We start from the raw sequence: 115,343 nt of genomic DNA, 5'->3' as shown, positions 1-115,343 counted from the left end.
TTTTCTGATAAATCTAAAGGTGTAAATTTTTCTCCCTTTTCAATAACTTTAGTTCTTCCAGCTGAAGAAAGATCTAGTTGTTGGCGGTAAGGGTGATCTTTATTTTTTAGTGTTCGTAAAGTCTGATTATATATCTGGGTTGATGGCACTACCCACAGCACAAGCCCGGTTTTTTGTTGCCTATAGTGAGTATTAACCAGATCAATTGCTTTAGTCGCTAGTAAGGTTTTACCTCCACCAGTCGGTATCTTAAGGCAAAAATTTGGTATTGAATGCCCCAATCCATTCTGTTTACTGTTATATCTCTTGACGCTGGCTGTTTTCTTCCAGGCCATTTCTGCAAAATCAAAATCTGCCAGCTCTTTGTTTTGCTTAACGCGCCCATAACAATCTTTCAGGTTAATTAAATAATTCTCAACCTGCTTTAACGAACGGCGTTGATACTCCTTTAATTCCATATCTTATTCCATTCGTTTATATATTTGGAATGGTAACTGACAAAAATCTATACGGAAGCGGTCTAAATATTCTTGATCAAGATATTTAGTAGGCGCGAATACCAATCTTCTCTTACCTTTATACTCACCTAAAGCCTCAACACGATCTAGCGTAAAAGCGGTAGATTTTAAATATTCTAGATCAGGCTTATAAAACAAATACACAAGGTGATTGCTTGACTCTCCAATAAAATTAGATTTATGATTGAGTCGAGATTCTTCCCATTGTTCACCAGTAGCAGTGAAAAATAGATATCTTGCTAATTCTTCATATGATGGCAACTTTTTGCCCTCTAAAAGATTCTCTTCCGCCAAGGCATTACCTTGGTCAAAATAACTAAAACCACCGCCCAATCCTTTTTGTAAATCATGATTTCTTGCGGTCGGTATGCCTTTTATAACTCTCCTTATTCTTTCTGCGGTTACGCTATCAGCATAATTCTCACATTCTATGGCTATAAATCTACGATTTCCACTATCCTCATTATTAAGAGACAAAACAGCATGCGCGGTTGTTCCAGATCCTGCGTAAGAATCGAGTACAATATCTTCTTCATCTGAGGATGTCGACAATTGGACGCATTTCTTTACCAACTCAATTGATTTAGGAAAATCAAAAGGAGAGTCACCTCCAAACACCTGACGAAGAATTTCTTTTCCGTTTTCATTATTAATATCATTCTCAATCCATAAACATTTGGCCTTTGTTAGGGCCCCCTCATCTGGAACGTAATCTTTTCTGAAAACTCTCCAAGCCCCTGTATTTACTTGTTTAGCAACAAGCATGTGTAAGGAACTAGCGGCTTTCTTCTGCCCCCATGTCCAGCACCCTTCTTCTTCCTTAGAATTGAGAGGATATACTTCTATATCAAATCCTTTTTTCTTTTCTATGGAGATAGAGCCATCTTTAGAATTAACATAGAATGGATAATATAGATTAGGCCTATTAGATCTATTAAAGACTGGATTTCTATTTCTCAATTCTAATAATCTATACCTCAGATTCCCTTCCGAATATTTATATTCTGCAAGGGCTTCTTCAGTCTTAGGAATAGATACTAGTCCAGCTTGATTGATATCTTTTGCATACACCAAAATATATTCGTGTGTTTTAGCTAAGTATCTATCTAACGTCCTCCCTCTAGGATTTAATTGAACTACTATATGAGATACAAAGTTTAGTTCACCAAAAATTTCATCCATCAAAAGGCGCAAATGAGTAACTTCATTATCATCAATACTAATAAATATTACCCCGTCATCACGCAATAGTTCTCTTAGCAATCGCAGTCTAGGCATCATCATACACAACCATTTATCGTGGCGTGTTAAGTCCTCTTTATCTACAACCTTTCCGAGCCATTCCTGCATCATAGGAGAGGTGACATTATCATTATAAACCCAACCCTCATTGCCCGTATTATATGGCGGATCGATGTAGATACATTTTACTTTGCCGGCGTAAGTGGGTAACAAAGCTTTCAAAGCTTTAAGATTATCCCCATGAATAACTAGATTATCATGGAGGCTGATTTTTTCAGTTAGACTTGCTTTTTTGTTCGGAATCAATTCATGGTGAGGAACAGTTAAATGAAAATTCTGAACAAATGGCTTTCCTTTAAAATTTAATTGTACCACCTTGATAAGCCCCATTTTGTCAACTAGTGTTTACAAATGACAAGTTAGCATGGTTAGATTTAGATTTTAACTCTAGTCTTACTAACAGGGGATATTTTAATAATTTGAGCTACATCTTTATTAAAATAAGGCCTTATAGGCCATATTTGATTATTTTCTAACCTTAGCCTGAGTACAATCTACACAAAGCTTGTAAAAGTTTAGCAATACACCGCTTCTGTTCTCTAAAGGGCTGATAATATAATCAACTACAGATTTCCTAAAATTCTTGACCGCCCCACTACCCCCGCACAACTGATCATCAATGTAATAATTGGGTGCTTCGTCCTCAGACAAATAAACTCCACAATTCCATCCCAACGAGTCTGATAAATCGAATCTTTTCTTAAAATCAGCATTATCGCCATAAGAACTCTTCATTAATTCATATATCGCCTCAATAATTATTACTCTCAAAGTTGTGCGCAATATTTTCTCTTTTTTCAGAAGTTTAGAAATTGATTTCCTAAAACCATTCTTAAGAATGATGCTATCTATATGATCTAGTAAGTTTGATATTATTTCTTGCAACTCGTATTTGCTGATTTCCGAGTCCGCAGGAAGAAATTTACTAAATAAGGAAAAGGCACTTCCTTCAAAATAATATGTATCCTCGAACTCTTTTCTTCTTTTATCAGCTAATAGCTTTTTAAATGGTAGCGCCCTCTTAGACCTTTCAACGGCCTCTTTAATTACGGCTCTATCACAATTTTTATACAAATTGTTACGCAGCCTTCTTTCCGAACCCATTCCTTTATCTTGATTACAACGTCTACACGCTAAAGCGAGATTGTCAGGCCATTCCGAACCGCCATCCGCAAGGGCAACCATATGATCAATTTCAAATTTTGGTTTGTGATTGTCGTCCCTTAATGAAACTCCACAGTAATAACAAAGTCCATCTTGAATAGAATATAATTCCTTGATATCGCTTTTAGTATAACGGCCTTCATTTCTTCGAAAATGCCAAAGTCTGTTTTCTTGTCTTTCTCTGGCCCTTTCCCTTTTTCTTTCTATCCTGGAAATATCATTTAATTTGTCAGTGTAATCACTACTAACTCTTACAGACTTTAGAGTCTTACAGGCGCAATTGGGCTTTACTAAAGATAGTTTGCTTTTGCATTTCTTACATGTGCCGTGTGTTAGAATCCATTCCTTACTATCTTTGCCTAAGATTTCATACGAATCAAAATACATACACCACTTCTTATCTAGCCAAACCGTAAACATGCCATCCCCTAACGCCCAAAAACTAAAAGGCCACCAGAGATAATTCTCTGGTGACCGGGAGTTAGTAACCGCACATAGACGGCGCGACACTCTTTGGCCGCGAGGCTTGGACATACACTGCCGCCTCCCGGCCATAATGGGACGGAGAGGCAGCATCGTTGGTTTCGGCCAGATGCAATTGGCCGCTATGTGACGAGGGTTACTAAGCCCCGGACGCTTAACAAAACTGTTAAGCGATCTTCGACAGGTTAAGCGAACTTAACCTGAATATCAAATTCTATCGCCAGCGCGGCTAGGCCGCGCTTTTATTCTTGTCTTTTTTCTCACTTTTCTCGCTTAAAACCTTTTGGACTTGCGCGGCCCATTGATCCAGGGCTTCACGCTTCTCGTCTGCGTATTCGTATCTGTTATAGATGGCAGCAATGCCGCTGATCGCACCGGTGGAATGGTTTTGAACCTTTTGCACTACATGGGGCGCAACGCCCAATTTGGCCATTCCAGTTGCCACCGTGCGGCGTATATCATGAATACGCCATGGCTGCATCGGGGCTGGAAATTGCTTATTCTTTTTACGTTTAGCGTTAATCATGTCGTCCAGCAATTCCTTATCGCGCGAGAAATTCTCAAACGGCCTATCCCCCGCACTGGTGAAAACATAATCACCCAACAAGAGTGTATGGCAGGATTCAATAATATCAGCGGAAAGATCGGATATGGGAACTTCGTGTTGCCGATTGGTTTTAGTAAATTCCTTTGGCAACGTCCAAAGCCTTTCTTCTTCATTGTAATCTTCCCAACGCATAGCGGCGACTTCGCCGCGCCGTTGACCAGTCAGGATTAGGAATTGGATGCAATATCCAAATGGAAAGCCCATTTCCTGCGCCGCATCCCATATTTCCTTAATCTCGTAATCGTGTAATACGCGGTCACGCTCTACTTCTCCGGCTGGTTTGCCAATACCCATGACGGGCGAGAATTCAATCAGGTTACGCTCCAAACACCATTGAAAGAACTTCTTTATGTGCGCCAGGGTACGATTCGCCATAATGCCGGAATTACGATCCCGGATTTTATCCAGGATTTTAATAATATCGTCCTTTTTAACTTCATCGATGGGCATGACCTCAAGACTTGGTAAAACATCCTTTGTAAATATCCGCTCGGTTTCCTGCCAATGCTTGTTTCTTTTCTGAGCATAATGTTTAAGAAAATCCTCGAACGCCCGTTTAACCGTCCATTCGTGCTTTTTCTTTGTGGCGCGTTTTTCAAGTAAGGGGTCTCTGCGGTCGGCAATTTCCCCAAAACGCTTCTTGGCGAGCTCCCTGGCCTGTTCCAAGGTTATTTGACCGTACTGGGCAATAACGTAAATCCGCTTCGTGCCATTTTGCCGGTAAGACAGGATAAAAGATTTAATGCCGCTTGGATAAATACGAACGCCAAAACCCCGCATTTCGGTATCCCAACGAATATCCTGTTGGCTTCCCTCGCCCTCATATTCAAAGCCATCAATCAATTTCTTGGTTAATTTCTGCGCCATTTTTATTTTCCGCTCTTAATTCGAACTATTGTGGAGTTACCAATAAGTTACCACTAGAAAGAGTAAACCAGCGAATTTAAAAATTCAAATTAATTCAAAAAATGAATAAAATCATTTATTTCTAATTACTTAAAGAACACCGAAAAAATGCAGCGAAAATAGGATAACTGACTACGGATCAGAAGGTTTGAGGTTCGAATCCTCACGGGTGCGCCACTATATTTTCCGCTCGAATTCAGCCGCCACACCAACCCTAAATTTCTAGCGGGATTTGAACACGAGCCATAGGGCGAGCGCCCGTCGGGCGTAAATCATAAAAAATTATCCTCACGGGTGCGCCATTTTTCCGTGAAATGTTAAGCAAAAATGCCCTGCGAGAAACCTTAGCGAAGCTGGGCTGATGTAAGTACTATCTTGCAAATATGGATTACTAACTCGTCGCGGCACTACGGCCTTTGATGATGGATGGCATGCGCAGCGATAACAGCATATTAAAATCATTGCCCATATCATACGCCCAGGCGCCATGCGCGGCGTTAAAGCGGTTGATCCAATCCTGGCGGGTGGGATCGGCGCCGGATGCCGCAAAATGCGTATAGGTTTTATCGGCTTGCCGTGCCTGAGTGATTATAATCGTAATACCATCCGATGTAAAAAACTGATTGCGCCAGCGTTGCGTGCCGGCAATTTTAAGATTGCTGAGCGGTGTAACGGATTGGAACAATTGACCGACGAAAATATTCGGCACATTGACAATTTGACTGTCGGCGCGCAATTCCCGGCCACGCGGTAAATTGGCTATTTTCCAGGCCTGTTGCGTGGCATCGGTGCGGGTTAATTCGATCGATTGCGGCTCGCCAACGCCAAGTATAATTTGATTGAATTCGGAATCTTCCAACCCTTGCCAAATTTGCGCCTGCCAATAATTCAAGTCGATTTTCGGCATTTGCGGAATACGCAGATTTAAAATTTGGTCAGACGAAGTTTCCCGCGCCAAAAATTCCTGATAGCCAATTTCCCGGCCAATCAGCCAATCGGCAATAACCTGATTCGCCTCGCCGCGCAATTGCAAACGCAATACATTTTTATTATCGGCATCCAGGCCGGATTCGGCAACCTTGCCCTCGCCCCATGCTTGCACGCCTTTATTTTGGATTTGTTTTAAGGATTGCAGCACATTATCGACCAGCGTATTCGAGACGGGGTAATTATTCTGATTGGCCATAAACCATAAACCGTTCGATCGGAATAAATGCACGGTTTTATCATTCTGCCGCAACACGATTTGCGCAACCTGGGTTGGTTCTATGCGCGATAATTCCTGCGCCACATAAACCGGCGGTTTGTTGGATATAAAAATAATGGCGGTCAATACCGCAATCGCGGCGGCCAAAACCGCCACCAATACCCAGTTTGTTTTTGCCCGTCTTTTAAACATCAAAGTCCCAATATGGGGCGCTTAATAAGACACTTTACGCCCACGCCAGATTTTTAATCCAAAGATCAATATAATGGCCCATAATAATGGCCAAATCAGGATTAAAATCAAGCGGATCGTGTTTTCAATCCCTTGAATATCGCGGTTTAAGTCCAGTTGAACCCGGCGCAAGGCGGAGCGCGTGGTTAATATATCTTTTTGCGCCGCTACAATAGTTTGCTGCCAATCTTCGGCTTGTTTTTCTTTGCTTTCCGATTGCAATTCCTTCAATTTTTCCTCGGCTGATTTCAATTTGGCCTGTAAATCTTTTTGCTGGGCTGAGAATTTTTCTTCGGCCGATTTGCGTATATCGTTCAATACGGTCAATGGCCGGTTGGCGGAATCGCGGGTGCGCAGCCCCAAAAACGCGTCGCCGCCTAAAATATTATCGATCGCGTTCAATATAAAATCGCCATTTCCGGACGATGGGATGATATAACCCGCCTGCAACGTTTCCGGCACCTGTACCCAAAACCGGTCATCGGTCATATCGCTGTCGGCCAGCAAAATTATATTGGCGGGTTTCTGCGATTCTTTGATAAATTCCGGCAGTTTAATATCTTTGGGCGGAGATGGCGGCGCATCGAAGGTGCTGGTCAAATTGCCGGTCAAGCGCGCGGCAAGAGTATAAACTTCGCCGCTATCTTTAAATTCGGCGGCGATTTCTTCGGGATTCGGCATGTAACGAATTTTTTCAACCGGAATTTTCATCGAATGCGTCGTGGTTTGAATCAATGGCGTTAGACGCAAAGATGCGCCATCGGCCATTTCAATCGCGCCAGCGGTGGCCAAATTGATTTTCTTGGTATTGGCCGACAAAACATCCTGCGCATTCATTTGCTCAACGCCCAGCCGCAGCCACGGAGCGTAATTGACCGCCTGGCTTTGGCTGCGCGCCTGCGGGTCCGGGTTTTCAATCACCACGCGATGCGCCAGGGATTTATCGCCCACTACAAAATTTGGATCGATCTTGATTTTCCAATGATCCAACAATTTCCCAAGATCGGAATTTTGCGGCGGCATGTCTTTGCTGGCGGCCTTGCGCGCGGCGGCGGCCTCGCTATGCGGATCCAGCAAAATTACCGCCTTGCCGTTGCGCAGCATATATTGGTCGATGGCGTACATGGCCTGCTCGGTCAGGTTTTTGGGATGAACAATCAACAAAACCTCGACATGATCCGGTATCGCGGAAATATTTTCCGCCAATTTTTCTATTTGATACGATTGTTGCAACTGCAGCCAGAAAAACCATGGCGCCGGGGCGCCATCGCCGCGCGCAAGCGGTGAAAAATAATCCGCATCCATCGGCAGCGATGTAATGACGCCGATTTTCGGCAATTTGGGATGCAGCATTGCATAAAAAATTCGGGTTAAATCATATTCCAGCAATCCCGCGCGCGATGGGGTGAATTGTTGAATCGCGGCGCTGTTGCCAAGGCCGCTGCGCACATACAAACCGAAATAAGCCTGCTGCGCGCCGCCATATAATGGAATCGGACGAATGCCATATTCTATCGCGCGGTCCTCTTGTTCGGAATAAGGTTCCGGATCGATATCATGCAACCGGATCCGGCCTTTGCTGATATTGCTATATTGATTCAATAAATTTTTTACCTGCCGCGCGAACAAGGCGTGATCCGGCGATTCATAATCGAGGCGTTTCGAATAATAAAAATAAACGTCGATATTTTCCTGCAATTCCTGCAGAGTTTTAATGGAACCTGCGGACAAACTATGCTGCTTATCTTCGGTCAGATCCACCTGCCAGCCGGATAAATAGGTATTGGAAATATAATTGACGGCGAAAAAACCAATCAGCATTAAGAAAACCAGCGTCCATAACCGCCGGCGGGGCGGCAGGGTTTGAATTTTTTGCTTTAATTTTTGTATCATGGCCGCACCTGTTTTTGCTGTAACGCCAACAAGGTTAAGCCTTGGAACAAGCCAATCCACAATCCGAAGAATAAAACCGACGGCAGGGCGAAAGCGCCATCGATCATCGCGGCGTAATAATTTTGCACGCTGAGCTGCAATAATAATGGCGATAGAAAGCCCAATCCAAATTCGCTAAGCCCGGCAAAACCGGTTACCATGCGGCTGCCCGCCATAGTCAATATAAAGCAAATCAATAGACCCAGAACAAAAGCTATAACTTGGTTTTTGGTCAAACAAGAAGCAAATTGCGCCGCGGCTAAATACGCGCCAGCCAATAGAATGGTGGCGATATATCCGCCAAACAATACGCCCCAATCCGGACTGCCTAGATACGCCAACACAACAACCATCGGCAAAGTGCACAAAATTAAAACGATCAATAAAAACCAAGCCGACAGAAATTTTCCGATTACCCAATCCCGCAATAAGACAGGCATGGTGAAAATAGTTTCAATTGTGCCAGATTTCATTTCATCCGCCCAAGCGCGCATCGCGACCGCAGGCGACAGCACCAATAAAATCCAAGGAATAAAAGTAAGAAAAGATTGCAAATCGGCCTGATCGCGTTCAAAAAATCCGCCAAAATATAAAGGCAGCGCCATCGATACCGACAAAAACACGACGCCTAAAACCAGCAACAATGGCTCCGCCACAAAGCTGAGAAATTCTTTTTTGATGATGGCGCGCATGGGATTCATCTATGCCTGCCTTGCCGTCAGGCGGCGGAAATTCTGTTCCATCCCGCCTTTGTTAAACTCTTGCGGTGTCGTATCCGCAACTATAACTCCACGGTCAATCACCATCACGCGGTTGCACATCGCCTCGACTTCTTCCAAAATATGGGTGGAAATGATAACGGCTTTCTGTTTGGCTACCGACTTTAACCACTGCCGCATTTCATATTTTTGATTCGGGTCCAGCCCATCGGTCGGTTCATCCAAAATCAGCACCGATGGATCATGCAGCAAGGCTTGGGCCAAACCAACCCGGCGTTTAAATCCCTTGGATAAATGATCAATTTTTTGTTTTAAAACATTCGCAAGCCCAGCCGCCTGAATCACCCGGTCTAAGGATGTGCTTCTGTTAGAACCCTGAAGTCCACGAAGATCCGCCATAAATTTTAAATAATCGATTGCGGTCAATTCATTATAAAGCGGCACGCCTTCCGGCACATAACCAACATGCCGCTGGGCTTCCAACCGGCTGGATTGCAAATCATGGCCCATAATCGCGATGGAACCTTGATCGGCTTGCAAATATCCCGTGACCAAACGCAGAGTGGTGGTTTTACCGGCCCCATTCGGGCCCAATAATGCCAGGGTTTGCCCGATCGGAACTGAAAATCCAATATCCCGCACCGCCTGAATAGAGCCGAAGGATTTATGCAAATGATGGGCGACAAGGCCGGTCATTTCAATTTCTTTTTTCTAAATCCTGCATGGCGCGCTGTTTAGCCATGGCGGCCGCCAAGGCGTCACGTTCGGCGCACCCCATTCCGCGCGCGCAGGTTGATTGCAAACGGGCGAGCATTTCCTGTGCGGAATTCATTTGATTGGATTGCACATATTCCTTGCCCATTTCGTACACGGCCCCGGGCAAATATTGATTATAACGCAATGCCAGAGAATATTGGCTGACGGCAACATAATGCTGATTCAACCCGTCATAAGCCAAGCCCAAATGGTAACGAATATCCGGGTTTTGCGGGTATTTTTGAGCCGCTTCCACCAAAGACCTAACCGCCTCATCATAGTCATGGCGGCGCAAATACCGCTGTCCTATCTGGACGGCGGCGACTTCTTCGTCCATGGATGTAATTTGCGGATCGGCCAAATAAAAAATTCCGAACGCAATAGCAGCGGCCGCGAACAAAACAATAAAGCGTGTTTTACTTTTAAATGTGACTTCGGTCATACACCATAACTCCGTGACCCCAAAATGGTGTATCAAGTCTCTGGGACGATTTCAATCAATCAACGCCAAATCTATGGTTTTACCCCCGCCATTTGACATATTTTCTTCCATTCCCCTGGCCGTACCGGCACGACGGACAGGCGGGATTGCTTGATTAATTGCAAATCTTTCAATGTGGGCTCTGTTTTCAGGGCGGCAAGGCTGACCGGTTTTTCCCAATTTGCAACCGGCTTGATATCCACCATCACAAATTTACCGGTTTTATCGGTCGGATCGGGATAGGCTTCGCGGATAATAGTTGCGGTTCCGACAATTTCCTTGCCTTCGTTGGAGTGGTAGAAAAATGCCAGATCGCCTTTTTTCATGGCGCGCATATTATTGGCGGCCTGGTAATTACGAACGCCATTCCAGTGGGTTTTTCCATCGCGCTGCAATTGTGCAAAGGAATAAACGGACGGTTCGGATTTTAAAAGCCAGTAATTCATAAGGCCGACTATAAACCAATTTGCGGCAAATTAAAGAACGTTAAAAAGGCGGCCTGTTAAGCCGCCTTTTTGTAGGAGCGCGTAATAACTAAGCTTGATTTAACGAAGGCAACACAAAATCGATTTCCGCTTGGGTCAAATTGAAATGAGCGGCGACATACTGCCGGATAATATTTTGATAACGGCCATTGTCACGAATACAGTTCCATTGGTCGCGGCTGGCGAATCCTGGATAATTGCCGTTCAGAACAATCCCCTGGCCTGGCTGAGCCATCAATAACGGGTTGCCAGTAATGATAATGCCGGTTTGGCCATGACCGTGGTCGGTGCCAACACCATTATGCGCGCATGGGCGTCCGAATTCCGAAGCCACCACAATCAAGGTATTCTGGAACATATTACGGTCTTTTAAAGTTTGAACCAAAGTGCCTAGCGCCAAGGATAAATGCGCCAAGCGCGCGGCCGGATATCCCCAACCATTATTTTCATAAGTATGCCAGTCCCATCCCTCAATATTGAGGATTGAAATGGACGGCGCATACTGTTGATCCGAAGCTAACAATATGCCCGCGATTTGTGCTTGCACATGCGCGCCCCAGAAGTTGGAGAACATATTAAAGTTCACATTGGCGCCATTCAAAGCGCGATTCATTGCATCACGACGATCAAAGCCGGTGCTATAAACCCGCCCTAAAGTGCGGCCACCCATCACCTGACGCAAACGCATATCGGTTTGTTGGCTGGTGGTTTGTCCTGGAGGCATGTAAACTGCCGTTACTTCAGGACCATGAAGAACATCAGGCAACACAGGGTTTCCAGTAACGGCGATAGCGCCAGGATTATTTTCACCTTCCAACACGGTTAGCAAGCGATTGACCCAACCAGCCAAAGAGGTGGAGCCGTTATCCCAGCGATCCATGCCATTTTCAGCACGGCGTATTTCGTTAAAATGCGAGCCCGTGTTATAACCATAGCGCGCCCAATTTACGTTCGGAAATAAAGTCATTTCACCGCGCTGGAACATGCCATACATTTCCGGCACGCGCGGGTGTAAACCGAAGGTATCGCTTAAATACAAAGCGCGGCGATCAACCGGAGCACTATTATCATCTGGGCGTGGAACAGCAAATTGGGACCGCAAACTATAATAAGCAGGGTCATTAATCGGCGGTGTTAAAGTAAAACCATCCAATCCACCCGGGCAAGTAATATAGATCAATTTTTTGGCCATAACCGGACCAGCAAAACTTACTTTCGGCGCCGACAATGCGGCAGCCGCACCCATGCAAGCACCTGTGCTTTTAATAAATTCGCGTCTATTTATAATCATGTTACGCTCTCCTCATTAAAACTTCAGGGCTCATTACGGTACAAATGATCGCATTTAATGGTTCAGTCGCGGCAAATTGTTCGATTGCACTCGAACTGCTGGACATAAATGGCGACATCGCCAAACCACTAATTACGTTGCTATAGAATGTCGCTGCCGACATTTTTGCCGCAATCCGTGGGGCAATCATCGATACATGATCCAGTATTTGCATAATACTGCCTTCGTTGACCCAACGCGCATTATCAACCAAATACCCACGAACATCGGGAACTTGCAGGTGCGGACGGCCTAAAACAGCCAAATAATTGGTCATTATGGTTTCCAAGAACGCATTTTCTGTAGCCGTATCATTGGCATTGCGAGTGACCAAATTACCAGCGCGAACCATTCCCATCAATAAATCATGCGGACGCGGCGATTTAAATGGAACAGGATGTAAACCATTAATATCGAGCAGCAAGGCGCGGGCAATAGCCATAATATCGCCTTGGGTTTCGATAAATACCCGAGCAATCCTGTCTTTAGCGCTTTGAAAGCCACTCCAGCTCGGATCATCTCCGACGAAGTGGAACAATAATTTATGAGCGATCCGGTTAGCAGTAGCAGGATGACGAGCCAAAGCCGTCAAAACTTGATTCAAGCGATCCGGGCCAGAGGCACGATCATTGGTATAAGCAGCCATTTCAATACCCAGAAATGGAAAGCTTTTAGCCCCTCCATCATGCTGCGCAGCGTTGAAATACCAACGGCCTCCGATACGACCATTAGCGTCTGCGGTCGCATTTGCAGCTTGATGAATCTTATGACCTGTCCATAATCTGGCTAAGGCAACAACGTCGGCTTGTGTATAACCTGCATCAGAGCCAACAGTATGTAATTCCATCATTTCTCTTGGCCAGTCTTGAACATTACCATTCACAATGCTGTCTATAACACTGTACTGTTGCATCAGAGCTGGAAAACGGGTGGCCGCCATAACCATATCTTCGAATTTGCCAAACATATTTGGCAGAATGACGTGTGCAAAATATGATGTGCACTGAATGCCCATCGAATACTGTTCTGCATCACCCATGCCGAATTTACCGGCCAGATGATTAAAGAAAAATTGAGCCAAGCGATGCAGTATTGGACGATTGGTCAAAGCCATCTGACGGTAATACTGAACACCATCCAGCTTATAGTTGTTGTACAAAATCTGCAGGCGTTCTGTGGTCAAGCCACCATATTGACTTCTAAAATCATAAAACAAGCGCAAACGTTCATCATAGCGAACAACGTCATTGCCAAAATCCAAACCAGAATTGCTAAGCTGATTAGTCATCCATGGACGAACGCCTATGTTGCGCATTTGATCCATCTCGGCACCAGTTGGCAAGAAACCATAGCGATGCGCAGCCAATTGATTATTGTAATCAGAACTGCGGCGAGGTGGCGGCGGAGGTGGTGGAGCGCCATCACTTGGATTTCCTCCAGCACTTATAACCGCTCTAGCCATTTGACTTTTTACATCCGCGCTAAGACGAACACGAGCGGTGGTTGTTTGGGTAGTACTACCGGAAGAGCTACGAATAGTATTATTCTCGCCTGTGGCTCTTGCTAATGCTTCAATACCCGGAGTGATGGCAGTAGGGTCTGAAAATGTTTTTGCTTCTACTCCACGGGTAATCATAGCGACTTTAGTTTCCATCGAAACAAAATCAGATTTGACGGTATCCGCCCTGGAAGCTAATGGCTGCACTTCGGCTTTTAAAGCCAACTTGCTTTTCTTGGTAAATTTTTGTGAATTTTTCTGTATCGTCGCCATTTGCCCTACTCTCCTTTATCTGTCCTTTGTTAGCCGATACCGTATAAGGACAAGAGATGCTTTTTAATATTCTTTTAATTTATCACATAAATGGGAGCGTAACAATATAAAAAGATCTTTTTAGGATAATTAAAAGTACTTTTTCTTATATTACAATAACTTAATACTTAAATTATTTTTCTTAACCCCGTCACTTCCCATCACCCAGCCACAATAACATGGATCCATAAAGGAAAAATCAATTTTTGATGGGGTTTTATATACTAAAATTTGATACAAAATTTAATAACTAACATCTTGAAATTACATCAAAATAAACTTACCCAACGTCCAAGAATATAGATTTTTCAATGTATTTTGATCTGTTTTGCCAAAAATTATAAGCAATTCAAACTATTTTTTTAATACGAATTGATAAGGAATGTTCCCCATTATCATTTGGCAATATATTATACTAAACGGATATATGAAATTAATTTTAGTAAAATTATTGTGATAATATTGTTGCCAATAAGAATATTTTTTGATAGGATCATATAATTAGTTTAAAAATTTCAGGGTGGGCACCATGGTAAATGTAACCAGCAATGATAAAAAGTCGCTACAAAATCTTGCAAAGACCGTAGCGCCGGCAAAAACCGATTTGCCATTGGATGTAGCCCAGCAATTATTAGTATCCACCCCAAAACGACTAAATAGCACCACACTGACAGGAAGCAATAGCAAACTGGCCTCGCGCAACGTAGCTTTAAGCAAAATGCTGACCGTTGACGACAAGATCGAGCTGCAAAGCAAATTAATAACCTCTATTTCTGCCGGACGCCGCGATATAGGGCTAAATTCGTCGTCAGATCGCAACGGATATGTTGCCGCCTATCGTTTTGGATTTGGCATGTCGCAAAATGACTTGGATAATATTCGTCTGGTCGGCTGGCGTCGTTGGGTGGACGATCAAGTCAATATACCTTTGACCGGATTGCAAGCGGCCGATTTCCTACAGGGTTTTGGCAGCACTATTCTGCATCAGCAAAATTATTGGAAACGTAAATTGTCGTATGGAGCCCTCAGCCAGCATGAACTGGTCAGCGGCGCGGGTGGATATTATGGCGGCGTAGTAGGTACGCCCGGCAACACCGATCCCAACGTGGATTGGGGTTCAGCCAATATGCATATGACCTTGATAAAAATCTGGCAACGCGAAAGCGCCCTGTTCCTGCGCCATGCGGCCACCACCAATTATCCGATTCTAATGAATTGGGCCATGTTCTGGACAAATCATTTTGCAATAGATTTCAGTTTTAAGACCGAATCGCAAGAAGCAATTCAAAAAACCATGCTGCAACATTCTTATTTCAGCGATATCGCTAAATTAAGTCTGGGCAAGTTCGAAGATTTGTTAATCATGGTGGCCAAACACCCAGCCATGATGATGCATTTAAACTTAGACATCAGCACCCGTCAGGGCTACCAAGGATCGCAAGGCGCCAACCAAAATTATGCGCGGGAGTTGATGGAACTGCATACGGTTGGCCTTGAAAGCGGATATGACGGCATTACCGACGTTCAAAAAGTCGCCGCCCTGTTAACGGGATGGCGCATTCGCCGCGGCGGAACTTTGGGTACATTATCATCCCTGCTCGGCGTACCGGCCGCGGATGTCGGACAATTCTATTTCGATCCTGCCGCGCATGACAATAACGCAAGACAAATTTCATTTGGCGATATTAAATTTGAAAATGGAGCCATAGGCGGCAGTGGCGGTGGCGGCGGAGTCGGCGGCCCGACCACACCTCCGCAATCCAATCCGAATGAAGGCCTGACGCACGGAGAAACTTTCCTGCGCGCCTTGGCCCGCAGCCGGTTTACAGCCACCAGAATCGCCAACAAGCTGATTGCTTATTACTACACGCCGGACATGAATTCATTCACCGCGTTCAATTTAAGGGACCGGTTGGTTGCAACTTATATGCGCACTCAGGGCGATTTGCGCGCGGTACTGACCGAATTAGTTGCCGGCGGCTCCGCCGCTTCGCCAATCTCCAGCTTGAATCCGGTACGCCCGATGGAATACCTGATCCGTCTTTTGCGCGTTAAAAATGACATGGTAAAAATCACGCCTAATGACTATCAATGGAATTTTGACACGCACATGCGGTATAATTGGGTTCCATATATGCGTTATTGGACTTTGCCCGGCTATGCCGTAAATTACGGCCGGGGCAATCGCGACGTACAAATAGCATCACAAAATATGATGATGCTGCATCCGGTCGAAGGCTTGATCGTCTATGAAATTTCAAGGCTTGGCGAAGCCTGGGGTTTCCAACGCGATGTGCGCGGATATATTCCTGGCATAAACAATATCGATGGATTGCAGTTGGTCAACCGCGTGAAATTATGCCAGGCTCCGAATTTAATGGGCGAGCTGCCACTGAATATGCAAGCGGCCAATTTTTACAATCAGGCCATCGGCCCTCTCGGTACAGTTGTCACCCAATCCAGCACCGCGATACTTTTATCGCGTTTAAATAGTGGATCTGGCCCGTTACTGCCAAATCAAATCGGCAACAGCATGGGATTAACGGCTGTTATGTCTTCCATTCCTATGATTAATCGTGGTTAGTCCAAAGGAGAATATTATGTTAAATCGCCGCAGTTTTTTGAAAAATACCGGAGCTTGCACCGGCGCTTTCATGGCTTCTTCTCTTTTGCCTGATTTTGCCTATGCCAATTTGCCATCGGAAAATAAATTCGTTTTGGTTTTCCTGAATGGCGGCGCGGACCAATATTCTATTCTGGCGCCGGTTTTTGAAAATGAATATTACAATATTCGCGGCCAATACGCGGCCGAAGCGCCGGATGGCCCATTGCGTTATCAGTGGGTACAAGGCCGTCCGGTAGGTGAGGAGCGTGCGTTATCGCTTGGCCACAATCAATATGCCCTGCATCCTTTTATGGCTCCATTATTGCCGGCTTATGCGGCTGGGCAATTGAATTTCATTATGGGCGCGGAATTGCGGCCTTTTGGCGTCAATACCAGATCGCATTTTGAAGAAACCGATACCATGATGCGCGGCGGATTAACCCAAGGCAGCACAGGATTTCTTGCGCGCCTGGTAAACACCGCGGCAGATCGCATGACCGCCAATCCAGCCATGCAAACCGGCGATACTAATTTAAGCGCAATTTTGAACGGCGCCAATGGCGCATTCAATTTTTCGCCGCCCGCTCAATTGACCAGTCCGGAAGTGTTGCGCGAATTGATGGTATCTATGTATGGATCCAATCCAGCATATCGCGGAAAATTGGAAACCAGTTTCAATCAAAACACGCAGATCGACAGTTTATTCTCCGATCCTACTTTGCGCCAGCAGGCTTTAGGCCGGGATTATTCGATTGGATCGTTCGTGTTGAATTGCCGCATCGCCGCTACTTTGTTGGGCGGCGGCGCGCTAGCCCCATCGGTTGTTTTTATGAATATGTTTGGTTATGACAGCCATGTCATGTCGGATTTCGGCTGGAGAGGCAGTCATGCCGATACTTTCCGCACTCTGGCAAATGGTTTGGCTGCCTTGCGCCAAGGGTTGATCGACAATGGTGAATGGAGCAAAACCACCGTGATGGTCATTTCCGAATTCGGCCGCAGTCCGCAAATCAATGGCCCGACCAATCAATCCAATTTCGGCACCGATCATGGCCATGGATCGTGCATGATGGTGATGAGCGGCAATCCGCTATTCACCCGCTCGGCCGGCAGCAATGGCATTTACGCGCGCGCCGGATCGATCCAGCAAAACCGGATTAATGGTAGCGGCGATTTAATCGGTCATGTTAATGCGTATTCGGTAATACGCTTTTACTTGCAAGCGCAGTATAATTTAACCAACGCGCAAATGGATCAAATATTGCCGGGCGTAACCGCCTGGCAACCGGTTGTCGGCTAATAAAATATTACTCTTGTTTTAATGGACGGTTCAAAAGCCCGTTCATTGCGTCTTGCACTGAAATTTTTCCACTGATTAACGCGTTTACCGCCATGGAAATCGGCAGTTCCAGCGATTTTTTCTGCGCCAGCTCGCAAACCGCGCGCGCGGTTTCAATACCTTCAATGGTGGCGGAAATTTTTTGTTTGGCCTCCGTGGGAGACGCCCCCTTACCCATCAAAAACCCATAACGAAAATTGCGCGATTTTTCGCCGTAACAGGTCAGCATCAAATCGCCCATGCCGGACAATCCCATCAAGGTTTGCGGATTGGCACCCATATGCGCCGCCAGCCGCCCGATTTCGGCAAGACCGCGCGTTACCAATGCCGCGCGCGCATTGTCGCCAAGATCTTTGCCGGCAACCACCCCGGCGGCGATGGCAATCACATTTTTCAGCGAGCCGCCGATACAAGTACCGATCACATCCGCCGTCCAATAAGGCCGAAGAGTTTGCGACCCAAAAACATCCAACAAAGATTTGCCGATTGCCTCGTCCGCGCAAGCAATTGTCGTTGCGGTTGGCAGTCCTTTGGCGACTTCGTCGGCAAAATTCGGCCCTGACAAAACCGCCAACGGATGATCCGGGAAAAATTCCCCGGCAATATCGGTTACCAACAAATCCGTACCGGTTTCAATGCCCTTGGCCGCAATCAGAATCGGTATGGATTTTGCCACGTGCGGCCTTACAACGCCGCATACCGCGCGAATTTGTTGCGCCGGAACGGCAATCAAAATCGCATCCGTGTCCTTGGCAATACTTAGATCACAACTGGCGGGCATTGGCGGCAATTCCTGTCCGGGCAAATATTTTTCATTGCGCCGGTTTTTTTGGATATCATCAACCACCGCCGCGTTCCTGGCCCATAAAACCGGTTTTTTGCCGGCGCGCGCGATTGCGACCGCCAATGCCGTGCCCCATGCGCCCGCACCCAAAACCGCCACTGTTTCCATTTTTTTCATCAGGCTTTTGCCCCTGCAATTTTGACAGAATTTTCATCCAGCGGCCAGCGCGGACGGGCCAAGACAATTTCCGGCTTCATTCCAGCCTTGATCCGTTCGATCGTGGCCCAGGCCATCATCACCGCATTATCGCTGCATAACGATAAAGGCGGATAAATCGTTTGCCAGCCGCGCGCGGAAGTCGCCTCGGTTAAACGCGCATGCAGGTATTGATTCGCGGCAACGCCGCCGGCAATCGCCAAAATTTTATTTTCCGGTTTCAAACCGGGATGATCCCGTTCAAACTGCATCATGGCATTTTGTAACCGATCGGCCAGCATTTCGCCAACCGCAAATTGAAAAGACGCCGCCAAATCGGCCTTATCTTCGGGAAATAAGGGATTATGCAGCGCTGCCACTTTGTGCCGCAACGCGGTTTTAAGGCCGGACAAGGAAAAATCGCAACCCGGTTTGCCGCGCATCGGCACCGGCAGATCGAATCGTTTATGCGTTCCGTCCTCGGCGCATTTTTCCACATGCGGCCCGCCCGGATAGCCGAATCCCAACAATTTCGCGGCCTTGTCGAACGCTTCGCCCACCGCATCGTCAATCGTGGTGCCGAGCCGTTTATATTTTCCAACCCCCTCGACCGATAAAAATTGCGAATGTCCGCCCGATACCAACAATAATAAATACGGCAATGGCGCATCATGCGTGAACCGGCAAGTCAACGCATGACCTTCGAGATGATTCAATCCATAAACCGGAATATTCCGCGCAAAGCCAAGCCCTTGCGCCAGCGTCAAGCCAACCAATAACCCGCCAATTAATCCCGGGCCAGCGGTTGCGCCAATCGCATCGATACCGTTCCAATCAATCTTGGCTTCTTTCAAACATTCTTCGACCATGACGGGCAGAATTTGCAAATGCGCCCGCGCGGCGATTTCCGGCACCACGCCGCCATAACGCGCATGATCTGCCGTTTGCGAACGCAGTTTTTGCGCCAATATCGTTTTATCGTCGCGCACGATTGCGACCGCGGTTTCATCGCAGCTGCTTTCAATTCCAAGGACGGTAATACTCATTTTTGCGCTATCGCTTGCTTTCTATTGGCTTGGCCCATAACTTGGCCTATAATTGGACCGCATCATGGCCGTCCGCCCTTTATAAATCAAGAGGTTGTTATGAGCGATTCTGTCTCCAGCGCTTCCAAAAATTCTGCAAAACCACCCCTGCTGCGCCGCCTGTTCGCCCTGTTTCTGGTGATCTTGTTCGCCGGCATTGGCGGCAGCATCGTTTTATACGCCAAAAAAACCGGATATGACGGACTGCTCAGTTCATCTGCGCCGGCGGTTGCGGAAATGGATGTGAAACAAACCGCAAAACAGGCGCCCGCAACAAAGCCCCTTCCAGATACAGAAAATAACGAAATGGTCGTCGTCGACGATTCCATCGCAAAACAAACGGGTATGTCCGATTCAACCGCAAACACCGATGATTCCGGCATGGCGGGGCGCGGCGATTCACCGGACGTCGAGAATTTAAAACAGCAATTGAAGAATATGGAAAACGATCTGGCGCAAAAGGACAATTATACAAAATCGAGCGCGGAAATGACCGGCACCATATCGTCGTTGCAAAAAGAAGTTTCATCGCTGACCGAAAAGGTAAATCAGCTGGAACAATTGACCGTACAGTTGCAAAAATCGAACCAGCGCGGCGTGCAAAATGACGTGACATTGCTGTTGGCGGTGAATAATTTGCAAATGGCGATGGCCAGCGGCCGTCCATTCGCCCAATCGATTGACATGCTGAGAAAACTGGCCGATGGCAATGCGGAAATGGAAAAAATTATCAACTCGCTGCGCGGCGTGGCGGAAAATGGCATCGTCGATTTGCCATCGCTGCAAGCAGAATTTTCCAAAGTCGCGCATAGTTTAATGCAGGCGCAAGCGCAACAAAACGCGGCGGATTGGGCGGCAGGATGGGCCGGCGAGGGCATGATCGCGAGCACGATCGGCAAAATCGCATCGCTGGTGACGGTACGCCGCACCGGCGAGGAAACGGGCAACGATTTAGAGGCCAACATCAATTCGATTGAAACGGATTTAAGCCAGAACCAGTTGCAAGGGGCGCTGAAGACAGTGAAATCTTTGCCGGCTTCTGTCCACACCGAAGAACTGGACGAATGGCAGTTCAAATTATCGGAACGCAATACCGCCGATATGGCGCTGGCCGAATTGCAAAAAATGATTTTAACGCGCCTGCAATCCAACACTACCGTCAACTAAGCGGGATTTTGCATGATCCGCAGCATTTGGTTTTTCCTAAAACTCGGCGTTCTGTTATACGCCTTGTCCTGGCTGTTGCGTCACCCGGGCGAATTCCATTTGTCGCTGGGCGATTATCAAATTGAAACCACCAGCGCGGTGGCGGTGATCGCCATCATGCTGACCATCTTATTGATCGTCGCGATTTTGCGCATCGGCGATTGGTTGAATTTATGGCCGACCCGTGTGGCCAGATGGCGCGAGAAAAAGGGCATTCGCGCCCTGACCCGCGGATTTGTGGCCATCGCCGCCGGCGACAGTTCCGAGGCGATTCGCGAAGCCAAACGCGCCCACCGGTTTTTGCCCAAAACCCCGCTCAAAAATTTATTGCTGGCCCAGGCAGAACAATTGCGCGGCAACCGCCAGGGCGCGGCCAAACATTTTGTCGCGTTGATGCAGGATGAAGAAACCGCGTTTCTGGGATTGCGCGGATTGTTGAACCAATCTCTCGCCGATCGCAAATATGACCAGGCGCTGACATACGCCAAACAAGCATTCGCCAAACAGCCGGATTCGGTCGCAACTTGGCGGATTTTATGCGAGCTTGAGGCACGCGCGCATAATTGGAAACGGGCCTTGGAATTATTGCGGATGATCGAACGCCGCCGGGCCTGGCCGCGCGAGCAGATTGACGATTATTACGCGCAAATTTTGGTGGAGGAAGCCAAATTATTCGAACGCGACGGCAACATCGCCGCCGCTTATCGTTTGTACAAAAAAGCCTATGCGCATAAGCCGGATTTGGCGCCAGCCGCCGCCGGGTATGTGGAATGCTTGTTCAAATCGAACCGCAATTTCTTGGCCGAACGCGCGCTGTACCGCACCTGGGCGCATGCGGCGCACCCGGATCTGGCCAATTTGGCCTTGCGATATTTTTCCGGCAACCCATCGAAATTGGTCAAGGTCTTGCGCCGCCTGGAACAAATCCGCCCGGATTTCGCGCCCATGCACAAGGTGATGGCCGAATACGCGATGAGCCAGCAATTATGGGGCATGGCCGCGAGCCACATCAAGGAATTGATGAAGAAATTGCCGACGCCAAATCATTATCGTTTGTTGCAACGTCTGCATCAATCGGTTCCGGCGAACGACAATGTGTTGCGCCATGATTTGCAAAAATTGATTTCGGAATATCAGGATAACGCCAAATTATCGCCCGATGCGGCGTGGGTGTGCGGCGCGTGCCATCACAGCCATTTCCAATGGCGCGCCAATTGCCAAAAATGCGGCGAGTTCGGATTGCAACGGTGGAGCGCGCCGGACGCGTTCGTGCCAATGCGGTTGCCGACGCTATAAGGTTTCAGGTGTCTGGTACCAGGTGCCAGGTTATAACACCTGGAAATACTTGATATTTTTCCTTTATTGTCATAGGTTTCCACCATTCTTGACCTGACACCCGAAACCTGATACCTGAAACCTTCTTGGATCGCCGTTGTAGCTCAGTTGCCCAGCCCGTCCGGCTAGGAGGACATATAAAGTCTACCGACTGAGCGAGAATGGAGAGTCACGATTTTATGGTAAGCCGTTGTAGCTCAGTTGGTAGAGCACGTCATTCGTAATGATGGGGTCGTAGGTTCGATTCCTATCAACGGCACCAGTCTTCGCGCTAGCGAAGACTGTCGCGCCGTAGCCGTATAACGGCGAAGGCGGACTCTATCAGCAAAAATACCTTGCGCTTCGACTCGGCAAGCCAGTTTTAAAACGTAGGTGGGCTGTGTGATCGTCGGCTACGGCTCGGCATGCCCCCCCTTTTTTACTACCGCCATTTATTCATTTCCCCCAAAAGCCACATCGCCCAATCATATTCTTTTGCGGTATCGGCAGCGAGTTCGACCACCACCCGTCCCCGCCGGTCCTTGATCCGGACGGTGAGTTTTTCGTCGAAGCAGTAATTAGGACGTCGGTTTTTCGCGGTTTTAACCCTTTTCATGTATGAGATTATACTCTCATAGACTTTGGGGGTCAAGTGGCGAAAATAGCCGGATGACTCCTAAAGCCGCCGCTAAAATTGCCGAAAAGCAAGAAAAAGAAATTATTAAACGTCTACGCGAAGCGAGATTGGCGAAAGGCTTGACTTATGAAGCCTTGGCTGAAATAACCGGAATTCACCGCACCACCATCAGCATGATCGAACGCAGCAAAATTCATCCTACAATGCTGGTGTGTTTGAAGTTGGCTGTAGTATTAGGATTAGATTTAACAAATGACTGATAATACTTGTTGTAGGCAACAACCGACCATACAAAAATCCCATATAGCGCTATGGAGTGGTGTACTGCTTCTCACATTAGCTTGGTTGATTATGGATAATTCAGGTAAAGAAAATCTTTATTCAGCTTTTTTTACTCTTTTTTCTGTTATTGCCGCAATATGGATGTTTTTTTATGGCGAAGATAAAAAAGAAGAGGATAGAAAAAACGCGATAAAATTAAAAAATGAGATGATCGTTGAGTTTGTACATGAACAAATTAAAAATGCTCACGATATACAAGATTCACACATAGATGCGTTTATTATTGATATTAATAAGGAACTTGGGAAGCCTCTCGCGGAAGATATTTATCTATGTCCAGATTTGATGAGAAGTTATATGGAATATAGATACGCGGTAAAAGCATATCTTCGGGATTTACGTGCATTAAGAACTAACTCACATTATTCTAGTCGTCTTATAGAAATAGAAAATAAATATAAACAATTGAAGAATGCCCACCTTGGTATATGTGCAGCTATAGTATAAACCTAACTCCACCGATCACTCACCGTCATCTGCCTTAGCTGCTACGCAGCTTCGGCGGACAAGCATCAGCTCCACCTCTCTGAAACAGCAACATCCACGACCAACGGCACCGTCAATTTTACCACCGGCTCGCAAGCATTGCGCATGGTGTCTTGCACCAATTTTGTGGCGGCGTCGCACTCGGCGTCTGCCGATTCAAACAATAATTCGTCATGCACTTGCAGAATCATTTTGGCCGTCAGGTTTGCGGCCGCAAGCGCGGCGGGCATTTTGTTCATGGCGCGTTTGATGATATCGGCGGCGGTGCCTTGTAATGGCGCGTTGATCGCCTGGCGTTCCGAAAATGCGCGCGAGGCGCCATTTTTGGAATTGATATCAGGAATGAAACAGCGGCGGCCAAACAAGGTTGTGACGTATCCGTGTTTGCGGCAATAATCCTTGTTATATTCCATGAAATCGCGAATTTGCGGGAAGCGGGAGAAATAATGATCGATGAATTGCCGCGCCTCGGTGTTCGATACGCCAATTTGCGCCGCAAGGCCAAACGCGGAAATACCGTACACAATACCGAAATTGATCGCCTTGGCCTTGCGCCGCGTGTCGGAATCGATTTGATCGAGCGGGATATGAAATACTTCGGATGCGGTCAGGGCGTGAATATCGACATTATCGACAAAGGCCTGTTTCAAGGCCGGAATATCCGCCATTTCTGCGAGCAAGCGCAATTCAATCTGGCTGTAATCGGCGGAAATTAATTTGTGATTCGGCGGCGCGATAAAAGCGGTGCGGATTTTTTTGCCCTCCGCCGTGCGGATCGGAATGTTTTGCAAATTCGGATCGGACGACGACAGGCGCCCGGTATTGGTCAACGCCAAATGAAACGATGTGTGCACCCGGCCGGTTTTGGGGTTGATTTGTTCGGCCAGCGCGTCGGTATAAGTCGATTTCAATTTCGATAATTGCCGCCAGGCGATAATTTTTTCGGCGATCACATGTCCCTGCGCCGATAAATCTTCCAATGTCGAGGCATCGGTAGACCAGGCGCCGGTTTTGGTTTTGTTCCCCCCCGGCAATTTCAGTTTCTCGAACAAAACCTCGCCCAATTGTTTGGGCGATCCCAAATTCAATTCACACCCCGCCAACACAAAGATTTCTTTTTCGTGTTCCGCTATGCGCGCCGCGAAATCGGCCGATAAATCTTGTAATTTTTTGCGATCCAGCAATACGCCGTCGCTTTCCATCCGCGCGACCACGCGTATCAACGGTTTTTCGATGGCATCGTACATAACAATGCCCGATTCGGGCAACAGGCGCGGTTTTAAATATTCGCCAAGGCGCAGCGTGATATCGGCATCTTCGGCGGCGTATTGCCCGGCCTTGTCAATCGGCACCAAATCGAACGTGACTTTATTTTTGCCTTTGCCGGCGACGTCTTCGTATTTGATCGTATTATGCTGCAAATATAATTGGGCGAGTTCATCCATGCCATGCCCATGCGCGCCGCCTTCCAGTACGTAAGACATCAACATACTGTCGTCATACGGCGTTACATCCAATCCATAGCGCCATAAAATTTGCAAATCATATTTGATATTATGCCCGATTTTCATGATCGCCGGATCGGCGAGAATCGGTTTTAATTTTGCGACCACTTTATCCAGCAGAATTTGTTTTAATTTCGCGGCTTCACCGGTGAAATCAAGCCCGCCGTCGGCGACGCGGTGCCCTACCGGAATATAACAAGCAATTCCGGGCGCATAAGACAGGGAAATGCCAACCAAATTCGCGGAAACGGCGGAGAGCGAGTCAGTTTCAGTATCAACCGCCAGCACCCCAAATTTAGGCATTTTAGAAAGCCAGGCATCCAACTCTGCCTCTGTCTGTAAAATAGAATAAGTGACAGTGGACGGTGGACGCTGGGCGGTGGGCGATTTTATATCGTTGGGGTTGGCAATCGGTGCAGAACTTGAACTAGGGGGGATTTTTTTCTGCTCCCCGTTCCCTGTTCCCTGTCCACCGGCGCCCAGCTTCGCCACCATGGTTTTAAAACCTTGCACGGACAAAAATTCGCGCAAGATATTTTCATTGGCGGGTTTGGCGATCAAATCGTCCAGCGGAACCGGCAAATCAATATCGTTTTTCAATGTGACCAATTGCCGGGAAATTCGCGCGTCTTCGGCATGATTGACCAACGCCTCGCGCCGTTTTGGTTGTTTGATTTCCGTGGCGCGCGCCAACAATTGATCCAGCGATCCATAGGTATTGATCAATTCGGCCGCGGTTTTAACGCCAATGCCGGGAACGCCCGGCACATTATCGGTCGAATCGCCGGCCAGCGCCTGCACATCGATCACTTTTTCCGGCGGCACGCCGAATTTTTCCAGAACTTCCGGTGCGCCAATTTCTTTCGATTTGATCGGATCGTAAATGCCGACATTGCCGCCGATCAATTGCATCATGTCCTTATCGCCGGTGACGATGGTGACTTCGAATCCTTGCGCATCGGCCACGCGCGCGTAGGATGCGATCAAATCGTCGGCCTCGTAATTTTGCATTTCGATGGCGGGAATATTCAGGGCCTTGGTCGCCTCGCGCACCAACGCAAATTGCGGAACCAATTCTTCGGGCGGCGGTGGGCGGTGCGCCTTGTATTCGGGGTAAATATCCTGGCGGAAAGTTTTGCGCGCCGCGTCGAAAATCACCGCGATATAATCGAGATCATTATCCGCCTTGGCCGATTCGATCAGTTTCATCATCATATTGGTGAAACCGTATACCGCGCCAATCGGCGTGCCATCCGGCCGCGTCAATGGCGGCAAAGCGTGAAAGGCGCGGAAAATAAATCCCGAACCGTCGATCAGATATAAATGTTTTGGTTTCGAGCCAGCCACGTTCAATGATGCGCGCCGTCATGGGCGGCGTCTGGCGACAGGATATATTTTTTGCTGCAATACGGGCAGTCGATAAAATCGTGAACGCCCATATTCAGGAATACGCGCGGATGGCCCAACGGACCATCGCCCCCATCGCAATTTAATTTACGGGATTGCACAATAACGGTTTCTATGGCTTGTCTGGACATGAGGATTAAAATTTCGCAAAATGTGACATGTTTCGTTGGAATACTAATCATCTTTGGCCGACTTGCAAGCTTTTCCTTAACATTGCCGTATTGGTGCTGTTTACTGCATGCACCTTATATGTGCCTTATCAGGAAATGCCAGATTTGACCGGAAAATTGACCGAACGTTATTTCATTGCCCCAGGCGGCGCCACCCTGCCCCTGCGCCGCTTCGAAGTTGCGCGGCCCAAAGCGATGGTGATCGCCGTGCATGGATTCAACGATTACGGCATGGCGTTCGCCAGTACCGCCAAGTTTTTGAATTCCAAACAAATCAGCGTTATCGCCTATGACCAACGCGGATTCGGCGAGGCGCCGAACCAAGGAAACTGGCCGGGTGCCGCTACGCTGGTTCAGGATTTGCGCGCCTTGACCAATGCGGTAAAAGAACAATATCCAAAAACGCCGCTATATATTTTGGGCGACAGTATGGGTGGCGGCGTCAGTTTGCTGGCATCCACGGAAGAAAATTCTTTGCCGGCCGATGGCGTTATTCTGGTCGCGCCCGCCGTGTGGGGCCGCACCGCGATGAATCCATTGCAAGTCATGGCGTTATGGTTTTCCGCGCACACGATGCCGTGGCTATCGCTTAGCGGAAAACATCTGGATTTAAAGCCATCCGACAATATGGAAATGCTGCGCGCGCTGGCGGCGGACCGGCTTGTACAAAAAGAAGCACGCACCGACAAGTTATTTGGCATGACCGATTTGATGGACGCGGCATTGGCGGCGGCGCCAAAAATTAAAATGCCGACATTGATTCTATATGGCGCCCATGACGACATTATTCCGAAATCGGCCTTGCGCGCGATGACACGGGCTTTGCCAGAAAATGATAAGTGGCAATTTATTTGGTATGATAACGGTTATCACATGTTGTTGCGCGATTTGCAGGCGGAGAACGTGCATCAGGATATTTGGGCGTTTATTGAAGGCAAGACCGCAATCAAAAATCCGCGTGGACGGGTCTATACAGAAAGCAATAGAAAAGAAATTCCGCTATGACCATGCCAGGCACGCTACGTTGGGATGAATTGGAATTTTTGGAATGTCTGGAAGCATCGCCGGTTATATCGGAATATGAAGTTTGTTACGCGTACAAAGTTCGGCGCGATGGATCTGAATTGGATGTTTCGGTTTGGCCATTGGAAAATGTTGTCGAATTTTCATTTTGCCAGGCGGGCAAAATGGTTTTTGAATTCGCGTTTTTTATGCGTGGGCCAATACAATTGGCCAAAGATGAAAATGGCGAATATTTGCATTTCCAGGACGGCGTTTTTGCCCCGTCCCGGTTTTGGTACCAGCAAGCAGGCGATCTGATGGATCAAACATTATTCCCAACCGGGATCGATCTTTATTTGCGCATCAAACCGCGAATCGGTTTTCAATTTGCCGCCATTCTAAGTCCGGCCCCGAACCCATCCCATCAACGCACTTAACGCCAAACTGAATCGGGATGGAGACCGTTCAGAATATTCCATGCGTACTGGAAAATCATCAATGCGACCAGGCAATACCCTCATTGCTCCCGCATGGTGCGGATGGGTAGCATGAATAACCAAACACCATGTAGCGACATGGACCAACGGGGCGCCAACCCCCATCCGGTCCGGGCAAGAACGCTTGGCTATTTTAATGCCGGTAATACCGGACAAAGGACTTACCGCGCGTGCGGCGCAACTCAGAGCGGTTTGTTTGCGCTCCTCAAATGCTTGGGCCGCCAGCGCCCGCATACGGTACCATCTTTTAATGCCAAACATAATTTAACTCCTTAAATTTCTTTAGAATCCTAGATTAATCGATCTTGTGGCACAATGCACAAGTTTGTGTTATAGAGATCTTATTGGACCCGTAGCTCAGCTGGATAGAGCGTTGCCCTCCGAAGGCAAAGGTCGGACGTTCGAATCGTCTCGGGTCCGCCATCCTCCTACGCTCCTTCGGAGCTACGAAGGACGAGCCATTATGAATCGGAGCCAAGGCGACCGCGCGTCGCGCGCAGAAGCCATAAGTATCGTCTCGGATCCACCATTCTATGTCCAACTATAATTCTTAACACTACAAAATACGTATTATCATTACATATCAATATGTTAAATATATATCCATCTTAATCCTTTAAGGATAATTTTCTTGCGGATTGGCGCAATATCCTGTATTCTGCCGGCGCATAAAAAATAATAATTTTGGGTGAGATGGGTGGGAACAACAATTCCAAAAACCATTCGGTTTACCGATTGGGCTGAACAGCAATTGACAACGCTGGCGGATAAATATCCGGCGGTCAAAACCCTTATTGGTAAGCCCAAAGATGATCGGAACTATGCGGATCTGCAACAAGCGGCGCAGGAATTTTCCGACCGAAATATAGAACAGAAAGAGCAAGCCATCCTTGGCAGCCTTATTGCCGTAATTGCCGCCGGGGAATTGGCGGAGCGCGGTGAATTGTCACGCGATGCATTATTGGAATATATCACTGGTATATTGCACAATTATTTTCCCGAACAACAAGCCAAAGCGCACATTGCAACCGCGGCATCAATTTTGCAGGGTTTAACCATACACGCCGAATTGGACCGGGCCGTACAAGCGATTCCGCGATCGACGGAAAACGATCTTGGCAATTGGTTGTTAGAATCTTGTTTCCGGGCCATCGCCAGCGCGGCGGCGGCGCAACCGAATAAACAACAACAAGTGGCTATGTTAAGGGCACAATACGAAGCTGGAATTGCGCGTTTGGCGGCGCATCAAGCGCGCGCGCATTTTCTAACAACGCAAATTGCAACCGCCGAGCAAGCTTTGGGCGGTTTTAAAAAACAAGCCGCCGCCGCCAAAGAAGCCAAAGCGCGCGCCCTGGCGGCGGCGGCGGCATCTGAACAACAACGCCAAATTCAAGCAGCAGCCGCAAAAGCGGCCGAGCAGAAAGCGGATCAAGAGGCGCAACAAAAAGCCGCACGCCACATGGCATTATGCGAGCCATTGTTAGAACAGATTTTAGCCGCGCGCGCTTCCGGCGAGATAGGCGCGATAGAAATTCCTGGCGCAAATTTACAAAAGAAAATGAATGAAATTGGCGTGCGATCACAATTTTCTGACGGTGAGTTGATCATCGTGCATTTAACCGGCAAGGAATTAAAACCGTTTCAGGCCAAATTCGCGGCAATGATGATAGAAAAATTATCCGGCTATACGGATGATGAAAGGTCTGCCATTGTGCGGGCTCTGGGACACAGGGAAGAAATATTTTCCAAGGCTGAAAAAGCGGCGTTAGTTTTTGCCGGAAATTTTCTGGCCACCAGCGTGTATTTTCCCGGCATGCCAAGCGATGTTTTGCAAGACCAAACCGGATTGCGTGGACAGCTCAACGATGTGGCCACCTATGCCATTAGACACTTTAAAATTGACGAGAAAACAATTACTACAAAATTCGATCAGGAAAAAGGTCTGGTCACTAGCAACAAGGATGGCAGCCATCCAAGTCCGGAATTAAGCGTCCTTGCCGAAGCGGCAAATATTTACTTTCATTTATTTTGCAGCGCGCGAGTCGATGTGGCAACCGCGCCTTTTGACAAGGCATGGACCGAAAAAACCGCAAAATTGACCGCGCGTCAAATATTCTTTCTAGAAAGCAGATATGAATCCATGAACCGCCGGACCTCCGTAAACGAGGCATTATGCATTGCCGGCGCATTTGGCCTGATTCCTAAAATACCGCCTGGTAAGAATTTTTATAAAACAATATCTTTGCATGGTTTCCCCTGCCCGGTAACTTGGACAACCAGGGACGAAAAACCGCCCACACCCGGCCAACAATGTTTTATTGCGGCATTCCAAGCCGAATCTGACAAACTGCGCGGCGAGCAGGCAAAAGAAATAGGATTGGCGCATGCTTTAAAATCCCATTTCCATGAATTAATGCCATTGGTTTCCGGCCAACCGGAAAAAGATGCAATAATGGAGCTTGCGGCACAGCGTTATGAATTGGCTGCATTGCGCGAAATAGTATTTAAAGCCAATCAATGCGACAGACTTGGATTGGCTTATACCAGCAATGACGGCAGTTTGGCCGGCGATTTAAAATTTTCCGTAAGCGGATTCCACTTAAAAAACTGGAAACCTTTTCTGCAAGCATTCGATGCATTGTTTCAACTTAATCCCAATGTGGCTTTGGTTTGGTTGTCCGATCTTTGCGGCTATCGTTATCAGTGGATGGTAAAAACGGAAATCCCGCAGCTTGTAAAACCTGCCGCTGCGCCATTTGCTATGGATATGGATTTTGCCATGGCCGAATTGCCGGCTATTCTAGCCCGGGACTCTGAAGCAGATCTGATAGCGCACACGGCGCAATATTATACCGCATTTTTACATCAAGGCAGCCTTGTATGCAGATATGTTAACGCCATCCGTTCATTACAGCGATGCGGAGGCGATATCGAACTTTTGCCGGACTTGATGAGACAATGCGGTATCGCGAGCGCCCACGATGGGGGGGAACTAGAACACAGGATTGCCGCTTTAAAAACAAGGAATCCGGCCACGTTGGCGGAATGTTATAGGCAAATAATACAAGGCGTATGCGCATCTATTTGCCACGATATGGCGCACGATCCGTTCAGTATGCAAACAATGGTGGCGGACATATTCGGCAATGAAACGAAAATCATTCCGCTTTTACCGCATCAATTATTGCCGCAAATAACCGGCGGCATTGGCAGAATATCTAAAGATCCTCCGGCGGGAACTTCTTTAATATTAACGCTTGGCAAAATCATCGTGGCTATGTGTCAGAACACGCCATTTGGTTTTGCCGCTTCCGCGGCAACAGAATTAATAGGCATGATCGAGCAAAGGGTGCCAAACCCGTCACACCCCCTTGGGCCGGGCTTGCGCCTGTTGGATATAGCCGACAGATTGTGCGGCCAGATGCTAGGATCTGCTTTTGACTATATTGATCATCCCCAAAACGCCGCAATACGCGCGCGAATCGAAGAAGCGCAAAAAGCAGCCCAGGAAATAGCGCGATTGGGGACAGAAAGCCCAGAGGCAGCGTCGATTATGCAACAATTTGGATTAAAAATTGTTCGCTTAAACACGGAAAAAGTAAGTTTTACAAATCTTAAAACCGGAACAAATGAAATAAACCCAATCCAACAAATATTAATAGATTCATTGGATTACTATCTGCGGCAGAAACGGACGTTTGAGGCAAGAGAATTGGGGCCGGTATCCCATGCTAAATTGCCGGAAAGATTAAGCCTGGTTGGAACCGCTGGCACCTTAACAAAAGGAGCAAGGTCATGACCGAATCGCCAGCTCTGATTGATGACGCACAAATTGCTGCCGCAGAAACCGGATTGGAACAAGCGAGGAGCGCTTTGGCCGGCTTACTCAAAACCATAGGATTGGAAGAAACTCGCTTAGGTTTATTGGCATTGGATCTAGCGGAAGTAGAGGCAAAAGTTGAAACAACAACCCTGCAATCTGGCGTGAAGCAAGGCCCGAAGCCACAGGATGCTAACACGGGGCAGCACAGTCCGCGTCCAACGTTTACACAGTCCGCACCATTTTCTGGTGGCACTGAACCACCATCGCCCGTTCGCATTGAAGATATTTTAAATACTATCGCATCCATTGCCGAAAATATTGGGCATGAACAAGCCAGCATGAATGTTGCGGGGCAAGATCACGCCACCATTGAAGAAACGGTTACTAAAATTAAGAAACAGCCCGTATCCACCAGCCCAACACTTTGCCCCGCCACAACCAAGAGACTGCGCGCGCCCAAAGCCACCGATTTGGCCATGCAGATTGAAATAACACCTGTAACATTAGAATCGTTACTTGGATGGGCGGAAACGGTCAGAAATATTTTTCGTATATCCCAAACCGGCAGTTTGACTTATGCCACCCAAAGAAAAGACATCGTCGAAGCAAAAAGGGAGCTGGATCGCGTATTATATCCTTTTATTTTTTCGGTTGGGAAACCCGGTGCGCAACGCCGCGAAGAATTGAAAATGCTGCATGGCTGCGATGACCCAAATAATTTCCCACCCGCTAATTTAACCGCCAGCGAACGAAGCGCGCTGGAATTAATAGACCGCGTTTTCAAAAACAACAACAAAGCTGCGCGGGACGAGGCATTGATCGGATTGCTGAACAGAGTGTACCAAAAAGCCGCTGAAACCAGCGATGAACTGGCGCAATATTGCCGCACACATTCCCAAGCCCACGATATAGCAAGATTATCCGGCATCCAAACTCGGTTGGACGCTTATTACCGCATCACAAGCAAATTATTGAACGACCTGGCGGGATATTCTCCGGGTGGATTAATTGCGCCGCCAACAATTACTAGCGATAGGCAATTTAATCCGGATGCGCCGCTGCCAAACGATTATCGTGTCGACGGCCTGCCTAATTACCCAATATCGCCAGCAGACCGTATAGCAACGGTAATGCAACGCTTAACAAGCATTCGTCAGATTTTACAAGCCGACCAGGAAGGAATCGGCCAGAGACCGGCTCCGGCGGATGAGGCGCAAATTATGGTTATATTTGCCGAAAAATTGGGGGCGGCAATTCATGAATTCCATAAATCCTGTGTATTGCTGGCGAATGGCAATGGCGCCAGCCTCGCCATGAAAATTAATAATCTGCGGCGCTGTTCATTTGCAGAAGCTTATGAGAAAAACTTCGGCACTAAAGCTGGTGGTTATGTTTTAGAAACAGAAAAAGAACTGGCGGATCATCGCAAGATATCCGAAGGCGCGTCGCGCGGTTATACAGATTATGTGGCAACACTTGTCAAAGATCAAATTACGCCAGCAATTGAATTATTAGATCAAATTGTACACAATCCGGACCCCGCCAAAGCGCTGGCGGAACATCCTGGATCGATTTTACGCCGCTTAACCGAAATTGGCAAAAAATTGCGTGTTTTGTCGGTAATTCATAAAAAATGGCCTGGCGAGCGCCAAGGTTATGTTTATGAATTCCGCGCCATCCCGGCCGCCGAGCAAGATATCGTTTTTGCCGAAATACCCGCCAGTGACCGCAGACCATTGCATAATGGATGGGATGAATCTTATCGGGATTTGACTGGCAAAATCGATGCTTTCCGTCAAGCATTGCGAAGCGCCAATCAAACTATGTTGCTGGATTTGGTAACGGAAAAATCTACTTTGAATTATGATCAACTGGCCGCAGATATTTTAAGGCATCGCCAGGCCTTAGCCCCGGCTATCTCTGGTTTCGAAGGACATTTCCCTATAATCAAGGCGGAATTCAAGGTTGCGGCGCAAGTTGCCAATTGCGGCAAGACCGCGTCACAACGGGTTAATGTCGGCGCGGTAACGGTAGATGGAGTCACCCTAGACAAAAATGAAGGATTTGGAAGATCATATCGTGCGGAATTCCTGGCCGCGGATGACCGTACCCGAATGGTTATTATCTTCGATACGTTAATGCGTATCGACAATGACCTTGCGATCATTCGCAAAAAAGCCGCCATTATGAATGGAATTGTTTATCAAACCGAAAATACAGGCAACCTGGCGTCGATCATGAGTATTTTTCCAACATGGCCTGCTTTGTTGGTAAATCATGCCGCAATTGCGGAACTGTTTTTACGCCAACGCACCGCTACCAGAACCCCACCTGCGGCGGCAATGGCGGCTAGAGACGCGAAACAGCCCAAGAAATAATTATACCGCGGCGATTTTTTTGACGGTGCTGGTGGTGCTGTGGCCTTCTTCTAATTTGGCCAGGACGATTTTTCCGCCATAAGATTGCACCAGATCCGCGCCGACAACCTTATCAATTGTATAATCCGCGCCTTTAACCAGCACGTCCGGCTTGATCGCTTGCAATAAATTCATTGGCGTGTCTTCGTCGAACAATATCACCGCATCGACATTATCCATCGACGACATAACGGTGGAACGCGAATCTTGATTTTGCACCGGGCGCGATGGGCCCTTTAATCGCTTCACCGAATTATCGGTATTCATCGCGACGATCAAACGATCACAAGAATTACGTGCCTGACGCAGCAATGATACGTGACCAGGGTGAATCAAATCGAAACATCCATTGGTAAAGCCGATTTTATATCCCTGATGCCGCCAGATTTTCACCCGGTCCAACAAGGATGGCAGATCGAATAATTTGCTGCGCACGCGGCCTTGGTGCGCCATCAACGCTTCGTCGATTTCGGACGGCATAACAACCGCAGTGCCTAATTTCCCAACCACAATTCCGGCCGCGGTGTTGGCCAAATGCGCCGCGTCTGGCAATGAAGCGCCCGTGGCAATGGCCGCCGCCAAGGTTGCAATGGACGTATCGCCTGCGCCCGAAACATCGAACACTTCGCGCGCCTGCGCCGGTAGATGCAATACCGATCCATCGCGTGCAATCAAACTCATCCCGTCTTTGCTGCGCGTGACCAGTAAAGCCTGCAAATCGACTTGCTGGATCAACAATTTGGCGGCGGCGATAATATTTTCCTCAGTATCGACGGGATGATTGCTGCCTTGCGCCAGTTCTTTTAAATTCGGGCATAAAATGGTCGCACCGCGATAACGCGAATAATCCACGCCCTTGGGATCGACCAACACCGGTACATGGGTTTGTTTAGCGGCGGCAATAATTTCGGAAATCAACTTTGAATGCAAAGTGCCTTTGCCATAATCGGATAAAATTACCGCCTGAGATTTAGCAACCAGGTTTTTCGCGCGCTGGCACAATTGTTCGACCATAATATCGTTCAATACCGACTTTGATTCGTCATCCACGCGCAACATTTGCTGATTGCCCGAAATATACCGGGTTTTTAACGTGGTTGGACGGGCGGCATCGGCAACCAAATCCAAATGCGCTGATTTTAATTCACTTCCCAATTCCTTGATCCGCGCGGCCGATTCATCTTGGCCGACCACGGACAGCAAAGTACCTTGCGCGCGCAAGGCGGTTAAATTGCGCAGAACATTCCCCGCGCCACCCAGCATTTGCGATTCGCGTTCGAATTGCAGGACGGGGATTGGCGCCTCTGGCGAGATGCGGTCAATTTTACCGTAGACAAATTTATCCAGCATTACATCGCCGACGCACAATACGCGCGTTTGCACCATGGATTCCAGAATTTGAACAAGATCGAAAACGCTGCTTAGATTTTCCATGGCGAATCCCCGTACGAAACCAAGCCCAAGCCATCTTCGATCGCGGCACAAAATGCATGACCCAGAATATTATGCATTTCTTGCACATGCGGCGTTAAGTCCGATGGTGCAACCAGGCAAACATCGCAATGGTTCTTCATGTCCACGCCACGCGTTCCGGTTAATCCCACCGCGATCATTTTTTGCGCCTTTGCCTGTTCCAGCGCCATTACGATATTGGGGCTTTTACCGGATGTCGAATAACCGATGGCCATATCGCCCGGCTGACCCAGCGCCATGATTTGCCGGACAAAAACTTGATCATACCCATAATCGTTGCCAGCCGCCGTCATGGCGGATGGATCGACATTCAATGCAAGCGCCGCCAATGCCTTGCGTTCTTTCATATATTTGATCGATAATTCCGCGGCGATATGCTGCGCTTCGGCCGCGCTGCCGCCATTGCCGAAAAATAAAATCTTTTTTCCGGATTTTAAAACATTCACCCCATGATCGACCCAGCGCGCAAAATCATTGGCGGTTTTGGTGTGCAATTCATCAAGGGCGTTTTGATGCAAGGATATATACCGCGCCAGAAAAGCTGGGGTTTTATTATCCATGCGCCACCTTGCGTTGCGGCGAATTTTTATTCGCGCCTAAATGTTGTGCGAAATAATCGATGGTTTTTTGCAAACCATCTTCCAGCGCAACTTTCGGCTGCCAGCCGAGCAGCGACTTAGCCCTGGAAATATCCGGGCGGCGGCGCACCGGATCATCTTGCGGTTTGGCATGATGCACTATTTCGGTGGTCGCGCCTGTGGCTGCGCGCACCAAACCGGCCAATTCCAGCACGGTAAATTCATCTGGATTGCCAAGGTTAATTGGACCCAATATATCGGCTGGGGATTGCATCATGCGGTTAATCCCGTCGATCAAATCATCGACATAGCAAAACGAGCGGCTTTGTTTGCCATCGCCGTAAATGGTCAGCGGTTTATTTTGCAAGGCCTGCACAATGAAATTTGAAACCACCCGGCCATCATCGGGGTGCATAAATGGGCCATAAGTGTTGAAAATACGAATCACTTTTATTGGCAAACCATATTGGCGATGATAGTCAAAAAACAAACTTTCTGCGGCGCGTTTGCCTTCGTCATAACAGGCGCGCGGACCGATTGGGTTCACATGGCCCAAATAATCTTCTTTTTGCGGATGTTGCTGCGGATCGCCATAAACTTCGGATGTTGATGCCTGCATCACCACGCAATTATTTTTGCGCGCCAATTCCAGAATATTCAGACAACCCAGAACCGATGTTTTCCAAGTTTGCACCGGATCTTTCTGGTAATGCGGCGGCGATGCTGGACACGCAAAATTGTAAATCCGATCCAATTTCGGCAATTCTGGCAGAGGCGCGGTAATGTCCGCTTCGACAAATTTGAATTTAGGATTTTTGGCCAGCAATTCTACATTGGACTGGCTGCCGGTGGCTAAATTATCCAACCCAATAACATTCATCCCCTGCGCCAACAGAGACAGGCTAAGGTGGTATCCGATAAATCCGGCAGCGCCGGTGACTAAAACTTGCATTATTTTGATCCTAAAACGCTTAAAGGCGATATTTTCAAAGCCGCCTATACCATATAAATCCCTGTAAAGCAATATTTCCGCACCCAAAACATATCCTAAAAGATAACAAATTATCGGTTTCTTATTTATTTTGGCAATAATTTTGCAATCAGCGGTTATTTCTCCTTATAGTTTATGCAACCCCGTATTGACGGAAACAGACTCTTTCTTATAGGCTAACTAAAGCTAAAGAAATCCCAAGGGAATCTATGTCAAATTATCAGCCACGCAGAGGATCAAAAACCGATCTACGCCTTCCAGGTCAGAAAGTGGTTATGGACGGGCAATTGTCGCGATTTCGCAATTTGTTCGGTTGGGAAGAATCTCAAGGCGATTCCTTGTCCAACGATAACGGCAAAAAAAGATTGCGCAAAATCGCGCCAAGCGATTCCGATGAAGGCAACATCGGCAGCCCCCGCTATGTGCCGCCTGCCCTGCAAGCGAAAATCAGCGAACAGGGCCCAGGCGTTTTCCGCAAAGCGCGCGAATTGATTTTGCGCATTGGCCGTCCACGCCAGCCATAAAATAGCGGCTTAGCTCTTAATATCTTTAACTGTCTGCAAGAACTCCCGTTTGTCGTCATGCAGAACCAATGCGGTTAGAACGCCGCTCCAAAAAGCGCCGGTATCGATCGCAATACGGTTCGATTTCACATCGGGGCGCGCCACAATTGTGTGCCCGTGAACGATTATTTTCCCATAATCATTGTGCGAGGATAAAAACGGCTCTCTGATCCACAGCATGTCTTCGTTCAATTGACTTTGCAACGGCCGCCCGGGATGAACGCCGGCATGCACAAAATAATAATCGCCGATCACATAATTCATTTTCAAACCTTGGAAAAAACGCAAATGATCGCCTGGAAAAGCTGCGATAAATTGTTTCTGAGTCTTATCAAGATCGGTAAAAAATTTTGGCTCGGCTACACCATAAGAATGGATCGTATCGCGGCCGCCATTCGTATAATCGAACCATACCTGACCCAACCCAGCGGTTTCCATAAAATCCAGCAGCATCTGCTCGTGATTGCCCTTAAGAAAAAAAGTATCGAATCCCGGCAAGGAGCCGCCAAGTAAATTATCTATAACGCCTTTTGGGCTGGGTCCGCGATCAATGTAATCGCCCAAATACACCGCGATTTTTTTATGTGAAGGATAATTGGCCGCATAGGCCAATATTTTTTGTTGCAAGTCCTCCAAATGCGATAGACATCCATGGATGTCGCCGATGGCAAAAACCAGATGGTCTGGCGGTACGCGGGGACGATGTAGCAAAAAACTCATGTGATGGCATATTTGTTGAAATTACGGACAGCAGGCATTGCTTTTATTGTCCCTGATTTTATATCTGTGCTATAAATCATACCTTATAGACACAAGAATTAAAACCACATCATGTCCGTCGCCGCCAATTCCATCGTCCAAGTCGAAAATCTGGTCAAATCTTACGCCGAATCCACCGCCGTTGGCGGCATTTCTTTTGACCTAAAAGCGGGTCAAACGGTGGCTTTGCTGGGCGGCAATGGCGCTGGCAAAACCACCACTATTGCGATGTTATTGGGCGTAGTTAGCCCCACATCCGGTAAAATCCGCATTTTCGATCACGATATTCTGCATAATCGTTTTCCTGCCCTGCAACGGATGAGTTTTTCATCGCCCTATGTCGATCTTCCGGCGCGCTTGACCGTGTACGAGAATCTGGTGATTTACGGCAAATTGTACGATGTGCCGAATTTACGCGACCGGATCGACGAACTGTGCCGCGATCTGCAGTTGACGAATATGATGAAGCGCCGTTATGGCAAATTATCGTCCGGGCAAAAAACTCGTGTCGCCATTGCCAAAGCCCTCTTGAACCACCCCGACTTAATTTTACTGGATGAACCGACCGCATCGCTGGATCCCGATACCGCCGATTGGGTGCGCGCCTATTTAAAATCCTATCAGCAAAAAACCGGATGCACGATTTTGCTGGCCTCGCACAATATGAGCGAGGTGGAACGGTTATGCGATCATGTTTTAATGCTGAAAACCGGACGGATTGTCGACCAAGGATCCCCCACCGAATTAATTCAAAAACATGGCCGCGATAATTTGGAAGAAGTATTTTTGGCCATCGCCCGCAACCAACACAAAGATCAATAATGGCCACCGCGCATCATCAATTTTCCTTAAACCGCATCAGCTCGATCACGCTGCGGCACTTTTACCTGTTGCGCAATTCTTTTGCGCGGCTGTTTGAAATTATTTACTGGCCATTTTTGAATGTGGTCATTTGGGGATTCATCACCCAGTTTCTGATGACCAATAGTTCTATAATCGCCAAGGCCACCGGATTGCTGCTTGGCGCGGTATTGTTATGGGACGTATTTTTCCGCAGCCAATTGGGTGTCGCGGTTTCCTTGTTAGAAGAAATGTGGTCGCGCAACTTGGTCAATTTATTTATTACGCCTTTGCGGCCTTATGAATATTTATTGGGTCTTTTCAGCATCGGATTGTTGCGCGTATTGGTCGGCGTGGTGCCGGCGATGGGTCTTGCGATTTTGTTTTACCATTATTCAATTTTCGATCTGGGCTGGCCGATGTGGTTGTTTTTCGTCAATTTGATGGTTATGGGCTGGTGGTTCGGACTTGTAATCTGCGGCATGTTGATGCGATTCGGCCTTGGCGCCGAAAATTTGGCCTGGACTTGCATTTTTCTGTTATCTCCCGTAGCGGGGATTTATTACCCCATCGCCACACTGCCGGAATGGATGCAAGCCATTGCCTGGTGTTTGCCAACCGCCTATGTGTTCGAAGGCATGCGCGGATTGATGTTAAATCATGAATTATCCTGGCCTCTGCTGAAAGGCGCGATATGGTTGAACATCGTATACATGGCCGCCGGAATCGGATTTTTCCTGCTGGCCTTTGAAAATGCCCGCCGGGACGGCCAGTTGTTGCAAAGCGGTGAGTAAATACCAAGCTTTATAATGGCAATAAGGCTTTATTGGTGCTATATCCTCTGTATCCATTTTTACATGAGGTTTCCCATGCGTATCATCCGTTTTTTAGCTTTAATTTTGGTTCTTGGTATTATTACCGGCTGCGTCACCGATTCCACCGCAACAGACACACAGGCACAAACTGAAGAGCAAAAAGATCAATTGCTGGCGCAACAAATTGTAGACCGCGCCCGTACCACGGTTGAAACCCTGACGCACCGCGAGGACATTAAAGGCGCGCGCGAATCTTTGGCCCAGGCCAAAGGCGTGATGATTTTCCCACAACTGGTGAAAGGCGCGTTTCTGCTCGGCGGTGAAGGCGGAACCGGTATCGTATTGGTGCGTCAGGCCGATGGATCCTGGGGTTATCCCGCATTTTACAATATGATTGGCGGCAGTTTCGGCTTGCAATTGGGTATCGAATCCACCGAAGCGATGTTTTTAATCATGACCCAAAAAGGCTTGGATTCGATTTTAAAAAATCAGATGAAATTGGGCGCGGACGCCAGCGTGGCGCTTGGTCCGCTGGGTATTGGATTGGGCGCTGGAAAAACCGCGCCGGATTTGGCGGCCGATATTTATGTATATTCCAAAACATCGGGATTATTTGGCGGCGGCGCGTTAAAGGGCGCGGCCATCGACCAACGCAAGGACTTAAATCAAGCCTATTACATGTCCGATGCGACCGCGCAGCAAATCTTGTTAAACGGCCAATATAGCAATTCTTACGCCGACGATTTGCGTGCTTCTTTATCTTTGGTGCCTGTTTTAAACAACAAAGCGGTGCCGATTACTCCCGTACACCAATATTAGCGAGCAATATTAGGCACTTAACAATCATTTACACCACCCTAAAAATAGGGTAGCAAAGACGCTGATCACAGGAGATTTTTGGTGAAAGCATTAAACCCACTGATTATTGGTGGAAAAGAATTTTTGCCGCTGATTGAAGGCGGTAAGGGCATTTCGGTATCGAATGGCGAAAGTTCCGGCGCATGGTCTGCCGCCGGCGGCATTGGCACATTTTCCGGCGTCAACGCCGACACGCGCGATGCCAGTGGCAATATCGTTCCGCAGTTATACCATGGTAAAACCCGCCGGGAACGTCATGAAGAATTATTGAAACACTCCATCTCCGGCGCGGTTTATCAAGCCAAAGTTGCGCGGGATATTGCCGGCGCCAAAGCCCGCATTCACATGAATATTTTGTGGGAGATGGGCGGCGCGGAACGAATTTTGCACGGCGTACTGGAAGGCGCCAAGGGCGCGATTGACGGCGTTACTTGCGGGGCCGGAATGCCATATCGCATTGCTGAAATTTGCGCGCAGTATAAAGTTCATTATTTCCCTATCGTTTCATCGGCACGCGCTTTTCGCGCTTTATGGAAGCGCGCTTATCATAAGTTCCAGGATTGGTTGGGCGGCGTTGTATACGAAGATCCATGGTTGGCGGGCGGCCATAACGGCTTGTCCAACAGCGAAGATCCAAAACGTCCCGAAGATCCATATCCGCGCGTCAAGGAATTGCGCGCGCAAATGAACGAATTTGCCCTGCATCAAACGCCGGTAATTATGGCCGGTGGCGTATGGTTTTTGCGCGAATGGGAACATTGGCTGGACAATCCGGAAATTGGACCGGTTGGATTTCAATTCGGCACACGGCCATTATTGACCAAGGAAAGCCCGATTTCCGATGCGTGGAAAAAACGTTTGCTGGAATTGAAAGAAGGCGATATTTATTTAAATCGTTTCAGCCCGACCGGTTTTTATTCCTCTGCCGTCAGCAACCCGTTTTTAGAAGAATTAAAGGGCCGCAGTGAACGCCAGGTTCCATACAGCACCGCGCCGGTTGGAGATCACACCGCAGAATTGGCTATCGGTGCCCGCGGTCGTAAAGTTTATGTGACCCCACACGACAAGGACAATGCCGAGAAATATATAAAAGCTGGTTTTAACGAAGCCATGCGCACCCCGGATTCAACCTTGATTTTCGTGACCAAAGCCCAGGAAAATCAAATCGTTGCCGACCAAATTGCCTGTATGGGATGCTTGTCTGCTTGCGGATTCAGCAATTGGGCGCAAAATGAAGAAGGCACTACCGGCAAAAAGGCCGATCCACGCAGTTTTTGCATTCAGAAAACCTTGCAAGAAATCTCGCATAGCGATAAGGTAGACGACCAATTGATGTTTGCCGGGCATAACGCCTATCGTTTCGCGAAAGACCCGTTTTATGCCAATGGATTTGTCCCTACGGTTAAACAATTGGTCGAAAGAATTCAGACTGGAGATTAGAAATTGTCCCAAACTGACGGTTTAATGTGCGCCCACCCATTCGCTTACTCGAAATTAGTCGAGGACTTAAAGCGTGCTGGTTTGCGCCCTACCCGTCAACGGGTCATTTTGGCTAAAATCCTGTTCGAACAAGGCGCGCGTCATATCACCGCGGAACAATTGCACCGTGAAGTACGCGATTCGTCTTTGCGAATTTCCCTGGCCACGGTTTACAACAGCTTGAATCAATTTGTCGAAGCTGGCCTGTTGCGCGAAATTCCAGGCCACGGATCGCAAACTTTCTTCGATACCCGCGTCGAAGACCATTATCATTTTATTCTGCCGGACGGAAAAGGATTGCAGGATTTTTCGGCCGACGCGGTTGGATTTGAAAAACTGCCTGGCATTCCGGAAGGCGCCGAGATCGATAAGATCGAAGTTACTATCCATCTAAAGAAAAAACGCGCCTAAGCGCTTTATCATATTAATCTTCGATTTTTTGTTCGGATGGGTACAGGCCCCAAAGACCGGCGCGCTGTAAGTATCCGCGGAAACCGGAAACTTCGACTTTACACCAAGCGGCATCGCATTCCAGAATCCGGGCGACAACCCCCTGCTCTACCTCGGCCATCACTGGCGCCTTGCTGTCCTCTGCCCGGCGCAATGATTGTTTATCCGCCGTGGTAATCGCCATGCGGCGGCCAGACAGACGCTGTTGATGCACCCAGCCCTCCGTCCCCTGATGGTCGCGGATTTTGCGCCAGACATCGTATTCGGCGATAATTTCCACCGGCAGACCGCGTTTGGTGTAAATCCATTCAATCGGATAATCCTTGCCTGGTCCAACGCGCAAATGAACCTTGTCGGATTTCAGCGACACAAAACGCGGAATCGGCAAACCCGAAACAGATGGTTTGGCGGCATAGGCGGTTCCGATGGTTAGAAAGCAAACGATAAATAGCAAAATATAGACCGTAGGCCGTAGGCCGTAGACGATAAAATATTTTGCGAGAGATCTGTTCATAACCATGTAATTCTTTTCGGTCTACGGACTACCGTCTACAGTCTACTAGGCTGCTACGCCGGTTGATCCAAAACCGCCTGCGCCGCGCGCAGTATCATCGAGGCTGTCTTGCTGTTTCCATTCGGCGCGGGTATATGGCGCAATAATCATTTGCGCAATGCGCATGCCGCGGGTGATGGTGAATGGTTCATTCGATAAATTGACCAAAATCACGCCGACTTCGCCGCGATAATCCGCATCAATCGTGCCAGGCGCGTTTAAAACCGTAACGCCATTTTTTGCCGCCAAGCCGGAACGCGGACGCACTTGCGCCTCGAATCCTTTTGGCAATGCAATCGCAATGCCTGTGGGTACGATCGCGCGCTGCAATGGCGCCAGAATTACCGGCGTTGTGACGGCGGCAAGCAAATCCATGCCGGCACTGTCGGTTGTCGCATATTTCGGCAGATCCAGATCCGCGCCATTTTGCAATTTTTGAATGGCGATGGTGGTCGTGTTGGTCATTTAGGAAGCCTTTCTGGTTAGTTGTTTCTTGTTTTTCATGAAATTAGCGATGCGGTCAACCAATAATTGGCCCACCTGGCGTTTATCCAATAATGGCCATTCTTCGGACCCATCGCGTGTCAGTAAAGTAATTTGATTTTGCTCGCCGCCCAAAATGCCGGGATTGGCACCGATATCATTGGCCAGAATCCAATCACAATTTTTGGACAGTAATTTCTCGCGCGCGTGTTTCACCATATCGTTGGTTTCCGCCGCAAAGCCGATTACCAATTGCGGACGCTTCGTATGCGCGGCAATCGATTGCAAAATATCCGGGGTTTGTTTTAATTCCAAAGTCATTTCCTTCTGACCGGATTGTTTTTTCATTTTCTTGGTCTGGCGTGCCTTGGCCGTCCAATCGCTGACCCCAGCCGTGCAAATCGCGATATCGGCCGGCAAGCTATCCTGACTTGCTTTCAACATGTCGTCCGCGGTTTGTACATCAATCCGTGTGCAATTCACCGGCACACGCAGCGCGGTTGGGCCGGAAATCAATATCACTTCCGCGCCTGCCATGGCGCAAGCATCGGCGATAGCGTATCCTTGTTTGCCGGAAGAACGATTGGAAATAAACCGCACCGGATCGATTGGTTCCACCGTTGGCCCGGCGGTAATTAAAATTTTAAGGCCCTTTAAACGGGTGCGGTCGAATAAAAAGTTTTTAACCCAGGATACGATTTCGGCAACTTCCGCCATACGGCCATCGCCAATTTCGCCGCAAGCCAAATCGCCTTCTTCGGGTCCCAGCACATGAATGCCGCGTTCGCGCAATTGATTCAAATTGGCTTGCGTCGCTTCGTTCCACCACATTTTGCTGTTCATCGCGGGGGCAATCACAACCGGTTTGTCGGACGCGAGTAATGTGGCGGCCGCCAAATCATCGGCGCGGCCCTGTATCATGCGCGACATAAAATCCGCCGTTGCCGGCGCAACCAAAATCATGTCCGATTCGCGCGACAGGCGGATATGGCCCATATCGACTTCGTCTTTTAATGAAAATAAATCGCTGTAAGTTTGCGTGCCGGTCAACGCCGATACTGCAAGCGGCGTAATAAATTCAGCGCCGCTGCGCGTTAAAACACCAGTCACACTGGCCCCAGCCTCGCGCAAGCGGCGAATCAGATCCAGCGATTTATACGCCGCAATCCCGCCAGTAATAATCAGCAATATTTTTTTGTTTTTTAGCATAATCTTATTTTAGCGAGTCGTTAGTCGTTAGTCGATAGGCGTTAGAGCCTATTTCATTGCCAACGACGATGCCTTAACCCTTTGACGAATCGTGCAAATCCAGTCAAATAATTACTATATTATATCTATAAACCCGTCCAGAGATTATCGGCAGGTACGAAGTAGGTATCGAATACCCACAGCGGCAGCCAGTGCCGGCACAACAGCAACGAGCAAAGGTGAATGATCAGCAAGTAATTGATTGCCAGGATCCGGTTTCAGAACAAAATTTACGAACAAATCAGCGAACACAACACTAACGGTTGTCACGCCACCACTTAAAGCGGCTAATTCTGATAATTCTTGCTTGGCTTGCATAGACAAAAACATACTTCACCAATTTATTTGGAATTTCTTTATAGCATATAAATATACTTGGTCAAGACAAGGGGTTTAAACTTTAAACCCTTGATGAATCGCGCAAATTCCACCCGATAAATTAACATGCCGCACGCATTCAAACCCAACATGGCGCATTTTATGCTCTAATTCCATTTGGGACGGGAAACGGCGGATCGATTCGACCAGATATTGATAAGCGGGACGATCCTTGGCCACGATTTCGCCCATCAATGGCAAAATCCGATCGCCATAAATTTCATAGGCTTTATCCAGTAACGGCCATTGCGTTCTTGAAAATTCCAAACATAAAAACTGTCCGCCCGGACGCAACACCCGGTGCGCTTCGGCCAGCGCCGCATCAATATCGGTGACATTGCGCAAACCGAAAGAAATCGTATAGCATCCGTGCGTGCTATCATCGAACGGCAACGATTCCGCTGGCGCACAGATCCATTCGATACTTTTACCTTTATGTTTTTTCTGACCTTGATCCATCATTCCTTGAGTTGGATCGACCAGGGTTACTTTCTTCCCGCCTTTTTCTAAAAACCGCGCGGCGATATCGCCAGTGCCGCCAGCGACATCCAGCAAATGCGGATATTCATTAACATCGATCATATCGACAAAATAACTTTTCCAAAGCCGATGCACGCCCAAACTCATAACATCGTTCATTAGATCGTATTTGCTTGCAACACCGGAAAACAGCCCGGTGACGCGGCCCGGTTTTTCAGCGGCGGGTATTTTCTGATAGCCGAAATCGGCCATGATGCCGAAGGGTTTCGGGTTTTGGGTTTTGGGTTTTAGCATAACACGGTTATACTACCCTAAGCCCCAAACCCCAACCCCTAAACCCTGCCTTATGCCAGAATTACCCGAAGTCGAAACCACCATGCGCGGCCTGGATAAAATCATGCGCGGCACCAAAATCGCCGGTGCCAAAGTGCGCCGTTCCGACCTACGCTGGCCATTGCCGAAAAACCTGGCCGGGCAATTGACCAAGCGTAAAATTGCCGGATTTTCGCGGCGCGCCAAATATATGGTGATTCATTTGGATAATGCGCAAGATTGGATTGTGCATTTGGGCATGTCGGGCCGAATGTGCGTGGTCGATGCGCGGCAATATAAAAATCCTGAAAAACACGATCACGTGTTATTGGCCCTATCGAATAAAAAGCACATTGCGTTTAACGATCCGCGCCGGTTCGGGATGATGGATTTGATTCCATCGCATCAAACCGCGACTTATAAATTATTCAAGCATTTGGGATTTGAACCATTATCACGCGAATTCACCGGTAAGGCCTTGTTTCAGAAATTAATGCATAAGAAGATTGCCATTAAACTTGCGATCATGGATCAGAAATTGGTGGTCGGCGTTGGCAATATATATGCCAGCGAATCATTATATTACGCCAATATCGATCCACGCCGCAAAGCCAGCAACCTGACATTGGCCGAATGCGCCGCATTGGTTAAATCGATTAAAAAGGTTTTACAAAAGGCGATCAAGGCCGGGGGGAGCTCATTGCGAGATTATGTGCAATCGGATGGCACTTTGGGCAATTTTCAAAGCCATTTCGCGGTTTATGACCGAAAAGGCGAAAAATGCCCGAAATGCAAGACCGGTGCATGTATCCAAAAGATTACGCAAGGCGGCCGCGCGACCTATTATTGCCCTATTAATCAGATTTAAACTATTTCCGGGTTAATCTATCCTGTCTTTATATATGTCCTCTTCTATCCTGCCTTTCTTTCGCAAACTCAAACATTTGGTTATTCCCATGTCTCCATCCGCCGCATTGAAAATCGATACGTCCACCACCAATGGCCATAAATACGAAAACATTATTTTAGAAAAATTGGATCGCGTCGCCATTATTACGCTGAACCGTCCAACCGCATTGAACGCGTTGAATGCCGCATTGGTTACTGAAATGGGCTGGGCGCTCGAAGATTGCGATACCGATAACCATATTGGATGCATCATCTTAACTGGGAGTGACAAAGCCTTTGCCGCCGGTGCCGATATTAAAGAAATGCAAGCCAAGGATTTTTCGACCGTTTATTTGGAAGATTATATTACCAAGGACTGGGAACGCGTGACCCAATGCCGTAAACCGGTTATTGCCGCCGTATCGGGATTCGCTCTGGGTGGCGGATGTGAGATGGCAATGATGTGCGATTTCATCATCGCCGCCGATAACGCAAAATTCGGCCAGCCGGAAGTCAATCTGGGCATTATCCCTGGTTCCGGCGGCACCCAGCGTTTATGCAAGGCATTGGGCAAATCCAAAGCCATGGAAATGTGCCTGACCGGCCGGATGATGGATGCGAATGAGGCTGAAAAGGCCGGTTTGGTTGCCCGCGTGGTGCCATTGGCCGAATTGCGCAAGGAAGCAATCAAAACAGCGCAGATTATCGCCAGCAAATCCCGCCCCAGCGTTTATATGATCAAAGAAGCGATTAATAAGTCGTTTGAAACTTTCTTATCCGAAGGAGTGCATTTGGAACGCCGTTTGTTCCATGCTTGCTTTGCAACGGGTGACCAAAAAGAAGGCATGCAGGCCTTTATCGATAAACGCAAGCCAGAGTTCAAAAACCAGTAAAATGATGGTTTTATAGGGTTTTATTGGCTCTAAGCCTATTGACAAAAGGGCCATTTACCCCTAAAAAACCCCCTGATTTAAACAACTAAGGTTAGGGTTTAAGAACATATGGCTAATACCAAATCAGCGAAAAAAGCCGTCCGCGTAGCAGTCCGCCGCACAGCGATCAACAATGCACGCCGGTCGCAAATCCGCTCGGCAATTAAAAAAGTCGAAACGGCCGTGAAAAAAGGCGATGCGAAAGCGGCAAACGAAGCATTGAAATCCGCGAAACCGCAAATTCAACGCGGCGTTACCAAAGGCGTTTTGAAACAGAACGCTGCTTCCCGTAAAATCTCGCGCTTAAATGCTGCCGTTAAAAAAATCGCAGCAAAAAAATAAAATTGGAAATTTTACCAATTAAAAACCGCCCAATTTTCGGGCGGTTTTTTTATGAATGCCAACATCCGTTCCTTTAAATTGAATTTGCAAAATATTTTTTTCGCGGCGCAAGAAAAAAGATTTTTTTCTAAAAAAAATCGCTTGCAATTTGTAGTGATGCGGCGGGTCAATTAGATAAGCCGTTCAAGTTGCAGCAATTTTTTTTGTCAAACTATTTTTTTGCCTTTTTTCAAAAAAAACCGATTGCATTTGTATGGCCCGGGTGTAGATTTCGGATCGCTTTAACAAGCAATCGCAATAGGAGTTTAGCCCCGTAAATACTGCATTAAACGCCATCAGAAAATTTAAAAATAAATTAAGGTAAAAAACGTTTAATTCATAGAACAGTGTGACAGGGAAAAACGAACATCGAAAGTGGTTAAGGTAATTTTGAAATCACGATTTAAATTTTGGTTTCAAGATATGTGGTAAATTAAATCGCGTTGCGTTCAACCATTCAGGGAGGTTAGCGTGAGTGTAATTAAAATAAAAAACTTTGGTCGCCCGACCAATAATTATCAAAAAACAAATTTTGATTTTACGCTTCGCGGCTATATGCGCAACTTTACTGCTATCCTGACTAATTTCGTCAATCACTAATCATTTTATAAACCGGAGGCCAGTTCATGGCTCGTTCTGCTGAAAATATTTGGAACATGGAACAAAATTACGCATTCAATCCAACCTTAGAAATAGATCTACAAAAATTATCGCAAATGTGGAGCAAAGTCCGCACCGGCATGCGCAGTGAAATTGGCGAAGTCGCCTATAAAAACTGGGTTCAACCGTTAAACCTGGTGCAATTGAACAATACTTCTATCCAAATGGCCGCACCTAACCGCGCGGTGCGGGATTGGGTTTTATCGCGTTACGGCGACCGGTTGCGCAAATTATGGGTTGAACAATGCCCGATGATTAAAGCGATTGAAATCGTGATTACCAATGCCGAACCCGCTGACAAGAAAAGAAGCTTTTCGGTTGTTGGTGGCAAAGACATGGGCGAAATCAAAACCGAAATCGAAAATATTAACGACTTAATGTCGATCAGCGCCCCTCTGGATCCACGTTATACGTTTGAAAATTTCATTATTGGCAAACCAAACGAATTGGCCTTTGCCGCTGCCCGCCGCGTGGCAGAATCGGAAAAAGTACCATTCAACCCATTATTCCTATATGGCGGCGTCGGTTTGGGCAAAACCCATCTAATGCATGCGATTGCTTGGCATATCACCAAAAAGAATCCTGGCAAAAAAGTCTTGTACTTATCCGCTGAGAAATTTATGTATCAATTCATCCGCGCTTTGCGTCACAAAGATACGGTTGCATTCAAAGATCTGTTCCGCTCGGTTGATGTATTAATGATCGATGATGTGCAGTTCATCGGCGGCAAAGAATCAACCCAGGAAGAATTTTTCCATACTTTCAATGCGTTGGTGGATCAAAACCGCCAAGTCATTATTTCGGCCGATAAATCGCCATCCGATTTGGAAGGTCTGGAAGAACGCATGCGTTCCCGCCTGGGTTGGGGTTTGGTGGTTGATATTCACCCAACCGACAATGAATTGCGCCTAAATATCTTGCGCGCCAAGGCCCAAAATTTGAAAGTTGATGTCCCGCAAGATGTGCTGGAATTTTTATCACAAAAAATCACCAGCAACGTCCGCGAACTGGAAGGGGCTTTAAACCGCTTGGTAGCGCATTCGACCCTGGTTGGACGCGATATTAACCTGCCCAATACTCAGGAATTGCTGCGCGATCTATTGCGTTCCGCCGACCGGAAAATCACGATCGATGAGATTCAGCGCCGGGTAGCCGATCATTTCAATATCCGCCTGACCGATATGCATTCGCCACGCCGCGCCCGGGTTGTCGCCCGGCCCCGCCAAGTGGCCATGTATCTGGCCAAACAACTGACCCAGCGTTCCTTGCCGGAAATCGGCCGGAAATTCGGCGGCCGCGACCATACCACCGTGATGCATGCGGTCCGCAAGATCGAAGATTTGTGCCTGGGCGACGCCGCCTTTGCCCAAGAAGTCGATTTATTGCGCAAAATGCTGGAACAGTAAAAATCGTCCTTCCAGAAAGACTAGGAAAACCGGGCTAAAGCCCGGTTTTTTGTTACTTTTTCGATTGATTTTAGCCGCTTGAACGCCCTAAATACCGGTTGCAGACCTATCGGAAACGATTAGGCGCGATTCCTTAGAAAGCGGAGAATATTCCATGAAATTATCGATTGAACGCAGCGCATTATTAAAAGCCTTGGCGCATGTGCAAACCGTCGTCGAAAAACGCAACACCATTCCAATTTTATCGAACGTTCTTTTGAAAGCGGAACAAGATAAATTATTTCTAACCGCAACCGATATGGACTTGACCATTATCGAAGGCGCGCCAGCATCGATTTCGCAAAATGGCTCCATCACCGCACCGGCCCATACGCTGTATGAAATCGTGCGTAAATTGCCCGAAGGTGCGCAAATTGAATTATCTTTGAAAGATGCGCAATTGACCATTCGCTCCGGCCGTTCCCGTTTCACGCTGGGCACATTGCCGGTTGGCGACTTCCCGGCTTACGATAACAAACCATTGCTGCATAAATTTGCATTGCCGGCGTCGGAATTGCGCGGCCTGATCGATCGCACCCGTTTTGCGATTCTGCAGGACGAAACCCGTTATTACCTGAACGGCATTTATATCCATGCGACCAAATCGAACGATGTGCCGGTATTGCGCGCCGTTGCGACCGACGGCCACCGTTTGGCGCGTATCGAAATGCCATTGCCGGAAGGCGCCGCGAAAATTCCGGGTGTTATCATTCCGCGCAAAACCATTGGCGAGATTCGTAAACTAATCGAAGAAGTTTCCACGACTGTCGAGATTTCTTTGTCAGAAACCCAGATCCGTTTCGCCTTGGATGGCATCGTGCTGTCTTCGAAACTGATCGATGGCACATTCCCGGATTATGAACGCGTCATTCCGGCCGATAACGATAAAATTCTGATCGTTGATCGCAAATCGTTTGCCGAGGCAGTTGACCGCGTGGCCACCATTTCTTCGGAAAAATCCCGCGCGATCAAACTCAGTCTGAATGCCGGCGCCTTAACATTATCGGCACAATCGGCCGAATCCGGCCAAGCGACCGAGGAAATCGAAGTGAAATACGATTCGGATGCGATCGAAATCGGTTTCAATTCCCGGTATCTACTGGATATAGCACAGCAAATCGATTCCGAAGGCGCGCAATTCAAATTATCGGATGGCGCCAGCCCAACGATCATTCAAGATCCGGCCGATACGACCAGCTTATACGTGCTGATGCCGATGCGGGTCTAGTAGACGGTAGACTGTAAGCAGTAGACCGAAAACAAACCGATTGATTATATGGTTCATACAAAACCGCAACAAAATCCGTCTATGGTCCACGGCCTACGGTCTACGATAAGCGCTTTGCGATTATCCAACTTCCGCAATTATGCCGATCTTAATCTACACCTAGATGGTCGTTCGGTAATTTTAACTGGTGCGAATGGCGCCGGGAAAACCAATATTCTGGAAGCGATTTCTTTGTTATCGCCGGGGCGTGGTTTGCGCAATGCCAAAATGGGCGAGTTGGCATTGGCGTCATCTATTAAATCTGGCTGGTCCGTGGTGGCGGATTTAACGACGCCGCACACCACCCACCGTATTGGCACCGGCACCGACAGCGCCGCCCCGCGCAGCAAACGGTTAATTCAAATCGACGAAAAAAAATCCGCGCAAACCGATTTGGCGGAATATTGCACCATCGCCTGGCTGACCCCGGCGATGGACCGGTTATTTGTTGAATCCAGGTCGGAACGCAGACGATTTTTGGACCGGTTGGTTTATGCGTTTTACCCGGTGCATTTGCAGCATATCCAAGCCCTGGAAAAAGCGCAGAGGGAACGGTTGAGGCTGCTTAGTTTTGGCCGCATCGACCAAGAATGGATCGGTACACTGGAACGGCAAATCGCCGAAAACAGCATTTCCATATCCCGCGCCCGGGCGGAATATATCGAAAGACTTAACGATCATATCGGCCAATTCGGCCCGGATTTCCCCAAACTGCGCCTCGATTTACAAAGCAAGATTTGGGCGGATATTGCGGCTGAGGGCGATAATAATGCCGTATCTTTGTTACAAGACCGGCTGAAGGATTCGCGCGAACGTGACCGGCTGGTTAGATCTACCCGCGAAGGCGCGGGACGCGATGATTTCACCGCCTTTCATATCGGCAAAAACCGTTTGGCGGGGGATTGTTCGACCGGCGAGCAGAAAATTGCCCTAATCGCCATCATTCTGGGCCATAGCCGTTTGCTGATAACCGAAAAACGCAAGACGCCGATTTTATTGCTGGATGAATTGGCGGCGCATTTGGACGACCGGCACCGCGCCGCCCTGGCGAATGTGATCGAGAATCTAGGTATTCAGGCCTTTGTTTCAGGAGCGGATGCGGCGCTGTTTGGCGATTGGAAATCGGCGCAAATTTTAGCCGTCCAAAACGCTCAAATTACCCCCATAACCCATTCATAAAACGTTGGAATTTTAGGGCGTTTTCTTTGGTAAAAAACGCCATTTTTTGCTATATTTTGACCTATAAAAGGTCTTAAAAATGAACGCTAAACCAGCCCCGCAAATGCCCGAAAATACCCCTGAAACGATAGAGGCCGCGCCAGCCGCCAAAAATTATTCCGCCGATTCGATCACTGTTTTAAAAGGTCTCGATGCGGTGCGCAAACGCCCGGGGATGTATATCGGCGATACTGATGACGGTTCCGGTTTGCATCACTGCGTATACGAAGCAGTCGATAACGGCATCGATGAACATTTGGGCGGTCATGCCCATCATTTAACCGTGATTTTACATGCCGATGGCGCGGTATCGGTCGAAGACGATGGCCGCGGTATTCCGGTCGATATTCACAAAGAAGAAGGCGTTTCCGCCGCCGAAGTTATTATGACGCAGCTACATTCCGGCGGTAAGTTCGATCAAAATTCGTACAAAGTTTCCGGCGGTTTGCACGGCGTCGGTATCTCCGTCGTCAACGCTCTGTCGGATTATTTGGAATTGAATATCTGGCGCGATGGCAAGGAACATTATGTCAGATTCGAAAATGGCAAAACCGTTGCCCCATTAAAAGTGGTTGGCGATGCCAACGGTAAACGCGGCACACGGGTAAAATTCAAAGTCTCCGGTGAAATTTTCACCATGACCGAATATTCCTTCACCACCTTAGAACATCGTTTGCGCGAGCTGGCATTCCTGAATTCGGGCGTGAAAATTAAATTGATTGATGAACGCGGCGTCGATCCGAAAACGGTCGACTTGCATTATGACGGCGGTATCGCCGCATTCGTGCAATATTTGGATCGCAGCAAAGTCGCGGTACATGAAACATTATCGGTACGCGGCGAACAGGATGGAATTTCGTTCGAACTTGCGTTGCAATGGAACGATTCATATCACGAAACCATGCTGTGCTTTACCAATAATATTCCGCAACGCGATGGCGGCACGCATTTGATCGGTTTTCGCGCGGCATTAACCCGCACCATCAACAAATATGCCGAAGAATCCGGCATTGCGAAAAAAGAAAAAGTCTCCGTCACCGGCGATGATGCGCGCGAAGGTTTGACTTGTGTTTTATCGGTGAAAATGCCGGATCCGAAATTTTCCTCGCAAACCAAAGATAAATTGGTATCGAGTGAAGTCCGCCCCGTTGTTGAATCGGTGGCCGGCGAGAAATTAATGGCCTGGTTCGAAGAACATCCGGCCGAGTCGAAAAAAGTGATCGGTAAAATCGTCGAGGCGGCGTTGGCCCGCGAAGCCGCGCGTAAGGCGCGCGAACTGACCCGCCGCAAAGGCGCACTGGATATGAATTCCCTGCCCGGCAAATTGGCCGATTGTCAGGAACGCGATCCCGCGCATTCGGAATTGTTTATCGTCGAGGGCGATTCGGCGGGCGGTTCGGCGAAAATGGGCCGCGACCGTCATTTCCAAGCGATCTTGCCATTGCGCGGTAAAATTCTGAACGTCGAGCGCGCGCGTTTCGATAAAATGCTGGGATCGGCCGAAATCGGCACATTGATCGCGGCATTGGGCACCGGCATTGGACGCGACGATTTCAATATCGACAAAATCCGGTATCATAAAATCGTTATTATGACCGACGCGGACGTCGATGGATCGCATATCCGCACATTGCTTTTGACCTTCTTCTTCCGTCAAATGCCGCAAGTCATCGAAAAAGGCTATTTGTATATCGCCCAGCCGCCATTGTACTTGGTCAAACGCTCGGCGGCGGAAAATTATCTGAAAGACGAGCGCGCATTAGAGCAATTCTTGATGAAAAACGGCGTCGAAGGCATAAAATTAAAATTGGCCGATGGTAAGGAATTGACCGGCGATGCATTATTCCAGGAATTGGAATCGGATCGCACCGCCAAGGCCTTGATGCAAAACCTGATGCAAAAAGTGGGCAATGCCCAGGTGATCGAACAAGCCGCCATTGCCGGCGCGTTCAAGCATGATTTGGCGCAGACAGAAGCGGAAGCCGCAGCCGGTTATGTGGCCAAACGTTTGGATACGTTATTGCCAGAGGCGGAACGCGGCTGGCAAGGCCACGCCAAAAACCAAGGTTATGAATTTACCCGTACCGTGGGCGGCGTTACCTATCGTTTCGTGATGGATTACGCCACAATTCAAAGCGCAGAAGCGCGCAAATTGGATGAAATGGCGCCGCGTTTACAGGCAAAATACACCAAACCGGCCATTTTAATCAGCCAAGACGGTGAAAAATCGATCACCGGCCCAGGAGCGTTGATCGCCGCCATTACCGAACGCGGCCGCAAGGGTCAATCTATTCAGCGGTACAAAGGTCTGGGCGAAATGAACCCAGAGCAATTATGGAAAACCACGCTCGATCCAAAAATCCGCAGCCTGATGCAAGTTAAAGTCGCGCATATGGACGAAGCCGAAGGAGTGTTCACCACATTGATGGGCGATTTGGTCGAACCGCGCCGCGATTTTATCGTCACAAACGCGTTGCAGGTTGAGAATTTGGATGTTTAAGCCACCGGCATTCGTTTTACCCGGCCCAACAGCCAATAAATCGCCAACGCCTGTAATAACATGCCGATGCCTATCATCATGCCATAAGGATGATGGCCGATAGTAACACCCCATCCAACGGCGGATCCCACAATCACATGCATAATAATGATTCCGGCGCTGGCCTTGCCCTTATTTTCCTCGAACGGCAAAAGCGCTAGCGCCATGCCATGCGGGATTAAAATTGCGGTTGTGAACGACATCACCAGAATCATCAAAACCAATATATAAAAATTCTGAACCGATAGAGCGTTAGCAATAATAGCAGCGGAACCTAGGCACAATGCGATAGTGCAATATTTTAAAACACGCAAAAGCTTATCATTGGCTTCAAATCTTTCCGCCATAAAAGACCCGACCACAAAAACAAGAATCACCAAGCTGTACATATAACTATATACCGTGCTGCCTATTCCATATCCTTCGGCAAATACATACGAAGATCCGGTGATAAAGGCCAAGAATGCACCATAAGAAAAGGCGCTGAGTAACGCCCAAATAATATATTCATTGACCGATAAAATATGTTTGTAAGCATCAATCCAATAATGCCACGAGAATGGTTGCGGAGCTGGCACCGTACTGTGCGGGAATAGCAAGAACGCGACATAAACCAGCACAATCCCCCAAGATGCAATAGCCCATAAAACACTGTGCCATCCATAATAAGAAATCAATAACCCTGCCAACAATGGAGCGATTACACCGACAAAATTCCCGGCGCCATAAATAATACTAAGAATCTTTCCGCCATCTTCCGCATAATTTTCCCGCACCAGCGATAAAGCAGCGGTGATACACAACCCAACCGCCATGCCCATAACAAACCGCGCTGCATACCATAGGTATAAGTCTTGAGTGAATGCTACCAAAGCACCAAAAAGCAGGAATAAAACCGCGCCAATACGCACGGATATACGCTGACCATATCGATCTACAAATTCGCCGCTCCATAATTGCGCAAAACCGACGCCAAGCAGATAATAACTAATCATACCGGTTAAATTGCCTGGTGTTGCGCGTAGATCATTGGCGATTAAAGGTAATGCGGTAGCCAGAAAATCGAATGCGATCGGATCGAAAACCGTGAACAGACCGATATATAGAATCGGTAATATTTTCTGGATTTGCATAATAACTAAGCGGCGACCTTATAGCCTTCCAAATTCAACAAATATCTTTTCATCTTCAATCCGTCTTTGGACGAATAACCACCAAGCCCGCCGCCGGTGCGAACAACACGGTGGCAAGGAATAATCAGCGGGATTTGATTTCTGGCACAGGCCGATGCGACGGCGCGATACGCCTTTGGCGCGCCGATTTTTTTGGCGAGTTCAGCATAGGTTAAAACCCGGCCTGGTTTAATTTTTACCATCTCGCGGTACACTCGCGCTTGAAATGGCGTTGCCCAGGACATATCGAGATCTTTGAAATTGATTTTGCCTTTGATGGCGCCTTCGACCGCCTTGGTCAATTTGGCGTTCGCACCAGTCGGTTTTTTGCCTTTGGACAGAAAAACTTTGACATCGCCAATGCCATTTTCACCTTCAACCGCGGTGACCAAAATATCTTTATATTGGGTTTGAATCTTTGTCATCGGCGTCTCCATTCCGAAAAGAAAAAGGGCAGGTATTACCCTGCCCTTTGTACCTGATACGGCGTTAATTAACTAGCCGCTTTTTCTTTCTTCGGCACGTCTTGCGCCTTGCCGGTCGCTTGATCGACTTGTTTCATGGATAATTTAATTTTGCCACGATCGTCGAATCCAACAACCTTGACCCAAACCTGATCGCCAACATTGACGATGTCGGTGGTTTTATTGACGCGTTGCGGGGCCAATTCGCTGATGTGAACCAGACCGTCGCGCGCGCCCAAGAAATTGACGAATGCGCCGAATTCCATGGTTTTCACGACTTTGCCTTGGTAAATCACGCCGACTTCTGGTTCGGCCACGATGCCCTTGATCCATTGGATCGCGGCTTCTGCGGCTTTTTGATCGACGGCGGCGACTTTGATCGTACCGTCATCTTCGATATCCACCTTCGCGCCGGTGACTTCGACGATTTCGCGGATAACTTTGCCGCCTGTTCCGATGACTTCGCGGATTTTATCGCGCGGAATCTGGAACGTGGTAATGCGCGGCGCATTCTGGCTGACACCTTCGCGCGCGGTGCCCAAGCCCTTGGCCATTTCGCCAAGAATATGCAAACGGCCTTCTTTCGCCTGATTGACCGCGACTTTCATAATTTCGGCCGTGATCGAGGTGATTTTAATATCCATTTGCAAGGCAGTGATACCGTCTTTGGTACCGGCGACTTTGAAATCCATATCGCCCAAATGATCTTCATCGCCCAAAATGTCAGAGATGACCGCGTATTTGCTGCCTTCTTTGATCAAGCCCATGGCGATACCCGCCACGGGGCGCGGCAATGGAACGCCGGCATCCATCAAGGCGAGCGAGGAACCGCACACGGTCGCCATCGAGGACGAACCGTTCGATTCGGTGATTTCCGACACGATACGGATCGTGTATGGGAATGCTTCTTTCGCCGGCAATAATGGACGAATCGCGCGCCAGGCCAATTTACCGTGGCCGATTTCGCGGCGGCCAGGAGAGCCCAAACGGCCAACTTCGCCAACCGAGTAAGGCGGGAAGTTATAATGCAACATGAAGCTTTCGTGCGCTTCGCCGGTGATGTAATCAATGCGTTGTTCGTCTTCGCCAGTGCCGAGGGTTGCAACCACCAGAGCCTGTGTTTCACCGCGGGTGAACAAAGCGCTGCCATGGGTGCGTGGCAACAAGCCAACTTCGGCAACGATCGGGCGGACGGTTTTGCCATCGCGGCCGTCGATACGCGTGCCGGTGTCCAGAATTTGGCCGCGAACGATGCGCGATTCCAATTCCGTTAACAAGGCCGGCGCCAATTTCGCGCCGTCTTCATCGCCTTCGAATGCGGCCAAGGCGGTTTTCTTAACTTCATCGATCGCTTTGTGACGTTCTTGTTTGACGGTGTTTTTATAGGCTTTTTTCAAACCAGCTTCGGCAAGGCCGGATAATTTCGACAATACCGAATCATAGTTCGCTGGCTTTGCCGGCAATTCCCATGCTGGTTTCGCACAATTTTCAGCGAGTTGAATAATCGCTTCCAAAACCGGCTGGAATTCTTTGTGACCGAATTCGACCGCGCCTAACATGATTTCTTCCGATAATTCTTGCGCTTCGGATTCCACCATCAGAACGCCTTCGCTGGTACCCGCGACAACCAGATCCAATTTCGAATTTTTCATCTGAGTGATGGTTGGGTTCAATACATATTGACCATCAATATAACCGATGCGCGATGCGCCAACCGGGCCCATAAATGGAATACCGGACAAGCACAAAGCGGCGGAAGTACCAACGATAGCGACGATATCGGAAATATTTTCCATATCATGCGACAACAAAGTACAAACCACTTGCACTTCGTTGGTAAAGCCTTCGGGGAATAATGGACGGATCGGACGGTCGATCAGACGCGATGTCAGGGTTTCGGCATCCGATGGTTTGCCTTCGCGTTTGTTGTAACCGCCTGGAATTTTACCGGCGGCGAATGCTTTTTCTTGATAGTTGACGGTTAACGGGAAGAAGTCTTTGTCCGGATCGGCGGTTTTTTCACCAACCACGGTGCAAAGCACGGTGGTATCGCCATAACGCGCCACAACGGCGGCATCGGCTTGGCGGGCAAATTTACCGGTTTCCAAAACCAGCTTGCGCCCGGCCCACATTAATTCTTTTCTAAAAACTTGAAACATATTCTTTTCCTTTCTTGATATGTTTTCCAGCGCTTTACAAAGCATGCGTTAAAAACGCAAAAAGCCCCCTCACCCTTTTCAAAGTTCAAAGTGCGAATTCTGATAGATCTTGCACTTACTTTGACGTCTCTGTCCCTAACGGGCAAGAGATCTAAGGAGAGGAGGCACTTCCATAAGGCCGCCGGACTATTTTCTATACTAGTCGTTTCCACACTGGGTTTCGGGGGCAATTATAGGGATTTTACCCAAAAAAGATAGTGTTTTTAGCAGGTTAAAATCATAAAAAAGCCGCTATAAAGCGGCTTTTTCGAAATATACTTGCTTATTAGGTTACTTACGCAAGCCCAATTTCTTAATCAAGGCTTCATACCGTTCTTGGCTGGAAGCTTTTAAATATTTCAATAATTTGTTGCGGCGATTAACCATGCCGATCAAGCCACGGCGCGAATGGTTGTCATTCGGATTGGCTTCGCAATGCGCCGATGTTTGCGTAATGCGGGAGGTTAAAATGGCTACTTGGGATTCCGGCGATCCCGTGTCATTGGCATGACGTTGTACCGGTTTAATCAATTGTGCAGTTTGCGACATCGTTTTCCCTTTCCTCTATTGATGATTCATAATGCGTACAGGAATCAGATACCCATCTTCGAGCCTTGTAATGGCGATGCAATCATCGCGAAACATGACCCGGATCAGATCGTCTTGTTGTACGGGGCCCGAAAAATATTTCGGACTCGTAATCACAAGCGCCTGTCCCTGACGCAAGATTCTTGCCTGCCCCTCATCACATGCATAAGCTGGGATGTCGTCCAGCGCCGCATGTACCGGCAACAGACCCGAATCGAAGGGCTGGTTATGCCCTATTTCTTTCAAATTATCCAGTAAAATCGCGCTTTTTTCAGCAAAAGGGCCGACCGAAAGCCTACGGATAGCGGTTAAGTGCCCGAAACACCCTAGATCTCGGCCTATATCCCGCGCCAGAGCGCGCATATAGGTCCCGGTGCCGCAAACAACCTCAAAAACTGCCATATCCGGGGTTTCGGCGGAAATCAGGGTAAATTCATAAATATCGACGGTGCGGGGTTTCAATTCGACCGCAACGCCGGATCGGGCCAGATCATAGGCACGCTCGCCATCGACTTTAACGGCCGAAAATTGGCAAGGCACTTGTTCAATCGAACCCGTATATTTCGGCAATAGCGCGTGGATTTGATCTGCCGTTGGGCGAATATCCGAAGTTTTTATCACCTGGCCTTCGGCATCATCAGTATCACGTTCTTCGCCCCACTTCACGGTGAATCGATAGGATTTTTCGCTTTCCTGTAAATACGGAATGGTTTTGGTGGCGGATCCCAATGCGATTGGCAAAATTCCGGTCGCCATCGGATCCAATGTTCCGGCATGACCTACTTTCGCGGCCTTGGTTAGAAATTTCACGCGGCCAACCACTTGCGCCGATGTCATGCCGGCGGGTTTGTCGATATTCAGCCAGCCGTTAATAACACGGCGCGGAATTTTTTGCTGCCTTGGTTTGGGATTCGCGGACATGGAATTATTCTTCGGACGATTTTCTTTTTTCTTCATCCGCGCGCAATAAGCGGGTGATTTTATCGCCTTCGTCAAACGAGGTGTCGAGTTCAAAGCGTATATTCGGCACGAATTGCAATTTAACCGCATCGGCGAGCAACATACGGAATTCCTTGACGACTTCCGGATTTCGGAGATTTTTTAAAATCTCATTTTGTTTTTGGCCGCCCAGCGGCATGACGAAAATATTTGCGTGGCGCAAATCGGACGATACACGCACTTCGGTAACGGTGATGGCAATTCCATAAGATTCGAATTGATGCACCTCGCCCCGCATCAACATCGCCGAAACCGCGTGACGGATTTCTTCGCCGACCCGCAAATTGCGGTCGCCGCGCGTGGATTTTTTCTGCGATTTACTGCGTCCAGCCATGATTATCTTTTACGCCACCGATTCCAAGGTGCGCTTCATTTCCTTGGTTTCATAGCATTCGATAATATCGCCGGTCTTGATGTCGTCGTAATTTTCAAACGCCATACCGCACTCAAAACCTTCTTTGACTTCTTTGACTTCATCTTTGAAGCGCTTCAAGGTTTTCAAAGTGCCGGTGTGAATGACGGTGGAATCGCGCAACAAACGTACGCCAGCGCCGCGTTTAACGATGCCGGTGGTGACATAACAACCCGCAACCTTGCCGACCTTGGTAATATTGAATACATCGCGAATTTCGGCGTTGCCGATAATTTCTTCGCGCAATTCCGGAGCAAGCATACCGGTCAAGGCCTGTTTCACATCATCGACGATTTCGTAAATAATCGAATAATAGCGGATATCGACGCCATCGCGTTTGGCAATATCGCGTGCCTGCGCATTGGCGCGGACGTTAAATCCAATTACCAGCGAACCTGTGGCTGAAGCAAGGGCGATATCGGATTCGGTAATGCCCCCAACGCCGGAATTTAGAACTTTTACGGCGACTTCGTTGTTGGCCAGTTTTTCCAAACTGCCTTTGATCGCTTCCAAGGATCCATGCACGTCGGATTTCACGATCACGCCCAATTCCTTGACTTCGCCGGCTTTGATTTTGGCGAACATGTCGGTTAGCGTGCCGCGTCCAGCGACATTTTGTTTTTCGCGCGCTTTGCGTACGCGGTATTCGGAAATTTCGTTGGCGCGTTTTTCGGAATCAACCACCGCGAAATCGTCACCCGCCGTCGGCGTGCCGTTCAATCCAACCACTTCGACCGGAATGCCTGGACCAACCGATACGGTATTTTTACCTTTATCGTCGATCAATGCTCGCACGCGGCCCCATTCGGCGCCAGCGACGAAAATTTGCCCGACTTTCAATGTGCCTTTTTGCACCAAAACGGTTGCGACCGACCCGCGGCCTTTTTCCAATTTCGCTTCGATGACTACGCCTTCGGCGCTGCGGTTTGGATTGGCGCGCAATTTCATAATCTCGGCTTGCAACAAAATGGCTTCTTCCAATTTATCCAAATTGCGTTTTTCTTTGGCCGATACTTCGACCGCCAAAACTTCGCCGCCCATCGCCTCGGTAACGATGTTGTGCGACAGCAATTCGGTTAAAACGCGTTGCGGATTCGCGCCCGGTTTATCGATTTTATTGATCGCAACGATAATCGGCGCATTGGCCGCCTGGGCATGGTTGATCGCTTCGATGGTTTGTTTCATCACGCCGTCATCGGCCGCAACCACCAATACCACAATGTCGGTAACGTTGGCGCCGCGCGCGCGCATTTCGGAAAATGCTTCGTGGCCAGGCGTGTCGATAAATGTAATCGGCTGGCCCGATGGAGCCTTTACGGTATATGCGCCAATATGCTGGGTAATTCCGCCCGCTTCGCCAGCGGCGACTTCGGTTTGACGGATCGCATCAAGCAACGATGTTTTACCGTGATCGACGTGGCCCATAATGGTCACAACCGGCGGACGCGGCAACAAATCGCCTTCGATATCTTCGCCGCCCTTGATGCCGATTTCAACGTCGGAATCGGCAACGCGTTTGATTTTATGGCCAAATTCTGTAACAACCAATTCCGCCGTGTCGGCGTCGATTGATTGGCTGAACGTCGCCATAACGCCCAATTTCATCAGCGATTTAATAACATCCGCGCCGCGCACCGCCATACGGTTGGACAATTCCTGTACAGTGATGGTTTCTGGAACAATAATTTCGCGAGTTTGTTTTTGCGCTTCATCGGTAGTGGTTTTACGTTTTTCTTTTTCCCGGGCACGACGCACCTGCGCCATGGAACGAACACGCACCGCGTCTTCCTCGGCCATCGAAATATCACGCAAAGTCAAGCGGCCAGTGCGCGGTTCGGTGGATTCTTCTTTTTTATTAACCAGACGTTTATGTTTGCCCGGCGCCTTGGCGGCGGCTGGTTCTTCTTCCTCTTCTCCGGCGCGGCGCGGCGGCGTTTCCACCTTACGGGCCTGCACTTCGGCTTTTTTACGGGCGTCCGATTCGGTTTTCTTGCGCGCATCTTCTTCTTCGCGGCGCTTTTTAGCATCTTCGGCTTCTTTGCGCGATTGCTCCAATTCCACCTGGCGGCGGGCAAACTCTTCTTCCAGTTTGCGGCGGACCGATACCTGATCCTCGCCTTGTTGCGACGCCGTTTGCAAAGCGCGCAGACGGGCTTCGCGTTCTTCACGGGTCAGATTTTGCAACGCTTTTTGCGCTTCCGCTTCTTTGGAAATTTGCGCGGCTGCTTGCGCGGCTTCGGCGGCGGGAGTCACGCCTGGCTTTAAAGGCGCGCCGACTTTTCGCTTAACCTCGACCGTAACGGTTTTAGACCGGCCTTGCGCAAAGCTTTGCCGGATCTTGCCCGCATCCACGGTTTTTGTCAGCGACGGAGAACCGCCCAGACTAAGCGGTTTTTTCTTTTTATCGTCGGTGCCTTCTGTCATGTCAGACGTTCTTTCCTTTTTTGCTTCCGAAACCATTGATTCATGCCTTAGTTGATGATCCTAGGATTTAATTTTCCCATCCGCATCAAACCAATGCGCCCGCGCATCCATGATCAATTTTTCCGCGGCTTCTTTGGAAAGGCCGAATTCCTTGCAAATGTCCTGCAATTCATCGGTTGCCAAATCGCCCAGATCATCCAGCGTTTTCACGCCGGCATTGCCCAAGGCCACCAGCATTTTCGGATTCAAGCCATCCAATTTGGCGATTTCTTCTTTTACGCCCAAACCGCGCCATTCCGCATCGAGGCGTTTTGCTTCCGCTTCGATATAGACTTTTGCGCGGCCTTGCAATTCGCCGGCGACTTCTTCGCTGAATCCTTCGATACCGCTTAGAGTTTCGATTGGAACAACCGCCACATCCTCGACGCTGGCAAAGCCTTCGCCAACCAGCAATGCGGCAATAACATCATCCACATCCAACGCTTCCATGAACAATTTAGAACGAGTTTGGAATTCCTGCGTCCGGCGTTCGGATTCTTCGGATTCGGTCATGATATCGATATCCCAACCGGTCAGAATCGAGGCCAAACGCACGTTCTGGCCGCGGCGGCCAATGGCCAGCGACAATTGCAAATCCGGAACCACGACTTCGATCCGTTTATTGTCTTCGTCCAAAACGACTTTGGCGACTTCAGCCGGGGCCAAAGCGTTTACCACCAAGGTAGCGTGATCGGCGGACCACGGAACGATATCCACTTTCTCGCCTTGCAATTCGCCGACAACCGCCTGAACGCGGCTGCCGCGCATACCGACGCAAGCGCCTACGGGATCGATATTGCTGTCATTGCTGAACACGGCGATTTTGGCGCGGGAACCTGGATCACGGGCAACCGATTTGATTTCGATAACGCCTTCGTAAATTTCCGGAACTTCTTGCGCAAACAATTTCGCCATGAATTGCGGATGGGTGCGCGATAAGAAAATTTGCGGACCTTTGACTTCTTTGCGGACGTCATAAATATAGGCGCGCACGCGGTCGCCTTGGCGGAAGTTTTCACGCGGCAACATTTCGTCACGCTTTAAAATCGCTTCGGCGCGTTGCAGATCGACAATCAAATTGCCGAACTCGATACGTTTGATAATGCCGTATACGATTTCGCCGACTTTATCCTTGAATTCCTTGAATTGGCGTTCGCGTTCCGCATCGCGCACTTTGTGCACGATCACTTGTTTCGCGGTTTGCGCGGCGATGCGGCCGAAATCGATCGGCGGCAATTCGTCGGTGACGAAATCACCCAGTTTGAACGCTTTGTCGCGTTTCTGCGCGTCTTTCAAAGTTACTTGGGTGGATGGGTTTTCGACATTTTCGACGATTTCCATAACGCGATATACTTTGATACCGCCGCTGGAACGGTCAATCACCGCGCGGATTTCTTTGTCATAGCCGTATTTGCTGCGGGCGGCTTTTTGAATGGCCTGCTCCATCCCCACAAACACATCTTCTTTTTCGATGCCTTTTTCGCGGGCGACCGAGTCAACCACTTGTACGATTTGTCCTGCAACGAGTTCCATATTCCACCTCTTTTAAAAACTATGAATTCTTTTTAATCACTTTTTTCGGCTGCTTGGCGAGCGCGGTATCGCTCATCGCCAGTTTGGCCGAGACAATATCCATCAATGGGATTGCCACCGAATTATTGTCCTGGTTAATCGTTACCGATTCACCATCGGCGCGTTCCAATTTGCCGTGAAAACGCTTGCGGCCTTCGATCAGATGGCGGGTTTCAATTTTCGCCATTTGTCCCAAAAACTTTGCATAATCTTCCGGTTTCACCAGCGGCCGATCGATGCCCGGCGATGAAATTTCCAACACATAAGCGCCTGACAACGCATCTTCCACATCCAGAATCGCGCCGCAAGAACGCGATACTTTGGCGCATTCATCTAACGTGACCCGGCCGCCGTCGCTATGCTCGACCATGATTTGCACGGTTGGGCGATTTTGTCCGCCCATCAGGCGCACCTGCACGATGGAAATGCCCTCTGCCGATAGCGAGGGTTCCAGAATCTGCTGAATGCGGTTTTGCAACGGCTCTAACATATTGCTCCAAATATCAGGGTAAACAAAAAGGCGGGAACCTTTCGGATCCCACCTTTCAGTAAACTGATTGGTTTAATGAAGAGAATATACATAATTTTCCAGCCAAAAACAAGCCTTTGGCCGGAAAAAATTATCGCGTAATTACAAGATTATAGCTTAGTTATTTTGTACTGCCCCCAGTTGATGGGCGGCATGCGGCAATCCAGTAACGATTTGTTTTGTGGTTGCAATACCCATTTCCTGCGCCAACTGCTTAGTGGATTGGATCGTGGGCAAACTGACGTTATTTCCTTTTTGTAGGCCACAAACCATATCATAAATAACCTTATTGGCTTTTTGATCTGAAGTTGCCTCTCCGCTTTCCGGCGGCAAAACGCCGTCTTTGGTGGCAAGTTGCATACCGAGTTCCATCATATTCTGACGTCTGGTGTCTAAGAGTCCCTGCCGATTGTGGGTTAGGGACTGATATTGTAAGGCCCAACTTACTTTATCGGCGGCCGACATAGTATCAAAGTTACCTTGAATTTTAAAAACCAATAACTCAATAGCGGCTTGCTGGGTTTTTGTTTCTACAGATCCGCGCGATGCAACGTTTTCCCGGTTTCGTAAATTAGTAAAATTCATATAATGATGTTCGGTGGCATCGGCGGTACTGTATCCCCCTTGCACGCCGTGCATAAAGTAACCGATGGCTTTTGCGGCAAAATCGGCGGAATTTCCAACTTTGGCTGCGACGTCAAGATCAATCGGATTGGCATATTCCGCTTTATATCCCGCCCTACTTAACATCTTCATCACTTCGGCGGAGCGATCCTTGGACAGGCTTCCTTCTTCGTTACCTGTTTTTCGCGTATAGTCATAGTTGTCGATCCATCTCATCAACGCCGCATCTCGTTCAGGCCCAGCCGGGGTTTTTAAAAGCGGGGCCAGATCGTTTTGAATAAGCCTGTTAATATTACGTTGCGGCAAACTGACAGAAGAAGGGTTAAACAAATCGGTCTCGGTCAGTACCGGATCTTTTGTACGAAGCCCGATAAATTCCAACGCGCCAGTCACTTTACTTACTGCATCCTGCCAAAAACCCATCTTTGCCTCCCGAACTTATTACAGGTATTAGTATATCATATTGTATCCTAAAAGCAAACGCTATGTTTTTATTAACTATTTGAAAAAACAACAAATTTAGGGATTCGTCCAGCGCGTCTGGCCTTTTTCTGGTAATTGGTTTCAACCCAAGGCTGTGGTTCGGTTAAATGCCAAAACCCGTCTGTGGGCGGGTTTTTGGGTTGAAACCAGCTTTGCGCCGACATTTGTTCCGGCACCCATTCCTGATATGTGGGATCGTCGGTCGCCACCCAAAACTCGCCGCCCTTTTTTATCACCCGCGCCAATTCGCGTACATTATCCGGATTTACAAAACGCCGCTTGGCGTGGCGTTTTTTCGGCCAAGGGTCGGGAAACAGCAAAAATACCCGGTCTAAACACCCATCCTGCAATTTCGGCAGCAAATGCCGTACGTCATCCGGGTAAATGCGGACATTGGAAACTTTATGCGCCAATAATTTTTGCATAGTTTTGGCGATGCCGTTCTCAAATGCCTCGCAGCCAATAATATTAATATCCGGATGTTGTGCGGCTTGTCCGGCGAGAAAATCGCCGGTGCCAAAACCGATTTCGAGCCAATAGGAAGTGGGAGGGCGAGAGGCGAGAGGCGAGAGGATTTTAAAAAAAAATTTTGGATCTATGCCGGCTGGCGCGGCGGAGGCGATATTATCTTTATCGATAAAATATTGTCCGCTGGCCGATTCGACTGCCTGTTTTAAATCCAAACTCAACGGACGGCCTTTGCGCCGACCGTATAGTTTAGGGTTTAGGGTTTTGGGTTTTGGGGTTAGGGATGGCATTTGCGCGCGGTTCCATGATCCAGTCGCGGGGAAACATAATCCAAAGCGGGGCGGCAGGCAATTTTTTTATAATGCCGCCTTTTGCAGCAAGCATTGGATAATTGGCCCAGGAGTCCATCCAGCCAAGAGCGGCCCGGGCGTAATAATGACCGATCCGGTCGCCCGAATTTTCGCGCAAATAAATGATGATCCCGGGGCGGCGCAAAAAATTCCGGTGCCGGGATTTTTTGCCATTGAATTTTTCGTAAGCGTAATCGGATCCCGTCCGCCGCGCCGCGACGAAAGCGGCGCAAGAAACGGCGCAACCGCAAGGATGTTGCTGAGTTATAGGGCGCGAGGAAGCCATGCGCCTCAGCGTAAAATTTAATATATTTTATACAAGGAAAATCCGTAAACCCTAAACCCTTTAAAACGCGCGTTTTAGCTGGTCGACCAGATCGGTTTTTTCCCAAGAAAATCCGCCATCGCGTTCCGGATCGCGGCCGAAATGGCCATACGATGCCGTGCGTTCGTAAATAGGACGATTCAATTGCAAATGGGTTCGGATGCCGCGTGGCGTTAAATTTACCAACTCGCGCAAGGTTTTTTCCAATTTCACTTCATCCACCTGGCCGGTGCCGAATGTGTTGATATAAACCGACAACGGATGCGAGACGCCGATAGCGTAGGATAATTGGATCAAGCATTTATCCGCCAATCCGGCCGCAACGACGTTTTTCGCCATATAACGCGCGGCATACGCAGCCGAGCGATCGACCTTGGTCGGATCCTTGCCCGAAAACGCGCCGCCGCCATGCGGGGCCGCGCCGCCATATGTATCGACGATAATTTTCCGGCCAGTCAAACCCGCATCGCCGTCAGGACCGCCGATCACGAAACGACCGGTGGGATTGACATAAAAATCTTTGTCATCGCACATCCAGCCTTCGGGCAGAACGCTTTGTACAATTGGGCGAACCATTTCACGCACCGCATGAGTTGGCAAGCCGTCTTTATGTTGGGTCGATACCACGACGCAGGTAGATCCCGTCGGCTGGCCATTTTTATATTGCAGGCTGACCTGGCTTTTTGCGTCCGGACGCAAATCGGCCAATTGGCCGCTGTGCCGCGCTTCGGATAAAGTGCGCAAAATTTTATGCGCGTAGTAAATCGGCGCCGGCATTAAATCGTCGGTTTCATTGCAAGCATAGCCAAACATAATGCCTTGATCGCCAGCGCCTTCGTCCTTGCCGCCGCCAGCATCCACGCCTTGCGCAATATCGGTCGATTGCGAATGGATATAACAATGCACGTCCATGCGTTGCCAGTGAAAGCCTTCTTGATCGTAACCGATTTTACGCACCGTCTCGCGTGCAATATGGGTCATCACATCGGCATTGTTGATCGATGCCGGGCCGCGCACTTCGCCGGCCAAAATTACGCGGTTGGTGGTCGCCAGCGTTTCAATGCCGGTGCGCGATTGCGGATCAGCCTGCATAAATGCATCCAGAATCGCATCGGAAATACGATCGCAAATTTTATCAGGATGGCCTTCGGATACGGATTCCGAAGTAAACACGAAATCGTTCAAGGCGGTTTCATTGGCTGGCAGCAATTTTTTGGCGAGAGAGCGGGCGAAAATCATGGGTTTGATCCTTACAGAATAGATAAGGATACCCTTATATAAGAAGATAAAGGGATAGTCAAACCAAGACTAAACGCTTATTGATCGCCGGTTTTTTTGGCCAATGAACGGATCATATCCAGAACCGAACGGCGCATATCGGCGTTTGGAATGGCTTTATAGGCCCGAACCAATTCCAGAATTTCGCGATCGTGGCTTTCTTTTTCCGCGGTGTATTTTGATTTTGATGCCGCAACACCCAAACGCAGTTTGGATTTTTTGCCTGTAGATTTTTGATTGGCCACCAGGCCTTCAAAAAAGAAGCTGACCGGAACTTCAAGAATAGTGCTGAGATCGTACAAACGGCTTGCGCCGACGCGGTTGACGCCGCGTTCGTACTTTTGTACTTGCTGGAAAGTAATGCCGAGTGCTTCCGCCAGTTTTTCCTGACTCATCCCCATCAATGTGCGGCGCATACGCACGCGTCCACCGACATATTCATCAAGGGATGTAGCACGCCCTTCTTTCTTTGTGTTTTTAGCCAATACGGTCATATCTTCTCTGGTTCTCTTTTTTGTCATAAAGCATATCGGTGTAATATTCAACATAAACAACACATGTTGCAAACAAATTATGCATGCAATAGCGTGCTTATTTAGTACATTATGTCATGAATGTAAAACTAAATTTAGCTTTTTTTATGTACAAAAATAAATCTTAATTTCTCAATCGTATAATTATTTTATTACTTTCGTATAAAAGGTTGCCGTGGGTAACGATTGGGGCAAGGAAATATCCAGAATCCCGCCCTGGCCTAATGGCAATTGATCCACAGTTCTGCCATAAGGATCTATTACCGCGCTTATACCGGTATTCGCCACACGCACGATGGGCAAACCTTCTTCCACCGCCCGCATGCGCGCTTCGGCCAAATGTTGATACGGTCCTGCGGTGTTGCCATACCAACCGTCATTGGTAAGATTCAACAACCATTTCGCGCGACCGGTACCATCGGTGACTCGTCCCGGGAAAATGATCTCATAACAAATCAATGGGCTGAATGGCGGCAATCCATCAATCGTTACGGTTTGCGGTCCCGGACCGGGAGTATAATCGAAAATTCCCGACACCAATTTTTTTATACCGAACCATCCGGGTAACGGCACATATTCGCCGAATGGCACCAAATGCGACTTATCGTATGAAAATAATATAGTACGATTGGAGTCAATTCCAAGAATGCTATTGTAAATATTTTTAATTTCCGGATCGGGAGACGACGGGTCTGCATAATCCACGCGCGGCGCCCCCAGAATTACAGCGCCATTTACCGGCACTATTTCCTGAATAGCGGCCATTGCTTCCGGATTCTTATCCAACAAGAAAGATACTGCCGTTTCCGGCCAGATGATATGCGTTGGCGGCTTAGCCGCCGGCAACGTGGAAAGATCAAGGTATTTATAAAAATTTTTCTGAATTGATTTGTGATCCCATTTCAATTCCTGGGCGATATTGCCTTGAACCAACCTTAGTCGTACATCTGGCACCGTGTCCATTGCCGCGGCTGGCAATCGCCAAACACCGAATGCAGCCATGGCAATCAATAACACGCCGGATGCGGCCAGCAATCTTTTACAACCCAAAACCCAGCAAGCCAGCGCCACTGAAAAAAAAGCGACAATAGCGCCAAGACCATAAGCGCCAACGATCGATGCGGTTTGCACCAAATAATCGCTGAATCCAAAACCATATCCTGTCAAATTCCACGGAAACCCGGTTAAAGCATGTCCGCGAATCCATTCGCACAAAAAGAACAACGCAACAAAACAGAAAGCGTGGGGCATGGTACCGAAAGAATATTTTTTAGCCGTCAGTTTGGTGGCCCCCCCCAACAACGCCCCGTATAAAGACAGCAATGCCGGCAATCCAATCGCGCACAAAGGAATCATCCAAGCAAAGGAAAGATCGACCAGCAACGCCGCGTTTATCCAATAAAGTCCGATCATAAAATAGCCAAGATGAAAGAAAAATCCCATCCAAGCCGCTTCCCGCGCACTGCCGGAACGCGCCAGCAATACATACAAAGCCGCGTATCCGATCAAAATTCCTGGAAAAAAATATAATGGCGGCATGGCTAGCGCGGCGATTGCGCCAAGCGCCCACAAACAAAAATATTTTCTAAGGCCGGATGCCCGCACGATTTTATCGGCGCGATGTAAAATACTATCGCGATGAAAATTAAGCATCGGCGGTTTTTTTCAATTCCGGCGTGGCAAGCGGCGTTTTCTTTACCCGCACCCGCTTAATACGGCGTGGATCTGCATCGATAATTTCAAATTCCAATCCGGATGGATGGGTGACAATTTCACCGCGCCCTGGAACGCGGCCGATCAGGGCGAATACAAGTCCGCCGACCGTGTCAATTTCTTCGCGTTCCTCATCATCCAAAATTGGGCCTGCCCAGTCTTCGAATTCTTCAATCGTCGCGCGCGCATCGGCAAACACCGTTCCATCAGGGCGCGGCATTAATTTCGGCGCCTCCGCCACATCATGTTCGTCTTCGATTTCGCCGACGATTTCCTCGATCAAATCCTCGATGGTGACAAGACCGTTTGTTCCGCCATATTCATCAACCACCAGCGCCAAATGCTTATGCGTGACCCGCATTTTCAATAATAAATCCAGCGCCCGCATGCTTGGCGAAATGAATAAAGGCGGCAAAAACAAGCGGTGCAGATCGGCGGATTTTTCCTGCGCATAGCAAGAAAACACATCCTTGATATGCACAATTCCGATCACATCATCCAAAGTTTCCCGGTACACCGGCAAACGGGAATGTCCGGATTCGATCACCGCCTTTACAATATCGTTAAATGGCAGGCTGGCTTCGACCGCGATAATATCGGATCGCGGAACCATGACGTCGTTCACCGTTACGCCCGAAAGCCGCAGAATATTGGCCAATAATTTTTTTTCATCCCCGGCGATTGGGGATTGTTCCTCAACACGGTCTTCGATGATTTCTTCGATAGTTTCGCGCAGATCCTGTTCGGCCTTGCTGCGGCCAATTTTGCGCAAAAGCCAATTTTTAAACAGGGATACCAGCGACTGCGAGGGTGTGGAATCGATCATAATTTATTTTTTCACCTTACCATATTCATATGGGTTAGAAAAACCGAATTGGCGCAAAATATTTTTTTCCAATGTTTCCATATATTTAGCCTGTTTTTGGACCATATGGTCGTGGCCCAGCAAATGCAGGGTTCCGTGAATCACCATATGCGCCAAATGCGCTTCGATAGTTTTATGTTGGGTCTTGGCTTCGCGCTTAACGGTTTCCAAGGCAATCGCCACATCGCCCAGCATTAATGGCTCTTTTACCCCGCGTTTTTTTTGCAGTGCCTTCACAATAACGCGGTCATAATTTGGAAAAGACAAAACATTGGTCGGTTTATTTTTTCCGCGCCAATCGCAATTCAGCCGTTTCAATAACTTGTCATTGCTTAGAACTATTGTCAGTTCGGCGCGCGATCCCCCTAAAACCGCGCTGGCCGCTGCGGCGGCCCATTTGCGGCATTTAGATTCAACGGCGGATATTTTTTTCCATCCGGCCACATCACAAATCACATATGCCTTCACAGACGATCGGGGCCGGATTTTTCTTTTTTTGGTTTTAGGTTTCATAATCAACAACTAAGCCGATTCGGACTTGTCGTAAATATTCTTCTCGAAACTTGCATAGGCGCGAACGATACGGGTAACCAGCGGATGACGCACCACATCCGCGTCCGCAAACTGACAAAAACCAACGCCTTCAATGCCTTTCAGCGCTTCGGCCGCATCGCGGAGACCGGATCGGACGCCACGCGGCAAATCGACCTGGGACAAATCGCCAGTGACGGCCATTTTCGATCCCTCGCCCAAGCGCGTCAAAAACATTTTCATTTGCACCGATGTGGTATTTTGCGCCTCGTCCAGAATCACGAACGCATTGGACAAAGTCCGTCCGCGCATGAATGCCAGTGGCGCGATTTCAATTTCATTGCTGGCAATGCGGCGCAACACCTGATCGGCCGGCATCATATCGTACAAAGCATCATAAAGCGGACGCAAATACGGATCGATTTTTTCGCGCAGATCGCCGGGCAAAAATCCCAAACGTTCCCCCGCCTCGACGGCCGGGCGCGACAATACGATACGCTCAACCTTATTATCCATCAGCAACGATACACCCATCGCGACTGCCAAATATGTTTTACCGGTACCGGCTGGGCCCAAACCGAAGGTCAAATCATTCTCCTGCAGCAATTTCATATATTCGGCTTGTTTTGGCGTGCGCGCGGTTATTTGTTTCCGCCGCGTCCGGATTGCAGCGCCATCATTGCGCGCTTCGTCGGTAAATTGCTTGCGCGTCGAAGATTCGCTTGCCATGCGCATGGCGGCATCGACTTCGGATACGCTGATCATCAATCCTTTTTCAAGGCGCTTGTACAAAGTTTTCAACGCGGTTTTGGCAATTTCCACAGGACCAACCAAACCGGAAATTAAAATCTGATTGCCTCGCGCCAGGACGCTGACGCCCAACTGCTGTTCCATGCGGCTGATATACTTGTCGTATTCGCCAAACAGCATCGACAGCAAACGGTTATCATCAAATTGCAAATAAGTGGAAACGGCGGTATCGCCGTTTTGATTGTCGGAGGGGGTCAAATTGCAGCCTCTTGCGGAAAGGAAATGTTTACAGGCGCGTTCATGGTATCTTTTTCTTGTAGCAGAATTTCACCTTTGAGGCCATTTTGAAATGCGCCGGTCACGCGAACGGGGACAATTTGACCCTGTAGGCGCGGATTGGCATTGTCCACATATAACGATTGCAAAAACGGGGTTTTGCCCATTAATTGGCCATCGCGCTTGCCTTCCCGGTCGAACAAAACCGGCAAAACTTCGCCCAATTTGCTGCTGTTAAAGGCGGTTTGTTGAATGGTTAACAAAGACTGCAATCTGGCCAAACGCTCTTCTTTTACCGGTTCAGGCACCTGGGATTCATAGGCTCCCGCCGGCGTGCCTGGACGTGGGCTGTATTTAAAAGAATAAGCGCTGGCGTAAGTAACTTGGCGCACGGCGTTCAATGTATCTTCGAAATCTTTTTCGCTCTCGCCCGGAAATCCAACGATAAAATCGGACGACAAGGCAATATCGGGCCGCACCCGGCGCAGACGCTCGATGATATCGAAATAACTTTGCACCGTGTGTTTACGGTTCATTTCTTCCAATATCTTATTGGAACCGGATTGCAGCGGCAGATGTAAATACGGCATCAGTTTTTCGATTTGTCCGTGCGCATTTATCAAATCATCGTCCATATCGGATGGATGCGATGTGGTATATCGAATGCGTTCCAATCCGTTCATATCGGCAAGAGCCGAAATTAATTGCGCCAGATTCCAAGTATCGCCACGCGGACCGTCGCCATGAAAAGCGTTCACATTCTGACCCAATAAGGTAATTTCCTTTACGCCGGAGTCGATTAAACGCCTGGCTTCGTCCAAAATTTGCTGGGCTGGGCGCGAGAATTCCGAGCCGCGCGTATAAGGTACAACGCAAAAAGTGCAGAATTTATCGCATCCTTCTTGTACAGCCAAAAATGCGGATGAGCCATTGGTGCCCTGTTCTTCGGGCAAATGATCGAATTTGCTTTCGGCGGGAAAATCGGTATCCAACACCAAGCCGGCGGCACGATTGGCTTCGGCCACCATCTGCGGTAAGCGATGATAAGTTTGCGGACCGAATACCATATCGACATAAGGCGCGCGGGATGCGATCAACTCGCCTTCCGCCTGCGCAACGCAGCCAGCAACCGCTAGAATCATACGGCCATCTTGTTGTTCTTTTTTCTGCTTGAATGGCTTTAAGCGGCCAAGGTCGGAAAATAATTTTTCGGTGGCTTTTTCACGGATGTGGCAGGTATTCAGAATGATCATATCGGCATCGCCGGGCGAATCGCCGGTTTCATAACCCAATGGACGCAATAAATCCGCCATGCGGCCAGAATCGTATACGTTCATCTGGCAGCCATAGGTTTTAATGAATAATTTTTTGGTCTTCTTTTCCGTCATTAGCCCAACAATAACAAACCCGGCACCGATTTGGGCCGGGAATGAGGACAAACTAGCAGGATCGTCTGCCCTGTCAAGATCAGCAGTCTCTTGATTTTTCTTGGAATGACAATGGTTTAGGCGGGTTGCAGCGCAATTTGCGGAGGAAGCGATAATGGCTCCCGCCCGGTTAAGGCCTTGGAATGGGCTGAGGAAATCAAGTTTTGGCAATATTGCGCCATGGATTTATGATTTTCGAATTGATCCGCCCGGATAGGTTCAAAAAATTCGACCCGAATCTGCATCCGGCCAAGACCCAAAAGAGTCCATAGATGCGGGATTAAATCCACATCGCCGAACCAGGCGTAATAGGGGCGTTCAAATCTTCCGGCTGGCAAACCGTTTACCCCCAGCAAACTGATACATACAGGCTGAACATCGATATGCTTGCCGTCAACTTTGTAATCCGCAACACGCAGCAAAGTCGGTTTGAAAGGCAGGATACGGTTGTGATCGCTGCTGGTTCCTTCGGGAAAAATTACCAGATTCTGCCCGGCATGCAGCGCCCTGGATACTTGATCGACATGTTGTTTGGCATCGCTGCGGCGGCGATTGATAAAGACAGTTTTTTGCAATTTCGCCAGCCAGCCAAACAATGGCCATCCGGCAATTTCGGCCTTGGCCACAAACGACACCGGCAGAATAGAGCTGAGAACAATAATATCGAGATAGGAACTGTGATTGGAAATAAACAAGGTCGGGCGTTTATGGCTGACCGGGCCAAGCACTTCGATTTCAAAGCCGATTATTCTGCATAACATCGAATGAAAATAAATCGGGATCAAACTATATTGGCTCGGAAACAGCAAAACCAATACCGCCTGCACCGGCATCAATATCAGGGTAATAATAACGATAACAATCAAACGCAAAGCGGCCAGGATTTGCGCCATTACTCCTCCTCGCTTCCATTGGTAATGGTCGTGCGTTCATAATATTTAAAATATTTGTCGGTTATTTGATCGGTTTGCACCATCACAAAAACATCGATGGAATTGAATTGCTGGTCGATATACGCGCCATCGCCATAAAATCCGCCAAGCCGCATATAGCCCTTGATCAATGGAGGCAAGGCCATCAATGCGCGCTTGGGATCGATCGATTCTTTCGGCATCAAATTCATATCGACATATAAATCAGGCAGCGTTTTGGCGCGCAACCGTTCCGGCGCCAAATGATAATGATATAAATAAGATAAAGATTCCGCGTGCGCCATGACATCATTGCCATGAAAACTGGCGCAGCCGAACATCAAATCCAATTTGTGATGAAATACATATCCAGCGATGCCGCGCCATAATAACTGCATGGTTGGACGGGTGCGGTATTTTTCATGCACGCAAGACCGGCCAAGTTCCAACAAGTTCCCTGGAAATTGCATGATTTTAGAAATATCGTATTCCGCCGTGGAATAAAAACCGCCAACTGCCTCCGCGGCGGATTGGCGAATCAAACGATAGGTGGCGACAATCGCATCCGGACCCTTGCCGATCTTATGATCCAAAATCAGCAGGTGATCGCAAACATCGTCGTATTTATCGAAATCGCGTTTTTGTTTCTGAAATTCTGGGGTTGGTTTCGCGCCCATTTCTTCGTAGAAGATTTTATAGCGCAGTTGTTGCGCGGCACGAATTTCCGATTCATCGGATGCCAGGCGCGCCTCCATCGTGCCGAAAAATTGCGATGGCACGGGCGTGGCGAATGGCATAAGGACAGCAGGTTTAGTCACGTGATAATGAATAGCTTCCATAGGCGTCCCCGTTGTTTGGTTATTTTTATAACGATCAAAAGGGACAGTAATGTTACGGTTTTAGGTAATTTATGCGACAGTTTCCACAGGCGCAAGCGCTTATTTAGCCAGGGATAACGCCATCAATATGGCATTGACCCTGTTTTGGCCGCCTCTGGCGTAATATCGTTCGCGCACCCCGAAAACGGTAAAGTTATATTTTTGATAAAGGCCAATAGCCGCAACATTATCATCCGCCACGTCTAGCAATATTTTACTGGCTCCCCCCGCCTTAGATTCTTCTAGGAAATGTTTCAATAACCGTTCGCCAATGCCCTGGCCCTGATATTTTTTTAGAACTCCAAAAGACAATATTTCGCTTTCTTCGAATAATTTGGTTCCGGCGATAAATCCAATAACCATAGTATTCTGCATGGCTAAAAATCCGAATGCCTGTTCCCTGGCCAGTAAATTTTTTAGCGTTTTAAAATCCCAACTGTCCGGGATGGCATCTTGAATAATGGCAAAAACTGCATCCGCGGCGAAATCCGGGGACAAAGCACCCAGCGGGGAAATTGTAATGGGATCCTTATTAGGCATTAATCCGGAGCGCGCAATGTTACATCCGCATCGCGGAAATATAGAGGATTGGCGGGATATTGCTTGGCATGATCCAGATTCTGCGCGGCAAACCGGCAAACCGCCTCGGCAAGGTTCATTTTATCGGAAGATAAAACTTCGCCAAACCCAAGCGCTTGCTTGGCATCCGCAGCGGCATTGCCGATCAAAATCCAAGGTCTATCTTGCGGCGGCATATAGGTAAAAAAGTCGCCGGCACGGGTTGGCGGCAAAATCGGTTTTAAATCGTCATCATAGGCGGCAACATGAAAATCGCCCTTGCCGGAAAGCTCGGCGATAAAAATTCCCTTACCCTTCATTGCGTCCGCAGAAAGCGCGGCGGCCAGCGCCGATAAATGCGGCACGCCGAATATCGGCTTGCCGGACCCAATCGCCAGCCCATGCGCCGCCGATAAACACACGCGGATTCCTGTAAACGACCCCGGCCCTACGTTGGCCGCGATCCAATCGATATCACCCAAGATTTTTTTGGATCCGGCCAGAACTGCGTCGATCATCGGTATTAATTTTTCATTGGCGCCTCGCTGGGAAGAGGCGGATTCGGATGCGACTATTGCATCGCCATCGGACAGCGCCACCGCGCATCCGTTTGAATCCACATGAATTCCCAGAATCAATGCCACGGTTTAAACGATCTTGCAGGCTTCGGAGAAATCGAGGCGGGGACTGCGCGGGAATAACGATGCCTTATCGCCATAACCCAAATTGCACAGAAAATTCGATTTATAACTGGTGCCGGCAAAAAACATTTCGTCGCATTTCGCCTGATCGAATCCGGACATTGCCCCGCAATCCAACCCAAATGCCCTAGCCGCCAGCATAAAATAAGCGGCCTGAAGGCTGCCGTTACGGAAGGCGGTATCCGAAATCAATTTCTGATTGCCAACGAACCAGGCCCTTGCGTCGGCGTGCGGAAACAATTTTGGCAATTTTTCATAAAATTCCATATCGTTTGCCAGAATGGCGGTTACTGGCGCCGCCATTGTTTTATCGACGTTGCCTGCCTGCAAACAGGATTTCAGTTTTTCTTTTGCTTCGGCCGATTGAACAAATACAATGCGCAACGGTTCGCAATTGGCGGAAGTCGGACCCCATTTGTACAGATCATAAATATCTTGCAACAACTTTGAATCAACCGGTTTTTTCTGCCAACCATTATAGGTTCTGGCTTCACGAAACAAAATATCTAGTGACTTATTATCAATGGCGGCGGACATGAAAAAACTCCATAAAACAAGTTGAACGGCATTAAGGCTTAAAGATATAGTACAAGTAATCCGGCAAGACAATTTGTAAAGGTGGCATTTGCGGCAATTAATAGCCCTTATTTTTACAGTGTTATTTTATAGCAGCCCCGTATGGGCCGCAAATCACGCGGTTATATTTATGTACCACCGGTTTGGCGAAGATAATTACCCATCGACCAATATTTCGTTGGACCAATTCGAAGACCATATCAAAATTCTGAAACAAGGCCCTTATACCATCTGGCCGGTGGAGAAAATCGTAGAGTATATAAAATCCGGCAAAGAATTGCCGGATTATACGGTGGGCATTACCGTCGACGATGCCGCCGCATCGGTATACGAACAAGCTTGGCCACGATTCAAAAAAGCCGGCATTCCCTTCACTCTGTTCGTTACCACCGACGATATCGATCGCAACAGCAAGTCATATATGAACTGGGATCAGTTGCGCGAATTGCAGAAAAACGGCCTTGTGACCATCGGCAACCATACCAAATCGCATGCCCATATGTACGCGCAAAGCGACTTGCAAAATGCACAGGAAATTATCGGATCTCAAAAAAGATTCGCCGATGAATTGGGTATGGAACCCAAGCTATTTGCCTATCCTTATGGCGAGTTCAGCAATGCCGCCACCGCTGTTGTTAAAAGAATTAATTTCATCGCGGCATTTGGCCAGCATTCCGGCGTAACATCGCGCCAGGAAGACATATATCAATTGCCGCGTTTTTCATTGAACGAACATTATGGCGATGCGGCGCGATTTGAACAGGCGGCGCGTGCGATGCCCCTGCAAGCCGGAATTAAGGGTCCACAAGACAGCGTTTTGGATCAAAATCCGCCTGGTTTTTCCATTACTTTGGCAAAAGGAATGGACCCATCGGCAATGAGTTGCTATGCCTCCGACCAAGATCAAATTAAAATGCAAATTAAAGAACAAACGGTGGAATTGCATTTGTTGAAACCCTGGACCAAAGGCCGTGCGCGCTTGAACTGTACCATGCAGGATAAAGAAACCAGGCGCTGGTTTTGGATTGGAAGACAATATATCGTGCCTTAGGCCGCGATATTATAAAGATTAAAATCGGCTATAATGTAATCCGCCCCAGCGGCAGATAAGTCTTGCGCGGCCTTCACAGCATTGGATGCAAAACCGGTATATCCCCAAACCTTTAATCCCGCCGCTTTGGCCGACCGAATGCCCATGACGCTATCTTCGACGGCTAGAATTTTCTTGTCTTCGAATCCTGCCGACGCCAATTGATATAAATCCGGGGCGGGTTTTGGATTGACGACCTGCTCGGCTGAGAACAATGCCGAGTCCGCAAAATATCGTTTTAACCCCACACACTGCAGAACCGCATGGATATTGGCAATCTCCCCATTCGAAGCCACACGCATGGTAACGCCATTATCCTGTATACAGGACAGCAAATTTTCTATCCCTGGCGCCGCAATCACCTTGCCGGACATCGCCCGCCGGTAACGCGCCCCTACGTCTTCAATAAAATCGCTCACGGAAAGATTCAGCGGTTTCCTGGATTGCAAAATTTTGTAAATATCAACGACCGCCAGGGCAAAAAATTCGCGTTCGGCTTGCTCGCCGCTATATCCGGGAAACCCCAGATCATGCAAGTATTCCGCCAGCGCGGGATAAAACACTGGCGTCGAATCTACCAGCGTTCCATCGCAGTCAAAAATAATTAAATCAAAATCAAGAAAATTTGCGTGCAATTAAATCATCCGCTGGCGCCAGTAATCGGTGTTCGATGCTTCTAATTTAGCGCGGTCCAGCGATTGCAAATCATTGGCATCGATGATGCGTTTAATCGTCTGTACATATTTTTCGCCGCGTTCGGAATAACGATTCATGGTTTCGATCAAACGGTTCGAATCCATATATTGGCGGTTATAACGGAAACCGGCGCGCATGCGGCGGAAGTTTTCATAGGCGGGATGGGTATTCAAATTTTGCGTGTAAGACAAAACGGTGCCGAACAAATTGTCGAAACTTCGTACCAAATGCTGGCGGCCGGTCTCACGCTGCAATGGCAGAATTCCACCACTTTGCTTGCCGTAAACTTGCTGGCCGAACAGGGCGTTGCCATGACGGGTGAAACGGGATGTTCCCCAGCCGCTTTCCTCGGCCGCCTGCGCAATCGCCAAGGATGGCGGAATCACATCGACGCGCATCGCCAGTTTCGCCATATCTTGATCCGGCACATTATATTCTTCGGATAAATTGGCGATAAATTCCAATTCATCGGCGGTTAAAGCGGTGCCGCTTCGCTGTTTATTCCAAGCGGCGATCAGTTTTTTGCGCGATTCGATGATGTGGTCATTAGCCAACAATACCAACGGCAGAACCGAACGGATAAAAAGGTCTTTTTTATCCTGCGCGGTTTCGATTTCATGCAAATCGGTGGGCAAGCGGGTCAAGAAAATTGCTGGAACCGAATTGCCGCCGGATTGCAATTGGCGCAAATCATAATCTTGCGCGGAGAAAATCTGGTCTAAATCGGCATGATGCGCAACGGTGATAATGCCCTGGGTTGGGTAGGTAGCCGGTGGAAATGCGAAATCGCGCGCCAATTGTTCGGCAACGCTGGCGACCGGTTGGAATTTAGCCGGTTGAATCAGCGTTAAGCAAAAACCCAGCAAAAAGCACAGCAACAGCAGCTCTGCCTTTTCATTCAGTATCTTTTTAATGCGTTTCATCATAACTACCCCCAAAATCGATTTTTATATATTTTTTATAAAATTAATTTGTCGCCCGGACTTCGATTACTTCCGGCACATAGTGTTTTAACATATTTTCGATGCCCATTTTTAATGTCGCGGTCGAGCTTGGGCATCCGGCGCACGATCCGCGTAAATGCAAAAATACAATCCCGTCTTCGAACCGGTCGAAAGCGATATCGCCGCCATCCATGGCCACGGCCGGCCGGACCCGGGTTTCCAATAATTCGATAATTTGCGCGGAAATTTCATCCACTTGGTCGGCGTTCAATTGCGGCGCGGCGCCGGCATTCACGATTGGCTGATTGCTAGATAAATGTTCCATGATTGCGGCCAGAACTTGCGGTTTCAAAGTCTGCCATTCATACGAGGCGTCTTTGGTCACGGTAATAAAATCATGGCCCAAGAATACGCCTTTAACCCCATTGATCTGGAACAGGCGCTGGGCCATGGGCGAAGCCGAGGCAGCATCCGCGTTCGGGTAATCGGCGGTGCCGTTTTCCAATACCACCGCATCCGGCAAAAACTTTAAGGAGGCTGGGTTCGGTGTCGATTCGGTTTGTATAAACATTTTTATTCTATTTCCTATGCAGTGGTCCATTATTGGACGGGCTTTATATAGGTCGGTCTTAAGTCTTTATTAAGATATGAAGCCCTGTTTATTAACCATCTATTAGACATTATAACGTATCCGTGATGGAAACGCCAGATGGAAATATTCTTATTATTGTGACCGTGGAAATAGCCTATATAAGGTATAACGTCAAGCCCAGTTAAGTGATTGAATATAAAAGATTAATAAAATGTAGTGATAGTATTACCGGGGGTAAAACCCAATAATATCATATACTTGGGTTAAAGTTTGATCCGCGAGGGCGTTGGCTTTATCGCCGCCCTTTTTCAAAATGCCGCGCAAATAAGTTTCATCCGCCATTAATTTCCGCATCTCCGCAGTAATGGGCGATATCTTGGCAACCGCCAAATCGGTTAGGGCGTTTTTAAAGCCGGAAAATTGCTGGCCGGCAAATTGAGCAATGGTAGCTTCCAATGTTTGATCGGACAGGGCCGCATAAATGCCTAGCAAATTATCCGCCTCTGGCCGGCTGGCCAATTCTTCTTTCGACGATGGCAAAGGATTCGGATCGGTTTTGGCTTTTTTGATTTTTTGGGCAATGGTATCGGCATCGTCGGTCATATTGATACGGGAATAATCCGATTCGTCCGATTTCGACATTTTTTTGGTGCCATCCCGCAAGCTCATCACCCGCGCGGCGATCCCCTGAATATAAGGCTCCGGCAATGGAAAGACTTCTTGGTTATAATGCCGGTTGAAAGCGCCAGCGATATCGCGCGCCAATTCCAGATGTTGTTTTTGATCTTCGCCCACCGGCACATGGGTGGGTTTATACAATAAAATATCGGCCGTCATTAATACCGGATAGGCGTAAAGGCCCAAGACCGCCTGATCCTTGTGCTTGCCGGATTTTTCCTTGAATTGCGTCATACGGTTGAGCCAGCCCAGCGGCGTATGGCACGATAACACCCAAGACAGCGCCGGGTGCCCCGGTACATGGCTTTGCGGAAAGATCGCCGATTTTTCGGCGTTGATCCCGCAAGCGATATAGGCGGCGGCGACTTCCATGGTCGCGCGGCGCAACGCCACCGGATCTTGCGGCACGGTAATGGCGTGCAAATCGACAATGCAAAAATAACATTGCGCGTCGTCCTGCATCCGCACCCAATTGCGGATCGCGCCCAAATAATTGCCCAAATGCAAATTGCCGGTTGGCTGTACGCCGGAGAGAATTCGTTTATTCATGCAATTGTCATAGCAACCCAATGGAAGAACACAAGATTTTTTTAAAACAAAAGCATTGTTTTTTTAAAGAAACGATATAAACTTCTTCCAATTTATAAATCGTGTGGAGATTTATTCATGAACGTACCTGTTAAAAAAATAGTAATAGCAGCGGTAATTTTGCTGGGTAGCGCCACCACAGTATTGATGGGCCTGATAAATTTTGTGGTCGTTCCTGGGTGGATTGGATCTGAAGTTGCCACAATTGGCGCAAATTCTGGCACTGTAGAAAAAACGCAGCAGCAGCCCCCCACCATTACTGCGGTAAAATCCGATGAAATCGTTCGTAGAAACAAAATGCGTATATTGGCAGCAGAGTCGGTTGGCATTATGTTAGTCAGTGGAATAATTACTCACAAAGCCATACGCGAGGCGTCCCGCTATCGTTAATCAGACTGAGAATATTTCGGTTTCCTCAGCGTCCGCAACTCCGCGATCGACACCGCGCCTAAAATCAAAACTAAAGCGCCGTAAACAATAACGCCGGCAGCGACGAGCGTTAATAACGCCAATAATTTTTGCGCGAAATGGCCGAGCAGCCAAGATTCCAATTCCATTTGCAACAACCAAACCACAGCGCCCATTACCAAGGACGCGATCAATATTTTCAGGCTACGCGATTTTAATTGTGCATCGGCCTGCCAAAATCCTTTGGATTGCAAGGCCGCTGCCAATAAATAGGCGTTGATCCAAGACGCGATCGATGTGCCGAGCGCGATGCCGACATGCTGCATTAATCCCATCAATAATAAATTCAATAAAGTATTAATCGCGACGCAGACGAATGCGATTTTCACCGGCGTTTTTGTATCGCCGCGCGCAAAAAATCCAGGGCTTAAGGCCTTCATCATTACATAGGCTGGCAATCCCAACGCGAATGCGGCGAGCGCATAGGCGGTTTGACGCGCGGCTTCATAATCGAACGCGCCGCGAGCGAATAACACATCGATCACCGGCAATGGAATCACCAGCAATCCGATGGTTGCCGGCACGCTTAGCAGTAATCCCATTTCCAAACCTCGATTTTGTTGGCGCGCCGCCTCGGCCGCATCGCCGGCGCTGATATGTTTGGATAGAACGGGCAACAATACCGTGCCAATGGCGATGCCCACAACACCCAGCGGAAATTGATTGATCCGGTCGGCATAATATAAATAAGAAATCGAACCGATCGGCAGGAACGATCCGATCATAACGCCAATTAAAATATTGACCTGCAATGCGCCGGACCCCAATGCTGCGGGGACAATCGCGCGCAGCATCGTTTTCATATCATCCGATAATACCGGCCATTTCGGTCGCAGAATTACCGCATCGCTGTGCATGGCATAAGCCATCCACGCCCATTGCGCGATACCCGAAGCCAGAACGCCAAAAGCAAAGGCGTGTCCGGCCGATTGGCTTAGGGGTGTGATCACCACCATGGCAATAATCATCACGACGTTCATGATGCATGGGCTTGCGGCGAAAGCGTAAAATTTTCCAAGTGAATTCATCACGCCGCCTTGCAGCGCCACCATCGACATTAACAATATGTATGGAAATGTAATGCGTGCGAATTCAATCACGCTGGCAAATTGTCCGGTATCGTCGGAAAATCCTGGCGCGACGACGCGCATAATAACCGGCATCATAATTTCGCCAAGCACTACAAGCGCCATCACCGCGCCGAATAATAACGCCATGGCTTGTTCAGCGAATAAAAACGCATTGTCGCGTCCTTGACGCGTCAGAATGTCGGTAAATTTTGGAACGAAAGCGATCGAAAAAGCGCCTTCGGCAAAAAGAGACCGGAATAAATTTGGCAGGCGAAACGCAACAAACACCGCGTCGGCAATCGGCCCCGCGCCCAGATAGGCGGCGGTAACCATATCCCGCACCATGCCCAAAAGCCGCGATAGAAATGTTAACCCGCCAACCGTGAAAACCGAACGTCCCAATGCCATAATGCGGTTAAGTTATTCGATTTTCATGGTTTTTTGAAGGTTAAATAGGTTTTATCAAAATGATTTCGTTCATATTGACGGGGTTAAAAAATATGTTTATATCTTTAAAAGATATATTTTTATTAAAGTGGGTACGAGATGCTTAGAAACAAAAAAGGTTCAGCTATTATCCCGCACAATTTTTTTAAGCCTGAATTTATTCAGGAGGAAAAATTGCGCGCGGCTACGGGTGGATTTTATGCGGCTGAAAAACCGCCGGTTGGATTAAATACTCAGCATATTCATATTAGTTTTCCACTTGCCCACATAGAGATGGGGGGTGAAGAAGATACAGAAAGAAGCGCTGATTCTTGGAAACGCTCCGCCAGAGCCCCCGAAAATTTAGCGGATTTAGGGGGTATGAACCATGAAATTACCGAATATACAAAGCGATTGGATGGATTGACCCACCATCAATTGGCAACGGATTTTTATGTGTTGCACCAAACAATGGCAAGCTTTGTGATGAGCGCTAAACCTGAACCAACTATTAGTTTGGAAGACGTATTATTATCTCTCGCCTTTCTTTCTTTAATCTGCGCCAAAAAATTCCGATCACCGCCCTTTTTGGACGTGGGCAATAACGATCATTATACCATGCAGGCCGCAAGCGCGACCATTAATCTAATTAATGCATTATATGGAAAAGCCGGCGGTGTTTATGATCCTTTTCTATTAAGGGAAGAGATAAAAGATTTGTGCAAACATCCGGAAGCGGAATATTACGCACAATATATTACTAACAAAATAAAACAGCTGCGCGAAATGACGCCGGAACAACTGCGTCGAAGCATTGCAGAAGTTCGAGAGTCCGTCAGCCGCGCCATAACAGATCCAGCTATGCGGCTTAGCGGCGCGATAAGACCCGGAACAACTGGCATTGGCGTACATTTAATGCCGGAACCAGATGATCAAACCCCATTAGATTACCAAACATTCGGGGATGATTTTTTTAAGCCCAAGAAGTTGCCTGAAATAAAAAAATTCTTCGGGGCGCCTATTCGCCGTAAAGACGTAAAATTCGACCTTGTCATTGAACCTATATCATTGCAAGAAAATGGGGGCGGTGATGCCAAAGCTGCCTATACTGCCGCGCGCGATAAATTAAAGAAAATGGGATTAAACGAACTATTGGTATATGCATCGGTTTATTATGGAAAATTAACAAAAAATATAGCCGCCGCACAAACTAACGACATTGGCGGCCAGTATTTAGGGGCTTTGGTCCTTGCGGATGAAATTGAACGTCGATTAGATTCAAGAAAAAATCCTTTTATGGATATAGATCTTGATCATATTATCGGTTTCGATCCATCCAAACAAAGGGAAATTGTTGGTTTCTATAAACCGCATTTAAAATTGCCGGACAGATTATTGACGGACATCGGGGAAGGCAAACCGATATTGGAAATTTGGCGGAAACAATTAGGCATCAAATTAACGATGCGGGAACGTTTAGCCAAATTGATTCCATCATGGTCATTTTCTGGAACCAAGACGCTGCTTTGGGTTTCTATTACAACAATGGGCGCAGTACTCGGTGGGTTATTTGGCCAAATTTATACGCGAATAAGAGCCGAAATGGCCCAACAAGAATTTTATGAATCAATCCCCAAGACACCGGTGGAAGTCCAGTCGGACAAACCAATCGTTTTCAAATTTAACGGCCAAACTCGTCTTTTTGAAATCGATGGAGTTTCCCCAGTTACAGTACAATCCGATAATGCGCGGTTCATGCCCAGCGCCATGACCCCGGCCGAATTGGTTGCCAAAACCCAACAAATCCAAACAGCGGCTAAAGCGGCGTCATTGGTCAGTTTACAAAATAATAGCGATGTGGTGCCATGGTGCCGCGTCGGCGGTGGTGCCATAGTTCTAGCATTATTGATTAGCAGTAAACGGCGACGCTAAGAAAATCATTTCTTCATGGCCATTTTTTTCAGCCGATCCAAATGATCCAACGCCGCACGAGGGGACAGATCATCGACGGCGAGCGATGATAATTCATCGACCAGCGCCATAATATGATCCGGCATGATCGGGGTGGCAATAGTGGATTTTTCCGGAATCGCGCCCATTTCGCCGCCAATTTTTTGCTGTTCCAGATGATGCAAAATATGATCGGCGCGGACGATCACATCGCCTGGCAATCCCGCCAGTTTGGCGACATGAATACCATAAGAATGTTCCGCCGCCCCTTTGGTGATTTCATGCAGGAACACGATTTCGCCTTCCCATTCTTTGACCCGCATGGTGTAACACGCCAAATGATCGAGGCGCGATTGCAATTCGGTCAGTTCATGGTAATGCGTCGCAAATAATCCGCGGCACAAAGTTTTATCATGCAAATATTCGAGTACCGCCCAGGCAATCGACAACCCATCGAATGTCGCGGTGCCGCGACCGATTTCATCCAAAATTACCAGGCTGCGCACGGTGGCTTGATGCAAGATGGTGGCGGTTTCCACCATTTCCACCATGAACGTCGATTGGCCGCGCGCCAAATCGTCTGCCGCCCCAACGCGGGAAAAAATTTTATCGGTAACGCCAATGGTGCATTGCGATGCCGGCACGAAACTGCCCATTTGCGCCATAATCGCGATCAAGGCATTTTGCCGCAGGTAAGTGCTTTTCCCGGCCATGTTGGGGCCGGTGATCAGCCATAATTGCCCATCCGGTTTTTGCAATTGGCAATCATTGGCGATAAATCCCTGGCCCTTGGTACGCAGCGATTGTTCCACCACCGGATGACGTCCGCCAGCAATCGCGAACGATAAATCATCGGTCAATGTGGGGCGAATATAATTTTCTTCTTCCGCGAGTAACGCGAGTGCCGTGTACACATCCAGCGCCGCCATCGCAGCGGCGCAAGATTGAATGGCGCCAGCCTTGTTTTTAATCAGGCCGACCAGTTCATCAAAGATTTGCAATTCCATCGCGAGCGCCTGCGCAGCGGCCTTGGATATTTTTTGTTCCATTTCATTCAAGGCGGACGTTGTGTACCGCGCCGCTGTGGCGAGGGTTTGCCGGTGAATGAAATCGGCGCCCATTTTATCGGCGGATTTCGGCGGCACTTCGATATAATATCCAAGAATATTATTGTGCCGGATCTTCAAATTCGCAACGCCGGTTTTGCGAATATAATCTTGCTGCAATCCCGCGATCAAACGCTGGCTTTCGTCGCGCAATTGGCGCAGATAATCGAGTTCGGTTGAATATCCGGCCGCGATGAAATTGCCGTCACGCGTGAAAATCGGCAATTCCGCCGCCAGCGCCGCCGCCAATTTTTGCTGCAATCCATTTTGATCGCCAAGGTCGGCGGCCACATCGTTAAGCAGATTTGGATTTTTATCAGAACGCAACAAAATCTTTACTTGCAGTGACGCCAGCAGGCCGTCGCGTAAAGCGGCTAAATCGCGCGGCGATCCGCGATTTAAAGAAATGCGGGATAAGGCGCGCTGCATATCCGGGCAAAGCCGCAATTGCGCGCGGATATTTTTCCGCAATTCCGCATTAATTTTAAAACATTCCACAACATCCAGCCGCGCATTGATCGCCGCCACATCGGTTAAAGGCTGCGACAACATGGTATCGAGCATTCGCGCGCCCGCGCCGGTAATGGTGCGATCAATACAAGACAGAAAACTGCCGGTATATTCGCCGTCCAGCCGCCTGCGCAATTCCAAATTCCGCGCGGTGGCGCCATCGATTTGCAAAAATTCATTGCTTTGTTGCAAACGCGGCCATTGCAAAATGGGCAGCGCGCCAATTTGCGTCAGTTCTATATAATCAACCAACGCGCCGCTGGCCGCCAATGCTGGGCGCGAGAAAGCGGCGAACCCATCCAATGTCTGCACATTATATAAACGCTGCAATCGCGCTTCTGCCCCGTCGGCATGAAAACGCGAATTTGGCTGCACGCTTAGAATCGCCGCATAATTTTTCCAAAGCGCGGCGAAATCGGCGTCCGCCATGATTTTTTCCGGCAATATAATCTCGCCCGGTTCGATCGCCGATAATAAATTGGCCAAACTGGATTTATCGCAATCGCGCAGATAAAATTCGCCGGTCGATAAATCGATCCAGGCCAGCGCATACTGGCCTTGCGTTTCGGCAACCGACAACATGAAATTGTTGCGCTTCGATTGTAATAAATTCTCTTCCGTTACGGTTCCTGGCGTAATCACCCGCACCACTTTGCGTTCAATAATGGTTTTGCCGGGCTTGCCGGATGGAATCTCTCCGGCTTGTTCGCAAATCGCGACACGAAAGCCCTTGTTAATCAAGCGCGATAAATAAGTTTCGGATTGATGCCACGGCACGCCGCACATCGGAATATCTTTGTCCTGATGCTTGCCGCGTTTGGTCAGGGCAATATCAAGCGCGGCGGATGCGGCCACGGCATCGTCAAAAAACAATTCGTAAAAATCGCCCAGACGGAAAAATAATAGGTAATCGGCATATTCCCGTTTGATTTTTAAATATTGCGCCATCAACGGCGTTGCGCCTTCATCCGCCGATTTGGTTTCTATTTCAGGAAATAATCGCAAGGCTTGCGCCATAAACTCTGCCTCTAGGTCATACTTATATGTTGTGCTTTGCCTAAACCCTGCTTAGACTCGGCCAGAATAGCGAAGGTGCCATGCGAGGTAAAGTCCGGGATTTCGACGTCAACAAGTTGGGCAAAATACTCAACAAAACCTATCCATGGGTTTTTTTGGCCCTGGCCGGCTTGTTTCTGCACGGCTTGTTAAAGGCCCCTAGTTGTACCGAAGGCCTGATGCCCTGCGCGCAATTATTGAATGTCGTCATGGGGTTAATCGCGGTTCAAGGACTTTATATGATCCGCCCATGGCTGAAAGTGCGGGAAAAAATTCTTAGCCTGGCGGTCGAACTGAAAATTCTGGATCGTATCCCCCGGTTCAAACGCAATATGAGCCTGGAAGAAGCCGCGCAAGGCGTTATCGTTACTTTGTCCAAATTGCAAGAAGACGCCCGCGCCACGACCGAGGCCATGCTGGCGTTACAGCAATCGCAAACCGATTTAATGGAAAGCCTGCCGGAGCCGGTTATGGTGCTGGATCCAGAATTGCACATTTTGCGCGCCAATAACAGCGCGCGGGAATTATTTCCGGATTTATTGGTCAGCAAAAATCTGATTACCATTTTGCGCGATCCGCAATTGCTGGAAACATGCCAGCGTTCGATTGCATCCGGCCAGGAAGACGATATCGAAGTTCATTTAAGCGTGCCGGTAGAACGCACTTTCCAAGCCCGCGTAAAGCCGATTCAACATCGCGGCTTTACGTTACAGGAACGGAAATCCGCTTTGTTGCTGTCATTGAACGACATCACCACCATCAAGCGCACCGAACAAATGCGCGCGGATTTCGTTGCCAATGTCAGCCATGAAATGAGAACGCCTTTGGCCAGCGTGCTGGGATTTGTGGAAACCTTGCAAGGCCCCGCGAGCAACGATGCAGCGGCGCAGAAAAATTTTCTGAAAATTATCGAAACCCAGGCAAAAAGCATGTCGCGGTTGGTCGAGGATTTGCTGTCCTTGTCGCGCATTGAAATGCGCGAACACCACCAGCCAGAGGATGCGGTGGAAATCGAACCGGTATTGAACAATATCGCGGTAATGCTGCAAATGCAGATAAAACAAAAAAACATGACCTTGCAGATCAAGACCGATGAAAATTTGCCGCAAGTGCAGGGCGATGCGGACGAATTGTTTCAGGTCATATCGAATCTTGTGACCAATGCCATCCGGTATGGCCGCCCAGGCACGCCCGTTATTGTCGAAGCCGGACAAACCACCGATATTCCGCCGCAATTTCCATTGTCACAGGAAAAAGTGGTTTTTGTCAGCGTTTCTGACCGTGGCATGGGTATTTCCGCGCAGCATATTCCACGCCTGACGGAACGATTTTATCGTGTCGACAAAGCCAGATCGCGCGAAGTCGGCGGCACCGGCCTTGGCCTTGCTATTGTAAAACATATCCTGAACCGCCATCGCGGCTGTCTTGTTGTTGAAAGTCAGGAGAATGTGGGCAGCAAGTTCACCATTTATCTGCCGATTTACAATTAAAACCCCCGCCGCCCATGAAATTGGAACACCCGGTCAAATTTTCAATCACCCGCGCAACATTTTGACCTAAAATTATGTCAGAGGCCGATGCGGCTGATATTTCTCTTTATAAGAAAAAACCCCAATATTTACAGGCGTTTTTGTCATAAATCCGTAATGTTACTGTAGTAAATGCTGGGACGCTTTGTTCCAACCTGTAACGGAGTTTTTCCATGAGAATATTTATTCTAACCATCCTGGCAGGGATCATTCTTGCCACTACCCCGGCTATGGCCCGCGATCAAATTCGAGTTGTCGGATCATCGACCGTTTATCCATTTTCCGCCGCAATCGCCGAATATTTGTCCCGCAATCCGGAATATACCGATATCGTCGTTGAAAGCACCGGCACCGGCGCCGGAATCAAATTGTTCTGCGCCGGCATTGGCGGCGAACATCCGGATATCACCAACGCTTCGCGCCGCATGAAAGATACCGAATTCAAAACTTGCAATGAAAACGGAGTTACTTCGATCAGCGAAGTAAAGCTGGGTTATGATGGCATCGTTCTGGCGCAATCGAAAAAAGCCGAACCGATCAATTTGACCTTGCGTCAAATTTATATGGCCTTGGCGCAAAAAGTTCCGCAAAACGGCAAATTGGTCGCCAACCCATACACGAACTGGAGCGATATCGACTCATCCTTGCCAAAAATTAAAATCAGCGTATTGGGCCCACCGCCATCTTCCGGCACCCGCGATTCTTTCGTGGAAATCGCCATGGAAGGCGGTTGCAAAACATTTAAGGAATTGTCGGAATTGAAAAAAACCGACGAAACAGCCTTTAAACAAGCTTGCCACACGCTGCGCGAAGACGGCGCTTTTGTTGAATCGGGCGAAAACGACAATTTAATCGTACAAAAATTGGAATCGAATCCGAAATTGCTGGGCATTTTCGGTTACAGCTTCCTCGATCAAAACCGCGATTATTTGCGCGCCGCCACCATCGATAAAACCGCGCCATCGGTGACCGCAATTCAATCCGGAAAATACGAATTGTCGCGCAGCCTTTATTTCTATGTGAAAAACGCGCACTTGGCGTCGATCAAAGGTTTGAAAGAATATATTGCCGAAGCTACTTCGGAAAAAACTTTTGGCGATAACGGATACCTGGTCAGCAAAGGCCTTGTCCCGCTGCCAAAAACCGAGCGCAAACAAATCCGCGAACAAGCGTTAAGCGCAAAACCGCTGACGATGTAAGCGATTATGATTCAAGGCGGGGGATTGCTCCCCCGCCTTTTATCTTTATAAACGGGGTATCGATGAGCCTATTTTTATACTTTATTTGCATTGTTGTTCTTGCTTCTTTCATTTCCTGGAAAATGGGCCGCACCAAAGCGATCGCCCTTTCCGGCGGCAAGCGCGCAAATTTAGCGTCGGTTCCCGGATATTATGGATTGTACGTGCTGTTGTGGAGCGCCCTGCCATCGATCTTGTTTTTTATTCTTTGGCAAACCGGCTCGCATCACATTTTACTGCAATGGATCAATTCCGCAATTCCGGTAGAAACATTATCCAACCCTGAAAAGATTTCTTTTATCATTTCCGATATTAAAACTCTGGCCGATGGCGGCGAGATTGCCCACACGCCGGATCCCTGGATGGTCGAAGCCGCGCAAAAATTATCTTATTATCAAAAAATGGCCGCCATCGGGCTGGTCACCGGCTTAATTGCCTGCGCGGCGGCGTTTGGATGGGTGGGATACAATAAAATTCGCGCCGATTTATCCGCGCGGTCGGTTTCAGACAAAATAATTGTTTTTCTTTTATGGCTGACCGCCACTCTGGCAGTATTTGTGACACTGGGCATCGTATTGTCACTGGCATTCGAAGCGTTCCAATTTTTTAAACGCATTCCGCTGCACGAATTCTTATTCGGCACCCATTGGAGCCCCCAAGTTTCGATCCGCAGCGGCCAGGTGGGATCATCCGGCGGTTACGGCGCGATACCGGTTTTTACCGGTACATTATTGATTACCGCCCTGGCCTTGCTGGTGGCGGTGCCGCTGGGATTGTTAAGCGCCATTTATCTTTCAGAATACGCCAAGCCGGAAACGCGCGCGATTGTAAAACCGGTGCTGGAATTGCTGGCGGGAATTCCAACCGTAGTATACGGTTTTTTTGCCGCGCTTTTAATCGGCCCGGCCTTAAACATGCTGGGAGAAAAAATCGGCCTCAATATCGAAGTTGAAAGCGCGCTAGCGGCTGGATTGACTATGGGCATAATGTTGATTCCGTTTATTTCATCCCTAAGCGATGATGTGCTGCATGCCGTTCCAACCAGCTTGCACGATGGATCGCTGGCCCTTGGCGCAACGCCGGCGGAAACCATAAAACATGTGGTTATTCCGGCGGCATTGCCGGGGATTGTCGGCGCGTGCTTATTGGCATTGTCCCGCGCGATCGGCGAAACCATGATCGTGGTAATGGCCGCGGGAATGGCCGCAAATCTGACTTTCAATCCGCTGGAATCGGTAACCACCGTGACGGTGCAAATCGTTTCATTGTTGGTCGGCGATCAAGAATTCGCCAGCACCACGACATTGGCGGCCTTTGCCATGGGATTGGTTTTGTTTGTTGTAACGTTGATTTTAAATTTTGTGGCCATTTACATCGTACGCACCTACCGTGAACAATATGAGTAGATCATGACAGAAAATACGCATTCCAAAAAACATCAGCCAATGAGCTGGCCGCCACTGCTGGAAAAAACCACGCATTTGCAACGGCGCTTGCGGGCGGAAAAGCGATTTCGTTGGTATGGAAAACTGGCGGTAACTTTATCGATCGCGGTTCTAGTAATGTTGCTAAGCTTAATCGGTTGGAATGCGCGCACCGCAATTTATCAAACCGTGCTTAATGTGGAAGTCTCGCTAGATCCGGCCATAATCGATGTCGATGAGATATATAAAGAATCGCATAATTTTTCCGATCTATACAAAGGCGATTTACAGGCGCCAATTGTCGCGGCGCTGCAGAAGATAATACCGGATGCGGAACCGCGCGATTTGCAAAAACTTATCAGCCGCGGCGCAAGTTCTGATGTATGGCAGTATATGCAAAAGAACCCGGATAAATTGGGACAAACCGTACAGTTGCAAATCCCGGCATCCAGCGATGTCGACATGGCGGTTAAAAACGGCCTGAACCGCAGCACCCCGGAAATAGACCGGCGGTTAAACGATATCCAATTATCGCGCGTGGAATCGTTGCAATCGGCTGGCGTTCTGGAAACAATTTTCAATTGGCGGTTTTTCACCGCAGGCGATTCCAGGGAACCGGAATTGGCCGGCATTCTGGCCAGTTTGGTTGGATCGTTGCTGACTATGTTGGTGACAGTTTTGTTTGCTTTGCCTTTGGGAATTGCGGCGGCAATTTATCTTGAGGAATTTGCCCCAAAAAACCGGTTCACCACGATCATCGAAACCAATATCAATAATTTGGCGGCGGTTCCATCGATTGTATATGGATTGTTGGGGCTGGCTATATTTTTGGGATTTCTTGGCATGCCGCGATCGGCGCCGTTGGTGGGCGGATTGGTGTTGGGATTAATGACCATGCCGGTCATTATTATCGCAACGCGCTCATCGCTTGATGCGGTGCCGCCATCCATCCGCGAAGGCGCGTTGGCGCTTGGCGCGTCTCCGGTGCAGGCCGTTTTTCATCATATACTGCCGCTTGCCATGCCGGGAATCATGACCGGCACGATCATTGGAATGGCCAGGGCGCTTGGCGAAACCGCGCCGTTATTAATGATCGGCATGGTTGCCTTTATCACCTCAACCCCGGATGGTTTTTTAAATCCATCTTCGGTTTTGCCGGTGCAGATTTTTATTTGGGCCGATAGCGCGGAACGCGGATTTGTCGAAAAAACCGCCGCCGGTATCGTCCTGTTGATTATTTTCTTGTTATTTATGAATGGGTTAGCTTTATACCTGCGTCATAAATTTGAAAAGAAATGGTAGTATAATCCCGGCAAAACAGAATGAAAGATTGGAGTGCGGATGGAAAACGTCGTTAGAATTACCAACAACAACATATACACTTTGCCGGTTTCCGAACCGCGCGAAACCAAAATCGCGGTTAAGGATTTACGCGTTACCTATGGCAACGGCGCCAAACTGGCCCTAAATGGCGTCAGCCTGGATATTCGCAACAAGGAAGTTACCGCCCTGATCGGTCCATCCGGTTGCGGCAAATCCAGTTTTTTGCGCTGCATGAACCGGATGAACGATTTGATCGAAGGCTGCGAAGTCAGCGGTGAAATTTATTTGGACGGCATCAATATTTACGCCGAATCGGTCGACGTAACGCAATTGCGCGGCCGCGTCGGCATGGTGTTCCAAAAACCGAACCCATTTCCGAAATCTATTTTCGACAACGTCGCCTATGGTCCGCGTATTCATGGCCTGACCCAGGATAAAGACGAATTGTTTTATATTGTCGAACAAAGCTTGATTCGCGCCGGTTTGTGGAAAGAAGTCAAGGATCGGTTGCACGACGGCGGCACCAATTTATCCGGCGGCCAGCAACAGCGTTTGTGCATTGCGCGCGCCATTGCGATCGACCCGGAAGTGATTCTGATGGACGAGCCTTGTTCGGCGCTTGATCCTATTGCCACCGCGAGAATCGAGGAATTGATTGCCGATATCCGTGAAAATTATGCGATCGTTATCGTAACCCATTCGATGCAGCAAGCCGCGCGCGTTTCGCAACGCACCGCATTCTTTCATATGGGCGAAATCGTCGAATGCGGCGATACCACGCAAATATTCAACGCGCCCCGCGACCAACGCACCCAAGGGTATATCACCGGCCGATTCGGATAAGACTCGTCATGCACAATCATTTCCAGGAACAGGAATCTATTTTTAAACTGCTTGCGGAAATGGGTGGCAATGCGGAACTGCAATTGTCCACCGCAATGGAAATATTTACCCGCAACAATCCGGAATTGGTGCAAAAGGTTGATGCCGCGGATCATCGCGTGGATCAGTTGGACCGCACCATAAACGATTTATGTTTTCAGTATGTAACGAAATACAGTCCGGTGGCGGACGATTTGCGCGCCGTATTTTCAACAATGAAAATCAGCCTGCACTTGGAACGCATAGGCGATTATTCCAAGAATATAGCCATACGATCATCGGTTTTGGACCACGACAAGTTGCAGAATATCCGTGGTGCAATTTCCCGCATGGGCGCCGCGGTAAAAAAATCCCTGTCCGAGGTTTTAAATACCATCAGCAACAAGGATTTCGAACTGGCCGTGCAGGTGTGGCGCAAGGATGCGGCCATCGACGAATTTTACAATACGATTTTCACCGACATTGTTCAAACCACCACAGCGCGGCCGATGGATGTGGGGGACGGAACGCATTTATTGTTCATATCCAGAAATCTGGAACGTATTGGCGATCATATCGGCAATATCGCCGAAGTGGTGCATTTTTGGGTTACCGGCCAGCGGTTGGAGGAACAGCGTCCATATTATGAAGATACCAGCCATTACGCGCCTTATAATCAACCGGGTCTTGATCTTCCCGCCAACGTCAATACCAATAGTCCCAATTCAACTATTAAGAAAATATCATGAAACAGTCCATTTTAGTCGTCGAAGACGATGTCGCCATTGCCACTTTGCTGAAATACAATCTGGAACAAGAGGGATTCAACGTTACCTTGGCCCATGACGGCGAAGAAGCCTTGATCCAGGTGAAAGAAAGCAAGCCGGATTTAATTTTGCTGGATTGGATGCTGCCATTGATTCCTGGGATCGAAGTGTGCCGTCAATTGCGCCGCGAAAACGATTTCCGCAACGTGCCGATTATCATGATTACCGCCAAGGGCGAGGAGGCCGATAAGTTGCGCGGCCTCAATTCCGGCGCCGACGATTATATTACCAAGCCATTTTCCCCCGCCGAGGTCAGCGCACGTATTCGCGCCGTTATGCGCCGGAGCAATCCGAACAGCGAAGCTGATGTTTTAACATTCGGCGATATCGTGCTGGATACGACCACCTTCCGCGTCAAGCGCGCCGGGCGCGATATTCATTTGGGCCCAACCGAATTCCGTTTATTGCGCCATTTCCTGGAAAACCCGCAGCGCGTATTCAGCCGCGAACAATTGCTGGATGCCGTGTGGGGGCAAAATGTCTATGTCGAGGCGCGCACCGTGGACGTGCATATCCGCCGCCTGCGCAAAGCGATCAATATCGAAGGGTGCGACGATATTATCCGCACCGTCCGTTCGGCGGGATATTCGCTGGATCAGAACGAAGTGGCTTAATTAATCTGCTCTTTCGGCGGCAGTTGTTTCATCAAATAATATAAGATCGCAAGGCCCGGAACGGCAGCCGCCGCGGTTGCCACGAAAAACCAAACCCAACCAATACTGGCGACCATATAGCCGCTGCCGGACGACAACACCGTCCGCCCCAGCGCCATTAACGACGTCAGAATCGCGTATTGGGACGCGGTATATTGCAAATTGCACAAGGCCGATAAATAGGCGACAAATGCCACGCCGCCGATTCCGCTGGTGAAATTTTCAACGCCGATGGTCGCAGTTAGCATCCATAAATCGTGCCCGACCATCGCCTGCACTGAAAATAGAAAATTCGACAATAATTGCAGAATGCCGCCAATCCAAAGGCTGCGCATCATGCCGATCCGCCGCACCATTTCGCCGCCCGCAAAGCCGCCGATCAGAAACGCGATGGGCCCGAAGATTTTAGTGATATTGGCGATTTCAACCTTGGTAAACTGCAATTCCAAGTAAAATGGGGTTGCGAGCGAGGTTGCCAAAGCGTCACCCAGTTTGAATAATAAAATAAAAGCGGCGATCCAAATCCAATGCGACCGGCGGGAAAAATCCAGCAACGGCTCGATCACGCTTTGGCGCAGGCTTACTTGCAATTTGCCTTCGCGCGCCAAATCCGTGCGTGATTTAGGACAAAGCCAGCAAATAAAGGACAACGCCAGCATCAAAACGGCCATTATTTTGTAAACGTAATTCCAGCTATACCCGTAAATCGAAGGATCGGCGAGATATAGCGCGCCAGCACCCGCAATCAACATGCCAAGGCGGTATCCCACCGCATGCACCGCCGCGCCAGCACCCATGACGTGCGCGCGTTCCTGCAATTCGATCCGGTATGCGTCGGACACGATATCCTGGCTGGCGGAAAAAAACGCCAGCATTAAGCAAACCAGCGCCATATCCCATAATTGAGTCTGCGGATCCATTGAACTAAGCGCATAAGCGCTTGCAGCCAGCAATATTTGCGTGACAAACAGCCAGCTAAGCCGATGGCCCAATAAGCGCGATAGCACGGGAATGGAAATAGAATCTTTCAGCGGCGCCCACAGAAATTTTAAACTGTACGGCAGCCCAACCAGCGCAAACAAACCGATGGTTTTAATATTAACGCCGGTTTCAGTCAACCAGGCCGACAAGGTGGAAAGCGTCAGCAACAACGGCAAGCCGCTGGCAAGACCCAGATAAAAAATAACGATCAGATTGCGGTCGCGGTAAAATTGCAGCGCCTTGCTATTGATCATACTAGCGCCAATTTCGATTGAACCAGTTTTTGCAAATCCGCTTGCGGACGTGCGCCAATATGCGAGATGATTTCACCGGCGCAAATAGCCGCTATGTGGCCGCAACGTTCCAGCGGATATCCGGCGGCAAGGCCGAACAAAAATCCGCCGGCGTATAAATCGCCGGCCCCGGTCGTGTCGACCACATTCACTTTTTCAGCGGCGATCGGGATAGTGTTATTCCGGTCCACCACCAATGATCCTTGATCGCTTCGGGTGATAACGCCCAGATTGCAATCACGGCGCATGTGGGAAATCGCTTCATCCAAATCGCCGGTTTGGTAGAATGAAATTATTTCCGATTCATTGGCGAATAAAATATCGACATGATCGTGTACAAACCGGCGGATTTCATCCCTATACCTATCCACCAACCACGCATCGGACAATGTCAATGCAACGCGGTTTCCGCCCGCGTGGCTTAATCCCGCCGCCAATTGCAAATGCGGACGCACGCTGGCGACATCCCACAAATATCCTTCGATAAAAAATATTTTGGATTTGGCCAGCAAATGTTCGTCGATATCGGATTTTTCGATTCCGGTGCAAGCGCCCAGAAATGTGTTCATGGTGCGCTGTCCGTCCGGCGTCACGCATATCATCGACCGCGCCGTGCTGGGCCCTGCCCCGGTTTTGGCGGTTTTGAAATGTACGCCCAACGACTGCATGTCGTTTGCAAAAATATTTCCCACATCGTCTTCTTTAACCTTGCCGATATAGGCCACGCGGCTGCCGAGCATCGCTGCGCCAACGCAACTATTCGCAACCGCGCCACCAGCAACGGTTTTGGGGGACGGTAAGGCCTTGTATATGCGTTCCGCCTCTTCCTGGCTGACCAGGGTCATCGCCCCCTTACGCATGTTATGTTTGCTAATAAATTGCTCGTCGATCGAGGCCAGGACATCGACAATCGCGTTGCCGATACCGAGTAAATCATAAGGGGATGACATATAGTAACTCTTTGGATCTATTGATGAAATTAACGGCTTATTATAGGGGCAGATATGTTTTCCCCAAGGCATAAGCACAAACTATCCCCCAATTTTTTTAATTTACTATCGTATCTTTTTCAGGCATAATTACCCCCAATTATAAATAGAACAGGGTAAGGCCAGGACGACAGTTTTGGTTGCACGGGACAATTGCTATTAAATTTGATGAATATCAAATTTTGGAACCATAATTTTGCTATGGGAACGATTATATGATCTTAAAAAGGCAAGACCTTTTGGGAGAACAAGGCAATTACCTGCAAGAAGAGGCTTTGGCCAGTCTGGCCAAAACCACGCCGATCACCATTGGCGGCGCGAATCCAACCGCGCAAGCAGATACAAATGGCAATCGACCGCAACCAGCCCCTGTTGTAAAGGCCGTACCGGCTAATCCCTCCCCCACTCCAGCAAAAGCAGAGGTTTCTTCGATGACCCAAGCCAATCCCACATTCCAGAATTCTCCGATGAATGCAGCCCCAGCCGCCAACGGCCAAGCCAGCCATCAGCCGGCACCAAATATTTTCAATGCTGGATATGCCAATCCGCAAAATAACGCGCCAAATTTTGCACCGGCCGCGCAGCAACAACCGGCCGCGCCGATTTATGCCGCAAACCCCGCGCCAGCCGCACCGGCGCCGCAACCAACGCGTTTGGAAACGAGACAACAACAAGGCGGCGAAGGCCGCCGCTTGGTGGTCGGTCCCGATATTTCGCTGAATGGCGAAATCACCACTTGCGATATCCTGGTGGTCGAAGGCCACGTTCAAGCGGCCCTGAAGGATTGCAAACAAATTGAAATCGCGCCATCCGGCACGTTCAAAGGCAATGCCGAAATCGATAACGCCATGGTGGCCGGAAATTTTGAAGGCAATTTAACCGTGCGCAACCGCTTGCATGTGATGCCAGGCGGTAAAATCACCGGATCGGTGCGTTATGGCACGATCCAAGTGGATGCCGGCGGCGAAATTAACGGCGATTTACAGTCTTTGTCGGCCACGCCGCGCGCCGCAGCGCCAACGCAACCAGCCAATCAAACCCGCGCCAATAATAATCAGCAACGTGGCGGCGGATATCAAGGCCAAGGCGGCCTGTATGGCACATCTTCCGGCGGGTTCTAATTGAACTCCGGATCCCTTACTGACACACTTACCCACGCCCGGGAACGGTTGTGTAAGCGCATTGCCCGTTTACAAAAAATCGGCACGGCGCTTGCGATAACTTGCGGATTGAGTTTATTTGCTGTGCCGATTGTTGGAATTGCCGTTGGTAGCGCGTTCAAAATTCCGCTTATGTTCGATATTGCAGTCATGGGATTTTTATCGGCCCCGGCAACATGGTTTGCGGCTGCGATGATTATGCGCCGTCAAGAACGGCTTGAGCAGATCGAACGGAATATGCGGCCGGAAATGGTGATGCAAAGAATACGAGAATTTATAGAAGGCGATGAAATCAAAACTATTGTGTCAGAACCAAAATCAAGAACACCGGCACCTGATCAAGCTACTCGATTTGAAATATCTTCACTTTTTCGATCCCGGCGCAGATGATAATCAATTTTCTAGAATTCTATCCGGATACTGACATTGTTTTACAACCGGGCAACGGAAACATTCCGGCCGGCGCGCCTTGCAAATATAGCGCCCATGCAGAATGATCCAATGATGCGCGTGACGTTTGAATTTTTCCGGAACGCGTTTTTCCAAATTCAATTCCACTTCCAGCGGATTTTTTCCCGGCGCCAGGCCGGTACGATTCGATACGCGGAATATATGCGTGTCGACCGCTAGGGTCGCCTGACCAAACACCACATTCAAAACCACATTGGCGGTTTTGCGCCCAACGCCCGGCAATTTTTCCAATTCTTCGCGCGTGCGCGGAACTTCGCCGCCGAATTCATCGATCAGAATCTTCGACAGCGCGATAATATTTTTTGCCTTGGCATTATAAAGACCGATGGTTTTGACATAATTTTTCAAACCCGCCTCGCCCAGCACCAACATTTTTTGTGGGCTATCGATTTTTTTAAATAAATCTTTGGTGGCTTTGTTGACGCTGGCATCGGTTGCTTGCGCCGATAACACCACCGCCACCAACAGCGTAAATGGATTTTTATATTCCAATTCTGTCTTAGGTTCCGGATTCGCCGCCTGTAAAATCGAAAAAAATTGTTCGATTTCTGCGGAGCTCATCAGGCGCTGTTTGGCTTTTTTTACAGGTGGCATAAACCACTCATATCCTATCGTCCATAACCCGTATATTGAAATTAATATAAATGTAACTTGACATTAATTGTAATATTATATATATTATAATTAATAAATAGTAATAATATTATATTAACATTATATAGAGCATGGAAGGTGAATATGTCTAGAGACGAAGTTGTAAGACTGATGTTGTTACGGCAAAGACAAATGGCGGAACAAAGGCGATAGTTAAGCCAATAAGTCGGCCATGCCATACAGGCTTGGTTTTTGTTTCAAAAGCCAATGAGCCGCATCCAGCGCACCGCGCGCGAACAATTCGCGATTCAAGGCGCGGTGCGTAATTTCCAGCCGTTCGTACGATCCCAGAAAATGCACATGATGTTCGCCAATGACATCGCCGCCGCGCAGCGCGTGAATGGCGATTTGATCGGCTGGCCGCGCGCCAGTTTGCCCTTCGCGTCCATAAATATATTTACTTTTATCGAGGCCACGCGCATCCGCCGCCGCCTTGGCCAAATTCAGCGCGGTGCCCGATGGCGCATCGACTTTTTTGGCATGATGGGTTTCAATAATTTCCACCGCATAACCCGCGCCCAATAATCTGGATGCTTGCGCGACCAGTTGCTGGGCGACGAATACGCCCTTACTCATATTATTAGCGTGAAAAATTGGAATCGTTTTCGCGACTTCTCTCAAGCTCGTAAATTGCGCATCACTTAATCCGGTAGTGCCGGACACGAGTGGTTTTTTATATTCGGCGCATAGTTTCGCCCAATCGCCAGTCGATTCCGCTCGGGTAAATTCAATCACCAAATCGGATTTGGATATATTTTGCTTATCATTGGCAAGACTGGCGCGTGACAAAGTTCCGGCCAATGCAAACCGCGCGTCGCTTTGCACGGCCGCGATAATTTGCTTGCCCATACGCCCATTCGGGCCAATCACACAGATGGAAATTGGTTTCATATCTTCCTATAGCTGGGAATGGGCAGAAAAAACAATGGATTAATGGCGACAATATAATTATCCGTTAAAAATATATTTGTTGATTAATAGGAAATATATTCTTAAAGTATTGGTCAATCAAAAGGAGTTCCGATGTCTGCACCAGCCGATACAAAACCATTAATTCAAATGATCGATGCCGCCGAGTATAAAAAGCTGGCGGCCACTATGGAAGCAGCGACTGTTGCCGATATTTTAGACGCATTGAATCATGCCCAGGGGAAAAATTTGCTTAGCGCCTTTGCTGCTTATGCTATTGCCTATGGAGCCGTAACCGCTGATAAAGATGAAAAATTATTGGTGGGCAAAAAGCCAGAATCCGAATTTTCTGAAGCAAGTTCCAATACAAATTGGGAAGTTTTTACTGCCGCTGTGAAAAAAGGCCTTAAATATTGTGGCTATTCGCGCGATCAATTGGAGTTTACCCGTGATTCACTAATGGCCGCCGCAAAACATGGGAAATTTGAGAATGCGGGAGCAGTCGCAAATGTTTACGAAGATATTCTTTTGATCATGGCTGCATTAAAAAGATTGGAGACTACTACTAGTGGTGGTGCCGCTAAATTTGCGTCTACTGCTGGAGCAGCTACTATTTCTTTGGTTGTAATGGAAGCATGGCGCACGCACGGTCAGCAAAAATAGCTAATTACAGGCTATACCAGGCTTTAATCTTGAGGAAATAATGGGTATGGCATCATCAAGATGGCCAGAGGACGAAGTTCCGCAGAGGCTAAAAGCTGCATTAAATGTATTAAAACCAGATTTTAATGCCATTGCCCAAGGATTATGGCCGCATATTATTCGGATTGCTCGCGTTGTCAAAAAGCATGCTGGGACAAATGGACAAATAGGGGCGGATGATCTTGCTCAAGAATGCTGGGTGCGCTTTCAATGTAAAGCTAAAGAACTAGATACCAGTGGTATATTATCTTGGTTTTATGCCGTTGCAAGACACCTGATTTCAAAACAACGCAAGCAACATACGAGAAACAAAAAATATACAGAAAAAACATTCAAGCATAGACGCTTTTTGGGCAAATCCGATACAAAAGGTGGCAGCCCCCTCGCAGACAAGACCTTAGCCTATATTGAGAGTCTATCGCCTGAAGAACAGGATGCATTACTTTTAATTCACGGATATAACTATAGCTACAAACAAGCTGCGGCAGCCTTAGACGTTACTGTCAGTACGGTTAATAATTGGGCAAATCGTGGTAAAAACAAAGTGCGGGGAAAAATAGAAGGCGACCCGAAACAAGTGCGCTTTCATCCTATAACTCGGGATGCGCGATAAATTAATTACTGTCTTGATCCATAAAATCTTTGATTTTATCAAAAAACCCGCTGGATTCCGGTGTCGATTTATCGCCCAGCGAGTCTTGCAATTCTTTCAATAATTGCTGCTGCTTTTTATTCAAATGCACTGGGGTTTCAATGCGCAAATCGACGAACATATCGCCGCGCGATTTGGCGCGCATGATATTCATGCCTTGGCCCTTTAACCGGAATTGCTGGCCGAATTGCGCGCCGGCGGGAATGGATAGTTTCTGCATCTTGCCATCGATGGTCGGAATTTCCACCTGTCCGCCCAAGGCCGCCGTGGTCATGGGAATTGGAATCGAGGCGAATAAATTCGCGCCATCGCGTTTGAAAAAACGGTGCGGTTGCACGGCAAGAAAAATGTATAAATCACCGGCATTGCCGCCACGCATGCCGGGTTCGCCCTCGCCGGCAAGACGAATACGCGTACCATCTTCGACGCCGGCGGGAATATTGACCGCCAAAGTTTTTTCTTTGCGCACGCGCCCGGCGCCGGAACAAGTTTTACATGGTTTGGCGATCACTTGGCCCTGACCGTTACAGGCGGTGCAGGTGCGTTCCACCATAAAGAATCCTTGATTGGATCTTATTTTGCCGCTGCCGTGGCAATAATTACAAGCCGCCGGCGCGGAACCATCGGCCGAACCCGATCCGTTGCAATCGTTGCAAGTGGCGGAACCTGGAACGCGAATTTGCGTATCCTTGCCATGGAACGCATCTTCTAAACTAAGTTCCATATTGTACCGCAAATCGGCGCCGCGGCCGGTGGAACCGCGTTGGCGGCCACCCATGAAATCGCCGAACATTTCTTCGAAAATATCGGCAAAGGACGATGTGAAAGAGAAATCGCCGAATCCGTCCGCACCGCCAAATCCACCTTGTTCAAAGGCGGAATGGCCATACCGATCATAAGCCGCGCGTTTTTGATCGTCGGACAGAACTTGATAGGCTTCGTTTAATTGTTTGAATTTGGCTTCGGCTTCTTTGTCGCCGGGATGACGGTCGGGATGGCAATCCATCGCCTTTTTACGAAACGCGGCTTTGATCGAGGCACCGTCGGCGGTGCGTTCAATTTCGAGAAGCTGGTAATAATCGATTTTGGACATTCGTAGACCGTATACGATAGACGGTAGACCGCAAACAAAAACCTTATCGGTCTACTGTCTACGGCCTACTGATTACTGCTTATCTTCTTTTACTTCCGAAAATTCCGCATCGACGACTTTTTCGGCGCCGTCCGGTTTGCTTGCATCCGCGCCGCCAGCCGCGCCAGCATCGCCCGTTGGCGATCCTTCGGCGGTTTGCTGCGCCTTATACATGGCTTCGCCCAGTTTCATGGACGCTTGCGCCAATTTTTCGGCGCGTTGTTGAATCGCGGCGGCATCTTCGCCATCCTTGACCGATTTCAGATCGGCAATCGCGTCTTCGATGGCGCGCTTTTCATCCGCCGATACTTTATCGCCAAAATCTTTCAGCGATTTTTCCGAACTGTTGATCAAGGCTTCGGCCTGGTTGCGCGCTTCGGCCAAGGCGCGGCGTTTTTTGTCTTCCGCTTCATGTTCTTTGGCGTCATCGACCATTTTCTTAATATCCGCATCCGACAAACCGCCGGTGGCCTGGATACGGATTTGCTGCTCCTTGCCGGTGGCTTTGTCTTTTGCCGACACGCTGACGATACCGTTGGCGTCAATGTCGAAGGTGACTTCGATTTGCGGAACGCCGCGCGGCGCAGGCGGAATGCCCATCAAGTCAAACTGGCCGAGCAATTTATTGTCCGCCGCCATTTCGCGTTCGCCCTGGAACACACGGATGGTTACCGCGGTTTGATTATCTTCGGCCGTGCTGAACACTTGCGATTTCTTGGTTGGGATCGTGGTGTTGCGTTCAATCAAACGCGTAAACACGCCGCCCAGCGTTTCGATACCGAGCGACAATGGGGTAACATCCAGCAACAATACGTCTTTGACATCGCCTTTTAATACGGCGGCCTGAATGGCGGCACCGACGGCAACGACTTCATCCGGATTCACGCCGCGATGCGGTTCTTTGCCGAATAATTTTTTCACGGCTTCGACAACGCGCGGCATACGGGTTTGACCGCCGACCAGAATCACTTCGTTGATATCGGACGGGGTAACGCCAGCGTCTTTCAACGCTTTGCGGCATGGTTCCATGGTCGATTCGATCAAATCTTCGACCAAGGATTCCAATTTCGCGCGGGTCAGCTTCAATGTTAAGTGTTTTGGACCCGACGCATCGGCCGTGATGTACGGCAAATTGATTTCGGTTTCGGTCGATGACGACAGCTCGATTTTGGCTTTTTCCGCCGCTTCTTTCAAACGCTGTAATGCCAATTTGTCGTTGCGCAAATCCACCGTTTGATCTTTTTTGAATTGATCGGCCAGAAAGTCGATGATGCGTTTGTCGAAATCTTCGCCGCCAAGGAACGTGTCGCCGTTGGTTGCCTTGACTTCGAATACGCCATCGCCGATTTCAAGAATCGATACGTCGAACGTACCGCCGCCCAAATCGTACACGGCGATCGTGCCCGTGGCTTTTTTCTCCATGCCATAAGCCAGCGCCGCGGCGGTCGGTTCGTTGATGATACGCAAAACTTCTAGGCCAGCGATTTTGCCGGCATCGCGCGTCGCTTGGCGTTGCGCGTCGTTGAAATAAGCGGGAACGGTAATGACCGCTTCAGTAACTTTTTCGCCCAAATAAGCTTCGGCGGTTTCTTTCATTTTTTGCAAAATGAATCCGGAAATTTGTTCCGGCGCGTATTTTTTGCCGCGCGATTCCGTCCATGCGTCGCCATTATCGCCTTTGACGATTTTATATGGCACCATAGATAAATCTTTTTTGACGATTGGATCGTCGTATTTGCGGCCAATCAAACGCTTGACGGCGTAAAAAGTATTGTCGGGATTGGTCACGGCTTGGCGTTTTGCGGATTGCCCAACCAACCGTTCGCCTGACTCCAGAAATGCGACTTGCGATGGGGTGGTGTTCGCGCCCTCGACGTTGATGATGACTTTTGGCGTTTTGCCTTCCATCACCGCGACGCAAGAATTGGTGGTGCCTAAATCGATTCCGATAACGCGTGCCATAATAACTCCTTATAATCTCTCAACTTTTCAATTATTTAGTTAAATCTGTATAGGTTCTTTTATGCATATAGGAAAGGTGATTTTGCGATTCAAGGAAAGACCAGGGATAAAATTGACATTTTTATGCGATCTGCCATAAATATGTCTGTAAAGGAAATATAATTACAAGGGAGTTCTGTGATGAATAAAAATACAGCGAAACCGCTGCAAGGCGTCAAAATCGCTTTTATCGATGACGAAATTGCCGCCGCGCGGCCTTATCGTGACTGGCTGGCGAATGCCGGGGCGGAAGTTTTTTATTACGATGGTTTGCGCGCCGCGCATCAGGCATTGAGCAGCGGTCAACCCTTTGATTTCGCGATTCTGGATTTAACCATGCCGTCAGAAGATTTGTTGAGCGAAGCGCAAGAGCGTGAACTGGCCAGAGCAAATTCCTTGATTTTACTGCGCGATTTTCATCAGCGCTTAAAAGACAAAAAAATGGGCTTATTGATTCTATCCAATCGCGGGTCATTTTTTGAACCGGGATCGAAGCATGCTTCGATATTGAAATCCGCCTTCGAAAAATTGGGGATCGATATGAATAGCCGCAATATTGAATTTTACACCAAAATAGATTTAGCAGCCAAAGCGGCGCCTGAGCTTATTCGGCACGTGCTGACATATTGCAGAGCGGCTTAAGTTTCAATCATGGCATTCCGCGTAGTGCAAATCGCGCCGGGAAAACCGGACCGATTGTTCGAAGGTTTTAACGTCGGCGATTTAATTAAAAGCTGGCGAGTTTTCACGGATCTGCGCATGCGTTGCGCGTGGAATGCGAAGATGCGACCGGGTAATGGCATCCGGTTACCTGGCAGTCCCATCCGGAATTGGTCAATCAATTGCGCGGTATCAGTTTGCAATTGTCGCGGCAAAAACCGCAGCGATGCGAAGCAAGACCGCTGCCGTCTTATGCCGATTTTATAATAGAATGGCTGCGCCTGGCGGGGCTGGCGCGGTAATTACGCCTGCACATCCACTTTTGGCATATCTGCTGGCGGAGTTCCGGCGGATTTAGAAACACCGACCAATGCCGGACGCAGCAGGCGGTCATGAATCATGTAGCCGGCTTGCAAAACCTGCATGATGATGCCGGCCGGCTTGTCGGCGGATTCCACTTCGAACATGGCCTGATGTTTATTGTAATCGAATGTCTCGCCAATTTTGGGATCGATTTTTTTGACGCCGTGTTTTTCAAAGGCGCTCAGCAATTCTTTTTCCGTCAATTCAACGCCGGTGATCATATTCTTGATCGCCGGATTGGCCGCGTCTTCTTTTTGCGCGGCATCCAACGTGCGGCGAAGATTGTCCGATACGTTCAACAAATCGCGGGCAAAATTCGCCGCCGCATATTTCATTCCGTCTTCTTTGTCTTTTTCCAAACGTTTGCGCGCATTTTCCGATTCCGCCATCTGGCGCAACAATTGATCTTTCAGCGCGCTGATTTCGCCCTGCAATTTTTGCGTATCGCCCATTTCCGGCTTTAATTCCGAAATGTTGTTTGGCGTTTCTTCGTTTTCGGCTGCATTTTCGTTTTTCTTTACAGCATCAGATTTTTGCATGTTTTACCTCTTGCTCGGCGGAATTTTGTTCTAACATATTCGAAATTACCTTGGCGGTATAGTCCACCATTGGAATTATACGGCCATAATTCATCCGGGTTGGGCCAATAATGCCGATCGTGCCAATCACTTTGCGGTTTTGATCGCGAAATGGCGCGGCGATCAAGGAACAACCCGACAGGGAGAATAATTCATTATCCGCCCCGATGAATATTTGCATGCCATCGGCCCCCGCGGCTGCATCCAATAATTTAATGTACGCATCGCGCGATTCCAATACCTGCATTAAATGGCGTATTTTGGCGAGATCTTCGACCTCGGTCACTTGATCCAGCAAATTGGCCTGGCCGCGCACCACCAACACCTGATCGCCGGCGGTCATCGGGTTGATATAGCTGACAAGGCCGGCCTCGACCACTTTTGCGGTCAATTGATCGAGTTCGGCTTTGTAAGCGCGCATTTCTTCGCGCAACAAATGCCGCGCATCTTCGACCGTTTTTCCGACCAAATGATAACTGAGATAATTTCCGGCTTCGATCAGGGATGATGGCGGCAGGCCAAGCGGCAAATCAATCATCCGGTTCTCAATTTGGCCATTTTCAAACACCAGCACCACCAATGCCCTGCCCGGCGCCAAAGTGACAAATTCAATATGCTTTAACAAACTGTCGCCCTTCGGCACGGCCACGATCCCGGCGCAACGCGACAAGCCGGACAAAGCCGAGGTTGCGTCGGTCAGCATTTGTTGCAGGCTTTTGCCCCTGCTTTGGCACTGGATTTTGATGCGGGTTTGTTCATCGACCGATAAATTGCCGATTTCCAGAATACCGTTGACGTAATGTTTTAATCCAATTTCGGTCGGCAGCCGCCCAGCCGATTTATGCGGCGCGTACAATAACCCCGATTTTTCCAAATCCGCCATTACATTGCGGATCGAAGCTGGCGACAAATTCATCCCCGGCAACCCGGCAATCGCGGACGATCCGACGGGCTCGCCAGTCTGCAAATGCAGATCGACGATGCGGCGGAATATATCGCGGGTACGTTCGGTAAGTTCCGGAATCATGAAAAGAATATAGAAATCGCCGTTATTTAATGCAAGGTCTTATACCCGGCCATTGGCGCGGCCTGTTTCCAGCGTTTTATAAACAGCCGCGCTTAAAGGCGGCGCGCCAATCCCATAGCGGTCGTTAGGGCCCGGCGGACTAAAGGGTTGCCGATATTCGCGCAATGGCGGCAACGGCCGGAATGGCAATCTGGGCGGCGCATAGAAAACCGCCGCGCCCCAAACGCTGGCGGTTGCCAATATTAATTTTGATACATGCACCCGATCCGGCGCCTTGCCATTGTCACCGGCATTGTCCGCCATGCGAACGGGAAAAGAGCTTGCGGGGCGACCGGCGCACAGCGACAATACGGCATAAAAAATATTATACGCAATCAACGTTGCGGCGCCGGCATGCGCGGCCCCAAATCCAATCTTGGAACATGCAGTCATCAGTTTTTGCATGGATCCCATATTCAGCGCGCCTGCGAAATACGCGCCCATAACCGGTATCCATGCGGCCATAGAAGTTGCCACGCAGGCAAGGCCGTATTTAAAGCCGCGCCAAAGGCCCGAATTCAAAAACATCATGGCGCGCATGACGCCAATTCTTCCGGCCGTGGCGCTGGAATCGACGCACACACTGCTGTTTCCGTTATTGAAAATTTCTACGGTTTTAAAAGTTGTATCGTTATTCATGTCCCAACGCTGTTAATTGGCAAACAAGGCCAACCGAATAATTAGCGGTGATAAGAGTGGTCTAATATAGTAATATTTGCCGGCGGCGGATTATTTTTATGCATTAATCTATCGACACCTATTCCAACGGCCAAGCCCAGCGCAACCGCAACGAATGCGCCGATAGCCGCGCCGCTGACGGCAAACAGCGCCGTTCTGTTGTCCGCAATGTCATTGCAGGACAAGACTTCCGGTTTTTCGCCAATACTAGAAGCCGCGCTTCCGGCAATAACACCGACAACAATACAAATAGGAGCCACCACGATTGTAGCCGCTGTTCCTGCGGCCCAAGACCATCCGCCAATTGCGCCACCAATAGCGGAGGGAATGGTAACAGCGGCGGCACAAATAAAGGCAAAGGTTTTGGTGGAAAAATCGCCTGCAACTAAATCTGCGATTGGTTGGCCAATATCCACGGGATCGGTTAATGCTGAATTCATTTATTTACTCCGCGCATTAATCAAGGCTTGCGCCACAGTGAAACTGGTTGCATCCACAGCACCAGTATGCGTTGAATTTACTGAAGTTTTAGGGTGGATAAAATGATCGGTAACCAATCCTGCACTTATACCCACCAAAATAGCGGCGACACCGCCTGCAATTTTACCATTTCTTGCGGCAACGGGATGATCTTCGCGCGCACCATCGTCATCTTCGCAACCAACACCCACATGATAAGCGAGTCCTGCGATTAATTCGCCTGCAAGCCCTCCATATTCCATGGCTTTAGGAAAAATAACGGCGGAGATAGCGGCGGCAACCAAAAAAGGCGCATTGCCTGCCAAAGCGATTACCCCCAAACCTGCAACCGCCGTGGCGGTATAGGCCCACCAAAATCCAGCGCTGTGGCCGGAATCCTCGGTATCGGCTTTTGCAGTAGGTACAGTGTGGGCCATAATTCCCTCCGCGAATAAAGTTGCAGCGCTTATTTATTTTGCTATGCTTTGGCGAGATTATAATAAGACCTTTATTTTTGTCAATTTAACAGAAACGATTTTCATGCGCCATAACGCCCGCCAGCCCCACCAGCTTAGAAAAATTGAATTAATTCCGGGATTTAGCAAACATGCCGAGGGGTCATGCCTGGTTAAATTTGGCGATACGCATGTGATTTGCACGGCCAGCATCGATACATCGGTGCCGCCCTGGTTACGCAATACCGGCAAGGGTTGGGTGACCGCCGAATATGGCATGTTGCCACGCGCTACCAACGAACGCACCGACCGCGAAGCCGCCAAGGGAAAACAGTCCGGCCGCACCCAAGAAATTCAACGGCTGATCGGACGGGCGTTGCGATCGGTGATTGATTTGACCATGCTTGGCGAAAAACAAATTAAAATTGATTGCGATGTGATTCAGGCCGATGGCGGCACGCGTACCGCATCCATCACCGGCGGATATGTGGCGTTATATTTGGCGCTGAACGGTTTGAAAAAAACCGGCCTTATTTCCAAATGGCCGATCCGCGAGGAAGTCGCCGCCATTTCATCCGGCATTATCAAAGGCACGCCGATGCTGGATTTGGATTATAACGAAGATTCTGGCGCCGAGGTCGATGCGAATTTTGTGATGACCGCATCGGGTAAAATTGTCGAGGTGCAAGGCACCGCCGAAGGCGCGCCGTTTTCCTCGGACGATCTGCAAAAATTATTGCAATTATCCAGCGACGGCATCAAACAATTGATCGAATTGCAACGCAAGGCCGTTGCTTAAGACTTTTATGAAGAAATTACTGCTCGCCACCCATAACTCCGGCAAAATTCAAGAATTCAAGGCGCTATTGACGCCGCTGCAAATCGAAATCCTGTCGGCGGCCGATTACCGCCTGATCGAACCCGCCGAAACCGGAACCACATTCGAAGAAAATGCGGCGATCAAGGCGCTGGCCGGGATGAAGGCGACCGGCTTACCGTCACTGGCCGACGATTCGGGGATTTGCGTACCTTCATTGAATAACGCGCCCGGCGTTTACACCGCCGATTGGGCTGGCGTGCCGCGCAACTGGATGACCGCGATGCAACGCGTGCACGACGAACTGGGCGCATCAAAAGATCGTCGCGCCTATTTCGTTAGTTTACTGGCGCTATGTTTGCCAAGTGGCGAGATTAAATATTTTCGCGGTGAGGTTTGGGGAGAATTGATTTGGCCGGTACGCGGCGAAAAAGGATTTGGATTCGATCCGATGTTTAAACCTGACGGGTACGATCAAACCTTTGCCGAAATGCAGCCTGCATTGAAAAATCAGATTTCCCACCGGGCAAAGGCGCTGGAGCAATTTTTATTGTGGCTGTCGCAACAAGCCGCGGCTTAAGATGATTGGATTGCGGCTTTGGTAAATTTTCTGGCGATTTGGGAGTTTCTGCCGGGCTCGCCAATTTATTATTAGTGGTCATCGCGCCATAAGAAAGATCCGATACAGTGGGTCCAATTTTTGGCGCAACAGCAGTACCTATCCAACAAGCAGTGGCCCCCATACAAACAGCTTTCCAACAACGCCGGAAACTGAACCGATCCAATGCGGCGGTTTTACCATTAAGATAATCTTGATAAGAAGGCATTGCCGACCAAGGAAACAACCCAGCACGCCCATCGGTTTCACGCAATAATAAATGATCTATTGCATCTGCCGCAAAACTTGCGACCGCGCCGATAACAATCGATGCGGATACGGGTGTAATCGTGGACATAAATCTGGCGGCCGCTTCCGCACCGGTTTTCCAAACTGGTAAATCATTCCAAGCTTTGACAAACGTCACCGCCAACATGTTTATAAATACAATCCCGGCTGTTGCGATCCATAAATTTCCTTTTACTTTATCGCTAAAAGAATCCATATGCGGTTGCGGTTCAAACAACGGATCTGGTTCCTGCTTACAAACGGCAGCGTTTTTAGGCGCGGGCTTTACTTCAGGCTTAGCAACGATATTCCGATCCAGGTCGCGGTAAAGTTGTCTTCGGCCAGCGGGGCCAATTTTGCCAATTTCGCAAAACAACGCATGATCATCGGAAAAATATTCTTCCAAAATCTGCCACATTTCCTGTTTTG

107 protein-coding genes and 2 tRNA genes (1 of these 109 running past the window's edge) are annotated in these 115,343 nt (G+C 48.6%); 42 read left to right on the top strand and 67 right to left on the bottom strand.

What is annotated here, in order from left to right:
• From EYC62_04970 to EYC62_04915, 12 genes are all read right to left on the bottom strand, one after another.
• Nucleotides 1-458, bottom strand: partial view of a restriction endonuclease subunit R gene (locus EYC62_04970; GenBank protein TAH35372.1) — the beginning only. Its footprint begins 2,068 nt before the window's first position; 458 of the gene's 2,526 nt are visible here — the first part of the coding sequence; the start codon lies at nucleotides 456-458; the stop codon falls past the left edge of the window.
• Between the two features lie 3 nt (nucleotides 459-461).
• Nucleotides 462-2,135, bottom strand: coding sequence for a site-specific DNA-methyltransferase (locus EYC62_04965; GenBank protein TAH35371.1), 1,674 nt, complete (start codon nucleotides 2,133-2,135; stop codon nucleotides 462-464).
• Nucleotides 2,136-2,285: 150 nt separating this feature from the next.
• Nucleotides 2,286-3,560, bottom strand: coding sequence for an HNH endonuclease (locus tag EYC62_04960; GenBank protein TAH35370.1), 1,275 nt, complete (start codon nucleotides 3,558-3,560; stop codon nucleotides 2,286-2,288).
• Between the two features lie 136 nt (nucleotides 3,561-3,696).
• Nucleotides 3,697-4,941, bottom strand: coding sequence for a DUF4102 domain-containing protein (locus tag EYC62_04955; protein TAH35369.1), 1,245 nt, complete (start codon nucleotides 4,939-4,941; stop codon nucleotides 3,697-3,699).
• 430 nt (nucleotides 4,942-5,371) lie between these two features.
• Nucleotides 5,372-6,379 carry a hypothetical protein gene (locus tag EYC62_04950; GenBank protein TAH35368.1) on the bottom strand — a complete coding sequence of 336 codons (1,008 nt, stop codon included), beginning with the start codon at nucleotides 6,377-6,379 and terminating at the stop codon, nucleotides 5,372-5,374.
• Nucleotides 6,380-6,400: 21 nt separating this feature from the next.
• Nucleotides 6,401-8,311, bottom strand: coding sequence for a hypothetical protein (locus EYC62_04945; GenBank protein TAH35367.1), 1,911 nt, complete (start codon nucleotides 8,309-8,311; stop codon nucleotides 6,401-6,403).
• Nucleotides 8,308-9,051 carry an ABC transporter permease gene (locus tag EYC62_04940; GenBank protein TAH35366.1) on the bottom strand — a complete coding sequence of 248 codons (744 nt, stop codon included), beginning with the start codon at nucleotides 9,049-9,051 and terminating at the stop codon, nucleotides 8,308-8,310. The genes EYC62_04945 and EYC62_04940 overlap by 4 nt, the downstream gene beginning before the upstream one ends.
• On the bottom strand, nucleotides 9,052-9,765 hold the full coding sequence (locus tag EYC62_04935; protein ID TAH35365.1) for an ABC transporter ATP-binding protein: 714 nt from the start codon (nucleotides 9,763-9,765) through the stop codon (nucleotides 9,052-9,054). It lies immediately after the preceding gene.
• 1 nt (nucleotide 9,766) lies between these two features.
• Nucleotides 9,767-10,267 (bottom strand): tetratricopeptide repeat protein, encoded by a 501-nt coding sequence (locus EYC62_04930; GenBank protein TAH35364.1) that lies wholly within the window; start codon nucleotides 10,265-10,267, stop codon nucleotides 9,767-9,769.
• Nucleotides 10,268-10,338: 71 nt separating this feature from the next.
• Nucleotides 10,339-10,752 (bottom strand): EVE domain-containing protein, encoded by a 414-nt coding sequence (locus tag EYC62_04925; GenBank protein ID TAH35363.1) that lies wholly within the window; start codon nucleotides 10,750-10,752, stop codon nucleotides 10,339-10,341.
• Between the two features lie 88 nt (nucleotides 10,753-10,840).
• Nucleotides 10,841-12,082, bottom strand: a complete 1,242-nt coding sequence (locus tag EYC62_04920) for a DUF1501 domain-containing protein (GenBank protein ID TAH35362.1) — start codon at nucleotides 12,080-12,082, stop codon at nucleotides 10,841-10,843.
• Nucleotide 12,083: 1 nt separating this feature from the next.
• Nucleotides 12,084-13,892: a DUF1800 family protein gene (locus tag EYC62_04915; protein TAH35361.1), complete on the bottom strand. Its 1,809-nt coding sequence runs from the start codon at nucleotides 13,890-13,892 to the stop codon at nucleotides 12,084-12,086.
• 568 nt (nucleotides 13,893-14,460) lie between these two features.
• Here EYC62_04915 and EYC62_04910 point away from each other — a divergent pair.
• On the top strand, nucleotides 14,461-16,515 hold the full coding sequence (locus tag EYC62_04910; GenBank protein TAH35360.1) for a DUF1800 family protein: 2,055 nt from the start codon (nucleotides 14,461-14,463) through the stop codon (nucleotides 16,513-16,515).
• 16 nt (nucleotides 16,516-16,531) lie between these two features.
• Nucleotides 16,532-17,836: a DUF1501 domain-containing protein gene (locus EYC62_04905; protein ID TAH35359.1), complete on the top strand. Its 1,305-nt coding sequence runs from the start codon at nucleotides 16,532-16,534 to the stop codon at nucleotides 17,834-17,836.
• 7 nt (nucleotides 17,837-17,843) lie between these two features.
• Here the strand turns inward: EYC62_04905 and EYC62_04900 are convergent, their stop codons facing one another.
• Nucleotides 17,844-18,836: an NAD(P)-dependent glycerol-3-phosphate dehydrogenase gene (locus EYC62_04900; protein TAH35358.1), complete on the bottom strand. Its 993-nt coding sequence runs from the start codon at nucleotides 18,834-18,836 to the stop codon at nucleotides 17,844-17,846.
• The gene (gene tsaD / locus EYC62_04895; GenBank protein ID TAH35385.1) at nucleotides 18,836-19,894 is read right to left on the bottom strand and encodes a tRNA (adenosine(37)-N6)-threonylcarbamoyltransferase complex transferase subunit TsaD; all 1,059 of its coding nucleotides are present in this window, start codon (nucleotides 19,892-19,894) and stop codon (nucleotides 18,836-18,838) included. Before tsaD ends, EYC62_04900 begins: the two co-directional genes overlap by 1 nt.
• 105 nt (nucleotides 19,895-19,999) lie before the next feature.
• Here tsaD and EYC62_04890 point away from each other — a divergent pair, with 105 nt between their 5' ends.
• The 5 genes from EYC62_04890 (at nucleotide 20,000) to EYC62_04870 (ending at nucleotide 23,885) form a co-directional block, all read left to right on the top strand.
• On the top strand, nucleotides 20,000-21,106 hold the full coding sequence (locus tag EYC62_04890; protein ID TAH35357.1) for a hypothetical protein: 1,107 nt from the start codon (nucleotides 20,000-20,002) through the stop codon (nucleotides 21,104-21,106).
• A 12-nt stretch (nucleotides 21,107-21,118) separates the two neighbouring features.
• Nucleotides 21,119-22,441 carry a hypothetical protein gene (locus EYC62_04885; protein ID TAH35356.1) on the top strand — a complete coding sequence of 441 codons (1,323 nt, stop codon included), beginning with the start codon at nucleotides 21,119-21,121 and terminating at the stop codon, nucleotides 22,439-22,441.
• Nucleotides 22,442-22,666: 225 nt separating this feature from the next.
• Nucleotides 22,667-22,742, top strand: a tRNA-Thr gene (locus tag EYC62_04880).
• A 335-nt stretch (nucleotides 22,743-23,077) separates the two neighbouring features.
• On the top strand, nucleotides 23,078-23,356 hold the full coding sequence (locus EYC62_04875; GenBank protein ID TAH35355.1) for an XRE family transcriptional regulator: 279 nt from the start codon (nucleotides 23,078-23,080) through the stop codon (nucleotides 23,354-23,356).
• Nucleotides 23,349-23,885 (top strand): hypothetical protein, encoded by a 537-nt coding sequence (locus EYC62_04870; GenBank protein ID TAH35354.1) that lies wholly within the window; start codon nucleotides 23,349-23,351, stop codon nucleotides 23,883-23,885. Before EYC62_04875 ends, EYC62_04870 begins: the two co-directional genes overlap by 8 nt.
• A gap of 65 nt (nucleotides 23,886-23,950) precedes the next feature.
• On the opposite strand, the gene polA is transcribed toward EYC62_04870, so the two are convergent.
• Complete coding sequence (gene polA, locus EYC62_04865; GenBank protein ID TAH35353.1) at nucleotides 23,951-26,782, bottom strand: DNA polymerase I; 2,832 nt, start codon at nucleotides 26,780-26,782, stop codon at nucleotides 23,951-23,953.
• A complete protein-coding gene (locus EYC62_04860; GenBank protein ID TAH35352.1) occupies nucleotides 26,779-26,967 on the bottom strand; it encodes a zinc-finger domain-containing protein in 189 nt (62 codons plus the stop codon). Before EYC62_04860 ends, polA begins: the two co-directional genes overlap by 4 nt.
• A gap of 27 nt (nucleotides 26,968-26,994) precedes the next feature.
• Here EYC62_04860 and EYC62_04855 point away from each other — a divergent pair, with 27 nt between their 5' ends.
• Both EYC62_04855 and EYC62_04850 read left to right on the top strand, forming a co-directional pair.
• Nucleotides 26,995-28,011, top strand: coding sequence for an alpha/beta hydrolase (locus EYC62_04855; protein TAH35351.1), 1,017 nt, complete (start codon nucleotides 26,995-26,997; stop codon nucleotides 28,009-28,011).
• Nucleotides 28,008-28,445, top strand: a complete 438-nt coding sequence (locus EYC62_04850) for a hypothetical protein (GenBank protein ID TAH35350.1) — start codon at nucleotides 28,008-28,010, stop codon at nucleotides 28,443-28,445. The genes EYC62_04855 and EYC62_04850 overlap by 4 nt, the downstream gene beginning before the upstream one ends.
• On the opposite strand, the gene EYC62_04845 is transcribed toward EYC62_04850, so the two are convergent.
• Nucleotides 28,407-28,766, bottom strand: coding sequence for a hypothetical protein (locus EYC62_04845; protein ID TAH35349.1), 360 nt, complete (start codon nucleotides 28,764-28,766; stop codon nucleotides 28,407-28,409). The genes EYC62_04850 and EYC62_04845 overlap by 39 nt on opposite strands.
• An 85-nt stretch (nucleotides 28,767-28,851) precedes the next feature.
• Here EYC62_04845 and EYC62_04840 point away from each other — a divergent pair.
• The 3 genes from EYC62_04840 (at nucleotide 28,852) to EYC62_04830 (ending at nucleotide 34,706) form a co-directional block, all read left to right on the top strand.
• Nucleotides 28,852-28,928: transfer RNA gene (locus tag EYC62_04840), tRNA-Arg, on the top strand.
• A gap of 274 nt (nucleotides 28,929-29,202) precedes the next feature.
• The gene (locus EYC62_04835) at nucleotides 29,203-32,304 is read left to right on the top strand and encodes a hypothetical protein (protein TAH35348.1); all 3,102 of its coding nucleotides are present in this window, start codon (nucleotides 29,203-29,205) and stop codon (nucleotides 32,302-32,304) included.
• A complete protein-coding gene (locus EYC62_04830; protein TAH35347.1) occupies nucleotides 32,301-34,706 on the top strand; it encodes a hypothetical protein in 2,406 nt (801 codons plus the stop codon). Before EYC62_04835 ends, EYC62_04830 begins: the two co-directional genes overlap by 4 nt.
• Here the strand turns inward: EYC62_04830 and hldE are convergent, their stop codons facing one another.
• Genes hldE through EYC62_04815 form a run of 3 tightly spaced genes read right to left on the bottom strand, consistent with a single transcriptional unit; the run spans nucleotide 34,707 to nucleotide 37,748 of the window.
• A complete protein-coding gene (hldE, locus tag EYC62_04825) occupies nucleotides 34,707-36,179 on the bottom strand; it encodes a bifunctional D-glycero-beta-D-manno-heptose-7-phosphate kinase/D-glycero-beta-D-manno-heptose 1-phosphate adenylyltransferase HldE (protein ID TAH35346.1) in 1,473 nt (490 codons plus the stop codon).
• Nucleotides 36,167-36,778: an SIS domain-containing protein gene (locus EYC62_04820; protein TAH35345.1), complete on the bottom strand. Its 612-nt coding sequence runs from the start codon at nucleotides 36,776-36,778 to the stop codon at nucleotides 36,167-36,169. The genes hldE and EYC62_04820 overlap by 13 nt, the downstream gene beginning before the upstream one ends.
• Nucleotides 36,771-37,748: an SDR family oxidoreductase gene (locus EYC62_04815; GenBank protein TAH35344.1), complete on the bottom strand. Its 978-nt coding sequence runs from the start codon at nucleotides 37,746-37,748 to the stop codon at nucleotides 36,771-36,773. Before EYC62_04815 ends, EYC62_04820 begins: the two co-directional genes overlap by 8 nt.
• A gap of 248 nt (nucleotides 37,749-37,996) precedes the next feature.
• Here EYC62_04815 and EYC62_04810 point away from each other — a divergent pair, with 248 nt between their 5' ends.
• Nucleotides 37,997-38,311 carry a hypothetical protein gene (locus tag EYC62_04810; protein ID TAH35343.1) on the top strand — a complete coding sequence of 105 codons (315 nt, stop codon included), beginning with the start codon at nucleotides 37,997-37,999 and terminating at the stop codon, nucleotides 38,309-38,311.
• Nucleotides 38,312-38,320: 9 nt separating this feature from the next.
• Here the strand turns inward: EYC62_04810 and EYC62_04805 are convergent, their stop codons facing one another.
• Nucleotides 38,321-39,070, bottom strand: coding sequence for a serine/threonine protein phosphatase (locus tag EYC62_04805; GenBank protein ID TAH35342.1), 750 nt, complete (start codon nucleotides 39,068-39,070; stop codon nucleotides 38,321-38,323).
• 111 nt (nucleotides 39,071-39,181) lie between these two features.
• On the opposite strand from EYC62_04805, the gene EYC62_04800 reads away from it, so the two are divergent.
• The 5 genes from EYC62_04800 (at nucleotide 39,182) to EYC62_04780 (ending at nucleotide 43,512) form a co-directional block, all read left to right on the top strand.
• Entirely contained in the window at nucleotides 39,182-39,931 is a 750-nt protein-coding gene (locus EYC62_04800; protein TAH35341.1) for an ABC transporter ATP-binding protein, read from the top strand.
• On the top strand, nucleotides 39,931-40,743 hold the full coding sequence (locus EYC62_04795) for an ABC transporter permease (GenBank protein TAH35340.1): 813 nt from the start codon (nucleotides 39,931-39,933) through the stop codon (nucleotides 40,741-40,743). Before EYC62_04800 ends, EYC62_04795 begins: the two co-directional genes overlap by 1 nt.
• Before the next feature lie 15 nt (nucleotides 40,744-40,758).
• Nucleotides 40,759-41,583 carry a hypothetical protein gene (locus EYC62_04790; GenBank protein ID TAH35339.1) on the top strand — a complete coding sequence of 275 codons (825 nt, stop codon included), beginning with the start codon at nucleotides 40,759-40,761 and terminating at the stop codon, nucleotides 41,581-41,583.
• Nucleotides 41,584-41,664: 81 nt separating this feature from the next.
• The gene (locus tag EYC62_04785; GenBank protein ID TAH35338.1) at nucleotides 41,665-43,062 is read left to right on the top strand and encodes a nitronate monooxygenase; all 1,398 of its coding nucleotides are present in this window, start codon (nucleotides 41,665-41,667) and stop codon (nucleotides 43,060-43,062) included.
• Nucleotides 43,063-43,086: 24 nt separating this feature from the next.
• Nucleotides 43,087-43,512, top strand: a complete 426-nt coding sequence (locus EYC62_04780; GenBank protein TAH35384.1) for a transcriptional repressor — start codon at nucleotides 43,087-43,089, stop codon at nucleotides 43,510-43,512.
• Between the two features lie 13 nt (nucleotides 43,513-43,525).
• Here the strand turns inward: EYC62_04780 and EYC62_04775 are convergent, their stop codons facing one another.
• From EYC62_04775 to ubiE, 5 genes are all read right to left on the bottom strand, one after another.
• The gene (locus tag EYC62_04775; GenBank protein ID TAH35337.1) at nucleotides 43,526-44,065 is read right to left on the bottom strand and encodes a hypothetical protein; all 540 of its coding nucleotides are present in this window, start codon (nucleotides 44,063-44,065) and stop codon (nucleotides 43,526-43,528) included.
• Between the two features lie 45 nt (nucleotides 44,066-44,110).
• The gene (locus tag EYC62_04770) at nucleotides 44,111-44,569 is read right to left on the bottom strand and encodes a dUTP diphosphatase (protein TAH35336.1); all 459 of its coding nucleotides are present in this window, start codon (nucleotides 44,567-44,569) and stop codon (nucleotides 44,111-44,113) included.
• The gene (gene coaBC, locus EYC62_04765) at nucleotides 44,570-45,796 is read right to left on the bottom strand and encodes a bifunctional phosphopantothenoylcysteine decarboxylase/phosphopantothenate--cysteine ligase CoaBC (GenBank protein TAH35335.1); all 1,227 of its coding nucleotides are present in this window, start codon (nucleotides 45,794-45,796) and stop codon (nucleotides 44,570-44,572) included.
• Between the two features lie 144 nt (nucleotides 45,797-45,940).
• The gene (locus tag EYC62_04760) at nucleotides 45,941-46,165 is read right to left on the bottom strand and encodes a hypothetical protein (GenBank protein ID TAH35334.1); all 225 of its coding nucleotides are present in this window, start codon (nucleotides 46,163-46,165) and stop codon (nucleotides 45,941-45,943) included.
• A 63-nt stretch (nucleotides 46,166-46,228) separates the two neighbouring features.
• Nucleotides 46,229-46,945 (bottom strand): bifunctional demethylmenaquinone methyltransferase/2-methoxy-6-polyprenyl-1,4-benzoquinol methylase UbiE, encoded by a 717-nt coding sequence (ubiE, locus tag EYC62_04755; protein ID TAH35383.1) that lies wholly within the window; start codon nucleotides 46,943-46,945, stop codon nucleotides 46,229-46,231.
• Nucleotides 46,946-47,039: 94 nt separating this feature from the next.
• Between ubiE and mutM the strand changes: the two genes are divergently transcribed.
• The 7 genes from mutM (at nucleotide 47,040) to gyrB (ending at nucleotide 56,296) form a co-directional block, all read left to right on the top strand.
• On the top strand, nucleotides 47,040-47,873 hold the full coding sequence (gene mutM / locus EYC62_04750) for a bifunctional DNA-formamidopyrimidine glycosylase/DNA-(apurinic or apyrimidinic site) lyase (GenBank protein ID TAH35333.1): 834 nt from the start codon (nucleotides 47,040-47,042) through the stop codon (nucleotides 47,871-47,873).
• Nucleotides 47,874-47,961: 88 nt separating this feature from the next.
• Nucleotides 47,962-48,786, top strand: a complete 825-nt coding sequence (locus EYC62_04745) for an enoyl-CoA hydratase (GenBank protein ID TAH35332.1) — start codon at nucleotides 47,962-47,964, stop codon at nucleotides 48,784-48,786.
• Nucleotides 48,787-48,894: 108 nt separating this feature from the next.
• Nucleotides 48,895-49,167, top strand: a complete 273-nt coding sequence (locus EYC62_04740; protein TAH35331.1) for a 30S ribosomal protein S20 — start codon at nucleotides 48,895-48,897, stop codon at nucleotides 49,165-49,167.
• A 695-nt stretch (nucleotides 49,168-49,862) separates the two neighbouring features.
• Nucleotides 49,863-51,272: a chromosomal replication initiator protein DnaA gene (gene dnaA, locus EYC62_04735; GenBank protein TAH35382.1), complete on the top strand. Its 1,410-nt coding sequence runs from the start codon at nucleotides 49,863-49,865 to the stop codon at nucleotides 51,270-51,272.
• Between the two features lie 154 nt (nucleotides 51,273-51,426).
• Nucleotides 51,427-52,539: a DNA polymerase III subunit beta gene (locus tag EYC62_04730; GenBank protein ID TAH35330.1), complete on the top strand. Its 1,113-nt coding sequence runs from the start codon at nucleotides 51,427-51,429 to the stop codon at nucleotides 52,537-52,539.
• A gap of 48 nt (nucleotides 52,540-52,587) precedes the next feature.
• Complete coding sequence (gene recF, locus EYC62_04725; GenBank protein ID TAH35329.1) at nucleotides 52,588-53,757, top strand: DNA replication/repair protein RecF; 1,170 nt, start codon at nucleotides 52,588-52,590, stop codon at nucleotides 53,755-53,757.
• Nucleotides 53,758-53,860: 103 nt separating this feature from the next.
• The gene (gene gyrB, locus EYC62_04720; GenBank protein ID TAH35381.1) at nucleotides 53,861-56,296 is read left to right on the top strand and encodes a DNA topoisomerase (ATP-hydrolyzing) subunit B; all 2,436 of its coding nucleotides are present in this window, start codon (nucleotides 53,861-53,863) and stop codon (nucleotides 56,294-56,296) included.
• On the opposite strand, the gene EYC62_04715 is transcribed toward gyrB, so the two are convergent.
• The 24 genes from EYC62_04715 to EYC62_04600 form a co-directional block, all read right to left on the bottom strand.
• Entirely contained in the window at nucleotides 56,293-57,468 is a 1,176-nt protein-coding gene (locus EYC62_04715; protein TAH35328.1) for an MFS transporter, read from the bottom strand. The two genes, gyrB and EYC62_04715, sit on opposite strands and share 4 nt — an antisense overlap.
• Before the next feature lie 5 nt (nucleotides 57,469-57,473).
• On the bottom strand, nucleotides 57,474-57,752 hold the full coding sequence (locus tag EYC62_04710) for an MGMT family protein (GenBank protein TAH35380.1): 279 nt from the start codon (nucleotides 57,750-57,752) through the stop codon (nucleotides 57,474-57,476).
• Nucleotides 57,753-58,000: 248 nt separating this feature from the next.
• Nucleotides 58,001-60,130, bottom strand: a complete 2,130-nt coding sequence (gene pnp / locus EYC62_04705; protein TAH35327.1) for a polyribonucleotide nucleotidyltransferase — start codon at nucleotides 60,128-60,130, stop codon at nucleotides 58,001-58,003.
• A gap of 330 nt (nucleotides 60,131-60,460) precedes the next feature.
• Nucleotides 60,461-60,718 carry a 30S ribosomal protein S15 gene (gene rpsO / locus EYC62_04700; protein ID TAH35326.1) on the bottom strand — a complete coding sequence of 86 codons (258 nt, stop codon included), beginning with the start codon at nucleotides 60,716-60,718 and terminating at the stop codon, nucleotides 60,461-60,463.
• Between the two features lie 15 nt (nucleotides 60,719-60,733).
• Nucleotides 60,734-61,714 (bottom strand): tRNA pseudouridine(55) synthase TruB, encoded by a 981-nt coding sequence (gene truB, locus EYC62_04695; protein ID TAH35325.1) that lies wholly within the window; start codon nucleotides 61,712-61,714, stop codon nucleotides 60,734-60,736.
• Entirely contained in the window at nucleotides 61,683-62,090 is a 408-nt protein-coding gene (rbfA, locus tag EYC62_04690; GenBank protein TAH35324.1) for a 30S ribosome-binding factor RbfA, read from the bottom strand. Before rbfA ends, truB begins: the two co-directional genes overlap by 32 nt.
• A 9-nt stretch (nucleotides 62,091-62,099) precedes the next feature.
• Nucleotides 62,100-64,592: a translation initiation factor IF-2 gene (locus EYC62_04685; GenBank protein ID TAH35379.1), complete on the bottom strand. Its 2,493-nt coding sequence runs from the start codon at nucleotides 64,590-64,592 to the stop codon at nucleotides 62,100-62,102.
• 60 nt (nucleotides 64,593-64,652) lie between these two features.
• Nucleotides 64,653-66,164 carry a transcription termination/antitermination protein NusA gene (nusA, locus tag EYC62_04680; protein ID TAH35323.1) on the bottom strand — a complete coding sequence of 504 codons (1,512 nt, stop codon included), beginning with the start codon at nucleotides 66,162-66,164 and terminating at the stop codon, nucleotides 64,653-64,655.
• Nucleotides 66,165-66,183: 19 nt separating this feature from the next.
• On the bottom strand, nucleotides 66,184-66,693 hold the full coding sequence (locus EYC62_04675) for a ribosome maturation factor RimP (GenBank protein TAH35322.1): 510 nt from the start codon (nucleotides 66,691-66,693) through the stop codon (nucleotides 66,184-66,186).
• 156 nt (nucleotides 66,694-66,849) lie between these two features.
• Nucleotides 66,850-67,779, bottom strand: a complete 930-nt coding sequence (locus tag EYC62_04670) for a hypothetical protein (GenBank protein TAH35321.1) — start codon at nucleotides 67,777-67,779, stop codon at nucleotides 66,850-66,852.
• Nucleotides 67,780-67,850: 71 nt separating this feature from the next.
• Entirely contained in the window at nucleotides 67,851-68,597 is a 747-nt protein-coding gene (gene trmB, locus EYC62_04665; GenBank protein TAH35320.1) for a tRNA (guanosine(46)-N7)-methyltransferase TrmB, read from the bottom strand.
• Nucleotides 68,557-68,943, bottom strand: coding sequence for a hypothetical protein (locus tag EYC62_04660; GenBank protein ID TAH35319.1), 387 nt, complete (start codon nucleotides 68,941-68,943; stop codon nucleotides 68,557-68,559). Before EYC62_04660 ends, trmB begins: the two co-directional genes overlap by 41 nt.
• Nucleotides 68,944-69,003: 60 nt before the next feature.
• The gene (locus EYC62_04655) at nucleotides 69,004-70,221 is read right to left on the bottom strand and encodes a methionine adenosyltransferase (protein ID TAH35318.1); all 1,218 of its coding nucleotides are present in this window, start codon (nucleotides 70,219-70,221) and stop codon (nucleotides 69,004-69,006) included.
• 77 nt (nucleotides 70,222-70,298) lie between these two features.
• Entirely contained in the window at nucleotides 70,299-70,754 is a 456-nt protein-coding gene (locus tag EYC62_04650) for an XRE family transcriptional regulator (protein ID TAH35378.1), read from the bottom strand.
• A gap of 183 nt (nucleotides 70,755-70,937) precedes the next feature.
• Nucleotides 70,938-72,446, bottom strand: a complete 1,509-nt coding sequence (lnt, locus tag EYC62_04645; GenBank protein ID TAH35317.1) for an apolipoprotein N-acyltransferase — start codon at nucleotides 72,444-72,446, stop codon at nucleotides 70,938-70,940.
• Nucleotides 72,439-73,332 carry an HlyC/CorC family transporter gene (locus EYC62_04640; GenBank protein ID TAH35316.1) on the bottom strand — a complete coding sequence of 298 codons (894 nt, stop codon included), beginning with the start codon at nucleotides 73,330-73,332 and terminating at the stop codon, nucleotides 72,439-72,441. Before EYC62_04640 ends, lnt begins: the two co-directional genes overlap by 8 nt.
• A 3-nt stretch (nucleotides 73,333-73,335) precedes the next feature.
• Entirely contained in the window at nucleotides 73,336-73,884 is a 549-nt protein-coding gene (gene ybeY / locus EYC62_04635; protein ID TAH35315.1) for an rRNA maturation RNase YbeY, read from the bottom strand.
• Nucleotides 73,885-73,893: 9 nt separating this feature from the next.
• Nucleotides 73,894-74,832 (bottom strand): PhoH family protein, encoded by a 939-nt coding sequence (locus EYC62_04630; GenBank protein TAH35377.1) that lies wholly within the window; start codon nucleotides 74,830-74,832, stop codon nucleotides 73,894-73,896.
• 74 nt (nucleotides 74,833-74,906) lie between these two features.
• Nucleotides 74,907-76,316, bottom strand: a complete 1,410-nt coding sequence (gene miaB / locus EYC62_04625; protein ID TAH35314.1) for a tRNA (N6-isopentenyl adenosine(37)-C2)-methylthiotransferase MiaB — start codon at nucleotides 76,314-76,316, stop codon at nucleotides 74,907-74,909.
• A gap of 116 nt (nucleotides 76,317-76,432) precedes the next feature.
• The gene (locus tag EYC62_04620) at nucleotides 76,433-77,248 is read right to left on the bottom strand and encodes a 1-acyl-sn-glycerol-3-phosphate acyltransferase (protein TAH35313.1); all 816 of its coding nucleotides are present in this window, start codon (nucleotides 77,246-77,248) and stop codon (nucleotides 76,433-76,435) included.
• Entirely contained in the window at nucleotides 77,248-78,063 is an 816-nt protein-coding gene (locus EYC62_04615; GenBank protein TAH35376.1) for a GNAT family N-acetyltransferase, read from the bottom strand. The genes EYC62_04620 and EYC62_04615 overlap by 1 nt, the downstream gene beginning before the upstream one ends.
• 141 nt (nucleotides 78,064-78,204) lie before the next feature.
• Complete coding sequence (gene rimI, locus EYC62_04610; GenBank protein ID TAH35312.1) at nucleotides 78,205-78,684, bottom strand: ribosomal-protein-alanine N-acetyltransferase; 480 nt, start codon at nucleotides 78,682-78,684, stop codon at nucleotides 78,205-78,207.
• Nucleotides 78,684-79,346: a tRNA (adenosine(37)-N6)-threonylcarbamoyltransferase complex dimerization subunit type 1 TsaB gene (tsaB, locus tag EYC62_04605; protein ID TAH35311.1), complete on the bottom strand. Its 663-nt coding sequence runs from the start codon at nucleotides 79,344-79,346 to the stop codon at nucleotides 78,684-78,686. The genes rimI and tsaB overlap by 1 nt, the downstream gene beginning before the upstream one ends.
• Nucleotides 79,347-79,349: 3 nt before the next feature.
• Nucleotides 79,350-79,940 (bottom strand): malonic semialdehyde reductase, encoded by a 591-nt coding sequence (locus tag EYC62_04600; GenBank protein ID TAH35310.1) that lies wholly within the window; start codon nucleotides 79,938-79,940, stop codon nucleotides 79,350-79,352.
• A 169-nt stretch (nucleotides 79,941-80,109) separates the two neighbouring features.
• On the opposite strand from EYC62_04600, the gene EYC62_04595 reads away from it, so the two are divergent.
• Nucleotides 80,110-81,030: a chitin deacetylase gene (locus EYC62_04595; protein ID TAH35309.1), complete on the top strand. Its 921-nt coding sequence runs from the start codon at nucleotides 80,110-80,112 to the stop codon at nucleotides 81,028-81,030.
• Here the strand turns inward: EYC62_04595 and EYC62_04590 are convergent.
• The 4 genes from EYC62_04590 to trpS form a co-directional block, all read right to left on the bottom strand.
• Complete coding sequence (locus EYC62_04590) at nucleotides 81,027-81,704, bottom strand: HAD family phosphatase (protein TAH35308.1); 678 nt, start codon at nucleotides 81,702-81,704, stop codon at nucleotides 81,027-81,029. The two genes, EYC62_04595 and EYC62_04590, sit on opposite strands and share 4 nt — an antisense overlap.
• Nucleotides 81,705-82,691, bottom strand: a complete 987-nt coding sequence (locus EYC62_04585) for a hypothetical protein (protein ID TAH35307.1) — start codon at nucleotides 82,689-82,691, stop codon at nucleotides 81,705-81,707.
• 40 nt (nucleotides 82,692-82,731) lie between these two features.
• Nucleotides 82,732-83,280 carry a NifU family protein gene (locus tag EYC62_04580; GenBank protein TAH35306.1) on the bottom strand — a complete coding sequence of 183 codons (549 nt, stop codon included), beginning with the start codon at nucleotides 83,278-83,280 and terminating at the stop codon, nucleotides 82,732-82,734.
• A gap of 246 nt (nucleotides 83,281-83,526) precedes the next feature.
• A complete protein-coding gene (gene trpS / locus EYC62_04575) occupies nucleotides 83,527-84,528 on the bottom strand; it encodes a tryptophan--tRNA ligase (protein ID TAH35305.1) in 1,002 nt (333 codons plus the stop codon).
• Nucleotides 84,529-84,645: 117 nt separating this feature from the next.
• Between trpS and EYC62_04570 the strand changes: the two genes are divergently transcribed.
• Entirely contained in the window at nucleotides 84,646-84,957 is a 312-nt protein-coding gene (locus EYC62_04570; GenBank protein ID TAH35304.1) for a hypothetical protein, read from the top strand.
• Here the strand turns inward: EYC62_04570 and murJ are convergent.
• The gene (gene murJ, locus EYC62_04565; GenBank protein TAH35303.1) at nucleotides 84,954-86,513 is read right to left on the bottom strand and encodes a murein biosynthesis integral membrane protein MurJ; all 1,560 of its coding nucleotides are present in this window, start codon (nucleotides 86,511-86,513) and stop codon (nucleotides 84,954-84,956) included. The two genes, EYC62_04570 and murJ, sit on opposite strands and share 4 nt — an antisense overlap.
• A 138-nt stretch (nucleotides 86,514-86,651) precedes the next feature.
• Between murJ and EYC62_04560 the strand changes: the two genes are divergently transcribed.
• Nucleotides 86,652-88,463 (top strand): hypothetical protein, encoded by a 1,812-nt coding sequence (locus tag EYC62_04560; protein ID TAH35302.1) that lies wholly within the window; start codon nucleotides 86,652-86,654, stop codon nucleotides 88,461-88,463.
• A gap of 5 nt (nucleotides 88,464-88,468) precedes the next feature.
• Here the strand turns inward: EYC62_04560 and mutS are convergent, their stop codons facing one another.
• A complete protein-coding gene (gene mutS, locus EYC62_04555) occupies nucleotides 88,469-91,114 on the bottom strand; it encodes a DNA mismatch repair protein MutS (protein TAH35301.1) in 2,646 nt (881 codons plus the stop codon).
• Between the two features lie 80 nt (nucleotides 91,115-91,194).
• Here mutS and EYC62_04550 point away from each other — a divergent pair, with 80 nt between their 5' ends.
• From EYC62_04550 to phoB, 7 genes are all read left to right on the top strand, one after another.
• Nucleotides 91,195-92,643, top strand: coding sequence for a PAS domain-containing sensor histidine kinase (locus EYC62_04550; protein ID TAH35300.1), 1,449 nt, complete (start codon nucleotides 91,195-91,197; stop codon nucleotides 92,641-92,643).
• A 212-nt stretch (nucleotides 92,644-92,855) separates the two neighbouring features.
• The gene (locus EYC62_04545) at nucleotides 92,856-93,881 is read left to right on the top strand and encodes a phosphate ABC transporter substrate-binding protein (GenBank protein TAH35299.1); all 1,026 of its coding nucleotides are present in this window, start codon (nucleotides 92,856-92,858) and stop codon (nucleotides 93,879-93,881) included.
• 62 nt (nucleotides 93,882-93,943) lie between these two features.
• Nucleotides 93,944-95,326, top strand: coding sequence for a phosphate ABC transporter permease subunit PstC (gene pstC, locus EYC62_04540; GenBank protein TAH35298.1), 1,383 nt, complete (start codon nucleotides 93,944-93,946; stop codon nucleotides 95,324-95,326).
• A 39-nt stretch (nucleotides 95,327-95,365) separates the two neighbouring features.
• Entirely contained in the window at nucleotides 95,366-96,646 is a 1,281-nt protein-coding gene (gene pstA / locus EYC62_04535; protein TAH35375.1) for a phosphate ABC transporter permease PstA, read from the top strand.
• 39 nt (nucleotides 96,647-96,685) lie between these two features.
• Nucleotides 96,686-97,510 carry a phosphate ABC transporter ATP-binding protein gene (locus tag EYC62_04530; GenBank protein TAH35297.1) on the top strand — a complete coding sequence of 275 codons (825 nt, stop codon included), beginning with the start codon at nucleotides 96,686-96,688 and terminating at the stop codon, nucleotides 97,508-97,510.
• A complete protein-coding gene (phoU, locus tag EYC62_04525; GenBank protein ID TAH35296.1) occupies nucleotides 97,432-98,277 on the top strand; it encodes a phosphate signaling complex protein PhoU in 846 nt (281 codons plus the stop codon). Before EYC62_04530 ends, phoU begins: the two co-directional genes overlap by 79 nt.
• On the top strand, nucleotides 98,274-98,969 hold the full coding sequence (phoB, locus tag EYC62_04520; GenBank protein TAH35295.1) for a phosphate regulon transcriptional regulatory protein PhoB: 696 nt from the start codon (nucleotides 98,274-98,276) through the stop codon (nucleotides 98,967-98,969). The genes phoU and phoB overlap by 4 nt, the downstream gene beginning before the upstream one ends.
• On the opposite strand, the gene EYC62_04515 is transcribed toward phoB, so the two are convergent.
• Both EYC62_04515 and EYC62_04510 read right to left on the bottom strand, forming a co-directional pair.
• The gene (locus tag EYC62_04515) at nucleotides 98,966-100,243 is read right to left on the bottom strand and encodes an MFS transporter (GenBank protein ID TAH35294.1); all 1,278 of its coding nucleotides are present in this window, start codon (nucleotides 100,241-100,243) and stop codon (nucleotides 98,966-98,968) included. The genes phoB and EYC62_04515 overlap by 4 nt on opposite strands.
• A complete protein-coding gene (locus EYC62_04510; protein TAH35293.1) occupies nucleotides 100,240-101,232 on the bottom strand; it encodes an adenosine kinase in 993 nt (330 codons plus the stop codon). The genes EYC62_04515 and EYC62_04510 overlap by 4 nt, the downstream gene beginning before the upstream one ends.
• Nucleotides 101,233-101,486: 254 nt before the next feature.
• On the opposite strand from EYC62_04510, the gene EYC62_04505 reads away from it, so the two are divergent.
• Nucleotides 101,487-102,392: a hypothetical protein gene (locus EYC62_04505; GenBank protein TAH35292.1), complete on the top strand. Its 906-nt coding sequence runs from the start codon at nucleotides 101,487-101,489 to the stop codon at nucleotides 102,390-102,392.
• Nucleotides 102,393-102,821, top strand: a complete 429-nt coding sequence (locus EYC62_04500; protein ID TAH35291.1) for a hypothetical protein — start codon at nucleotides 102,393-102,395, stop codon at nucleotides 102,819-102,821.
• A gap of 3 nt (nucleotides 102,822-102,824) precedes the next feature.
• Here EYC62_04500 and nth read toward each other — a convergent pair whose 3' ends face one another.
• Both nth and EYC62_04490 read right to left on the bottom strand, forming a co-directional pair.
• Entirely contained in the window at nucleotides 102,825-103,463 is a 639-nt protein-coding gene (gene nth, locus EYC62_04495; GenBank protein ID TAH35374.1) for an endonuclease III, read from the bottom strand.
• 246 nt (nucleotides 103,464-103,709) lie between these two features.
• Nucleotides 103,710-104,447 (bottom strand): 4-hydroxy-tetrahydrodipicolinate reductase, encoded by a 738-nt coding sequence (locus EYC62_04490; GenBank protein TAH35290.1) that lies wholly within the window; start codon nucleotides 104,445-104,447, stop codon nucleotides 103,710-103,712.
• A gap of 132 nt (nucleotides 104,448-104,579) precedes the next feature.
• Here EYC62_04490 and EYC62_04485 point away from each other — a divergent pair, with 132 nt between their 5' ends.
• Together EYC62_04485 and EYC62_04480 are read left to right on the top strand one after the other, a co-directional pair.
• Complete coding sequence (locus EYC62_04485; protein ID TAH35289.1) at nucleotides 104,580-105,128, top strand: hypothetical protein; 549 nt, start codon at nucleotides 104,580-104,582, stop codon at nucleotides 105,126-105,128.
• Nucleotides 105,129-105,168: 40 nt separating this feature from the next.
• Complete coding sequence (locus EYC62_04480) at nucleotides 105,169-105,780, top strand: RNA polymerase sigma factor (GenBank protein ID TAH35288.1); 612 nt, start codon at nucleotides 105,169-105,171, stop codon at nucleotides 105,778-105,780.
• Nucleotide 105,781: 1 nt separating this feature from the next.
• On the opposite strand, the gene dnaJ is transcribed toward EYC62_04480, so the two are convergent.
• Nucleotides 105,782-106,912: a molecular chaperone DnaJ gene (gene dnaJ / locus EYC62_04475; protein TAH35287.1), complete on the bottom strand. Its 1,131-nt coding sequence runs from the start codon at nucleotides 106,910-106,912 to the stop codon at nucleotides 105,782-105,784.
• Between the two features lie 72 nt (nucleotides 106,913-106,984).
• The gene (gene dnaK, locus EYC62_04470; protein TAH35286.1) at nucleotides 106,985-108,913 is read right to left on the bottom strand and encodes a molecular chaperone DnaK; all 1,929 of its coding nucleotides are present in this window, start codon (nucleotides 108,911-108,913) and stop codon (nucleotides 106,985-106,987) included.
• A gap of 180 nt (nucleotides 108,914-109,093) precedes the next feature.
• Here dnaK and EYC62_04465 point away from each other — a divergent pair, with 180 nt between their 5' ends.
• Nucleotides 109,094-109,594: a response regulator transcription factor gene (locus tag EYC62_04465; protein TAH35285.1), complete on the top strand. Its 501-nt coding sequence runs from the start codon at nucleotides 109,094-109,096 to the stop codon at nucleotides 109,592-109,594.
• Between the two features lie 320 nt (nucleotides 109,595-109,914).
• Here the strand turns inward: EYC62_04465 and grpE are convergent, their stop codons facing one another.
• Genes grpE through EYC62_04440 form a run of 5 tightly spaced genes read right to left on the bottom strand, consistent with a single transcriptional unit; the run spans nucleotide 109,915 to nucleotide 113,193 of the window.
• Nucleotides 109,915-110,514, bottom strand: a complete 600-nt coding sequence (gene grpE, locus EYC62_04460; GenBank protein TAH35284.1) for a nucleotide exchange factor GrpE — start codon at nucleotides 110,512-110,514, stop codon at nucleotides 109,915-109,917.
• Nucleotides 110,501-111,580 carry a heat-inducible transcriptional repressor HrcA gene (gene hrcA, locus EYC62_04455; protein TAH35283.1) on the bottom strand — a complete coding sequence of 360 codons (1,080 nt, stop codon included), beginning with the start codon at nucleotides 111,578-111,580 and terminating at the stop codon, nucleotides 110,501-110,503. Before hrcA ends, grpE begins: the two co-directional genes overlap by 14 nt.
• Nucleotides 111,581-111,619: 39 nt before the next feature.
• Entirely contained in the window at nucleotides 111,620-112,258 is a 639-nt protein-coding gene (locus EYC62_04450; GenBank protein TAH35282.1) for a hypothetical protein, read from the bottom strand.
• 41 nt (nucleotides 112,259-112,299) lie between these two features.
• Complete coding sequence (locus EYC62_04445) at nucleotides 112,300-112,737, bottom strand: hypothetical protein (GenBank protein ID TAH35281.1); 438 nt, start codon at nucleotides 112,735-112,737, stop codon at nucleotides 112,300-112,302.
• Nucleotides 112,738-113,193, bottom strand: a complete 456-nt coding sequence (locus tag EYC62_04440) for a hypothetical protein (protein TAH35280.1) — start codon at nucleotides 113,191-113,193, stop codon at nucleotides 112,738-112,740.
• 103 nt (nucleotides 113,194-113,296) lie between these two features.
• On the opposite strand from EYC62_04440, the gene EYC62_04435 reads away from it, so the two are divergent.
• Both EYC62_04435 and rdgB read left to right on the top strand, forming a co-directional pair.
• Complete coding sequence (locus tag EYC62_04435; GenBank protein TAH35279.1) at nucleotides 113,297-114,010, top strand: ribonuclease PH; 714 nt, start codon at nucleotides 113,297-113,299, stop codon at nucleotides 114,008-114,010.
• A 7-nt stretch (nucleotides 114,011-114,017) separates the two neighbouring features.
• On the top strand, nucleotides 114,018-114,608 hold the full coding sequence (gene rdgB, locus EYC62_04430) for an RdgB/HAM1 family non-canonical purine NTP pyrophosphatase (protein ID TAH35278.1): 591 nt from the start codon (nucleotides 114,018-114,020) through the stop codon (nucleotides 114,606-114,608).
• Nucleotides 114,609-115,343: the final 735 nt, after the last annotated feature.

The sequence above is a fragment of the Alphaproteobacteria bacterium genome (genome assembly GCA_004295055.1).
GTDB lineage: Bacteria > Pseudomonadota > Alphaproteobacteria > SHNJ01 > SHNJ01 > SHNJ01.
Note: the sequence above shows the minus strand (reverse complement) of the source record. Positions and strands in the feature narration are given on the sequence as shown.

Excerpts from the sequence above, each read along its gene's own strand:
- EYC62_04855 (TAH35351.1), top strand. The coding sequence starts at position 26,995 with ATGTTTCGTTGGAATACTAATCATCTTTGGCCGACTTGCAAGCTTTTC.
- EYC62_04900 (TAH35358.1), bottom strand. The coding sequence starts at position 18,836 with ATGAAAAAAATGGAAACAGTGGCGGTTTTGGGTGCGGGCGCATGGGGC.
- EYC62_04510 (TAH35293.1), bottom strand. The coding sequence starts at position 101,232 with ATGTCATCCCCTTATGATTTACTCGGTATCGGCAACGCGATTGTCGAT.
- EYC62_04435 (TAH35279.1), top strand. The coding sequence starts at position 113,297 with ATGCGCCATAACGCCCGCCAGCCCCACCAGCTTAGAAAAATTGAATTA.
- pstC (TAH35298.1), top strand. The coding sequence starts at position 93,944 with ATGAGCCTATTTTTATACTTTATTTGCATTGTTGTTCTTGCTTCTTTC.
- EYC62_04770 (TAH35336.1), bottom strand. The coding sequence starts at position 44,569 with ATGACCAACACGACCACCATCGCCATTCAAAAATTGCAAAATGGCGCG.
- EYC62_04730 (TAH35330.1), top strand. The coding sequence starts at position 51,427 with ATGAAATTATCGATTGAACGCAGCGCATTATTAAAAGCCTTGGCGCAT.
- EYC62_04585 (TAH35307.1), bottom strand. The coding sequence starts at position 82,691 with ATGATGAAACGCATTAAAAAGATACTGAATGAAAAGGCAGAGCTGCTG.
- EYC62_04805 (TAH35342.1), bottom strand. The coding sequence starts at position 39,070 with ATGAGTTTTTTGCTACATCGTCCCCGCGTACCGCCAGACCATCTGGTT.
- phoU (TAH35296.1), top strand. The coding sequence starts at position 97,432 with ATGCGGCGATACCACGCAAATATTCAACGCGCCCCGCGACCAACGCAC.
- EYC62_04945 (TAH35367.1), bottom strand. The coding sequence starts at position 8,311 with ATGATACAAAAATTAAAGCAAAAAATTCAAACCCTGCCGCCCCGCCGG.
- EYC62_04600 (TAH35310.1), bottom strand. The coding sequence starts at position 79,940 with ATGTCCGCCGCCATTGATAATAAGTCACTAGATATTTTGTTTCGTGAA.
- coaBC (TAH35335.1), bottom strand. The coding sequence starts at position 45,796 with ATGCTAAAAAACAAAAAAATATTGCTGATTATTACTGGCGGGATTGCG.
- EYC62_04630 (TAH35377.1), bottom strand. The coding sequence starts at position 74,832 with ATGCTGTTTGGCGAATACGACAAGTATATCAGCCGCATGGAACAGCAG.
- EYC62_04465 (TAH35285.1), top strand. The coding sequence starts at position 109,094 with ATGAATAAAAATACAGCGAAACCGCTGCAAGGCGTCAAAATCGCTTTT.
- EYC62_04905 (TAH35359.1), top strand. The coding sequence starts at position 16,532 with ATGTTAAATCGCCGCAGTTTTTTGAAAAATACCGGAGCTTGCACCGGC.
- EYC62_04800 (TAH35341.1), top strand. The coding sequence starts at position 39,182 with ATGTCCGTCGCCGCCAATTCCATCGTCCAAGTCGAAAATCTGGTCAAA.
- dnaK (TAH35286.1), bottom strand. The coding sequence starts at position 108,913 with ATGGCACGCGTTATCGGAATCGATTTAGGCACCACCAATTCTTGCGTC.
- EYC62_04850 (TAH35350.1), top strand. The coding sequence starts at position 28,008 with ATGACCATGCCAGGCACGCTACGTTGGGATGAATTGGAATTTTTGGAA.
- EYC62_04890 (TAH35357.1), top strand. The coding sequence starts at position 20,000 with ATGAGCGATTCTGTCTCCAGCGCTTCCAAAAATTCTGCAAAACCACCC.
- pnp (TAH35327.1), bottom strand. The coding sequence starts at position 60,130 with ATGTTTCAAGTTTTTAGAAAAGAATTAATGTGGGCCGGGCGCAAGCTG.
- EYC62_04870 (TAH35354.1), top strand. The coding sequence starts at position 23,349 with ATGACTGATAATACTTGTTGTAGGCAACAACCGACCATACAAAAATCC.
- pstA (TAH35375.1), top strand. The coding sequence starts at position 95,366 with ATGAGCTGGCCGCCACTGCTGGAAAAAACCACGCATTTGCAACGGCGC.
- EYC62_04490 (TAH35290.1), bottom strand. The coding sequence starts at position 104,447 with ATGAAACCAATTTCCATCTGTGTGATTGGCCCGAATGGGCGTATGGGC.
- hldE (TAH35346.1), bottom strand. The coding sequence starts at position 36,179 with ATGGAAAATCTAAGCAGCGTTTTCGATCTTGTTCAAATTCTGGAATCC.
- EYC62_04830 (TAH35347.1), top strand. The coding sequence starts at position 32,301 with ATGACCGAATCGCCAGCTCTGATTGATGACGCACAAATTGCTGCCGCA.
- EYC62_04780 (TAH35384.1), top strand. The coding sequence starts at position 43,087 with ATGTGCGCCCACCCATTCGCTTACTCGAAATTAGTCGAGGACTTAAAG.
- ybeY (TAH35315.1), bottom strand. The coding sequence starts at position 73,884 with ATGAAACCTAAAACCAAAAAAAGAAAAATCCGGCCCCGATCGTCTGTG.
- lnt (TAH35317.1), bottom strand. The coding sequence starts at position 72,446 with ATGCTTAATTTTCATCGCGATAGTATTTTACATCGCGCCGATAAAATC.
- EYC62_04570 (TAH35304.1), top strand. The coding sequence starts at position 84,646 with ATGAACGTACCTGTTAAAAAAATAGTAATAGCAGCGGTAATTTTGCTG.
- EYC62_04640 (TAH35316.1), bottom strand. The coding sequence starts at position 73,332 with ATGATCGATTCCACACCCTCGCAGTCGCTGGTATCCCTGTTTAAAAAT.
- EYC62_04515 (TAH35294.1), bottom strand. The coding sequence starts at position 100,243 with ATGATCAATAGCAAGGCGCTGCAATTTTACCGCGACCGCAATCTGATC.
- recF (TAH35329.1), top strand. The coding sequence starts at position 52,588 with ATGGTTCATACAAAACCGCAACAAAATCCGTCTATGGTCCACGGCCTA.
- EYC62_04910 (TAH35360.1), top strand. The coding sequence starts at position 14,461 with ATGGTAAATGTAACCAGCAATGATAAAAAGTCGCTACAAAATCTTGCA.
- mutS (TAH35301.1), bottom strand. The coding sequence starts at position 91,114 with ATGGCGCAAGCCTTGCGATTATTTCCTGAAATAGAAACCAAATCGGCG.
- EYC62_04580 (TAH35306.1), bottom strand. The coding sequence starts at position 83,280 with ATGTTTATACAAACCGAATCGACACCGAACCCAGCCTCCTTAAAGTTT.
- EYC62_04920 (TAH35362.1), bottom strand. The coding sequence starts at position 12,082 with ATGATTATAAATAGACGCGAATTTATTAAAAGCACAGGTGCTTGCATG.
- EYC62_04815 (TAH35344.1), bottom strand. The coding sequence starts at position 37,748 with ATGCAAGTTTTAGTCACCGGCGCTGCCGGATTTATCGGATACCACCTT.
- nusA (TAH35323.1), bottom strand. The coding sequence starts at position 66,164 with ATGGAACTCGTTGCAGGACAAATCGTACAAGTGGTTGACTCGGTCGCC.
- mutM (TAH35333.1), top strand. The coding sequence starts at position 47,040 with ATGCCAGAATTACCCGAAGTCGAAACCACCATGCGCGGCCTGGATAAA.
- rdgB (TAH35278.1), top strand. The coding sequence starts at position 114,018 with ATGAAGAAATTACTGCTCGCCACCCATAACTCCGGCAAAATTCAAGAA.
- phoB (TAH35295.1), top strand. The coding sequence starts at position 98,274 with ATGAAACAGTCCATTTTAGTCGTCGAAGACGATGTCGCCATTGCCACT.
- ubiE (TAH35383.1), bottom strand. The coding sequence starts at position 46,945 with ATGGCCGATTTCGGCTATCAGAAAATACCCGCCGCTGAAAAACCGGGC.
- EYC62_04860 (TAH35352.1), bottom strand. The coding sequence starts at position 26,967 with ATGTCCAGACAAGCCATAGAAACCGTTATTGTGCAATCCCGTAAATTA.
- EYC62_04545 (TAH35299.1), top strand. The coding sequence starts at position 92,856 with ATGAGAATATTTATTCTAACCATCCTGGCAGGGATCATTCTTGCCACT.
- EYC62_04550 (TAH35300.1), top strand. The coding sequence starts at position 91,195 with ATGCGAGGTAAAGTCCGGGATTTCGACGTCAACAAGTTGGGCAAAATA.
- EYC62_04505 (TAH35292.1), top strand. The coding sequence starts at position 101,487 with ATGATCTTAAAAAGGCAAGACCTTTTGGGAGAACAAGGCAATTACCTG.
- EYC62_04925 (TAH35363.1), bottom strand. The coding sequence starts at position 10,752 with ATGAATTACTGGCTTTTAAAATCCGAACCGTCCGTTTATTCCTTTGCA.
- EYC62_04675 (TAH35322.1), bottom strand. The coding sequence starts at position 66,693 with ATGTTAGAGCCGTTGCAAAACCGCATTCAGCAGATTCTGGAACCCTCG.
- EYC62_04940 (TAH35366.1), bottom strand. The coding sequence starts at position 9,051 with ATGAATCCCATGCGCGCCATCATCAAAAAAGAATTTCTCAGCTTTGTG.
- EYC62_04820 (TAH35345.1), bottom strand. The coding sequence starts at position 36,778 with ATGGATAATAAAACCCCAGCTTTTCTGGCGCGGTATATATCCTTGCAT.
- EYC62_04560 (TAH35302.1), top strand. The coding sequence starts at position 86,652 with ATGCTTAGAAACAAAAAAGGTTCAGCTATTATCCCGCACAATTTTTTT.
- EYC62_04810 (TAH35343.1), top strand. The coding sequence starts at position 37,997 with ATGTCAAATTATCAGCCACGCAGAGGATCAAAAACCGATCTACGCCTT.
- EYC62_04445 (TAH35281.1), bottom strand. The coding sequence starts at position 112,737 with ATGAATTCAGCATTAACCGATCCCGTGGATATTGGCCAACCAATCGCA.
- EYC62_04650 (TAH35378.1), bottom strand. The coding sequence starts at position 70,754 with ATGACCGTATTGGCTAAAAACACAAAGAAAGAAGGGCGTGCTACATCC.
- EYC62_04595 (TAH35309.1), top strand. The coding sequence starts at position 80,110 with ATGTACCACCGGTTTGGCGAAGATAATTACCCATCGACCAATATTTCG.
- EYC62_04440 (TAH35280.1), bottom strand. The coding sequence starts at position 113,193 with ATGGCCCACACTGTACCTACTGCAAAAGCCGATACCGAGGATTCCGGC.
- EYC62_04790 (TAH35339.1), top strand. The coding sequence starts at position 40,759 with ATGGCAATAAGGCTTTATTGGTGCTATATCCTCTGTATCCATTTTTAC.
- grpE (TAH35284.1), bottom strand. The coding sequence starts at position 110,514 with ATGCAAAAATCTGATGCTGTAAAGAAAAACGAAAATGCAGCCGAAAAC.
- EYC62_04885 (TAH35356.1), top strand. The coding sequence starts at position 21,119 with ATGATCCGCAGCATTTGGTTTTTCCTAAAACTCGGCGTTCTGTTATAC.
- EYC62_04955 (TAH35369.1), bottom strand. The coding sequence starts at position 4,941 with ATGGCGCAGAAATTAACCAAGAAATTGATTGATGGCTTTGAATATGAG.
- EYC62_04715 (TAH35328.1), bottom strand. The coding sequence starts at position 57,468 with ATGCAAATCCAGAAAATATTACCGATTCTATATATCGGTCTGTTCACG.
- EYC62_04950 (TAH35368.1), bottom strand. The coding sequence starts at position 6,379 with ATGTTTAAAAGACGGGCAAAAACAAACTGGGTATTGGTGGCGGTTTTG.
- dnaA (TAH35382.1), top strand. The coding sequence starts at position 49,863 with ATGGAACAAAATTACGCATTCAATCCAACCTTAGAAATAGATCTACAA.
- EYC62_04620 (TAH35313.1), bottom strand. The coding sequence starts at position 77,248 with ATGGCGCAAATCCTGGCCGCTTTGCGTTTGATTGTTATCGTTATTATT.
- EYC62_04745 (TAH35332.1), top strand. The coding sequence starts at position 47,962 with ATGTCTCCATCCGCCGCATTGAAAATCGATACGTCCACCACCAATGGC.
- EYC62_04740 (TAH35331.1), top strand. The coding sequence starts at position 48,895 with ATGGCTAATACCAAATCAGCGAAAAAAGCCGTCCGCGTAGCAGTCCGC.
- dnaJ (TAH35287.1), bottom strand. The coding sequence starts at position 106,912 with ATGTCCAAAATCGATTATTACCAGCTTCTCGAAATTGAACGCACCGCC.
- rimI (TAH35312.1), bottom strand. The coding sequence starts at position 78,684 with ATGCCTAATAAGGATCCCATTACAATTTCCCCGCTGGGTGCTTTGTCC.
- rbfA (TAH35324.1), bottom strand. The coding sequence starts at position 62,090 with ATGGCTGGACGCAGTAAATCGCAGAAAAAATCCACGCGCGGCGACCGC.
- gyrB (TAH35381.1), top strand. The coding sequence starts at position 53,861 with ATGCCCGAAAATACCCCTGAAACGATAGAGGCCGCGCCAGCCGCCAAA.
- rpsO (TAH35326.1), bottom strand. The coding sequence starts at position 60,718 with ATGTCGCAAACTGCACAATTGATTAAACCGGTACAACGTCATGCCAAT.
- EYC62_04875 (TAH35355.1), top strand. The coding sequence starts at position 23,078 with ATGAGATTATACTCTCATAGACTTTGGGGGTCAAGTGGCGAAAATAGC.
- EYC62_04710 (TAH35380.1), bottom strand. The coding sequence starts at position 57,752 with ATGTCCTGGGCAACGCCATTTCAAGCGCGAGTGTACCGCGAGATGGTA.
- EYC62_04775 (TAH35337.1), bottom strand. The coding sequence starts at position 44,065 with ATGAACAGATCTCTCGCAAAATATTTTATCGTCTACGGCCTACGGCCT.
- EYC62_04915 (TAH35361.1), bottom strand. The coding sequence starts at position 13,892 with ATGGCGACGATACAGAAAAATTCACAAAAATTTACCAAGAAAAGCAAG.
- EYC62_04930 (TAH35364.1), bottom strand. The coding sequence starts at position 10,267 with ATGACCGAAGTCACATTTAAAAGTAAAACACGCTTTATTGTTTTGTTC.
- EYC62_04530 (TAH35297.1), top strand. The coding sequence starts at position 96,686 with ATGGAAAACGTCGTTAGAATTACCAACAACAACATATACACTTTGCCG.
- EYC62_04660 (TAH35319.1), bottom strand. The coding sequence starts at position 68,943 with ATGGCTTCCTCGCGCCCTATAACTCAGCAACATCCTTGCGGTTGCGCC.
- EYC62_04960 (TAH35370.1), bottom strand. The coding sequence starts at position 3,560 with ATGCTGCCTCTCCGTCCCATTATGGCCGGGAGGCGGCAGTGTATGTCC.
- EYC62_04450 (TAH35282.1), bottom strand. The coding sequence starts at position 112,258 with ATGAATAACGATACAACTTTTAAAACCGTAGAAATTTTCAATAACGGA.
- EYC62_04485 (TAH35289.1), top strand. The coding sequence starts at position 104,580 with ATGTCTGCACCAGCCGATACAAAACCATTAATTCAAATGATCGATGCC.
- truB (TAH35325.1), bottom strand. The coding sequence starts at position 61,714 with ATGAAGAAAAAAGAAAATCGTCCGAAGAATAATTCCATGTCCGCGAAT.
- EYC62_04795 (TAH35340.1), top strand. The coding sequence starts at position 39,931 with ATGGCCACCGCGCATCATCAATTTTCCTTAAACCGCATCAGCTCGATC.
- EYC62_04685 (TAH35379.1), bottom strand. The coding sequence starts at position 64,592 with ATGACAGAAGGCACCGACGATAAAAAGAAAAAACCGCTTAGTCTGGGC.
- EYC62_04615 (TAH35376.1), bottom strand. The coding sequence starts at position 78,063 with ATGCCATTCGCCACGCCCGTGCCATCGCAATTTTTCGGCACGATGGAG.
- miaB (TAH35314.1), bottom strand. The coding sequence starts at position 76,316 with ATGACGGAAAAGAAGACCAAAAAATTATTCATTAAAACCTATGGCTGC.
- trpS (TAH35305.1), bottom strand. The coding sequence starts at position 84,528 with ATGAATAAACGAATTCTCTCCGGCGTACAGCCAACCGGCAATTTGCAT.
- EYC62_04655 (TAH35318.1), bottom strand. The coding sequence starts at position 70,221 with ATGATTTTCGCCCGCTCTCTCGCCAAAAAATTGCTGCCAGCCAATGAA.
- EYC62_04480 (TAH35288.1), top strand. The coding sequence starts at position 105,169 with ATGGGTATGGCATCATCAAGATGGCCAGAGGACGAAGTTCCGCAGAGG.
- hrcA (TAH35283.1), bottom strand. The coding sequence starts at position 111,580 with ATGATTCCGGAACTTACCGAACGTACCCGCGATATATTCCGCCGCATC.
- EYC62_04845 (TAH35349.1), bottom strand. The coding sequence starts at position 28,766 with ATGTTTGGCATTAAAAGATGGTACCGTATGCGGGCGCTGGCGGCCCAA.
- murJ (TAH35303.1), bottom strand. The coding sequence starts at position 86,513 with ATGGCATTGGGACGTTCGGTTTTCACGGTTGGCGGGTTAACATTTCTA.
- trmB (TAH35320.1), bottom strand. The coding sequence starts at position 68,597 with ATGCCATCCCTAACCCCAAAACCCAAAACCCTAAACCCTAAACTATAC.
- EYC62_04670 (TAH35321.1), bottom strand. The coding sequence starts at position 67,779 with ATGGGTTTTTGGCAGGATGCAGTAAGTAAAGTGACTGGCGCGTTGGAA.
- EYC62_04935 (TAH35365.1), bottom strand. The coding sequence starts at position 9,765 with ATGACCGGCCTTGTCGCCCATCATTTGCATAAATCCTTCGGCTCTATT.
- nth (TAH35374.1), bottom strand. The coding sequence starts at position 103,463 with ATGAGCTCCGCAGAAATCGAACAATTTTTTTCGATTTTACAGGCGGCG.
- EYC62_04760 (TAH35334.1), bottom strand. The coding sequence starts at position 46,165 with ATGTTTTTGTCTATGCAAGCCAAGCAAGAATTATCAGAATTAGCCGCT.